Consider the following 115,343-nt stretch of genomic DNA (forward strand, 5'->3'; position numbering starts at 1 on the left):
TGGAATTCATTTTGAAACATTTTCTAAAAAATAAGCGTAGAAGAGAAAGAAAGCCAGTACTTCAGAAAGGAGTGGAGCGATGAAACTGGAGTTGCAGCGTGAACGAGAACCGTCGATTGAGGCAAGATTAGCCCGTCATTTTGCCGCACAGAAAAAATACTTACGCCGTCAAGAAGAGGCAATCGATCAACGAGACAAAGAATTGGCTCGTTTATTGTTTGAGGAAAACCGGACTGCTTATCAAAAGGCTTACCACGAACTGTATGGCTCACATCCTTACATCGAGGTGAACGAAGATGGACGTTAGTACACTTTATTTATATGCGTTAGCGGCTGCAGCTTGCGGTGTGTTTGTGTCCATCCTATTCTCAGACGTCATTCCAGGCGTCGATCAAATCTTTCATCCTACGTTGATCTTATCTTTTGTCATCATCACGTCAGCGATCGGATTCGGGCTCGAACAGCTCAGTCCGCTTGGTTCGCTGTTGATTCTAATCATCAGCAGTGTGATTGCGTTATTAGTGACGACGCTGATGCATATTTTCTTATTCGTTCCGATGGCACAAGCCGAACAGTCGCTTGGATTTTCGGAACAGATGCTAGAAGGTCGCAGCGCAACCGTCATCGTGCCGATTCCGACTGAAGGATATGGTGAAATCTTACTCGATGACGTCTCAGGACGCGTATCAAAGTCAGCCGTTCTGTTTGAAGGACCTGCCTTACCACAAGGCACGAAGGTGCTCGTCATCGAGATCAAACAAGGCGTCGCGTCTGTCGTGACGTACCCCCAACAATGGAAAAAGGAGATGTTTACATGAATCCAGTGTTAATCGTATCAATCGTCGCGGTCGCATTGATCGTTGCGTTGATCGTCCTATTCATTACGAAGTACCGAACAGTTGGTCCGGAAGAAGCATTAATCGTATCCGGTAGTTATCTTGGAGGACGCAACGTCAATACCGATGAGTCCGGTAACCGGGTAAAAATCATTCGTGGTGGCGGGACGTTCGTGTTACCTGTCTTCCAACAAGCGACACCGCTAAGCTTGTTATCAAGTAAGCTTGAAGTCACGACACCCGAAGTCTACACGGAGCAAGGTGTACCGGTCATGGCAGACGGTACAGCGATCATCAAGATTGGTAGCTCAATTTCTGAAATTGCGACGGCAGCGGAGCAGTTCCTCGGAAAATCGAAAGAAGAGCGCGAAGGAGAAGCACGTGAAGTCCTCGAAGGACACTTGCGTTCGATTCTTGGATCGATGACCGTCGAAGAAATTTATAAGAACCGTGATAAGTTCTCGCAAGAAGTCCAGCGGGTCGCATCACAAGATCTTGCGAAGATGGGACTCGTCATTGTTTCGTTTACGATCAAAGACGTCCGTGACAAGAACGGATACTTAGAATCACTTGGGAAACCGCGGATCGCACAGGTTCGCCGTGATGCCGACATCGCAACGGCAGACGCGGAAAAAGAGACACGCATCAAGCGGGCGGAAGCTTCAAAAGATGCGAAAAAAGCAGAACTCGAACGTGCAACGGAAATCGCTGAAGCGGAAAAAGAAAATCAGTTGAAGATGGCAGATTATCGCCGCGAACAAGATATCGCGAAGGCGAAAGCCGACCAAGCGTATGATCTTGAGAATGCACGCGCGCAACAAGAAGTCACGGAGCAACAGATGCAAATCAAAATCATCGAGCGTCAAAAACAAATCGAGCTCGAAGAACGTGAAATTCTCCGTCGTGAGAAACAATACGACGCGGAAGTCAAAAAACGCGCTGATGCCGATCGGTACTCGATTGAGCAAGCTGCCCAAGCCGACCGTGCGAAGCAATATGCGGAAGCAGATGCAACGAAATACCGGATCGAGGCATCGGCAAAAGCGGATGCAGAACGAATTCGTCTGGATGGTCTTGCGAAAGCGGACGCTGAGCGGGCCCAAGGGGAAACAGAAGCGGAGATCATTCGTCTGAAGGGTCTTGCTGAAGCAGAAGCAAAAGAAAAAATCGCGCAGGCGTTCGAGCAATTCGGACAAGCGGCGATTCTCGACATGGTCATTCGGATGATGCCAGAGTACGCGAAAGAGATTGCAGCACCACTCGGTAACATCGATAAAATCACAGTCGTTGATACAGGTAGCGGTGAAGGGGGCGGTGCGAACCGTGTCACCGGTTACGCAACGGATTTGATGGCATCACTGCAAGAGACATTAAAGGCGTCGTCAGGATTAGATGTCAAAGAGTTGATTGAGAACTTCTCCGGTAAAGGAACAGCAAAACCGTTGACGGTCAACTTGAATTCCCATGATGCGGTGGCAGCGTCGAAAACAGAAGACTGATGGCGATCCGCGTCTTATTGATTGTGTTCGCACTCCTGCTTTTTCATGTCGTATGGCCACTTCCATGGTATGCACTGGCGGTACTAGGCGGCGTCATCGGCATCATCAAAGGGTACACATCGGGTGACGGAATCGCGAATATATTCAATATAAAAAAGATATCTTACTCACTTTACGATCGACAAACACGTCAGGAAGCCGTTCTCGCTTTGATATGTAGTCTGTTGACGGTCGACTTCCCGTATTGGTTCGCTGGGGTGACGACAGGAATCACGTGGCGTGATATCGGATATGCTGGTTTCGAAGTAGTATCGACACTTCTGTTCGCTTATGTTTTATTCCGTTTCTTATGTCTGAATCTATTCCGACCATTCTTGGAGTCTGAAAGAAGGGAGCAAAGAAATGGATAGTTTATTTTTACTGCAAGAACGTTGGATGCTGTTGCTTCCGTTCCTCGTCGTCCTCTTGATCAACGTCGGGTTATTAACTGCCCTTCTGAAGAAGCGACGTGATTTACCGAAGCTGTTAGTTTTCGGAATGGGTGGGATGGCGATCGTGTTCATCGTCTCTTCGCTTGGATTAAGCATGGCATTGCTGTTCTTCGGATACAATGCATAAAAAAACGGGGCAGGCTCTAAACAGAGTCTGTCCCATTTTGTCGTACTATAAGATAAAAATGAGTGCCGTTAACGTGGAAGGTCATACCCAATGACGACGAGTCCCGGTCCTGTATGTGAACCGATCGCTGCGCCGGCGATCGTCAAGATGACTTCGCTTGGTGAAAACTGTGCTTCAATCAATTGTTTTAACTGTTCTGCCCGTTCGATCGAATCCCCGTGACCAATCATGATCCGGTGTCCGTCAATCGCAGGACGTGCTTCTTCCATCCACTCGACGATTCGGTTCATGACTTTTTTCTGACCACGGATCTTCTCTTTTGGGATCAACTTCCCGTCTTCGACTGTCAACAGTGGCAAAATCGATAAGAGACCACCAATGAAAGCACTGGCACGAGAAACCCGTCCACCGCGCATCAAATATTCGAGTGATTCGACTGTAAACAGATGACGAATCGTATTCACCTTGGCTTCAGCGTAAGCCACTGTTTCTTCAAACGAATGCGTTTGTGCGTATTCTGCGACGTCGAGAACGAACAATCCTTGTCCTGTTGAAGCGGTTTTCGTATCGAGTACGAGATAAGGCACGTTCGGATACTTTTCGGCGAGCTCCTCTGCTAGCATCTTCGCGGTTTGATACGTTCCCGATAATTCGCTCGAGAAGGCGAGGTAGAGGAAGGGATCCCCTTGTTCGAAGTGACGCGTGAATACTTCGACCATCCGGCTGACTTCTGCTTGGAATGTCTTTGGTGCTGCACCGTCACGCATCTTATCATACAGTTGTTTTGGAGATATCGATTCTCCATCGAAGAACGTGTCTTCGTCGATCAATACGCCGAATGGCATGACCGTAAAATCATAAGCATCTAACATGTCTTTTGGTGCATCGGCACCACTATCTGTGATCAATCGGATCATCACGTTCTCTCCTTTCTTAACCTAGGGCTTTTTCGTTTCGATCAAGCATCCGACTCAAGTTGACGCCGAAACGCTCATTCTCGAGTTCCGTCAAAGTTGCGGGCGTCAAATCAGCGCCGAGCGCAAGTAACGCTTCATATGCACGACGTAAGCACTCCTCGACTGTCAGTGGAGTACCAAGCAGTTCCTCGAGGGACGCCATCGTTTCCGGCACGACGGTCGGATAGACGAATTTCGTCGTTTCACCTTGAAGCGCTGCCTCGTAAAAGTCACGGACTAAAGCAGCGCGTTGACTTCCACTTCCGTTGACACAAAGATAGATTTGAACGGCAACTCCGCCACGAACACGACGCTGGGAGATACCAGCGAATTTTTTACCCGCAATCGATAAGTCATAAGAACCGGGACAATACGATCCGACGATTTCACCAGCGACGATCGCGTCCGTTTCTTGTGCGAACATGCGGCGGACGAGCGCAAGCATCGCTTCGTAACCACTGTCGATATCGATGCCGCCGCGTTCCGGTAGGACGAGTGAAATATTCAAGACACCAGCGTCGAGGACGACGGCAAGACCACCTGAGTTACGGACGACGGGCGAGAAACCATGTTCATGCAGAACGGCTACACCGTCAGCAAGATGAGGAAGACGGGCATCCTGGATGCCGAGGACGACGGTTTCGTGGTGAATCCAAGAGCGGAGTGCGGCTCCTTCTGTTGCAACAGAGGCACATAATGTGTCGTCCATCGCAAACGATTGTGTCGCATGGAAAGCAGTTCCGAGTGACGTTTGATCAAAAATACGATAATGTTCTTGTTTTAAGAGTTCGATTCCCATAGGCTCGTTCCTTTATTGTAGATTTGCGACATCATTATAGCACAGGGTGTGTAAAGTTTCTGTGCGAAGCGCCGCGGGAGACAGGAATCCTTGGAAACAAAACCGAACAACAACGACATAGACACGATTTAAAGGAGAGAAACATATGTATCAATCATTAGGACAATTAAAGGAAACGAAGGTCTTCAAGGATCCGGTTCATCGCTATATCTATGTCAGTGATCAGTTGATTTGGCAACTGATCGGTACACGTGAATTTCAGCGACTACGCCGAATCAAACAACTCGGAACATCCTTTTTGACGTTTCATGGAGCAGAGCACACACGGTTCCATCATTCGCTCGGTGTCTATGAAATCACGCGTCAACTGATCGATGTCTTCAACGGTCGCGCCGATTGGGACGATCAGTACCGTGAGTTGACGCTGGCTGCGGCACTCTTACACGATGTCGGACACGGTCCGTTTTCGCACGCATTCGAGAACGTCTTCGGTGTTAATCACGAGACGTGGACGGAGCAGATCATTCTCGGGGATACGGAAATCAAGAAAGTCCTCGACCAAGTCGGAGACGGATTTGCGGAAGAAGTGGCGTCGATCATCAACAAGACGCACCCGAATCAACTGCTTGTTACGATGATCAGCTCACAACTCGACGTCGACCGGATGGATTATTTATTGCGCGATGCGCATTTTGCCGGTGTCAGCTACGGAAAATTCGATCTCGAGCGGATGCTTCGGGTATTGCGTCCGGCCCATAATCAGATGGTCGTCAAACAATCGGGAATGCATTCGATCGAAGACTACATCATGCGGCGGTATCAGATGTATTGGCAAGTCTACCTGCATCCGGTGACACGATCGAGTGATTACCTATTAAAGGCTATTCTTGAGCGGGCGCAGGAGTTGTACCTGTCCGCATATCCGTTTGCGATCGCACCAATCCATTTGATGCCGCTATTTGATCAGAAGATGGAGTTGCGTGATTTCCTTGGGCTCGATGAGACAATCGTCTACTTCTATTTTCAGCAGTGGGCGAATGAACAGGATCCGATCCTTGCAGATCTCTCGGGGCGATTCGTTGACCGGAAGTTGTTCAAGTATGTCGATTATCCGGCTGAAAAACGTGAACTCGTCCACGATAAGTTGTGTGAGTTGTTCGAAGCAATCGGCTTGAATCCGACCTATTATCTGCTTGAAGATAAACTCAGTCGTCTTCCTTACGATTTATATGGAGATAACGGGGAAATCAGTAAGCAGCCGATCATGTTGCAGATGAAGGATGGGCAAATGAAAGAGATTTCGCAAGTTTCACCGCTCGTTCAAGCCATTGCGACGTCACGCCAGACTGATGAGAAGCTGTTCTTCCCGCAAGAAATTTTGCACGACTTGCGCGAGCATGCGAATGAGAAGATGCAGATCGACCAGTTATTGATTGGCAGCGTGACATCATGATATCGTCCGCTGTCCTTACGAAAATCTTGCAACAGCTTGGACAGGAGGGAGGAGAGGTCGAAGTCTTAAAAGGCGCGACATCCTCCCTTGTTTTTCGAGTCGGTGAGGGAATTCTTCGCGTCCATACGAATCAAGACTGGCTACATGAGGAGCCGGATCTTGTCTTGCATGAAGTGTTTGCGTTACAAGCAAGCAGGTGACTTAGCACCAGATGTGTTGGACTATCAAACCGATGTTAGAGACGAAGTCCCGCCGTGGTTATATATGACGCGTTCACCGGGAGAGATCCGGCTTGATCAGGTGGATGAGCAGTATGTCGAACGACTGGCACAGATGCTTGTTGCGATCCATGCGCTACCGGTACCCGAATCTCGGTATGTCTATCAGCCGTATGCGACGGAACGTCACGTTCCGACTTGGACGCAGTATCCGGAGAGATGGCGTCAGCTACTGGCGGTCGAACCGGACGAAAGTCAAACGATCCGGTTTATTCATCGGGATTTTCATCCGGTCAATGTGTTATACGAAATGAATGGAACGTGTCATACGATTGATTGGATTAATGCGTGTGTAGGTCCCATTGAAGTCGACCTTGCGCATTGTCGTTTGAATCTTGCCTTGCTCGAATCCGTCGAGATGGCGGATCATTTTTTAAAAAGTTACCTTAAACAGACGAAACGTTCTTACGATCACGCGTGGGATATTCGGGCTATTTTTGATTTTGGACCTGAAACGATCGACATCTATCCGGGGTGGAAAGCATATGGAAAGCAAAACCTTAGTCAGGACAATGTTCGGGAACGCTTGGAAAAATTTGTCTTGAAAGTCTATGAAAATAACGAAAGCGGTTACTAAATGAACTTTTCCTCTTGTAGTTCTTCGAAATATTGATTATTCTATTACTTGGAAAGAAATTAAACGTCAGACATCGTACGAATGTACAACTGATAAACAACTAATAGATAGAGGGGTACTTCATGAAATATCTTATCGCACTACTCGGACTGGCTATCGTTTTTGGTTTGGCGCTCCTTGTCAGCAGCAATCGTAAAGGCATCAAATTGAAACCGCTTGCGGTCATGCTAGTTCTTCAGCTCGTACTTGGGTTCATTTTACTCAATACATCGTTCGGATATATCGTCATTCGTGGCTTCGCGAAAGTCTTTGAAAAACTGCTGAGTTATGCGGCAATCGGGATTGATTTCGTCTTTGGTGGACTAGCGAACGAAGGTGCACAACCGTTCTTCATTAACGTCTTGCTACCAATCGTTTTCATCTCTGCCTTGATCGGAATTTTGCAATTCACAAAGATTTTACCGATCTTGATGCGTGGGATTGGTTTTGTCTTGTCGAAAATCAACGGGATGGGGCGTCTCGAGTCTTACAACGCGGTTGCTTCAGCTGCGATCGGACAATCAGAAGTATTCATCACAGTAAAAAAACAAATTGGTCAATTACCAGCAAACCGTCTTTACACATTGTGTGCATCAGCAATGTCGACGGTTTCGATGTCAATCGTCGGTGCGTACATGACGATGGTAGAACCAAAATATGTCGTTACAGCAATCGTCTTGAACTTGTTCGGTGGTTTCATGATCGTCTCAATCATCAACCCATACACGGTTGACCCGGAAGAAGATATTCTTGAAATCGTCGAAGAGAAGCAAACGTTCTTCGAAATGCTCGGCGAATACATCATGGATGGATTCAAAGTCGCAATCATCGTTGGTGCGATGTTGATTGGTTACAATGCTTTGATCGGAATGGTCAACGATATCTTCCTGATGGTTCTCGGTATCTCGTTCCAAGAAATTCTCGGATACATCTTTGCACCATTCGCATTCATCATGGGTGTTCCATGGGCGGAAGCTGTCAGTGCCGGTAGTGTCATGGCAACGAAATTGATCACGAACGAATTCGTTGCGATGTTGAGCCTTCCAGAGTACTCAAAAGAATTCTCGGAACGCACACTCGGAATCGTGTCTGTCTTCTTGATCTCGTTTGCGAACTTCTCGTCGATCGGAATCATCGCTGGTGCGGTTAAAGGATTGAACGACCGCCAAGGAAGCGTTGCGGCTAGTTTTGGTCTGAAGTTACTCTACGGCGCAACACTCGTCAGTGTCTTGACGGCAATCGTCGTCAGCGTCTTGCTATAATCGTTACACATATGAAAGAGCAATGGATCAGCAGATCCATTGCTCTTTTTGTTTTTCATTCAGTTGATCCATGCGAAGCAATCCCGACACGGACACGATGATGTGTTCCGTCACGATAAACTTCAAAGGCGAACTGTGCGACGTTTTCCCGGGGAATCGGACCTGTCGGTGCAGTGAAACGTGTCGTCTCGATCAATAGGTCGTCAGCAGCAAGTGCTTTGTCTTCCGACAGTTGTGTTGGACAGATGACGGTGAAGTCGACGTCTGCATCCTTTAGGGTCAGATAAGCTTTCAAGTGATCCTCGGCTGCAATCGTCGAGCGTCGACGAGACTCACTCGATTGGAAACGATACTTCCCTGGTTCTTCTGATGCATCGAGAATGCCTGCTGTACCAATGAAGACGATCCGTTCGATGCCTGCTTCCTTCATCTTCGTGACAAGATGTGGAATCGCTGTCGAGAGGACCTGCTGTTGATCGGTACCGAGACAACTGAAGACAGCGGTGCTTCCTGCGAGTGCTTGTTCGAGATCCTCTGGATTTGTCGCATCTCCTGTCAGGACGTGAAGTCGGTCATGGACCGGTAAGTCCGGTGACGCGGAACGAACGAGTACACGAACGTCGTAGCCGTTTTCTAATAACCGATCAATCAAAGGTCGACCTGTTCGACCGGTCGCACCAAGTACAGTAACAGTAGTCATAAGTTTTCCTCCTTAGAGATCAAGTAGATGGGAAAAAGAGACGTGCGGTAACGACCGGACGTCTCTTGTTGGTTATTTATCCGCGAACATGACGCCAGCTTGACCGTAATCTGTTTTTTCCATCTCTTCGATGAAGACCGTGATGTTTTCTTTAGGAGCATTTGTCGTTTCCGACACTGCTTCCGTGACTTTTTCAATCAAGGCACGTTTTTGTTCGACTGTACGACCCGATAACATTTTAACCGTAACATATGGCATGACTTCATTTCCCCCTCTAGCATGATGACGATACGCCATCAGTATAGCGCATTCGATAGGGGATTCGTCAATTCGAACATCGTTTTCGAAAAAGAAGGGTATAAGGTAGGAGCTATTCTTGTCGGAAGCGAAGGTAGTCATACACATACGGCAGAAAAGGAGAGACATATGGACGCAATCATACGGAAGAAGATTCATACGTTACTGATTTTTGATCGGGCGTTACCGGAAGATACGAATTATCCGTTGTCTGGTGCTAAAGGACTCGAAGTCGCAGATATCGTCTTTGAACAGAACATTCCATTCGGACGACTCGTAACGGATAAAGAACTCGCTCAACTGCTGAATCAAAAAGAAGCAAAGCGATACGGGATGTTGACGTTGCTTGAAGACGATGTACGTTTCAAACCGTTGTTTCAAAATCGAAAACCGACGGCTGACATGGAAGAAGAGGTCGAGGCGAAAGTGCGAGAACTGGCGCATCAGTTACGTGCGATTCGATCGCGGTGTTCTTCGCTGGAACGTCTCTTTTTGTTCGGTCGTGCGGCGCAAACTCTGTTTGACCGCGCTTTGCTTCATCTTGAAGAGGTCAATCCCCCGGCTCACGAGGAAATTGCATCCATGACGTGTTATCGTCTCCCGACGATTCGCCGAGCATCAGAGGAACAATTACAGTTACTTCGTTATGAGTGACTGGTTGCAGACACCTCGGAATACGGTATGATAGAAGCAACAGGATTAAAAGGGGACAAAACACGATGGAAAAAAAGATTAACTTCAATATCATTTCAGATAACTCTACAGACGGTCACGGAGGATTTGGTGTCGGAACACTCAGTTTAAACAGTATGTCACCCGTCATCATTTCTCCGGAAGACGGCGAAGCTTACATCGATATGGGTGCGATGCACGCGAAAGCAGCAATCGAGAAACGCGTCAAGTTCACGACGGACAAAGCCGATACGCCAAACGGTAAATTGTACTGGATCGTCTGGGTGACGGTCGGTCGTAAGCCAGAAGGATTCTATTATGGTGGTGTCGCTGCCTGCGATCTGCTAGTCGATGCGGAAGCGCGTCGCGGATTCAAGATTCTTGCTGATCATGTCAATAAGATGGATAAATCCCTTAAAGGGCGGATCGTCGTCGATCACATGGATGAGCGTTCAAAGGAATTATTACGTGATTTCTTGCAGACACATAAACCTGAGATGTGGGAAAATGCTGACGCTGCTTTACATGAAGCGTTGGTCTAAAAAAAGAACGTGTGCCGCGGCACACGTTCTTTTTTTATGGTCGTTTTAGCGTCAGGACGACGAGTTCTGGATGATTGAACAGACGAAACGGAAACAGGCTGTTCCCGAGACCACGACTGACGATCAGTTCCGTCTGTTGTTCCTGATAGCGACCTGCCGTCACCGCTGGAAAGAATCCTTGACCAGGCGCATACAGACCTTCGGTAAACGGCAGGCGGATCTGCCCGCCGTGCGCATGACCGGACAAGACGAGATCAACGGAACGCTCCGCATACAAGGATTTATATTCCGGACGATGCGCAAGCAAGAGCTGAAACGCATCAGGTGACACGTCTTGCAGTGCTTGATCGAGACTTTGACGAATCCCATCCGGTTCCGATAGCCCTTCGCGCCAACGTGTCGTCGTCGGGTCATCGATACCGATCAGCGAAATCGATTGACCTTGGTATTCGATGACGCGCGATTCATTCCGGAGAACGGTGACACCCAGTTGTTCAAGCTTTGGCAAAATTGTTAGATTGAGTCGCACCTCATGATTCCCGGTGACGAAGTAGACCGGATAGCGATCAACGAGCGCTTTCATGAGTGTAAGGACAGCTTCTTCACCGTTTCGCCTCGAGTCAATCAAATCGCCAGTCATGACAACGAGATCCGGCTTTTCGCGATCAATTTTCTTCAGTAGTCGTTTTTGTTCATTCCCGAACGCCTTGCCATGTAAATCTGCGATCTGCACGACGCGATAACCATCAAACGCTTCCGGTAAGCGACTCGACGTGACCATCATCCGTGAGACATCAATGACGTTATTTTCACGATATAAAAACCAGCTTCCTAAGGCGAGGACGCTGAGGGATACTAGCCAGCGTGTACGTTTTCGCATAAGCCACCTCATTTCTTTCTACTTCGCATAATTCAGGATAACAAAAAAGACCTCCTTCCGTATGCGACGGAAGGAGGAAATCAAAATGATTTAGGCATCTTGTTTTAAATCGGTGACTTCTTTTTGCGCATCGGGTTCATCCGATAAGTCCTTGAACAAAGCGATGACCATCATTCCGACGACGAAGATGAACGGGAAGGCGGCTAGAACAGCTGCTGCCTGTAGGGCACTCAATCCTCCGGCATAAAGTAAGACAGCGGCGATTGAAGACTGGATGACACCCCAAGCAAGCTTGATGCGTAAGCTTGGCATCAGGCTACCGCCAGACGATAGAATACCGAGAACGTACGTCGCGGAGTCAGCCGAAGTGATGAAGAACGTCGTGATCAAGAAGACGGCGACGATACTGAGGAACGTACCTAAGCCACCGAATGTCTCAAACAATGCGAACATTCCAGTTTCGACCCCTTTATCGTTGACCGTCGAGATCAGATCGACATTTTGGAACAATTCGTTCCAAATCGCTGATCCACCGAAGACAGAGAACCAAAGGAGACCAAAGATCGTTGGAACGAGCATGATGCCGATGACGAACTCACGAATCGTCCGTCCTTTCGAGACACGGGCGATGAACGTACCGACGAATGGTGACCAGGAAATCCACCATGCCCAGTAGAAGATCGTCCAATCGTTGATCCAGCCGCGTTCGTCTGGATTAAAGGCAGATGCCCGGAAACTCATGACCGGTAAGTTTTGCAAATAAGCACCTGTTGTTTGCACGAAAAGGTCCATGATGAAACTGAACGGTCCGAGGAACAGGACGCCAATCATCAACATAACGGCGAGGACGATGTTGGCGTTACTGAGACGAACGATTCCTTTATCGAGTCCTGATGCCGCACTCATCATGTAAAGTACTGACACAACGACAATGATGATCATTTGTGTCAGGAAGGAGTTGGGAATACTACTCGTTAGGAAGTTCAATCCACCTGAGATTTGTTGTGCTCCGAGACCGAGCGACGTCGCGACACCAAATGCCGTTGCGACGATGGCGAGTACTTCGACGGTACCTTTACCGGCAGAAGCATACCGAGGCTTCATCAGTGAAGCGACCGTGTCACCAATCGTAGCAGGACGTCCTTTTCGGAATGTCGAGTAAGCGATCGCAAGCGCGACGATCGCGTATAATGCCCAAGGATGTAATCCCCAGTGGAAGAATGAATAGCGCATCGCGAGGCGTGCTGCTTCCGTTGGATCATCTGTTGCGACTGGCGGTGTATGGAAGTGCGTCAATGGCTCTGAGACACCCCAGAAGACAAGACCGATTCCCATACCAGCACTGAAGAGCATCGCAAACCAAGAAATGAGACCATATTCAGGACGGTCCGAATCCTTACCGAGTCGGATTGAACCGAAGCGGGAAAAGATTAAAAAGATAGCAATGATTAAAAAAGCACTCATGCCGAGAAGATAAAGCCAGCCAAATCCGTTAGAGACAAAGGATTGTGCTTGAGCTGTGACATTTCCGAGACTAGCTGCACCGATTAGGGATTCCGGTAAGATTCCCCATATGGTAAAGAGCACACAGAAAATGACGGATACCATAAAGACTTTTGTGATCTTACTTTTTCGATTATTTTCCATCGTGTTCCACACCTTCTTTCGAATTTTACATAGTTGTTCTGTATCAAATGATGGCAACGACATTATCATTACCCCATCGTTCCGATAACAAAACCTAATCACGCAGGGTACTACCGTAACAAACATTTGTGTGGAAAAGCAAATTGACCGGGAAATGAGAATAAAGAAATCAATGTTTTTCAAGGAAGGTTAAGCAAAAAAGATTGCAATCAAGCGTTTTTAAAATAATGTGGAAATAAAGAAAAAGAAAACGTTAATACTATTATTTCCCGTTTCGTCTTAAAACTAACGTAAAGCTTGATATGAGCAAATCAGAGGCGGTCTAAAATCAGATTTGATATAACAAAAGCAGTCATCATTTTGAAGGAGGCATTTCTCATGGAAAAACAACAACAAAAACAAACAATTCTTGAAGCATTTCAATCTCGTCATGCGACAAAGGCATTTAATGGTCAAATGATCCCGGAAGACGATTTCCGGTTCATTTTAGAAACGGCGCGTCTGTCACCGAGCTCGTTCGGATATGAGCCATGGAACATGCTCGTTATTCAAAATCCAGAAATCCGAGAAGCCTTAAAAGAAATTTCTTGGGGCGCACAAGGACAATTGCCGACAGCGAGTCACTTCGTCTTGTTCCTCGCCCGTACCGGAGAACAAATGCAGGCAGATGGTCCGCATGTCAAGCAGATGATGGATTTCCTTGGTTTATCCGAAGAAGCGAAAGCTGGACGGACGAAGCGTTACGGTCTGTTTTTAGAGGAGGATTTCGCGATTGGTGATAACCCGAAAGCGATGGAAGACTGGGCAGCTAAACAAGCCTATATCGCACTTGGGAACATGATGTCGACGGCAGCACAAATCGGTGTCGATTCATGCCCGATCGAAGGATTCGACCAGCAAGCTGTCGAGCAATTACTCGTCGATCGTGGACTGCTTGATCGTTCTGTTTTCACGGTGCCGGTCATGGTCGCATTCGGTTACCGGGCAGACGAACCCAAACGTGAGAAGCAACGTCGTCCGCTTGATGAAATCGTGACGTTCGTCGAGTAAAGACGAAAGACAAAAATTTTCGAATTATATAGAAGTTTCTTTCGAAATTCGGTATACTCGCATTTGTATGATTAAGAAGCGCCGTAAACGCCACTCGCATACGAACAACTTTTGTCTTGATGAAAGAAAGGGGTTCTATCGCAAATGGAACAAAAATTAAAGTTATGGTTCACGGAACACCAAACGGAAGATTACGGTATCACATTCCGTGTCAACCACGTTTATGAGAGCGAACAAACGGAGTTTCAACGCCTAGAGATGGTTGAAACGGACGAGTTCGGTACGATGTTGTTACTTGACGGAATGGTCATGACGACAGATAAGGACGAGTTCGTTTACCACGAGATGGTCGCGCACGTCCCATTATTCACACACCCGAATCCAAAATCGGTTCTGGTCGTTGGTGGAGGAGACGGCGGAGTCATCCGTGAAGTCTTGAAACACCCGTCCGTCGAAAAAGCTGTTTTGGTTGAAATCGACGGAAAAGTCATTGAGTATTCGAAAAAATACCTCCCGAACATTGCAGGTGGATTGGACGATGCACGCGTCGAAGTCATCGTTGGGGATGGATTCATGCATATCGCAGAAGCAGAAAACGAGTATGATGTCATCATGGTCGACTCGACAGAACCAGTTGGTCCAGCGGTCAACTTGTTTACGAAAGGCTTCTATTCTGGTATTTCAAAAGCATTAAAAGAAGACGGCATTTTCGTCGCACAATCGGATAACCCATGGTTCACACCAGACTTGATCCGTGATGTTCAACGCGACGTCAAAGAAATCTTCCCGATCACGAAGCTCTACATCGCTAACGTTCCGACATACCCAAGTGGTCTTTGGACGTTCACGATCGGATCAAAGAAACATGATCCGCTTGCAGTTGCAGCAGAGCGTTTCCACGAGATCGACACGAAGTATTATACGCCTGAGCTTCACACGGCAGCTTTCGCGCTACCGAAGTTCGTTAAAGATTTGACGAACGGCTGAGTTCAGTCACTATAGACACACATGAACAGAGCGGTTTCGATCTTCGAAATCGCTCTGTTGTCAGGTAAACAGGCGTTTGCATCAGCAAACGGCAAATGAACAGGAGGAATGGATCATGCGTTTTGATGAAGCATATTCAGGAAAAGTCTTTATCGCGAGTCAACCGACTCACGAAGATGCAAAAGGAATTTTGTACGGCATGCCGATGGACTGGACGGTCAGTTTCCGTCCGGGTTCACGATTCGGTCCGGCACGTATCCGTGAAGTCTCACTTGGTTTAGAAGAATATAGCCCGTACTTAGATGGTGACATCGCTGACGCAAAATTGTTTGACGCGGGAGATATCCCGTTACCATTCGGGAATGCTCAAAAGTCACTTGATATGATTGAAGAATACGTCGATTCGTTACTGACAGCAGGCAAGTTCCCGCTCGGTATGGGTGGCGAACATTTAGTCACATGGCCCGTCGTCAAAGCGTTCGATAAACACTATAATGATTTTGTCGTACTTCACTTTGATGCGCATACGGACTTACGAGACGAATATGAAGGAGAGCCATTGTCGCACTCGACGCCACTCAAGAAGATCGCGAACTTGATCGGACCAGAGAACTGCTATTCATTCGGAATTCGTTCAGGTATGAAAGAAGAGTTCGAATGGGCGAAGACATCAGGTTACAACCTCTTCAAATACGAGATCGTCGAGCCGCTTCGTCAAGTCCTTCCGACACTTGCCGGTAAAAAGGTCTACGTTACGATCGACATCGATGTTCTTGATCCGTCAGCAGCACCAGGGACAGGGACACAAGAAATCGGTGGAGTGACAACGAAGGAATTACTTGAAGTCGTTCACATGATCTCGCGAGCAGACGTCGACGTCATCGGCGCGGATTTGGTAGAAGTATGCCCAGCGTACGATCAATCCGACATGACAGCGATCGCGGCAGCGAAAGTATTACGCGAAATGATGATTGGATTCATTAAATGAAAAAGCAAAAGAGACCGGACGTGATGTCGGTCTCTTTTGTTTTGCTCAGAAGAAGAACTGAATGACCCCGAACGCACCGAATCCGATGATTAGACTGGCAGACGTCCACTGGATGATACGTAAAGTGGGTGTCGCAAGCTGGTGCTTGAGCAGGTGCGTGATGTTCGCTAGAATGACCCACCAAGTGGCAGGCAGAACCGAGAAAAAATACCGATTAGAAACAAAAAGGCATCCTGTCCGTTCGTCATCGTCAATTTAAATCGTGCGAACAACGCCAGGAACAGCGTGATCGTCATCGGGTTCAAGAACGTCAGGAGTAAGACGGATAGATAGCTACTTAACCGTGATGAGGCTGTATCGGAAATTGAGGCGGTCGAAGAAGCTTGAAACAACGACGTCTTCTTCGTCCACTCCATCTGAAAAGGTGGATGAAGAGGCGTTCATACCAACGCGTATTACAATTCCGACGCTCGATGTGAAAGCGAACATCGAAGTCGTCGGGAAAGATAAACAAGGCCGGATGGATGTTCCGAAACAGACCGATCAGGTTGCTTGGTATAAGTACGGAGCAAAAGCCGGACAAACCGGAAATGTCGTACTAGCCGGACACTTGGATGATCAAGAAGGTCCCGCTGTTTTTTATGATTTAGCCAAGATGAAAAAAGGGCAACGGATTGAAGTGACGGGAAAAGCAGGACAACAGGTATCGTACGTGGTGACGAACGTCATGTCCTATCCTGTCGATGAAGCACCTGTCGGATCAATCTTCGGTGCGACCGTCATGAATAAACTGACGCTCATTTCATGTATAGGTACGTTTTCAGAATCAAAAGGATACGATCAGCGTCTTGTCGTCACAGCAGAACAAGACGAGTAAAGTAAAATGAGGCTGGGACATAACTCAGTTTCACAAACAAAAGGCCCTCGAAACGACTATACGTTTCGAGGGCCTTGTTCTATGAAAAAAAACCGATTCTGAATAAACAAATAAGGACAACCTCTGATAAAGTTAAAGTGATCAAACCATAACCATCGGAGGTGCCCTTATGTTTAAAGATTATAACATGAACCAGCTGGTTCTGCCCTTAGATTTAGAAGTTCGTCTTCAAGAAAATGATATTGCGTTCGCTGTCCACCATCTCGTCGAATCCATTCCAGACGATGTGTTCGAGCCTTTCATGCGCACGACAGGATGCCCGGCTTACCATCCACGCATGATGATGAAAATTATCTTATGTGCCTACACACAATCGGTCTTCTCCGGTCGGAAGATTGAAGGATTACTATCCGATAGTCTGCGGATGATGTGGCTAGCACAAGGGAATGCGCCGAGCTATCGTACCATCAACCGTTTTCGAGTGCATCCCGCAGTCACTCCGATATTGAAGCAAGCCTTCGTTACCTTCCGTTGCCATCTCGTCGAGATGGGAGAAATCAATGAAGAAGCCATCTTTATCGATGGTACAAAGTTAGAGGCGAATGCGAACCGATATACCTTTGTTTGGCGGAAATCGATTGAACGTCATAGTGCGTCTCTCGTGGACAAATCGAATCGTATCTATGACAACCTCGTCGAACAAGACATCCTACCGGAAATTGAACGAGAAAACCCGGACGAGCTTACTCTCTCAGAACTCGAACACATGGGTGAAGCTGTAGACGCACATATCGCTTCCATCAACCAAAAAATCGAGGCGAGTACGGACACCCAAGAAAGAAAACGTCTGCGTTCTGAACGGAAGGAACCACGTCTCCTTCGAAAGGAAATTACAGATTTCATCGAGCGGAAACAGAGATACGCCCTTCAAAAGAGGACGCTCGCTGGACGGAACAGCTATTCGAAAACGGACACGGACGCGACGTTCATGCGAATGAAAGAAGATCATATGCAAAATGGACAACTCAAACCAGGCTATAACGTTCAAATCGCGACCGAAGGACAATACACACTCGCTTATGATATTTATCCGAATCCGACGGATGCCCGGACGTTACTCCCCTTTTTAGATGAGGTCAGCTCATATTTACCACTACCACCGCATATCGTTGCGGATGCCGGCTATGGGAGTCAGGAGAATTATCAGGATATTCTGATGCGCCGTGGGCGCATTCCACTCATCCCTTACACGATGTTCGAAAAAGAAAAGTCGCGAAAATGGCGCAACGATCCCTTTAACACAGCGAACTGGTCTTACGATGAAACGGCGGATCGGTTTGTGTGCCCGAATGGACAGGACGTAACGTTCCGTTACATGTCCAAGAGAACAGATCGTTACGGATTCACGCGTGATTTCAAGGTGTATGAAAGTGAAGGGTGTGATGGCTGCCCGTTCCGCTCCCGTTGTACAAAGGCCGAAGAAGGGCGTCACCGACAGGTACACATAAACACTTCATGGGAAGAACAAAAAGAACAGATGAAAAAATGGCTTTCAGATCAAAAAACAGGATCCCTCTATGCGAAACGGAAGATAGACGTGGAACCAGTTTTTGGATATCTGAAGGCTAATTTGAGTTTCACTCGCTTTTCTGTGCGAGGAAAAGCGAAGGTGAAGCGTGAGCTCGGCTTCATCCTCATGGCCGTAAATTTGAGGAAATGGCTCATCCAAAGCGTTGCCCGAAGGGCAGCTTGACGAGAGACAATGAAAAAAGAAGGAATTGCACATCCTCAGTGATGGCAATTCCTTCTTTTCGTTAAATTCAGCTAGTTATGTCCCAGCCTCATTTTTTAATGTGTTTCGGACGCAGCGACAAGATCCGTCGTCAGTGTCGTCAATCCTTGTGTCGTCTTACTGAGACCTTGGATCGTCTCGACGATTTGTCCGAGGTTTTCCTTGTTTCGTCCAAATAAGGTGAGGGAGTTTTCCATCTCACTCTTGACGGTTTGGATTCCTTGTTTGACTTGTTGCAATTCTTGCTGAGATGCGGTGTTGGCACGTGTGATGTCTTCCATCTGAGAAACGAGTTGTGTGATATTACCATTGTTCTTTTGAATCAGACCATTGATACTGCTACTTAATGACTTGGCATTTTCAGCAAGGTTCCGGACTTCGGTCGCGACGACAGCAAAACCTTTACCGTGTTCACCGGCACGTGCTGCTTCAATCGAAGCATTCAACGCGAGTAAGTTTGTCTGATTGGCGATTGCTTCGATGCTTTGCGTCATCTGGACGATGTCATCCGACGTCGTCTTCAATTCATGGATGCTTTCAAGCGAAGTACCGACTTGTTGTGTCGATTGAGCGAATTGTTGCTCCATCTGTTGCATCTGTCGTTCGTTGGCAATCGTCATTTGGACGAGCTGCTGACTCGTCTGCTCTGTCTGAGCTGTTTCTGCTAATACTTGTGAGGCGCGACGGCTCGTCTCAATGATGGCATGATCCGTGTGCTCGACGGAACTGGCAACTTCTTGACTGACACGAACGACGTCTGTCAAAAGTTGACGACGCGACTCGTTCGCTGCTGTCACTTCATGAAGACGAGAATCGACATACTGGCTCGTCACGATTTGAGCATCTAAGTTCATCGCATGTGTCAAAGCGAGTACGGCTGTCGTCAGTTGCGCTGGGTCATGCTGATAATGTTCGACGATTTTTGGAATCAACAACGTCTGAAACGCAGCATACGAGGCGATGAACCAAGTGACAGGAACGAAGTTATGTTTATGCGTCTGTCCCATTCGCATCCGCATCGCGAGGAATGACTCGTCCATGTTTCCTGTCAGTAGACTCGTGAAGTAGTCGGCGAAGACTTTCTTCAGTCGTTCGCGTGTCGATGATTGTTTCGCGATCGTTGCCATCTCTGGGTTCAATAATAGATGGTCAAGCACTTGCTCGAGGACCTCATCTAAGATGCCTTGAACGACAGGTGCCATCGATTTGAGCGTCTGTAGCTGTTCTTCTGTATATCCCATGTATACGAGACGGGATGTGAGATCAGGATCTGCCGTCTTTGTGATGAGACGGGAATCAGGAAAGCCAATGGTAGCTTGATAAGCCGCAGTAGTCTTACTTTTAAAAGGGTTACGCACGTAGTTGCCTCCAATACTCAAGATGTGAATAAAATGATGTCTGTCTCTTATCGGTTCATCTTGACGAAGCGATACTGGTTTTCGAAAAAAAGACGAGAATATTGAAAAACATTGACCGGAAACAAAAAAACTCATGGCAAGTGCCATGAGGAGAATAGAAAAAGAACAGGATTAGACCGGTTGATCTTCCTGAAATGCTTTTTTAGCGTCCACGATCGAGCGCATTCGTTGAACGCAAGCTTGAACGAATTGAATGTCAATGGAGGTGAAACGGGTGACAGGTCCACGAGCTGACTCGGCACTGAATGTGAAGGTTCCGAGATTCCAAAGTTCGATTTTAAATCGTTTTCCTTTGTTGTCGTCGAAGTGTTCTACGAATTCGATTTTCGGTACCATACGAACCCCTCCTTACTCCGTACATTCCCACTTTTCAAAAAATAAAAAAGCCAAACTGCGTGTTAGAAGCAGTTTGGCATGAAAATTTAAGCAGTCGGTACATCGTAGCCGATTTCTTCGATCGCATCGACGAGACGTTCACGAGGAACATCCTCGTGCTGGACTGTAACCTGGTTTTGTTCGAGTGAGGCAGTTGCCTGTTGGACACCTTCGACTTCAGATAGAGCGGATTCGACACTCGCTTTACAGTGGTTGCATGTCATACCGATGACAGATAACGTTGTTTCTTTCATGATGAAGTTCCTCCTTCAGATAGTGGGGTACGTTTTAATCGTAACGCATTCGTCACGACAGAGACAGAGCTGAATGCCATCGCGGCACCCGCAAGCCATGGGGCAAGCAGACCGAGAAAAGCGACCGGAATGCCAATCGTATTGTAGCCAAGTGCGAAGACGAGATTTTGACGAATGTTTTTCATCGTCTGCTCACTCAGCTCGATCGCAAGTAAAACTTGTTTTAAGTCGTGTCCAAGCAACGTCACGTCGGCTGCTTCAAGAGCGACATCCGTTCCGCTACCGAGCGCGATGCCGACATCTGCTGTTACGAGAGCAGGGGCATCATTGATACCGTCTCCGACCATCGCGACACGTTTCGTTTGTTGAAGTGACTGAATGACATCTGCCTTTTCAATCGGCAAAACGTCAGCAAAGACGAACGCTGGATCCAGTCCCAGTTCTGTTGCTAAATGATCGGCGACTTCCCGGCGGTCACCGGTCAAGAGATATACTTCTTTTGTTTCGCGCAAACGCTGGATCGTTTCTTTCGCTGAATCTTTTAGCGCGTCACGGATGGCGTATCCGGCCGCGACTTCTCCATCGACAGCGACGTATACGAGAGTCGCTCCAGGTGATGTCCAATCAGGAAGAACGATGTTTCGTTCCTGCATCATTCGCGCCGATCCGACGATGAGATCATGTCCCATGATTTGTCCCGTGATCCCACGTCCTGATTCGACGTGGAACCGTTCGATATCAAAGACGACATCCCGTTCTGCTGTGATGGCGCGAGCAAGAGGGTGTTCCGATTGCCGTTCAAGCGCAGCAGCGAAATCGAGCGCTGTCTCCGTACCGAACGTTTCGACGACGACAGGGCGACCGACTGTCAGTGTTCCGGTCTTATCAAAGACGACAGCATCGACATGTTGAAGATTCTCGAGTTGAGCGCCCCCTTTAAAGAGAATCCCTCGTTCAGCCCCTTTTCCGGTTCCGACCATGATCGAAGTCGGTGTCGCAAGTCCGAGTGCACATGGACAAGCGATGACGAGCACCGCGATGGCAGGACGAATCGCTTCCGCAAAGGATCCACTGATCATCCACCAAGCGGCTAACGTCAGAAGCGCGATGACAACGACGATCGGCACGAACACACCAGAAATTCGATCGGCTTGTCGTTGAATCGGTGCCTTTTCAGTCTGCGCTTGTTCGACGACGCGAATGATTTGTGCGAGAACCGTCGCTTGTCCGATCTTTGTCGCTTCGACTTGTAAAGATCCATTCGTATTCAGCGTACCGCCAATGACGGATGCTCCAACCGTTTTATGAATAGGCGCAGATTCACCGGTCAACATCGACTCATCGAGATACGCGTCGCCTGCACGAATGACACCATCTGTCGGAATTTTATTCCCAGGTTTTACGAGTAAGATCATCCCAGTTTGAATTGCATCGATGGAGACCGTTCGTTCCTGTCCGTTCTCTAAGACGACGGCTTCTTTTGCTTGTAGGGAGAGCAGACTTTTAATCGCTCCCGTCGTCTGTTGTTTCGCACGATCTTCGAGGACTTTCCCGAGTAAGACGAGTGTAATCAGAATCGCACTCGTCTCAAAGTAGAGATGCGGCATATCAGAGACGAGTAGCATTTCAGCAACGGAATAAAAGTAGGCTGCCGATGTTCCGAGTGCAACGAGGACATCCATGTTGGCACTCCCACTCCGTAAACTTTTATAAGCCCCACTATAGAAGGGCGCTCCGATGATGAATTGCACAGGTGTCGCTAAAGCAAACTGTAGCCACGGATTCATTAAGAATGGAAGGTGGAACGGACTGTTCGGAATATGCGTCAGCATGCTCGCGAGCAACGGTAACGATAGAATAGCCGCGATGATAAAGCGATAGAGCATCCGGCGATTCGATTTTGTTGCGTGTGGTGCTTGTTTGACCGTTGCCCCGTAGCCGATTTTTCGGATTTTTTCGATGATTGCTTGATCGTCATAGGCATCAGAAATCGAGACACGAGCGGTTTCAAGCGGCAAGTTGACCGTGGCTTCGACCCCGTCCATCCGGTTGAGGACTTTTTCAATCCGGGCGGAGCAGGCGGCACACGTCATCCCTTCAATATCAAACTCAATTGTTTTTGACATCAGAAACCCCTCCTTACTTTTTCAATCGAGCGATGACCGCCATCAACTCATCGACGTAAGCGTCCGTACTGTCTTGACGGGTGGCGACTTCATGCATGCACATCTTGACATGACGTTCGATGATTTGTAGTTCGACTTGTCGTAATGCTGCTTGAATCGATGCCGTTTGCGTTAAGATATCGATGCAATACCGATCTTCAGATACCATATTGGCAATCCCGCGGACTTGCCCTTCGATGCGCTTTAGTCGTTTCATCAACGCATCTTGTTCTTCGTTCGTTCGTGGAACGACGGGGTGATCGTGTGTCATAGTCGTACCTCCTTTAGTAATCTTGTTGTTATCTTCACTGTAACATATAGGTATGAGGGGTACCAGTATTTAGCTTAAGAAATAAAAAACAGTCGCGAGAGGCGACTGCTTTTGTACTTATTGATTGGAAACTTGTGGTTTGACGATCGTTTCGTTTAATGAACGTTGATCGCTAATGATGTCTTCAGCTTGTGTTGCCCGTTTAATGAAGAAAGCAAGGACGAATGCTAGGCCAGCGATGAACGTCGAGATGAAGAACGCATAGTTGATTCCGTCGAGCGTTGCTTGCATCGTGATCTGCTGTTTCAGAGCAGCAGCCGCTTCAGCTGTCGGTTGACTCGTCATGTTCTTCGCCGCTTCAGCCGCGAGTTCTGTTCCACGTGTCTTCGCATGCGTTGACATGATTGTTACAAGCAACGCTGTTCCGATCGCACCGGATACTTGTTGCAGCGTATTGTTCATCGCTGTTCCGTGTGGATAGTAGCGCGTTGGTAACTGGTTTAAACCGTTCGTCGAGACTGGCATCATGACCATTGACATCCCGAACATCCGTAACGAATACAGGACGATCAGATGCGTATACGTCGTATCCATCTCGAGCTGACTGAAGTAGTAGCTGGTAACGACTGTGATGAACAAACCAGTCAACGCAAGAGGACGTCCACCGATTTTATCAAACAGTTTCCCGTTGATTGGTGACATGACGGCCATCAAGATGGCACCCGGTAATAGCATGAGACCCGCATCAAGTGGTGAGATACCGCGAATCGTCTGGACATAGATCGGAAGCAATAACATGCCCGAGAACATCGCCATCGTGACGACCATCGAGATGGCAGAAGACAAGGCGAACATCGGGTAACGATAAATCTTGAAGTTGAGCATCGGACGTTCCATATGGAGCTGACGGTAAATGAATGTCACGAGTGCGATGACTCCGACGATCAGCGCACCGTAGACGTGGAAGCTGTCCCAACCTTTAGAGCCAGCTGAGCTGAATCCATACAGTAAGCCACCGAAACCAAGTGACGAAAGTGCCACGGAAGCGAGATCGATCCGAGTGGCAGACCGTTCCTTGACGTCACGAAGTAAGAAGAAACCAGCGACGAGAACGATCAAGGCGATTGGTGTGATGAAGTGGAATAACATCCGCCAATCGTAGTGCTCGATGATCCAACCAGACAACGTCGGTCCGATCGCTGGGGCACCCATCATGATTAATCCGAAGAATCCCATTGCGGTTCCGCGTTTTTCAATCGGGAAACTGACGAGCATGACGTTCATCAGTAACGGCATCATGATTGCAGAACCAGATGCTTGAATCATTCGTCCTGCGAGCAACACAGGGAAGACATCTGCGAATCCGGCAAGAATCGTTCCGGTCGAGAAGAGGGTCATCGCAAGTAAGAACAAGCGACGAACCGAATACTTTTGAATCAAGAAAGCAGATGTCGGAATCAAGACACCATTGACGAGCATGAAACCAGTCGACAGCCATTGAGCAGTCGATGGTTCGATCGCTAGATCCTTCATGATCGAAGGAAGGGCGATGTTGAGCAAGGTATTATTTAAGAAAGCGATGAATGCCCCGATCATCAAAACGGCGAGGATGCCGTAAGGAGCTCGAGCTGTGTGAGTTGCACTTTGTTGCATGAATATCCTCCTAACTAAACTAACGGTACAGATTTATATACGGTCGTTCTATCTGTAGTTTATCTTAATCCGATTTAGTTCGAATTACAAATAATAATAGCTAAGAAAGATAATTTTATTTTTTATGTAGTTTTGAAAGCGTTTTTCTAAATGAGGAAAATGATTCGTAGGAAATAAAAAAGCGCAATCCTTCTCGTTAGAGGAAAATTGCGCTTTGTCTTCAGTTTGAAACAGCCAGAAGCTTGTTTCATAATTAGCGTTACTGAACGTTCGTTTCGAGTGCATCCTTTGTAATGTCGTAGTGAGATGCTGTCCAGACAGATTTGCCGTCCTGAATGAAAAGAACTTGTGGCGACTCATGTCGGACATTATAGTGTTCAGCGATGTGATTCGATAAGGTCCGAGCTTCTTGGACGAAAAGATACGCCGTTGGAACAGACGTTTCATCCGCGAACTTCGTATACTCCGAGAATCCTGCGGCACTGATCGGGCATGTCGTGCTGTGTTTGCAAATCACGAACGCGGTATGTTCGGACGCAAATTGATCAAAATCAGAAATAGATTGCAGTTTACGTGGTTGTGTCATGTATATCACCCTCCATACGTCCGGAGACGTTCACTTAACTTTAGATTTTCCCGGTAATCGACCGGACAGTCAATCAAAACGGGTCCATCACTTGCAAATGCTTGGTCAAGACAATGTGCGAGGGAGCCATGTTCACCGACACGGAGACCGAGTGCGCCGAAAGCATGAGCCAGTTGAACGAGGTCTGGATTGTCAAACGTGATGTAGGACGACCGCCCATACGCTTGTTGTTGTTTCCATTCAATCAGTCCATAGGTACCGTCACGCCAAATCAACACGACAAGTGGAAGCTTCAAACGAACGGCGGTCTCGAGATCCTGACCATTCATCAAAAAGGCACCATCTCCAGCGGCACAGACGATTCGCCGGTCCGGATACAATAGTTTGGCTGCGAGCGCACTCGATAAACCATAGCCCATCGAAGCAAACCCGTTGGAAATGAATAATTGATCTGGACGTGTCGTTTGATAATGGCGTGCGAGCCAGACTTTGTGTGCGCCGACGTCTGAGAAGACCATGCCATCCTCCCCGACGGTTCGTTCGAGTTCACGAACGATACTTTGAGGGTGTAAAGGCAGGGCAAGCGAGTACGTTTCTTGAATTTCGTCGCGTAATTTATCGCGATCTTGTTGCCAGTCGTTCCACGCACGCTCGGGCAGTAAAGGAGTCAATACAGTCAGCATATCGACGAGTGGTCCGACTAGGTTCGCGACAACCGGATAATAAGCATCGATTTCGTGAGGATTTGTATCCAAATGGACGATCGGTGTCTTTTTCGAGTTCCATTTTTGCGGAGGTAACTCCGTAATATCGTAGCCCACCGTAATGATGAGGTCACTCGCATCGAGAATCCGCTGGTTGTAATCGACGTCTGGTAAACCGATCGTGTGTGCAGCGAGCGGATGGTGTGAAGAAATCGCTCCTTTTCCCATCATCGTCTCGACGACGGGAGCTTGAAGCTTTTCGACGAATGCTCGAAATGCATCGAGTGCTTGCTGCCGATGGATGCCAAATCCAGCAATGATGACCGGACGTTTTGCTCGTTCGATCAGACGTAAGGCATCGGGATCATCAATCGTCAAGGAATGGAGATGTGTTGGCGTGCTATCTTGTTGCAAGGGTGTCGCTGCTTGATCACGTTCTTGTTTTGCGATGTCTTCTGGAAAAGAGATATGGGTTGCCCCTGGTTTTTCGCTTTTTGCTGTCGCAAAGGCACGTCGAACGATTTCTGGAATGACCTCCGCTGACAGAACGGACGTACTGGACTTCGTGACCGGACGATAGAGGTCTACGAGATCAAACATTTGATGCGATGCTTTGTGTTGCCGTGCTGTCGCTCCTTGACCAGTGATCGCGACGACAGGGGAATGATCCATCGTCGCACTTGCAATACCGGTCATCATATTGGTCGCACCGGGACCAAGTGTCGATAGGCAGACACCCGGTCGTCCACTCAGGCGACCGAACATCGCTGCCATGAACGCGGCGTTCGTTTCGTGACGTGTCGTGATGAAGGTGATCGACGAACGACTGAGTGATTCGAGTAATGTGATGTTTTCCTCACCGGGAACACCAAAGATATGCGTGACGCCCTCTGCCTCTAAACATTGGACGAACCAATCCGCCGCGTTCACGCTAGTCCACCGATTGAAATGTACTTCGTCTCGAGATACGCTTCGAGTCCTTCACTACCACCTTCGCGTCCGAGACCGGATTGTTTCATTCCACCAAATGGTGCTTGCGCAGCAGAAGGAACGCCATCATTCCAGCCGACGATTCCATAATCAAGCCCCTCGATTGCACGAATGGCACGCGCGTAATCCTTTGTAAAGACGTACGAAGCGAGACCGAATGGTGTCTGGTTGGCGTAACGAACCGCTTCCTCATCAGAACTGACACGCTGGACGGGAGCAACAGGTCCGAACGTCTCCTCGTTCATGATCAGCATGCCGGGTTTTACGTCCGCGAGAACGGTTGCTTCATAATAATAGACATCGTTCTCCTCATCCGTCGTTCCTGTTCCGCCCGTGACGACTCGTGCACCAGCGGATGTCGCATCATCGACATGTTTTTTGACTTTATCGTAACCCGCTTTATTGATCATCGGTCCAATCTTCGTCTCAGCATCCAAACCATTTCCGGTCTTCAGCTTCGCTGTCTCTTGCCCGAGTTTTTCAACGAACGCATCATAGATCGAGTCGGATACGTAAATCCGGTTTCCGCAGACGCACGTTTGACCGCCATTACGGAATTTCGACTTAATCGTCTCAGCGACAGCTAAATCAAGGTCACAGTCATCAAAGACGAGAATCGGTGCATGTCCGCCGAGTTCAAGCGACATCGCTTTGATCGTCTCTGCTCCTTGAGCCATCAGTGTCCGTCCAACTTCGGTTGAACCAGTGAAGGTGATCTTATCGACATGCGGATGTGTCGCGAGTGATTCACCGAGTGCTTTCCCGCTACCTGTAACGGCATTAACGACGCCTTCTGGAATCCCGACTTCCTGACAGAGTTCAAGAAGACGAAGCGCGGTAAGCGGAGTCGCTGTTGGTGGTTTGATGACAAACGTACATCCGGCGACGAGTGCTGGAGCAAGCTTTCGGGTAATCATGGCCGCCGGGAAGTTCCATGGTGTGATCGCAGCAACGACACCAACCGGCTGTTTGATGACTTGAAGTCGTTTAGAAGCATCATGTGTCGGAATGACACGTCCATAAGCGCGTTTTCCTTCCTCTGCAAACCATTTGACGAAGTTTGCGGCATACTGCACTTCACCTTCTGATTCAGCGAGCGGTTTCCCCATTTCCAGCGTCATCAGGCGAGCCAGTTCATCTTTTTTCTCAATCATCTTCGCATATAACTTCTCGAGCAGTTCGGCACGTTCGTAGACTGTCCGTTTCGACCAATCAGGAAATGCCTTCCGTGCTGCTTCTACTGCGTCGTTGACGTCTGATTTTGTTCCGTTTGGTACACTACCGACGACTTCCCCAGTAGCTGGATTCGTAACATCTGTCCGTTCTCGTCCGTGATCCAGCCATTGTCCGCCAATAAAGAATTGTCCCTTCATCCTGAAAATCCCCCTTTTTTACATGCATTGGTAAGGGTATACCCGAACGAAGAAAAAAAGATTCACTTTCGGAAGGAAAGGTTATGCAAAAGGGTAGAAATCGACCGATAAACAGTGTAGGATAATTCAGTAAATGTAATGTAAAATGACTTGAAATATTCAGTGGGAACGAAGAGTGACAACCGTTGATGTGAAATGGTGGAATCACCCCCGAAACATTGACTTTAAAAGTGGATTTGATAAGATGAAGGTAGAGGAATTGCGCAATCGGTTGCGCAATGTATAGAAGTTAACTGACTAATGAAAACAACACCCCAAAGACTGACCTACGAGAGGATTCACGACACATGACACAAATGATACCGCGCCCTGAAACGGCCCAACAAACAATTACACGAGCTTGGTGGAAAGAAGCAGTTGCTTACCAAATCTATCCACGCAGCTTTTACGATGCAAACAACGATGGAATCGGCGATATTCCGGGTATCATCGCAAAATTGGATTATTTGAAGGATCTTGGCGTCGATGTCCTTTGGATTTGCCCGATGTTCAAGTCACCGAACGATGATAATGGATATGATATCAGTGATTATGAAGACATCATGGATGAGTTCGGTACGATGGCGGACTTTGATCTCTTGATGGAAGAAGCGCATAAGCGTGACATCAAGGTCTTGCTTGATCTTGTCGTCAACCACACATCGGATGAACACCCGTGGTTCCTTGAATCACGTTCGTCAAAAGACAATGAGAAACGCGATTGGTACATTTGGAAAGATGCCGTCAATGGTGGAGAACCGAACAACTGGGAAAGTATTTTCGGTGGATCAGCATGGGAATATGATGAAAAGACGGAGCAGTACTTCCTGCACGTCTTCTCTCGTCGTCAACCAGACTTGAACTGGCAAAACCGCGATATGCGTCAAGCCGTCTATACGATGATCAACTGGTGGCTCGATAAAGGTATCGACGGTTTCCGAATCGATGCAATCAGTCACATCAATAAGGATCAATCATTCGCCGATCTCCCGAACCCGCTTGGTATGCCGTATGTTCCTTCATTCGATATGCATATGAACGTCGAAGGCATCCATGCGTATCTCGAAGAGTTGAAGGATGAGACGTTCTCGAAATACGATATCATGACAGTCGGAGAAGCAAACGGCGTCACACCGGAAGAAGCCGATCTCTGGGTCGGAGAAGAGAACGGTAAGATGAACATGGTCTTCCAATTCGAGCACATGGATCTCTGGCGTGCAGATGCGGAAAAAGGAGTCGACGTCGTCAAACTGAAACAAGTGCTGACGAAATGGCAAAAAGGACTTGAAGCTACAGGGTGGAATGCGTTATACCTCGAAAACCACGATAAGGTTCGTTCAGTCTCCCTTTGGGGTGACGAGGAACAGTACTGGAAAGAGAGCGCGAAGTCGCTTGCGATGATGTATTTCTTCATGCAAGGCACACCGTTCATCTATCAAGGACAAGAGATCGGGATGACGAACGTTCAATTCCCGGACATCTCGGATTATGATGATGTCGCGACGAAAAACATGTACGACATGCAACTTGCTTCTGGGAAAACACATGAGGAAATCATGGAAGTCATCTGGAACTCGTCCCGTGATAACTCACGCACACCAATGCAGTGGACAAATGAGCAAAACGGTGGTTTCTCGAATCAATCTCCATGGTTTGGTGTCAACCCAAACTACGCGGACATCAACGTCGCGTCGCAAGAACAAGATGAAGATTCAATCTTGAACTTCTATAAACGAATGATCCAAATCCGTAAGATGGAAGAGACGTTGATTTACGGCGCGTACGATCTCATCTTACCGGAAGACACGAAAGTCTACGCGTATACACGGACGCTTGGTGACGAACAATTCTTGATCGTTACGAACTTAAAAGGCGAAACAGCAGAAATCGATACGGACATCATCTTGCACTCGGACAATATGTTGCTTGGCAACTATCCGACGATGCACCACGAAGGAACAGAACTCGTCCTTCGTCCATTCGAAGCTCGTCTGTACCGTGTGCGCTAATATGTTTTGAACGGATTCGAAGTACATCGAATCTGTTTGAGACTGAAGATAAGTGCAATTGTTCTCTAACGAGAAGGATTGCGCTTTTTTTTGTTCGTCTCGCATCGTTTTCCTGGGACAAGCATCGCGCCGCTTCGCTTCGCTGCAGGGTCGCTCTTGCTTGTTTTTCCCTAGGAAGCGATGTCGAGTGAACAAAACGCTTTTCTGATTCTCCTTCCGGGTATAAAGAAAATGACACGTTACACGCCACTCCTACAGGAAAAAGCGCAATTTTGCGCTGTCAGAGACAAACAAGACCCGTTTTCCTGCTCGAATGGAGCGGGAAAACTGGCTTGTGTCTCGCCTGAGGAAAGGGCGTGAAAAGGTGCGTCATTTTTTGAGTCAGTCCATTTGTCTACAATCTGGAACGGATTCGATGTACATCGGATCCGTTTTTTTGTTGCATGTAAGCAGAAGGTGCATCAGACGAAAAAATCGTGTACGCTAAACGATGAGGTGATAGAAGTGAAACCAGTAAAGTACCCGGTGTCATTACGACAGGTGACGACGATCGAAGATGGTCCGATGCGTGAATCGGTCGAACTTAAGGCGGACGGCACGTTGTTCGAAACAAAAGACGGTTTTGCCGTGAAGTTCGTTCAGCCGGATGAACAACCGATCGATACGACGATCAAATGGTCAAAAGACCAGATTGCTTTGAATCGTAAAGGTCCTGTTGCGATGCATCATGTCTTCATTTTAGGAGAGACGACCAAAAGCCAGTATGGCAGTCAATTCGGTCAGATGTTGATGGAAACGGGCACGGAGACGATTGAGATGAAACCGCGGCAGATGCAGTTTCGCTATACATTAAAGATGAATGGACAAGCAGTCGGTACGTATACGATTAATTTAACTTGGGAACGGAGTGAGACGAATGGCATTTGAACAAACAGTACGTCAAATGGAGCAGATGTTGGAAGAGGAATGGTTTGAATGGCTCGAGAACGATGAGCCGCGCTACAACGAATGGCGTGATCAACTCGAAGGACTCGCAGAGCAGGTCATCACGGAATACAATCCGAAGGTCGACCCGGAGTCCATCGATACGCTACTCTTAATCAATGAAGAATTACCGGTCTTATACGGCGAAGATACCGTCATGCTGTATACAGCGCTCTTGAAAGCACGTCAGGAAGACGATCAAGTATACGAGCGTTACTTGACGATCCTTGGTGCGTTCGCGGACGAACAGCATCCAGCAATCCGTGAAGTCGAAAAGTTAGTCGCGAAAAAGGATTATAAAAATGCCTTCGCACGTGCAGTCCGTCTACCACAGTCGCTCGGGTTAGAATAAACATTCAGTGGACCATCTTGTTTTAGGCAAGGTGGTCTTTTTAGGAGGAAGCGTCATGTATCCACTCTATCGAATCATCGTCGCGATCATCCGCAAGGGCGATCAACTGCTCATCGTCAATAATCAATCGGGTCAGGAGAAGCGCTGGAGCTTACCCGGTGGACAGATTGAATCAGGAGAGACACTCGAGCAAGCACTTCGTCGCGAGGTGGAAGAAGAAACCGGCTTGACGGTCACATCGTCGTCGTTTGCTTTCTTAACGGAGAACTTCATGCCGACCTATCAAGCGCACAGCCTCGTGACTTATTTTGATTGCGAAGTGAGTGGTGTACTTGATCCAAATGATCCCGATGAAGAAATCATTGAGACGAAGTGGATCGATCAAACGGAGTTAGCGGAGTACATCACGAGTGAAGATGTCCGTCTTCCGTTATCGACATATTTAGAAGAACAGCACAAAGGCTATTACATGTTTGAAGAGATGAAGTGGTAACTCGGCTGTCATCGTTTCTTTACATTCCTTAAAGCAGTCTCCATCGTTCATTTACATTCGCTCGGTATGATGAAACCATCATCGGGAACAGGGAGGAAACACAAATGAACAAGAAATGGATGGCGACAGGTATTCTCGGTACAGTGCTTATGACGGGAGTTGCGGGCTATACATATGAATCGGCTCAGCCGGTCGAGGCAAAACAAAACACGAAACAAGCGAAGGTTAAAAATGTCATCTTCATGATTCCGGATGGTTATTCGGCTGCCTATGCAACGAATTATCGCTGGTATCAAGGAGGCGAGGAGACGGAACTCGACGGTCATTTAAAAGGAATGATGCGGACGTATTCGGCAAACACGAAAGTGACCGATTCAGCAGCTGCCGGAACGGCGATGGCAACAGGAACAAAAACAAACAACGGAACAATCGGTATGGATCCAAGTGGAAAAGAAGTAGCGTCTATTCTTGATCGGGCGGATCAAGCAGGCAAAGCAACAGGACTTGTCTCGACATCAGCCATCACCCATGCGACACCAGCTGTTTTTGCATCGCACGTCGCAACACGTGCGAATGAAGCGGACATCGCGAAACAATATATGGATGAAATGAAAGTCGACGTCTTACTTGGTGGCGGTCAGAAGTTCTTTTTTGATCAAAAGAATGGTGGCGTTCAAGAGGCTGGTAATCTAGTGAAGAAAGCAGAACGAGCAGGATACCAGTATGCGGATTCACTCGAAAGTCTGAATGAGACGGATGGTCGTAAAGTTCTTGGATTGTTTGCAGAAGAAGGAATGGCACCAGAACTGGACCGGGAAAACACGAATCAACCGAGTCTTGCGACGATGACGTCGAAAGCCCTGCAAACATTGAAGAAAGACCGCGATGGCTTCTTCTTGATGGTAGAAGGAAGTCAGATCGACTGGGCGGGTCATGCGCATGATGCTGCTTGGGCGATGAAGGATGCAGAAGCGTTCCACCAGGCAGTCGAAAAAGTGCTTCGTTTTGCAGCAAAAGATAAACACACATTGGTCGTCGTCGCCGGTGACCATGATACAGGTGGTATGTCCGTCGGTGGATACGATGAGTACGTAGCGAAACCAGAAGTCTTGAAAAACGTCAAGGCGACGGGGAATGAGATGGTTCGTCAGTTCAACGACGACTTATCGAACATCGCCTCTGTCGTCAAACGAGAAACGACGTTTGATTTGACGGCTGAAGAAATTCAGACGTTGCAAAAAGTAGATGCGAAGAAACGCGTCATGACATTGAATGAGATGATCAGTAAACGAGCGTATGTCGGCTGGACGACTGCCGTGCATACAGGTGTTGACGTTCCGCTCTACGCGTACGGTCCACAAAGCGAACAGTTCAGTGGGTTGCATGAAAATACGGACATCCCTGGTCTGATGGCCAATGCAATGAAATTAAAAAAATGACGTATTGGACGTGATTAAATCAAGCGGTGGATGATCCACCGCTTGATTTTTTTTTGAGTACGTATCTGCTTGTGTGACGCAGTAAAAACTAAATGAAAAAAATGAATGAATAGCCATTCATTATATGCTATACTCATTTCAACACAACTGCTTTAGGGGGAAAGGGGTTTGTTCGAACATGAATACGTTTTTACTCATCAACTGGATTGCCTTCCTACTCGTCATCGGCTATGCGGGCTATCTGTTCACGTCACTCGTCAAAAGTCGTTATGCCGCTATTAAACGGGGGAAAAAGGCGGAATGGACACTGACGAACAAAGAACGACTGGACGCAGTCTTAGTCAACGTCTTCGGTCAAAAGAAATTATTAAAAGATAAGAAAAGTGGCGCTATCCACGTTATGATGTTCTACGGCTTCTTACTCGTTCAATTCGGAGCGATCGATTTTATCTGGAAAGGACTCGCCGTCGGTCAGCGTTTTCCGCATGTCCCACTCGGTCCGCTTTATCCGATTTTTACATTCTTCCAAGAAATCGTCATGCTCGTTATCTTGATTGCTGTCGTTTGGGGATTTTATCGCCGGTACGTTGAGAAACTCGTCCGCTTGAAGCGGAATTTCATGGCAGGTCTTGCGTTGATCTTCATCGGTGGTTTGATGGTCGCCGTCCTGTTCGGAAACGGCTTCTTCCTTGTCTATGAGAATCATTCGACGCTCGGTGAACCGGTTGCTTCAAGCATCGCGTTCTTATTCAGTTGGGTGCCGGAATCGGTTGCGTTTGGATTATTCGTTTTCTTCTGGTGGGCACACTTACTGTTCTTACTTAGCTTCATGGTTTACATCCCGCAAGGTAAACATGCACACTTGATTGCCGGTACAGCAAACGTCTGGCTCGGTCGAACGTCGAAAGTCGGGCGTTTGGCACCGATTGATCTATCGGTCATGGAAGAGGCAGAAGACGACGAAGCGGAATTTAGCTTCGGGGTCAACCGAATCGAAGATTTCAATCAGAAACAGCTCGTTGATCTATATGCCTGCGTCGAGTGTGGACGCTGTACGAACATGTGCCCAGCGAGTGGAACGGGGAAGATGTTGTCTCCGATGGATTTGATCGTTAAATTACGGGACCATCTCAACATGAAAACGGCAGCCATCACACAGCGCTCGCCATGGGCACCTGCCTTTGCGTTCGAAGGATCGCAAGGAAATCAAATCGCTTCACTCGCAGCAGCCGGACAGATGGATATCGTTCCAGATTCATTGATTGGGAACGTCATTACAGAAGAAGAGATCTGGGCGTGTACGACGTGTCGGAACTGTGAAGATCAGTGTCCGGTCATGAACGAACATGTCGATAAGATCATCGACCTCCGTCGTCATCTCGTCATGATGGAAGGCAAGATGGATCCGGAGATGCAACGGACGATGGCAAACATCGAACGTCAAGGTAATCCATGGGGGATGAACCGGAAAGAACGCGAAAACTGGCGGAAAAACCGTGATGAACTCGTCGTTCCGACAGCAAAGGAGAAGAAAAAAGCGGGCGAAGACTTCGAGTACCTGTTCTGGGTTGGTGCGATGGGATCGTACGATAACCGAAGTCAAAAAATCGCGATGGCGTTTGCGCGTATTCTAAACGAGGCAGACATCTCGTTTGCGATTCTAGGAAACGATGAGAAAAACTCAGGAGATACACCGCGCCGGATCGGGAACGAAGTTTTGTTCCAGGAACTCGCGGAAGCAAACATTAAATCATTTGAGAAATACGGCGTCAAAAAGATCGTCACGATTGATCCGCATGCCTACAATACATTTAAAAACGAGTATCCCGACTTCGGACTGAGTCCGGACGTTGAAGTCTATCACCATACCGAATTGCTCGCACGACTGATTGACGAAAAACGGATCACACCGCTCCATGAAGTCAAGGAGCGTGTCGTCTATCACGATTCGTGTTATCTTGGTCGTTACAATGATATTTACGACGCACCACGTTATATTCTCGAGAAGATTCCAGGCATCACGCTCGTCGAGACGGAACGCAACCGGGAAAAAGGGATGTGTTGCGGTGCTGGTGGCGGCATGATGTGGCAAGAAGAAAAAGTCGGCGCACGCGTCAACGTCGCACGGACGGAACAATTGTTGACGGTCCAACCGTCTGTCATTGGGTCAGCATGTCCGTACTGTCTGACGATGCTCAGTGACGGCACGAAGGCGAAGGAAGTCGACGAGGCGGTTGCTACGTACGATGTCGTTGAATTACTAGAACGCTCAATCGTCGGTATACCAGTCGAAGAACCTGTCGTAACCGTATGAAAAAGTGGGATGAAACGATTATTCTCGTGCGAGCGGGAGTAGTCGTTTTTTTCTCTGAAAAAGCGCGACGTTTTACTGTATGGTTTTGACATGATAAGATAAGAGAACTAGCTATAGAAAGGAGGTGAGAATCTTTTGGGAAGGCGTTACTTCGAATCGGTCAGGTCGCGGAGACCACCGGCTTATCAAAACGAACGATCGATTATTACACATCACTCGGTCTGTTAACACCAGAGCGTACCGCGTCTGGCTACCGTCTGTATGACGAATCGGTCATTCATCAAATCGAAAAGATTGAATATTTGAAGTCTCAACGACTTTCCCTGCAAGAGATTCTTGCTTCTTTTACGGAACGGGAACAAAAAACAGGGGAGACGATTTATCAGGAAGTGAAACAACTTCAGGCGACGGTTGAAGGACTCGAGCAGCGTTTGTTGTATTCGACGGACGTCGAAAAACAAGCGATCCGCTTAGAACTGTCCCGACGTCTGACATTGATTGCTTCCTTGATTGCACAGCTTTAATACAAAACAATGGAGGTGACCCCTGTTTAGGGGATTTTGGATACTATATTATTCATCAATTTATTTTTAGTGGTCTTGTTGATTGCGTTGACGGCGTTTTTCGTCGGATCGGAATTTGCTGTCGTTAAGGTTCGGATGTCGCGTTTGGATCAAATGATTCAAGAAGGGAACAAAAGTGCCGTCCTCGCGAAAAAGATCGCGGGCGATCTCGATTACTACTTGTCTGCCTGTCAGCTTGGTATCACGGTCACGGCACTTGGTCTTGGGGCACTTGGTGAACCAACCGTTGAAAAGATCTTGCATCCTGTCTTCGACGACTTCGGGATCTCTGCTGCTGTTTCGACACTCTTGTCGTTTGGTATCGCATTCGTATCCGTAACGTTCTTACACGTCGTCATCGGTGAACTCGCTCCGAAGACGCTTGCGATTCAGTATGCAGAACGCATGACATTGTTGTTTGCCCGTCCACTTTATGTGTTCGGTAAAATCATGTACCCATTCATTTGGTTACTCAACGGTTCAGCGCGCTTATTCCTCGGTCTGTTCGGTGTCAAACCAGCAGGGCACGAACAAGCCCACTCGGAAGATGAATTGAAAATCATCATGGCGCAAAGTTTCCAAAGTGGTGAAATCAACCAAACGGAACTTGCCCTCATGCAAAACGTCTTTGCGTTTGATGAGCACATCGTCAAAGATTTGATGGTGCCGCGGATGCGGATGGAGACGATCTCGGAACGTTTGACGAAAGATGAACTGATGGAAATCTTCATGGATAATCCGTACACGCGTTACCCGGTCACAGAAGAAAACGATAAGGACCGGATTCTCGGATACGTCAACGTCAAGGAAGTCTTGACGGATTATGCGAACGGCAATGAGCATCCGGTGACGCATTATATCAAGGATTTACCGGTTGTTTCGGAAGTGACGTCGCTTCAAGAGACACTTCGCAAGATGAAACGGACCCGGACCCATCTCGTTCTCGTCGTCGATGAATACGGTGGAACGGCAGGTCTCGTCTCGATGGAAGACTTACTCGAAGAAATCGTCGGTGAAATCCGTGATGAATTCGACGCAGATGAAGTCGAAGAAATCGAACAGGTCAAATCGGACGAGTTCCTACTCGACGGTACAGTCTTGCTCGCTGATTTGGAAGAACGTTTCAATATTCGTTTTACGAATGTCGAAGATGTCGATACGATCGGTGGCTGGATTCAGATGCATAACATTGATCTTCAGCCAGGTGAGCATATCGATACACCAGACTTCTCCGTCGAGGTGATGGAGATGGAGAACTATCAAATCAACCGCGTCAAGATTTGGTTGCATCCAGCTGAACAAGCAGAAGCATAAGATGGTCGGTTCCTCATGGAGGAGCCGGCTTTTTTATATCACATCAGTCAAAAAATCAAGAATAGACGGATTGTGCGAACTTTCGGTAGTCGTGATAGGAGAATGCAGAGAGGAGCGGGAATGTAATCTAATACGACTTTATTGTTGATTCGCGTCCTATGAAACGAGGAGGTATTCCGTGCTCGAGCAGATCCCATTCTTACTGAGTCGTTTAGGTATGTTAGCACTGTTAGCCTTTTTATTGTCCCAGTGGCGCATTTCCCGATACATATTCAAGATGGACCGCGGAATGAATCTTCCACTGCTCTTTGCATTCGTGTCATCCGGTATTTTGATGAACTACGCAGGAATTGAACTTTCGCAAGATACGACGATTGATCCGTTACTCGGATTAGCTGTCGAAAAGGATGCCTTGTTGCTCGATACCCGACTCGCTGTCATCGTGACGAGCGGATTGATTGGTGGACCAGTGATCGGCGGCATCACGGGATGTTTGGTTGGTTTACACCGCTACGTACTCGGTTCGTTAGGGGCAGAAGCCGGTTGGATCATCGCCATGCTCGCTGGACTTGCGAGCGGCTGGTATCGAAAACGCTGGCGCTTGCATGATGGTTATGCGCTCGTTCCACCAATCGGTATCGTATTGACGGCATTATTGTTCGAAAGTGGGATTACATTATTACTTGCCCCTGATACAGCGGAGGCACTGGATTTGATGAGTCGTGCCGCTTTTCCGTTACTGTTCGCAAACATATGTGGGGTCGTACTGTTCATCATGATCTTACGGACACAACTTCGACTCGAAGGAGCACTCTTCGTCCGCCAGACCGAGCGATCCGATCGTCTACTGCAAGCATTACAACCCTTACGAAAGCAGGGATTGACTTCGGAAGTCGCACGGCAGATTGGAGCGACGTTATTGAAGGAGACAAAGATGCAACGGATCGTCGTGCTCGGGGCGACAGAGGTCGTCATCGATATGACGGACCAGCAACCAGCAGTCTGTGGCGAGCAACCGAGACGTGAGGAACAACGATGGATCGAAGCAGAAGAACCCGTCCGACAGGAAGACGAGCAGACGGGACAAATTCTCAGTTTTCATCCGATGCGCATTAACGGTCAAAAGGCAGGTGTCATCTGTTACTTTTCGAAAGACTTATTTGACGACACTGTCGAGCGGATGACGGAACAACTCGTCCGTTTATTAGCACGAGAGCTGCACATGCACCGAGAAGATCAGTTGCTCCGGTTAAACGGAAGAAAGATGAAACCGATGTTACACGTCAGCTATCTGAAAGGGATCATCGAAGAAATCCAGCGGACAGCTGATCCGGGAACTCCTGTGAAACATCAACTGAATGCGCTGCTTCAACTGTTGACGACAGCGACGCGGCATGATGAACATCCACTACGCGAGGAACTGGCGACCTTGAAGGCCTATTTATCACTAGAAGGAACACGACGTCGCCCGAATCAACTGACCTCCGCTGATATCACGGTTGATCTTGATATCGAGACCGCTGTTGAAGAATACTTCGTCTTTCCATTCCTTGTGACACAGCTCGTCGATAATGCACTACGTCATGCATTCGTAAAGGCAGGACGACATCACCGGATTGATGTCCGTGCCTTCAAGACGACGACAGACTGGGTCATCGAAGTTACGGATAATGGGCAAGGTGTACCGCCTGCTGTGATGCAACAACTGAATCAAAAGGAAGCGGGTGATTCGAACCTGTTTCTGATTCGACGCGCATTAGACGTGACATACGGTCCGACTGCAACATTACACGTCCACTCGATCATCCATCAAGGGACTCGGATCGAAGTGCGATTACCACTTCCGTCTCTGTAACAACAATGGTCTTTTGCCATTGTTGTTTTTTTGTCTCGTTCCGAGGGTAAATACGAAAACAGGAAAATGTATCGTACAGGAGGAAGCAAATGATGATTACGACAACAGAAGTAGGGCAACTAGGAGATCAGTCCTTGCTACGATTCACGTTACAGAATGTGCATGGGCATAGTATCGATATCTTGAACCGAGGCGCAAAAATTCTTGCCATCCGGGTTCCGGATCAACATGGAATGATCGAAAATGTCGTACTCGCGTTTGACGACCTATCAGAATACCAAGATGATCCGCATCACTTAGGCGCCACGATCGGACGCGTCGGCGGACGAATTGCGAATGGTGCGTTTGCGCTAGAAGGAATGACGTATGTACTCGAACAAAATGAGGGTGAACATCACCTCCATGGAGGAAGCGAAAATTGGGCGAACCGAATGTTCACGCACGAAATCAACGACGACAAACTTGTTCTACGTTTAGATAGTCCGAGTGGGGAGAACGGCTATCCGGGGCACTTGTCGTTCACGCTGACGTTCGAATGGACGGACGAGAACGTCCTGCATATCCATTATGAAGCGGAGACGACAGCTTCGACACCATTCAGTCCGACGAATCATACGTACTTTAACTTGACGGGTGAGGCGAAGACGACGATTGAACAGCATCTGTTACGAATGGATGCACCTTTTTATGTTCCGTTGACGAAAGATGCGGTACCGACCGGTGATATTCTCCCGGTGACAGACACCGTCTTTGATTTTCTCGATACCCGTCCCCTGCATGAAGTGACACATGCATCAGATGAACAACTCCGTCAAGCAGGTAGTGGGGTTGATCATCCCTTCCTGCTTAGAGAGGGTGGAGAAATCGTTCTCGATGAACCAATCAGCGGGCGGCGATTGCGCGTCGTGACGGATCAACCGGGAGTCGTCGTCTACACCGCTAATCATTTGTCGGGCGAGTTTACGATTTGTGGAAGACGAGCAACCCCATACCTCGGAATCTGTTTTGAGACACAAGGATTACCGGATGCGATCAACCAACCGAATTTTCCTTCCGTCGTCTTGCATGCCGATGAGCACTATCATAAGCGTACATCGTTTCATTTTCAGATGATGTCATGACGTTTCTTGCGATTTCCACTTCTGTATATGGTAGGATAAAGCGAGAAGAATCTAACGGAGGCTAAGGAAAATGACTAAAATAGCATGGGTGACCGATAGTATGGCCTATTTCACGAAGGAAGAGGCAGAAGCGATCGGCGTCAATGTCGTACCGATTCAAATCTTACTCGGTGATACGGCGTATCAAGAGAATGCGATCACGGTCGAGCGATTGTTCCGTGCCTTAGATGCGGACAAAAAGCTGATTGCCAAAACATCACAACCAATCTTTGGGGAGTTCGTTGGAACATATGAACGTCTGAAAGAAGAAGGCTATGACTGTGCCATTGCAGTGCACTGTACGAATGGGCTCTCAAGTACCGTCCAAAGTTCAGCATCAGCAGCGGAAGCAGCCAGTTTCCCGGTTCATATCATCGACTCGCATACAGCGTTTGAGAACCAACAAGAGTTCATTCGTTACGGGATGGAGCTCGCGGCACAGGGGAAATCCGTCGAGGAAATCGTCGCAGCCTTACAAGCGTTGACGAAAAAGACCCATTTCTATATGATCGTCGGTAATATGGAAACGATGCGCCGGGGTGGACGTGTCTCATCCGGTGACTTGTTCCTTGCGAACCTACTCAGCATCAAACCGATCATCACGACGGATGAAGCAGGAAAAATCGTACCGTTCAAAAAAGCACGTTCTTTAAAGAAAGCTTACATCGAAATGGTTAAACAAATCGATGAATCGATGCGTCAGCACACGTTCTATAAGAACCGGATTTATGTCGCGACGACGATGGCACCGGAAATGGCAGCGGAACTGCGGCAGCAAGTCGCAGCGAAGTTCCCGGATTTGACGATTCTCGAGGGCACGTTCGGACCAGCAATCGGGACGCATGCCGGAGCAGAGACGGTTGGTCTATTCTGGATGAATGATTAAATTAAAACGGATACGACAAGAGGCGACGGATTTTCCGTCGCCTCTTGTTTTGTTCAAGCTGTAAGTGTGATTCCAAGGAAAGCTGCAAGAATTCCGAAACCGTAGCTTGAGATGAGATAGAGGGTAAGTACTTTACGATTTCCGTCCTGAAATAACTGCAACGTCTCGATTTTGAACGTTGAGAACGTTGTAAATGATCCAAGGAAACCGGTACCTAAGAGTAACGTCCATGTCGTATCCAGATGCGCACCGATGACGAGACCAAGCAAAAACGAACCGATTACGTTAATCAGGAACGTCGCTAGTGGAAATTCACGTTTCCAAACCGTCTTCATCCATTGACTGACGGCAAACCGACTGATGGCGCCGCAAAAAGCACCGATGGCAAGAGCAAGTAGCGTCATTCACTCACGTCCTTTCGTCACGTGACGAAGTCGTCGTGTTCCGAGCGCGTAACCAAGATAAGATAGGAACAAACCGCCGAATAGACTGACGAGTACGTAGAGGAACGCGTCCGCTAAATGATGTTCGTTGAGTAAGGTCACGGTCTCGACGCTAAATGTCGAAAACGTCGTAAATGAGCCGATGAAGCCCGTGCCGATGGCTGTGATCGCATATTGATGTAAGAGTTTCGTTCGAAATAAAAAATGTGTCGCATAGCCAAGGAGAAAGCTCCCGATCAAGTTGATGACAAGCGTCGGCCACGGGAACGGACCAGTCGTAAAGTCGCCAATCAGCAGTCCGAGTCCATAACGTGCAGAGGCACCGAGAATACCTGCGAGACCTACGAGTACATACAGCATAGGAATCCTCTTTTCTAAAAAAAGTCTACGTTAAACGTACTCCTGCTCTCAAGAAAGCGTCAAGAAAAAAAGTCATCCGAGGAACTTAACGATTGAATTCATTCTGCCGATAAACAATTATATGACTTTACTATGATGAAGGAGTTTGAACAAGATGATATCTGCCCTCGAGCAACAAAGTACAAAGATTTTATCCCGTCTGATTGCAACGTTGATTACAATTGCGCATCCGTTGATTTTCGTATTTGCCCAAATGAATTACGTTCCAATCAGTGTGTTCTATCAGTTTTTAGTCGGTGGTCTGATCTTGGCGGTCGCGTTGCTGGTCGGCAACCGGCTACTCGGACATCGTCCGAGTGGGAAATATGTTCAAGTGACATTAACGTATCTCGTCCTCGCCTTAGTTTTGATGACATTACCGTCCCCAATCATCTGGACGATTGCTTACCTTTATTTGACGATTTCAATCGTCTATTTGATTCCGCGTCTCGTCGTTCTGGCTGGGATTTTCGGACTACTTGAAATGGCGTTATTCACAGCCAACGGAACGATTGTCTTTACGAAAACATTCGACTTGATCGTCGCGTATGTCATCTATTTGATGATCTTCTCAGCGGCTGTCTTCGTTGCCGTTTTTGGACGAAACGTCATGCAGGCAGTTCGTCAAGAACAAGAACGGTCGGAAGCATACGCGGCAACGTCGCAAATCGCCCTGGAGCAAACGGCAGCAACCGCAACGGAAGTAACGACGTTCACAGAAGAAATGAGTGAAACGGTCGACGCGGCGAAGGATTCGTTCAGTCAAGTCGATCTAGCGATGCAACAGTTGGCAAGTGAAGCAGCAGGCAGCGTCCAAGCGATTCGTGAAATCCGTCAATTGAACGAACAACAAGTCAACCGGATGGAGGATGTGACGGTTTCAGTCGACCGTGCCCTCGAGCGAAGCTCCTCCTCACGGACGACAGCGGAACGAAGTAGACAGACGATTGGTCTAGCTGGACAATCCTTGCAACAATTGACGACGAGCATGGATGAGTCGGTCACGTCGTTCGGACAGCTCGCTGGACGTTTCCAAGAAATCGTCGCGATTACGTCGAGCATTAATGCAATTGCGGCTCAGACAAACTTGCTCAGTCTTAACGCGTCGATCGAAGCAGCCCGCGCTGGTGAGTTCGGAAAAGGCTTCACGGTCGTCGCGCAAGAAATTCGCAACCTGTCAGCGCAGACGGCAGAAGCGTCAAAAGAAATCAATGCGATTATCGAACGTGTCGATCAAGACGTCACACAAACCGGTAACTCGATTCATGCCAGTACGACACTGTTACGTGAGCAGGAAGAACGCATGGCAGAGAGCCAGTTAGCGTTGCAAACGATCGAAACAGATGCAACGGAAGTCGTTGGTTCGATCAAGTCGGCGCAGACCCAGTTCGCGACGATGACGAACAGTCTTGTTGCTATCACGACAGCAGCCGGTCAACTCGACACGTTCATGAACGCCTTGCTCGCACAAAGTGAGTCGTTATCCGGTCTGACACGTCACCAAGTCGGTCAGGTCATGGAACTGCAACAGGCGATTCATGCCTTGAACGAGACGGCATCAACCCTTCAGCAAACGAATGGCTAAGAAACAGCTCCTCATCGATCGATGGGGAGCTGTTGTGCATCTTCAGACTGTTTGTCGGTGGAACGGACGGGGAAGAAGATAGGGAACGAATATTGAAGGAGGAGTCAACGGATGAAGGCAGCTTACATTGAACAGTATGGTGGATCGGAACAATTCAAGGTTGGAGAACTGGAAAAGCCAGTCATCGGACCGGATGATGTCTTAATCGAAGTCTATGCCGCGAGTGTGAACCCGGTCGATTGGAAATTACGCGAAGGCTACTTGCGTCAGATGTTGAGCTACGAAATGCCGCTCGTCATCGGTTGGGACGTTGCTGGCGTGATTCAGGAAGTCGGAGCGAACGTCTCCGATCTTCAAGTCGGGGACGCCGTCTTCAGCCGTCCGGAAATCGCTCGTCAAGGAACGTATGCGGAGTATGTTGCAGTCGATGCGCATTTAGTTGTGAAAAAACCAGAATCGCTCAGTTTCGCAGAAGCAGCGTCTCTTCCACTCGTCTCGCATACAGCATGGCAGGTCATGTTCGAAGTGATGGATGCGAAGCCGGGTGACCGGATCTTCATTGGTGCCGGATCAGGGGGTGTCGGAACCGTCGCGATTCAACTCGCGAAAGCGAATGGTTTGTACGTTATTACGTCAACAAGTACGAAAAACGTTGACTGGGTAAAAGCACTTGGAGCCGACGAAGTCATCGACTACAAACAGGAAAATCCGGCGGATCGTGTTCGCGACGTCGATTTTGTATTCGATACAATGGGAGGCGACAAGCAAGGGGAACTGTATCAGATGCTGAAGCCGAACGGCATGCTCGTCTCGATTTCTACACCATCGGATGAAGAGCAAGCGAAGCAACATAATGCACGATCTGCATATGTCTTCATGCAACCGACCGGTGAACGTTTGCGGCATATCGCTAAAGCGGTCGAGCGTGGCGAGCTACAACCTGTCGTTGATCGGATTTTTGATCTGGATCAAATCAAGGAAGCACATGATTATGGCGAAGAAGGGCACGCAAAAGGAAAAATCGTCATCCGGGTCAAAGGAGAATAAGGAGCAAGAGAGCGCTGAATTCAGCGCTCTTTTTTTGTGTTGTCAATCTATTTTTCTAACCTGAAACAAAAAAAGACCTGGTTAAAAAAGTGTAAAGGATAAGGGGTTGCATCTTCCTATACTAGGGCTATCAGACGTGAGTCAGCCACATTAAAAGGAGGAAGTAACATGAAAAAAGGATTGAAGTGGGCAGGAATTATCGTGATTGGAGCAGTCATTCTCGGGAATCTAGGAGATGACGAAGAACAAGGAGCACCGGAGAAAAAAGTAGAGGTCGAACAAGAAGCAGTCAAATCAGAAGCAAAACCCGTGAAAGCAAAAGCAGCGGCGAAGCCGGTCAAGAAAACCTATGGCATCAAGGATCAGGTAAAGGTCGGGAAACTGACGTATGTCGTCAATGACGTCAAGATGGTCGATTCGTTGTCGAACGTCCTCGGCGAAAAGAAAACGTCAGGACAATTCTTAGTCATCGGGTTGATGATTCTAAATGGAGACAAGGAAGAACGGTTCGTCGACAGCAATATGTTTAAAGTCAATGTCGGCGATACGGAATACTCAGCCGATACGGAACTTGATCTCTATGCAAATGAAGACGGGATGGGCTTCTTCTTAGAGACGATCAATCCGAACATCGAAAAAACCGGCAATATCGTCTTTGAATTACCGAAACAGGTCAAAAATCCAATGCTTGAAGTCTCGTCTGGCTTTGGCTGGGCAGGTGGACAATCAAAAGAGATTCAATTGACACAGTAATGAGTGACCATAGAAGAGACTCAATAAAAGAATGACGCGTCTTTTCACGCCCTTTCCTCAGGCGAGACACAAGCCAGTTTTCCTGCTTCATTAAGTAGGAAAGCGGGTCTTGTTTGTCTCTGACAGCGCATAAATGCGCTTTTCCTGTAGGAGTGGCGTGAAACGCGTCATTCTTTTTGTTACGAGATAAGGGTGGCAGTTCATCATTCTGCCACCCTTATCTTTGTGGAAACTGATTTTTGAGTCAGCCCCTTCTTGTTACCGTCCTGATTGTTGGATCGAGAGTTCAGGCGTTAATCGATCGAGTAAAGCGAGCGTCTCCGGATGAGCGGCAAGTGTCTGGTCGAGTACGTTCCGTTCAGTCTCTAGACACGCTAGATAACGTTGAGCCGCTTCAGCGTGCGTTGCGGGTGTCAGGACGTCGTAGATTGCTTCAAGAGCAAGGCGTGGATGGTCTGGTAATGTCGTCGGAATCGTCTTTAATCCGAGTTGCGCTCGTTCAGGAGCATGATGATGGAGCAAGACTTTCGCGAACTTGATCAAGGCGCTTCGGAGCATCTCGACTGCCCATAAGTCATTTCCCCGTGCTGCTGCTTTTTTGTATTGGAACAAGAACCAGACAGCATCGATTGCTTCATCGGTCGCTTCTTGTGCGGAAAGCGTCAAGTCGCAAGTATCCGTAAAGTCCGTCAATTGCTGTTTTGGATCGTACAGGACACGTAATTGATCCTTATGGTTTAGCGAATCAAGTGTCACCGTGAATAAATCGATATGTAGGAGATCATCATAGACGACGATCATTTGTGGTGCGATGATGTCGATCTCATCTTTCCAGATGATTGAACGATAAGTAGAAAGATGGGACAAACGACGCGATAAGAATTTTGTTTGACGTTCTTCTGAGACGAGACAGTACAAATCGATGTCTGAATGAACATCTTCTTCTCCCCGCCCGAAGGATCCTTTCAAGAAGATGGCTTCGACTGCAGGATCTTGTTTGAGTCGAGCAACCAATTGCTCGATCGCATTAAGTTGATGCATAGGAACTCATTCCTTTCCAAAAACAGAAGTCTATTACGTCAGTATACGTGATAATAGACAGTTTATTCCATAAAAAATGAGAAACCGCATCGGAATGGACTTCTCATTGTGAAGCAGACGTAAGTTTGTCTTTATTTTCGAGATGGATGACGTGTTGTTCGCCCCATGCATTGATGGCGTCAAGAACCGGAATCAGTGTCCGACCATAATCCGTCAGCGAGTACTCGACGCGGGGTGGAACTTCCTGATAAATCTCGCGATGGACGATATCGTTCAGTTCAAGTTCACGCAGTTGAGCCGTCAGCATCTTTTGCGTAATGTTCGGCAATTGTCGTTTCAATTCACTGAAGCGGAGCGTTCCGTGTGTGATCAAGACGAGTAAAATCGACGGTTTCCATTTTCCGGTCAAGATTTCGAGTGCGGTCTCGACTCGACAGCTTGGTGTCTCTTCCATCGGTCTTCCTCCTTCATGGTATCGTTTAGGATACTATACCACTTATTCGTGCCTACTTCCGCTTCCATCACTTCCGCGTAATAATAGGGATACGAGCTATTTCATTGAAGGAGGAAACAACATGTCGATTCATCCACAAATCACACTCGGTCCTGTTCGCTTGCGTATTACGGACCTCGACCGTTCGATTTCATTTTATACAACGTCACTCGGATTACGCGTGCTGACACAAACGGATCAGTTGACGGTACTTGGTGCACAAGATACACCACTCGTTGAACTTGAAGTCTATCCGAATGCCCGCCGTTTTCCACCAAACTCGGTCGCCGGGTTATATCATTTTGCGATTTTGCTACCGAACCGAAAAGAACTTGGTTTCGTCATCCGAAATCTGATTGCACAAGGGATCGAGATTGGTCAAGGCGACCATCTCGTCAGTGAAGCCTTTTACCTATCGGATCCAGATGGGAACGGGATCGAGATTTATGCCGATCGTCCACGTGAGACGTGGACGTATGAAGCTAATGGTGATGTCAAGATGACGACGGATCCCGTCGATTGGCAAAGTATGCTCGTCGAAGCGGGAGAAGAAGACTGGTATGGCATGCCGAGCGATACGGTCATGGGACATGTCCATTTCCACGTCAAGACACTCGAAGCAGCACGGTCATTTTATGTCGAGACGCTCGGCTTTGAAGTTGCCGCTGACGCTTCGCGGATGCGTGCATTGTTCGTTGCTGCCGGTGGCTATCACCATCACATCGGTCTGAACGTCTGGTCTGGTGTCAACGCACCAACGAATCCGGAAGATGCGGTCGGACTCGTCTACTGGACACTACGTTATCCGGATCAAGCGACGCTCCAAGCAGCGATCGAGGCGTTGAAGTCTTCCGCTTATACCGTTACGGATCAAGCAGGCGATGTCTATGTCACCGATGATGCCGGAATTACCGCTCGATTGACAACGTAACCGAAAAAAAGAGGCTGGGACATAACTAGCTGAATTTAACGAAAAGAAGGAATTGCCATCACTGAGGATGTGCAATTCCTTCTTTTTTCATTGTCTCTCGTCAAGCTGCCCTTCGGGCAACGCTTTGGATGAGCCATTTCCTCAAATTTACGGCCATGAGGATGAAGCCGAGCTCACGCTTCACCTTCGCTTTTCCTCGCACAGAAAAGCGAGTGAAACTCAAATTAGCCTTCAGATATCCAAAAACTGGTTCCACGTCTATCTTCCGTTTCGCATAGAGGGATCCTGTTTTTTGATCTGAAAGCCATTTTTTCATCTGTTCTTTTTGTTCTTCCCATGAAGTGTTTATGTGTACCTGTCGGTGACGCCCTTCTTCGGCCTTTGTACAACGGGAGCGGAACGGGCAGCCATCACACCCTTCACTTTCATACACCTTGAAATCACGCGTGAATCCGTAACGATCTGTTCTCTTGGACATGTAACGGAACGTTACGTCCTGTCCATTCGGGCACACAAACCGATCCGCCGTTTCATCGTAAGACCAGTTCGCTGTGTTAAAGGGATCGTTGCGCCATTTTCGCGACTTTTCTTTTTCGAACATCGTGTAAGGGATGAGTGGAATGCGCCCACGGCGCATCAGAATATCCTGATAATTCTCCTGACTCCCATAGCCGGCATCCGCAACGATATGCGGTGGTAGTGGTAAATATGAGCTGACCTCATCTAAAAAGGGGAGTAACGTCCGGGCATCCGTCGGATTCGGATAAATATCATAAGCGAGTGTGTATTGTCCTTCGGTCGCGATTTGAACGTTATAGCCTGGTTTGAGTTGTCCATTTTGCATATGATCTTCTTTCATTCGCATGAACGTCGCGTCCGTGTCCGTTTTCGAATAGCTGTTCCGTCCAGCGAGCGTCCTCTTTTGAAGGGCGTATCTCTGTTTCCGCTCGATGAAATCTGTAATTTCCTTTCGAAGGAGACGTGGTTCCTTCCGTTCAGAACGCAGACGTTTTCTTTCTTGGGTGTCCGTACTCGCCTCGATTTTTTGGTTGATGGAAGCGATATGTGCGTCTACAGCTTCACCCATGTGTTCGAGTTCTGAGAGAGTAAGCTCGTCCGGGTTTTCTCGTTCAATTTCCGGTAGGATGTCTTGTTCGACGAGGTTGTCATAGATACGATTCGATTTGTCCACGAGAGACGCACTATGACGTTCAATCGATTTCCGCCAAACAAAGGTATATCGGTTCGCATTCGCCTCTAACTTTGTACCATCGATAAAGATGGCTTCTTCATTGATTTCTCCCATCTCGACGAGATGGCAACGGAAGGTAACGAAGGCTTGCTTCAATATCGGAGTGACTGCGGGATGCACTCGAAAACGGTTGATGGTACGATAGCTCGGCGCATTCCCTTGTGCTAGCCACATCATCCGCAGACTATCGGATAGTAATCCTTCAATCTTCCGACCGGAGAAGACCGATTGTGTGTAGGCACATAAGATAATTTTCATCATCATGCGTGGATGGTAAGCCGGGCATCCTGTCGTGCGCATGAAAGGCTCGAACACATCGTCTGGAATGGATTCGACGAGATGGTGGACAGCGAACGCAATATCATTTTCTTGAAGACGAACTTCTAAATCTAAGGGCAGAACCAGCTGGTTCATGTTATAATCTTTAAACATAAGGGCACCTCCGATGGTTATGGTTTGATCACTTTAACTTTATCAGAGGTTGTCCTTATTTGTTTATTCAGAATCGGTTTTTTTTCATAGAACAAGGCCCTCGAAACGTATAGTCGTTTCGAGGGCCTTTTGTTTGTGAAACTGAGTTATGTCCCAGCCTCTTTTTGGTTTACCGTGAAGACGACGTTGCGTTACCGTCGTACCGACTGATCAGTTCATACGGTCTGACTTTATATAAGGCATGCGGGAAGTAATGGGGATCCATTGCATCAAGCGTCCGCAACTGAAAGTGTTCCCGTTTGATATACTCACTCAGCGAGTCACGTGTCAGTGGGAAGAAGCCGACATCCGTCGTTTCGCCTTCTTGTGTCGCGAGTTCACCACCAACGGCTTTCCCACGGAAACAAACGCACAGGACGTGACTTGAGACATTTTGATAGATACCGGTGATGCCATCGATTGTGACATCAACACCGGTTTCTTCTTTGACTTCCCGTTTAATGGCGTCAAGAATCGATTCGTGATTTTCGACTTGTCCACCCGGCATCTCATACGTATCACCCCGGTGGAGGTTGCGGACGAGCAGGACTTCACCGGCATCGTTCGTGATGTACGCGGTCACGCTGACGATCGCGCGAGGGGGAGCATACGTACCGGTCGCTGTCATGAAATCTTCATAGGATTTGATATAGAGGTTTTTGCCGAGACGCGCGCGCTTCTTCATCGCTTCGCGACGTAAAGCACTGTTGCGGACATCACGATCGACTTGTTCGTAATGTTCACGGTCGCGATATTCCCAAATGGCGATGACTTCATCTTCTGCCTCGGTCACCCAGCGACCAACAAGACGGGCACCATGGCTGACTTGGAGCGGGTACAAATAGGTATGGAAAAACTCAGTGAATTCTTCTAGGCGTTCGGGACGAATCGTATAGGTCTTCCGGCGATGTAACATGGAAATTCCTCCTATCAGATGAGCGTTCAGATGTACGTTGTACCCCTTCTCGAACGGACGGATGAAACCCTTTTTCTCGATGTGGGAAAAGGAGTTTTTATTGAACGATTGCGTATACATGTCCTACGGTCTACGTGACTTTAAATCATCGATGATGATCTCTTTTGATCGGAAAAGTATAACTAAAGAAGAACTTAAGAAATGGATAGGGCTCAACTTCAGAAAAATCGGGGATACTGAAAGTAGAGAGAAACAGAAAGAAGGGATACGTGATGGATATCATGGCACTCGTCCGCCTGGCTGGCGGAATCATGTTCACCCCATTGTCGGACGATGTCTTGATGATGAGTTTTGCAGCACTTCGATTACGAGAGGGAATGTACCCGGTCGTCATCTGGCTGACCGCTTGGCCGGTCTTCTTCATCGCCTTTACGTGGTTTTATCTACTTGCTCGGTTCTTCCGCGAGATTCCGCTCGTCAAACGATGGATGAAGTCACGTTTCTTAGAACGAGCAGAAACGATCATCGAACGACGCGGGTTATGGGCGATTGGACTATCGTTCTTCTTACCCGGCGTCAGACATCCGATTCATTATGTCGCCGGACTCCTTGGTTATCCGTTACCGCGTTATTTAGTAATGACATTCTTAGCAGCAGGCGTGTATACAGGACTCTGGACTTTTTTGATCGTCCGGATCGGAGAAGCTGTCACGTGGTCGGAATTGTGGAACTGGCTTCAGGTGAATCCCGGAATCATCAGTGCGATCGTAGTCATCTTAATCGGTCTAGTAGTAACAGGTATCGTATATCATCGGCGTCAAAAGGAATCAGTCGAGGAAAGTTCTTCAATATAAAAACATCACACGAGCAAGCGAATCCAGATTAGGATTCGCTTTTTTAGATGAAGTTTGGTTTTATGAATAAGGATAGTTTTTTGAAATAAGAAGTAATCTACAAGAAAAGTGAAATCATTGTCAAAAAAAGACGTTTTTCACTTCTTAAAAGCTACGTGATTTACACACCGTATTGGCAATTTATCGTCACAAGCAAGTGGCTGAAATTGGATTGTAAACGCTTATACTAGAAGATGTTCACAGAGTGGACATATTTATTGCCAGAGGAGGATACATATGAATCTCATGCAGACGGAAGAGACGGTCAAAAAAGCACCGACTTCTTCTGCTCACCGGACGATTTGGCGGTGGCATTTTTATGCTGGTATCATTTTTGCACCGTTCCTAGTCATGCTTGCTGTGACAGGATCCATTTATCTTTTTAAGCCACAAATCGAAAACGTCCTGTATCAATCGTATTATGAAGTTACACCACAAGCAGATCGCATCACTGCGACGGAACAGATTGATCGCGTCAAAGCGAAGTATCCCGATGCACTTGTCACGTCGTACCGACCGGGTGAATCCGACGATCGATCCAGTGAAGTGAAGGTCTCGTCACCAGACATGTCGGCGACGGTCTTCGTCAATCCGTATTCTGGTAAGATCATCGGAACATTATCTGACGATGACCGGATCATGAATAAAATCGAAGAGATCCATGGAGAACTGATGGCGGGAACGACTGGCGACCGGATCGTTGAACTCGTCGCCTGTTGGGCGATCGTCTTGATCGTGACGGGACTGTTCCTATGGTTCCCGCGTAAGCAAAAGGGACTGTCAGGCGTCTTGTTCCCGCGTTTTCGTCAAGGCAAGAAGTTATTCCGTCGTGATCTCCACGCTGTTCCAGCATTCTGGATCACAGCAGGGATGCTGTTCCTGATCTTGACTGGCTTACCGTGGTCCGGTTTCTGGGGAACGAACTTCCAGTCCCTTGTCACGAACCAAGGGCTTGGTTATCCACCGTCCATCTGGGGTGGGGAGGCACCGACGTCAACACTTCAAACGAAGGATATCGCGGAAGTCCCGTGGGCTGCCGAAACACTTGATGTCCCGCAATCAAAAGTCGAAGGAGCCGTCCCGGCTTCGATCGATGACATCGTTGCAATCGGCAAACAACAAGGGATGGATCCAAGCTTTAAGATCAGCATTCCAAGTGATCCGATCGGTGTCTATACGCTGTCTGCGTATCCAGCGAAAGCACAGAATGAAGCGACGATCCATCTCGATCAATATTCCGGTGCCGTGCTCGCCGACTATCGTTATGACAACTATGGTATCGTCGGAAAGATCGTCGCTACCGGAATCACACTCCACAAGGGAACGGAATTCGGCTGGTTCAATCAGTTAATTAGTCTGTTGATTTGTCTCGGAATCATTCTCGTGGCAGTCAGTGGTTTCTATCTTTGGCTGAAGCGAAAACCAAGTAAAGGGATGGGGGCGCCGAAAGGACCGAAAGCATTCATGTTGAAAGGATTCCTCGCTGTGCTTGTCGTGCTGGGAATCGTCTTCCCGCTCGTCGGTCTATCGTTGCTCGTCGTCTGGCTGGTCGATTTCCTCGTCATCCGTCGTATTCCGAGTGTAAGGAGGTTCTTCAATGCGTAAATCGATACAAACACTCATGCTCGGCGGACTGCTCGTCACGACGACGAGTCTTGCTGGCTGTGCGGTCGATTCCGATGCAGCAGAACAGTATGCCGTAGCTAAGCCGTTATCGATCAAAATGAATATCCCAAAGGACTTACAACCGGATGCGAAGAAAAAGCAGACGTTTGAAGCAACAGTCTGGCGTGAAGCTAAACCGGTTCAAAAAGTCGATTATGTACATTTCGAAATCTGGAAAGCGGATGGAACAGTACGCTATAGTATGGAACCGGCAGAAGAGACAAAGCCAGGTGTCTATACGATTGCGAAGGTACTACCGAAATCCGGCTTGTATTATGTCAAAGCGCATGCAAGCAGTGAAAGTGCGATGATCATGCCAACACGGCAGTTCATCGTCGGTGAGTTATCGAAAGAAGATTTAAAAATCTTACAAGGTGGAGCAAAACCAGCTGGCGGAAGTAGCGGTCACCATCATTGAAGAATAATGAAATAAAAAATGAGAGGGCGGAATACTATTCCGTCCTCTCATTTTTCGTATAGACGATTAATCGTCATCACCATGATCTCCGTGATCATCCCCGTCATCGTCTCCATGATCGTCTGAATCATCATCTTGATCATCATCTTCTGAGTCATCCGAAGAATCATCGTCATCCGAGTGCTCATCTTCTGATTCGAGTTCCTGTCCATTATAGAACTTGATCTGGACGTGTAACGTTTTGATGTTTGGTAATTGAAGCGCCTGTGCGACTAACGTTAATAATTCTTCTTCCGTCATCGATGGTGTGACGAGAAGACGATCTTTTAACGTCGCAACGTCAGTAATACCAATCTCGTCTTTAAAGCGCAATTCTTTCCGTTGATGTTCATTACTGTAACGCCACTCGAACTTTTTCTTATTCGTATCCGTCACTTTGATCATGATCCGTTTGAGTTCTTGATTATTTTGAACGCCGTCTTGATCCGTATCTTCCTGATCATCTCGAGTCCCGTCCTGATCGCTATCTGCTTTTGTTGGATCAGAACCGAGTTCAAATTCGTCTTCGTTGATAAGCGTATCCCGGTCCCGGTCTTCTTCATTGTCTTTGATGCCATCACGGTCTGAATCCTTTTTCAATGGTTGCGTACCGACGATGAACTCTTCTCGTGTCGTCAATCGATCCTGATCTTGGTCTTCTTTATCATCAGAAATACCATCTTGATCAGAATCCTTCTTCAACGGATTTAGATGCGCTGTGTATTCTTGTTGATTCGTGAGTGAGTCGCGGTCCGAATCCTCTTTCCCATCCTTGATCCCGTCACGATCCGAATCCGATTTAGTTGGGTTGAGACGAAGTTGATACTCTTGTACATTCATCAAACCGTCGCGATCGTGATCTTTTGTTGCGACTTGTTTTCCATATCCCAAATGATATTGTTTTTGCCAAGCATCTGGAATCCCATTTTTGTCTCGATCGACTTGCACAACAGGTTTCTTCTTCGCTTTACTTTTTGCTTCGACAGGTCCAACTGCTTGCGAGACGACGAGCGAAGCAAGTACTGCGCCAATGACAATCCGTTTCATAAGTCCACTCCTGTTCTATAAAAGATAAAAGATGAGGTTATAAGAAGATTCTAATGAAATGATTAGAAAATAAGTTGGCTATTTCGCGAAATGAGTAAATAAAAACTAAAAAATAATGAAAGTGCTACATAAGTTTATTTCGTCAGAAAAAATATTTTAAATAAAAAATGTAAAAAGATAAAACCATTCGTGAACTCCTTACGTTATCTATGTGAAGTCCAAAAAATCAAAGGGGTGTTCATAAGATGAAGATGAAAAAGTCGTATCTCGCTGTTCCGCTTAGTGCCGCATTGTTGATTCCAGCAGCAGGTGTCAGTGCTCACGGTCATGAGGACCATAGTAAGATGTCTCACAGTTCAGGAAAAGTCTCCCTCGATGTCTCATCTCCAGCATCGGATTTACGAGCGACACTCGATCAAATTCTATCTGAACACGCGTATCTCGCAGTCGTTGCGATGCAAAAAGGAATTGATGGTAAAGAAGATTTTGAGCAGGCAGCCGGTGCCTTGAATCAAAACACGGATGATTTAGCGGCAGCTGTTGGTTCCGTCTACGGGGAAGAAGCAGGCGCTGCCTTCAAAGAAATCTGGGCGAGCCATATCGGTTACTTCGTCGATTACGTCAAAGCAACTGGTGCCAAGGACGAAGACGCGAAACAAAAAGCATTGAAAGAGCTTGATGAGTATCGTGTCGAACAGGCTGCGTTCCTCGATAAAGCAACGGAAGGACGTCTAAAGGCAGCGGATCTCGAAGCAGGACTAAAAGTCCATATCACGCAACTGTTAACATCGTTTGATAGCTATGTAGCGGGTGATTATGATGCTGCTTACAGCAATCTACGTAAAGCGATTGAGCATATGTATATGGTCGGAGAAGGATTATCTGGTGCGATTGTTGATCAGTACCCGGATAAATTCAAAAATACGAAAGTCGATACACCAGCAGCTGATCTTCGTGCCGGACTGAACCGAAACTTCTCTGAACACGCGGCGCTTGCAGTGCTCGCGATGCAAAAAGGAATTGACGGAGCAAAAGACTTTGACGCTGCGGCCGGTGCCTTGAATCAAAATACGGATGACCTGACAGCTTCGATTGGCTCTGTTTATGGTAGTGAAGCAGCGCAACAATTCAAGAAGATTTGGTCGAGCCACATCGGCTACTTCGTTGACTATGTCAAAGCAACAGGTGCGAAAGATGATCAAGCACGCGACATGGCTGTGAAGGAACTTGATGAGTACCGTGTTGAACAGGCAGCATTCCTCGATGCAGCAACAGAAGGACGTTTGAAAGCGAAAGATTTGGAAGAAGGATTAAAGGTTCACATTGACCAACTCTTGCTTGCTTTCAATAGCTATAATGAAAAAGATTACGACAAAACGTACCCAGCGATTCGTGAAGCTTACGCGCATATGTACGGTGTAGGGGAAGGGACTGCGACAGCAATCGTCGATCAGTTCCCAGATAAATTCAAAGGTGCACCATCTGGAATGCCGAACACTGGTCTCGGTGGTATGCAAGAAAAAGCATCGACGACAGGTATCGTCTGGTCACTGCTTGGTATCGCAGCAGCATCGATCCTTGGATTCTTCGCACTCCGTCGTCGCCCGCAACAATAAAGGACGACCCGCTGGTGACAGCGGGTTTTCTTGTACACATCAAGCAGAAAGGAGGTAAACGACATGCGCATCATCCGATTTGCCCTTCTGTTCCTCATTTGTCTGTTGCCCATATCGGTCGAAGCACACACGAGTTTAAAAAGCTCGAATCCGGCAGATGGATCGGCATTATCTGAACCCGTCGATCGGATCCGCTTGACGTTCAGTGAGGCTGTTGAAAAAACGAGCACCTTACGTGTAGTAGACGCGAATGGAGTTGAACAAGCCCTTGCGAAACCACTTATCATCGGAAATGAACTGAGTGCTGTCGTCTCAGAGCCTTTAACGGAAGGAAAATACACGATCAAGTGGGCGTCGATTTCAGATGATGGTCATCCCGTGAAAGGAACGATCCGTTTTACGGTACTGGGTGCGGCAAAAGCTGAAACAAGCACTGTAGAAAAGGCTGAGCCGATGGAAAAAAAAGCAGCAGTCGTTCCTGAAGCAGAGCCTGTTTCAAAAGGACTCGTTCCGACACTGCTCCCATGGATCGTCGGGGGACTGTTAATCAGTATCGTCATCCTTCTCGTGTTACGTCGTCGTTCGACATGAGTGCGTTTCTAGGAGAACTACTCGTCTATATGGGTGGAGCGCTTTGGATGGGCTATTTGGTATTATGCTTCATCCCAACGAAACGAAAACCGCTATTAATGGACGGTACGTCGTGGGCGGTAGCGGGACTCGGGATGCTCGTTCTTGGAACGAGCATCCCGGTCTTTGGTGCCGTTCGTTTTCTACTTTCGACGCAAACGATGACAGAGGCTCTTCGAACAGGATTACTGGAGTTGCATATCGGTCGGATGTTTCTTGTCGTTTACTTCTCTGCTTTACTCCTATTGATCGTATTCACATGGCAAAAGCGACGATCCATCCTGCTCGCACTCTTGACGATCCCGTTATGGATTGGCATCGCAGGAACGAGTCACGCGGCGGCCAAATACGGTGCGCTCGGGTGGACGCTTCAGTTTAGTCACTTCTTATGTGTGACAGCTTGGATCGGTGTCGTGTTTTGGGTAGCCATCGGTGCTCGCTCGACCGTTCATTGGTCTGCCTTTTTAAGTTGGTTCAGTCCGTTTGCCCGGATCGCCTTTACGGGTGTCATCCTGTCAGGGCTGTTACTGATGCAACTGGCGATTCCGCTTGAACGTTATCCGAATCTCTGGGGCGTGCCATACGGTCAAGCGTTGTTGCTGAAGCACCTTTTATTGTTACCGCTTTTGTTCTATGCTTTCTGTAATGGCACGCTTGTTCGGCGTCGGTTGCGTTTTGACTCAACGTACGATCCGCGTCCGTTACTCCGGATGGAGAGTATCATTTTAGTATTGCTGTTCATGGCGAGTGCTTCACTCAGCCGTCTCGAACAACCGACGCTAGGGCAACTACCGACCGGTGATCCAGTGGGGAATGGATGGGTTTTGATGATGGGGATTGCAACCTTACCACTGCTTTTACTAGGATATCGTCGGCATGCAGTGGGTATCTTGCTGAGTTTATTCAGCGTCAGTTTGATTTATCTTGGGTTGCTAGCGACAGGATGAGTATAAAAAACAAGGTAGCGGATCGTTCCGCTACCTTGTTTGACGTGGTCTTATTTCGTTGAAACAGCGCAATTCGTTGCTTTCGCAAGAATCTTCGAATAGGCACGTGCGCCCTTGATATTCAAATGGACACCATCTGCTTCGAAGTAAGATGGATGTTTGACGGCAACAGCATGCCAGTCGATCAGTTCGACTCGCTTCCGTTTCGATGCCTCGCGTAACATCTGATTGACCTCTGCTTCCCACGGACGCGGGACGCGTGCAGTGACCAGATAGACGTGATCGGCATTTGCGAATTGATCGAGCAAACTGTTCAACTGATCCTTTCGGAAGCTACCGTTCGTTCCGAGGTGGAGAATGACTTGGCGTCCATGTCGATTATACGCGGCATACTGCTCACTCAGCGGAATCGCTTCTCGCAGCTGACGACCGAGTTTCGCATCAATCGTCAATTGCTTGAGCGTACTGCCGAGATAATCTTCGACACCGAGTAAGACCGAGTCCCCGATCGCAAGCGTCGGTCGACAGATTTTTCGCTGATCGGGCTTTGCTTTTGGTGTCGTCGGTTTCAGGATCGGCTTCGGTTTTTCTTTTGGCGCCGCTATCTTCTCGAAAGCAGGTTCTGGCTTCGGCGTATCGGAGACAGCAAGAATCGATAAGTTACCGATGAAGCTGACGATGAGAATCGTCAACACGGCAACACTCGTCCACTGCAACGTCGAAAACTGACGTAACTGCCGCGGATGTAACGACAGACGTTCTAAATAACCGGATAGTCCGTGCTGACGAATCGGACGTTCGATAAAGCGATACGATGCTTCAGTTAAGGCGACAAGCACGACGACGATCAATACGGTCCGAAGTAATGAGAACGTGCCGATTTGCTCGACTGGCGTCATCAGTGTGATGACGGGAAAATGCCACAGATATAGACCGTACGATCGTTTACCGATCGCAACAAGGCCTGGATGCGCAAACCATCGACTCCAAATCGACGCCGGATGAGCAATTGTAGCAATCATTAGTGCAGCAAGGACGGCGACAAGGAAAAAACCACCCCGGTATAAGAAGCTTCCGAACTCACTTGTGACAATCATCAATATAAGCAAGAGTGGCAAAGTAACGGCACCTATTTGATTCAGTAACCGGACACCACGTTTTGGGATATCGAGCTTAAAGCGGGTTGGTTGCCACGCGAAAGCGAGTAGACTCCCAATCAATAGGGCGAATAACCGAGTATCCGTGCCATAGTAGACACGACTTGGATCTTCACCAGGTGTGAACTGAATCGCCATCGCAAGCACGGATGCACCGATCGCAACGCCCATCAATTGCAGGAACAAGCGACGATTTTTCATTCCGAACCAAAGTAAGATCGGGAATAGCAGGTAGAACTGCTCCTCGATTGCGAGTGACCAAAGGTTTTGAATCGGTGATGGCTTACCGAACGACTCGAAATAGGAGACGTCATGGAAGATATACCACCAGTTCGTCCCGTAAATGAGCGCAAAGGCACTATCTTGGCGAACCGTATGCAACAGTTCGCGTTCAAAGATGGTTACGTACCCGAGAACGAGTAACAGCATGACGAATAGGGCCGGGAACAGGCGACGGAAGCGATGAATCCAAAATCGTTTCAAATCGAGGCGTCCGGTCGTCTGCCACTCGCGTAACAAGAGACCGGTAATCAGATAACCGGATAGGACGAAAAAGAGATCAACACCGAGGAAACCACCGGAGAAGAATGAAACCGACAGATGGTAGAGAATGACAGATAGAACAGCGAAGGCACGTAAGCCATCAAGCCCTGGCATATATGTAATCGAACGAGACGAGGATTTCATAAGACACGAACAACTCCTTTAAAACGACAACTAATTTCTAACAGTCTTTAGTGTATCGAATTCCAATTTCAAAGAAGTGTCTAAGAAGTAACAACCTGACCAAAAAAGCACCCGATGCGCACATCGGATGCAGGCTTATGAAATATGTGGAAAACGACAGGTCACGATGAAGCGGTTGTCTTGTGAAGTCAACGCGACGTTCCCCGCATGACGCGCCATGATTTGCTGAACAATCGACAGACCGATGCCGGAGCCACCAGACGAGCGGGAAGCATCGGACGTCCCGAACGGTGTTAGCCATTCGTTTAGTTCCTCTAGCGTATAAGTCGATTCAATCGCATTTGAACAGATCAGCTGGATACCTTCTGCGTCGTCGTTGATGGTAATCCGAAGATCACCGGTCCCGTGAAGCGTCGCATTGCGAATCAAATTCTCAAGCAAGCGTCGTAAGAGCATCGGATCGGCGAAGAGAGTCGCGTGTGCAGGACCATTGACAGTAGAAGAAGTGCCAGGAAACAGTTCCAGGACTTGTTCCGTCAGTGTGACGAGATCAAGCGATGTCCGTTCGACTGGATAATCGGTGTTCGATAATTTAGCGAGCGTGAACAATTCGTCGATCCGGGAAGCGAGCGTTTCTGACTGTCGGGTGACAATCGCTAGAAGCTCCGTCCGTTCCGTCGCGGATAACGTCTCGTGTTTTTCGGTTAGCCACTGGATGAAGCCTTGGATTGAGGTCAACGGAGTCCGTAGGTCGTGCGACAGACTCGTGATCAATCGCAACTGCTCGACGAACCGCTCCTGGTCGCGTACGCGTAAGGTGCGGAGTTCCTGTTCGATTCGTTCGATCGATTGGGCGAACAACTTGAATTCCTTCGGTCCTTTGACGGGAGGTAACGGTTCCGTTGGCGCTGGTTCGACCGTCAACCGCTCAAGCCGTCGCTCGAGTTCGCGGAACAAACCAGCGATCCAACGTGTTAAAAGCAGTAAAAAGACGATGAACAAGACGACTTGTAAGATGAAGAAGGCGTTCGAATTACCGACTTGATATTCATTGAGTGTTGGTTTATCGGACTGAACAGTCAAAAAATAGCCAGGCTCACGGGTTCCAAGATTGATCGCTTCGATATGGTGCAATGTCCTAACCTTTCCTGTGTCTGATGGCTCCCGCTCGGTTGGTGTTTGCTCAGCAAGCAGTCGGCTCGGTGTTAAGTCTTTTGGATACTTGTCGGAAGCGCTGACCAGACGACCATTGGCATCGTATACTGCCCACTCATAGGGCCCGGTCGGTATTTGTCCATTTTGATAACGTATAATGTCCTCTTTAACAGCGCTCACCGTGTCTTCTTCCGTCGTGTAGTAGTAACGGGGAACCGTTTTTCCACCAAGCGGCAATTGACTCGCCAGCAACCAGGCAAGTGCCGTACTCAAAAATGCAGCGAGCAGCAACAAGACAAGCATCCAAACAGTTAGTTTGATCCGTCTCATGGCTCAACCTTATAACCAACGCCCCAGACCGTCTGGAGGTGGCGCGGTTCTTTCGGGACATCCTCAATCTTGTCGCGGAGCTTATGGATCAGGACCATGACAGCGTTCGACGCGGAACCAAGTGCTTCCTCCTGCCAAACCCGTTCATACAGGTCTTCAGCCGAGAAGACACGACGGGGGTGACTCAAAAAGAGCGCCAGGCAATCAAATTCACGGCGTGTCAGGGCGAGCGGTACATCGTATTTAAAGATGACGCGTTCGTCTTCTTTGAGTGTGAACGGACCGACCTGAATCGCTGAAGCAGTAGTCGGGACATGATACTGACTGACGCGGCGTAACAGCGCCTTGACGCGGGCGACGACTTCAAGCGGATTGAACGGTTTACCGATGTAATCGTCCGCCCCGAAGGTCAAACCTTGAATTTTATCCATGTCTTCGCGTTTCGCTGTCAGCATCAAGACGGGTAACGTGTGACCGGCAGCGCGCGCAGCTTGAACGGTCGAGAAGCCATCGCGAACGGGCATCATCACGTCGAGTAACATCGCATCAACTGGACGCGTTGCAAGAGTCGCTAACGCTTCCTCACCATTTTCGGCTTCGAGGATCTTGTACCCTTCATTGGTTAAATACAGTCGAAGCAATTGACGGATGTCTGCTTCATCGTCAACGATCAAGAGCGTGGGCATGTGTAGATTCCTCCTGTTGTACCCCCTCGAAAACATAAGCCGGGGGCAGATTGTAGAGCGTGTGCGAATAACTGTGTTCTTGGAAATAGTCCCGGAACATCTTGAACTGGAACCGGGTGTATTGAAAGGCGATGAAGTGACCGCCTGGTCGTAGTAACGTTTGAAATTGTGCTAATAAGTCATGCCGCAACGCTGCCGGGAATGACGCGAACGGGAGACCACTGACGATGACGTCGATCTGTCCGCTCCATGAATCGGATAATCCTTGAACGTCACCAATGAAGAGAGTGACATTCGTTTCCTGAGCCAGTAATTGTTCGAGTGCCGGGCGGAACGTTTCGCTCCGTTCACAAATCAAGAGATGTGTCTCCGGTGAACGAGCGGCCAGTAAAGCTTTGGTGATCGCTCCGTCACCCGCTCCGACTTCAAGAATTTGGCGTGGACGATCGGCGACGGCGCGTCGTGCCATCATTTCAGCCAGACGTGGACTGCTCGGTGCGATGGCTCCGACACGGAGTGGTGCGTGAAGTGCTTCTTTTAAGAAATCAAACATGAAAACCCTACTTTCCGTTGAGTATATCATGTAGTATGCACATCGTCCCTTTCGAAAACAGGACGATGTTTCTTAAGTGAATCTTAAACATATCAATGCCTGATTTTCGGCGACATGATGACCGGACAAGCCGGTATACTAAGGACAAAGGAGGGGAAGGCGATGGAACATCACACGTATTATGAAGCGCTCGTTCGCCGGGGCGCGACGTACGAAGGAACGTTTTTTGTTGGTGTCAAGACGACCGGCATCTTTTGCCGTCCGACGTGTCCGGCACGAAAACCGAAAGCAGAGAACTGTGAGTTTTTTGAGACGGCGCAAGAGGCATTACTTGCCTCTTATCGACCGTGCCGTCGTTGTCATCCGCTTGCTTATCCCGGCGATCATGGTACGATTCAACGCTTGATCGAAGCGGTCGAGGCAGAACCAGACAAACGATTCAAGGAAGCCGATTTTCGAGCACTTGGTCTCGATGAATCAACGGCACGCCGCCAGTTCAAGAAACGCTTCGGAATGACGTTCGTCGCGTATGCTCGGGCACGACGGATGGGGCTTGCGATGAAGGAGATCCGGACCGGTAAGCCGATCATCGAAGGGCAGTTGGCTGGAGGTTATGAATCGAGTAGTGGTTTTCGTGAGGCGTCAGCACGGATTCTCGGGCAGGCACCGTCGCGCTTTGACGGGCAGGTCTTACGCGCGAAATGGCTTGATACACCACTCGGTTCGATGCTGGCGATTGCTGACGATCAACTCTTACATCTGCTCGAGTTCGTCGACCGACGTGGACTGGAGCGGGAAATCGAACAATTACGTCAAAAAGCGCGCGCTGTCATCGTTCCCGGGGAATCACAGGTCTTTGGACAAATTGAAGCGGAGCTCCGTCGTTACTTCAAAGGAGAGCCGGTATCGTTTCAAACACCTTTGATGCGATACGGGACGCCATTTCAACGCCGCGTCTGGGAAGAACTCGAACGGATTCCGAGTGGGGAGACGATCTCGTACCAAGAGCTGGCGATCCGGATCGGTCAACCGACCGCTGTTCGTGCCGTCGCACGAGCGAATGGAGCGAACCAACTGGCAATCGTCATTCCGTGCCACCGGGTCATTCGGACGAATGGAGATTTAGGTGGATACGCGGGTGGACTCGCACGCAAGGAAACATTGCTCAAACTGGAGCGCACACAGAGAGGATTGGATGAAGGATGAGTTTGATTAAAGATGTGTTTTCACCGAGTTGGCTCGACCGCTTAGGAGCAGCGGTCGATGTATCAGATTTTCGAAGACGAGTCGAACAGAGGGACTGGGAAGAACTCGCGTTTAAACAACGCGTCCGTCGTGTGGCGAAGACACTAGAGACGATCTTGCCAGCGTTTCCGGATGCAGCGGGGGAGCTAGAGCGACTCGCACCGCAGTTTACCGGGCTACCGGGGATCGTTTTTCCGGAGTACGTCGAACGAACGGCAGACCTTTCTGACTGGTCGCTTGCATTAGAGACACTCGCCAAGTTGACGTCACATTCGACGTCGGAGTTCGCCGTTCGGCGTTTTCTACTTGTCGATCAGGAACGATATCTCGACCAGGCACTCAAATGGACAACATCAGATGATGAACATGTCCGGCGCTTAGCGTCTGAAGGAACACGCCCGCGTCTGCCGTGGGGACAAGCGATTCCGCGTTTGATTGCTGATCCGCGTCCAGCATTACCGATTCTTGACGCCTTACTACAGGATCCGTCACTCTACGTCCGAAAAAGTGTCGCCAATCACTTGAACGATATTTCAAAGACACATCCGGAATACCTGATCGAGCGAATCGAACGTCACTTAGGAACAGATCCGAATACAGACTGGATTTTACGTCACGCTTCCCGGACGTTACTGAAGCGCGGAAATCCAGAAGTATTACAGTTGTTCGGACACGTCACGCAAGGTGAGGTCGAGGTGACGGACTTGGTCGTCTCACCAGTGACGATTGGTCAAGAGTTACAGTTTTCGTTTCAAGTAAACAGTTCCGTCGAGCAACGTCTGCGTCTTGAATACGCGATCGATTACGTCAAACAACGCGGAACGAGTCGGAAGGTGTTTCAACTGCGGGAGCGGGAAGTCAAAGGTGTCTTACAAGTCGAACGACGCCAATCGTTTCGGAACATGACGACGCGTGTCCATTATCCCGGAACACATACATTGACAATTTTGATTAACGGAGAGGCTTACGCGACAGCAACGTTCGAGGTCGAGGAGGAGAGCTGAATGCAAGGGAGACATCCGGATTTTACGACGTCACGCCTGTTTGTCGAAGCAACGGATGACGAATCGGGTTGTAAGTGGACGTTGCATGCGTTACGTGAGAAAACAATCGTCGGAACGATTACCTTCACATGGAATGGATCGACCGGAAACTTACGTTATACAACGACGGATGAGGACGATCAGCGCGGATACATCACAGAAGCGTTGACGTCGATTCTATCATATCTCGCGCGGACGTTATTACTGACGCGTGTCTACGGCGAAGCAGGCAGTGAGACAGTCTGGCGTCGAAACGGATTTCAGTTGCAGGCGAATCGATATGCACGCGAACTCCATCACTAAAGCCCCGTCTGCTTAAGCAGGACGGGGCTCGTTTGTGCTTAGACCGTTGTTTTGGACCAGTTGAAATGGTTGCAAATCGCTTCAGCGCTTTCGCGTGCACTTAATTGTTCCGTATCAAGGAAGAGATAGTTGACGTCCGGTAGTTCGCCCGGCAGCGAACGTGTCCGGTATCCGTCCGCCGTCTCACGTAAGTCTTGTTCAGAAGCAGCGAGGTCACGCTTCGTTACTTTGTGTGTCAATCGGTTTTCGGTCGTGTTGCGGTGAAGACGGGTTGCGACCGGCGCATCCAGTTCAACGATATAGACGTCAGCACCCGCTTGTTCGAATAATTCGACTGTCTCTTCAATGAACTCGAGACCACCGCCTTCGACACCGAATAGACAGAGGAATGTAAACAGCACACCTTCGAGCGAACTGTTCGCCATTTCCTTGAACATCTCGCGCCGGATCGTATCCTTTAGGCGATGGTGTGCAGGTTCAGAGAAATCAAAATAAGGCAATAACAGATCGATTGTCTGATGGTTATGGAAGACTTTCATCTCCGTCAATCGTTCGATTTCCTGACCAATCGTCATCTTTCCGACCGCTTGGGGACCAAGTAACAAGACAAATTTCATAGATGAACCTCATTTCCTTTTTCTGCTAAGAATAGCACATTCCGACGAGTGACATCACTAGAACGTTTGTTCGTAATTTGATATAATTCAAGTATGAAGTCCCGTCGTGTCCTTGTCTGAAGGAGGACAATCATGCAAGAACAATGGAAAGCCGTCATCGGCTATGTAGGTATATATGAAGTCTCATCGTTTGGTCGCGTAAGATCGCTCGACCGAACGATCGTAACGTGTCGCGGTGTCCAGCAACGCCGAAAAGGTGTCTTGCTCCGTCCACGGCTCAATCGGGAAGGGTACCGGAAAGTCACGCTCTATCAAAGTGGTCGAGGAGAGCGGATGCAAGTCGGATTGCTTGTCGCAAAAGCCTTTCTGACGACAGACGTCACGGAAGCACAACTCGTCCGGCGCAACGGCAAACGGGCTGACGATCAGTTGTCGAACTTAGAGGTTCTGCCTTCAATCGATCAGCAGTATAACGAACTGCTTGGTGAGTTCGATCTCTTGTTAGGTCAACATGTGACGCTGTCGCCATTTCAGATTCGAACGATTCGCGCGCAGTACGAAAAAGGGAAAACGATTCGTCAATTGGCAGAGCAGTATCAGGTGACGGAAAACCGAATCCGCAACATCATCGATAAAAAGGAAGCACGTTATATCGGCTGAGACCAGAATAAAGGAGCGTTTACCAGAGATGGTAGACGCTCCTTTGATTTAAGACGATTGTTCGCCGGCACGAACGGTCTGTTGTAATGAACTGATCCGCGACTCGAGTACCGCACTATGTGTCTTCAGTTCCGTCTGCTGGGTGACGTGGTGTTGCATCTGTTCCCCGAGCACCTGGCTGTAAGACGAGAGTTCTGACATCAACTGCTGAACCGACTGTAGATGTTCCTGCATGTTCGACTGAACATCTGCGACGATCTGGCGTTGGTGTTCCACGGTACCCAGTGTCGTCTCAATCGTCGTCGCTTCGGTCAGCATCTGTTTTAAATGCTCCGTTGCCGTCTCGAGCTGTTGCGACGTCGAAAGAAAACGTTCCGTCATTTGCGAGAGTGCTTGTTCGACTTGATCGAGCCCCGCCGTCCACATCTGATTGACCTGCCGAATATGGTCCGTACTCGTCCTAATATCGATCGCTAGTTTTTCGACCTCCTTAGCGACGACCGTGAAGCCGCGACCAGCTTCTCCGGCACGGGTTGCCTCAATCAGCGCGTTCAGCGACAAGCGGCGCGTCTCTTCAGCGACACGCTGGATGTGGGAAATCGAGGTCTCCATCTGCTGCTGTAGATGTGAGGTCTGTTGCAAGATTTGCTCTGTCGTCGCGGATTGTTCTTTCAGCAAGTGGCTTTCTTGTTGTAATGTCCCAAGTGTCGTGTGATTCGTCTGAACAGTCTGTTGAAAACGGGTTACGGCATGTTGACTGTTCAGAAGTGTCGTTTGCATCTCGCTTAACGCATCGTGTCCTTGGACAGTCAAACGTGTCGAAGCGACAATCGTCTGATCCATCTGTGTCGATTGCGCAAGTAAGGAACCGGCAACTTCATCGACGGCTTGGACTGATTGATCCATTGCGGATAAGCGCGAAGAGAAGTGGGGCTGGACGGATTCAAGCTCCTGACTGGCTTGTTGCATCTCCGTCGTTAAGTCATTAATTTGTTGCATCAACTGATTGTATTGAAACGTCAGCTGTTGTAACTCAAAGGTCGTCGTCTTGAGCGTTAATGGACGATACGAGCGCTTCGCATGCGCTTCTTCAATCTGTAAGGCGAGTTTCGATAACGGTGCCAGTTGGCGTTGAATCCGCCAGCGAATCAACAGGCTGATGCTGACAAGTGTGACTACGCTCACCCAGACGAGTGTCCAAGCTAAATCTCGAGCAGGGGCGATTAATTTATCACGGTCGGTCGTCAGTAAGATGACGTCATCGAGTTCTGGAATCGTCATCGCGACAAGAAATTGGTCTTGATACGAAAATGCATATGTACGTGCATTCTTTAAGTGCTGTAGTAGTTGTTTTCGTTTTGCTGGTTCGAGTGTCAACGGTCGGAACGCATCACTCGTGTTCAGGCTTTGAAAGCGAACCGTGTAGTCGTCACGTGATAAGTCGGTTCGCTGTTGCTGTTGCAATCGTTTGATGGCACGCGAGCGGTCAGTTGCGTCCTCCGGATACGCGAGAAACGTTGCCCGGACGTTCGCGTCGAACATCGTTAACTCACGCATCAGCCGTTCCTCAGTTGCTGTGACGGATTGTTGATACGATGCGTAAACGCTTAGACCACTGATCATGATCAATCCGATGGCGACGATCGGAATCAACCATCCATTTAGTTGCTGTGCTAATAATCGTTTTTTCGTAAGCATAAAAAAACATCTCCTCCCGTGTACCTATCGGAAGGAGAAGAAACAACATGTATGAAGGTGTTGTACGGCTTGTGTAAAGGTCTTGTGAATCTAATTCACGTAAATCGGAAGGACAGTTGCAAGATGGGTCATAAGTGCTTGTGTCTCTTCTTTTGGTTCAGATGTGACGTAAATGATCAACGCAGCAGCAACGATGACGAAGATAGCGATGACAAGAATGATGAAGAATGGCATATTACTTTTTCGTTTTTCGGCTTGACGGTCCATGAAAGATTCCCCCTTAATGATGTAGACGCTAGACATATTTGTTTGATTCCCTCTCCTCTTGTTTGAAAACCTTGGAAAAAGAGGGGAATGTGTAATCTGACGGGAATAGAGTAACTATCTGAAATGGAATGAGGAGGATGTCGTCGTGCTTACGTTGCTTAATTCATTGTTGTTGAACTTCTCACTGTTGATTGCGACATTGCTGTTTGCGTTTTTACCGCTAAGACGGATCGAGCGCATCTCGCCTAACTCTTCCTTACAAGTCCGACTCGCGATCGGTTGTATCGCCGGTGTGATTGGTGCACTGTTGATTTTCAACAGTATCTCCTATGACGTTGCAAAGATTGATTTGCGTCTTGTTGCACTCGTCACAGCGTACTTTTATGGGGGATTAGTTAGCGGGAGCATCACGATGCTGTTCATTATCGGTGCTCGATTCGCGGTGACACCAGCTGGCGAATACCAAGGACTGATTCTGACGACCTTGATCTGTGTCGCGTTACTCGTGACGGCGACGATTTATCGCCGGTTTGCTGCTCAGCGAATGAAGGATTATCTCGTGTTGCTTGGAACAGGTATCGCATACAGCTTACCGGCGCTATATTTATTGACGAACACGTTCGAGCGGTTTTTAGAGATTGCGCTCGTCTATATCATCGTCATCATGATTGGTGGTTACGTCACCTATCGTTTCCTACAAGAACTAAGGAAGCATTTTTTGTTCGTGCATACGCAACAAGAACTGGCTTTAACGGATGGACTGACACAACTGGGAAACCGCCGAAAACTGGATGAGACGTTAGCCGAGTACGCTCAGAACGGAACGGTCTTTTCCGTCCTCATTCTTGATCTCGATCATTTTAAATCAATCAACGATACATACGGTCATGAAGGGGGCGACGTCGTCTTACGGCAACTCAGTCATCTCTTGCAATCGTATTGTCCAGAACAGGGCGTCGTCGGTCGGTACGGTGGTGAAGAGTTTGTCTTACTGTTGCCGGACGTACCACTCCGACAAGCGGAACGACTGGGGGAACGGGCCTGCGCTGATCAACACTTCGTCTATAAGGAGCATCCTGTGTTTCATGTCACGTTATCGCTAGGGGTTGCCTCTTCTGATCAAGCATCGACCGTATTTGAGACCGTCCAAAAGGCAGATTTAGCGTTATATGAAGCCAAACAAACCGGACGAAATCGCGTCGTCTGTTATCGAGACCCTTTGCTGTAATTAAAAGCTACCCCGCTCGACCGATTGGTCAGGCGGGGCAGTTGTGTTTAGTGATGCAGTAACGAAAATACATCATGGCGTTCAAAATCAGCGAGAATATTCGGCGCAATCAACTCACGGATCGTTGTTTCGTCCGCCCAGAGATAGGCGTCGTGTTCTGCCGATAATTGAACGTCTGTTTGATTCGTCGCGCAGACGTACATCAAGAGAATGATTTGCCGATTGGGATGCGTCAGGAAGCTCGAGGCATAGAGCAGATGCTTCGGCGTAACGGTCAATTGTGTCTCTTCTTTAATCTCGCGAATGAGACTGTCGACTGGCAATTCACCGAAGTCGATCTTGCCACCCGGACATTCCCATGTCCCGCCACCGAAGTCAGCAGCAGCCCGGCGGACGATCAGGAGACGTTGCTCGTGAATGATGATGCCTTTGACGGCAGGAACGATTGCTGTCATTTGACGGGACTCCGCGACAATATGACGGGATCGATTCCTTCTGTTTCGACGAGGTGCTGATCGCGTAGATAGATCCCACTCTCGTCAGCTAGTCCGAAGGCACGGTCTGTGCTTTCTTCCGCAAAGGATTGCACGAGATGGGCAGCTTCGCCCCACGTCTCGTAATGGACACAAATGACTGCGTCTTTCAGTAAGGCAAGACCAGGCAAGCGAAGACGTTGATTGTCGCGTTGGTCGATCGCCGGAATCACACACCGTTCAGGCGAAACGAGGGCACCGGCTGAAAAGCCGGCGACCGGAACACCATCTGCGAAACGCGACTGAATGATGTCACCGATCGGTGTAGCGACCAAGTATTGCTGATACAATTCGGTCTCGCCACCGGAGATGATGATGCCCTGACACTGCTGTAGTTGTGCAAGTTGTTCGTCCGTTGTTGCGTCAGACAGTGGCAGATGGACGAACGACGAGATGCCATCTTCCTCTAACGGCTTCGTATAGATCGAGGCGTAGCTCGTCCAGTCCTTACCGGTCCGCGGAACGTATAGAATCGCGACCGGTCCACCATTCGTTAATGTAGCAAATCGTGTTCGTAAGTTCGGTGTAAAAGGAGGACCGCCTCCGAATAAGAATAAATGAGTACGCATGAAGTCATCCCTCCAACCAATGTAATAGAAAAAGTATAGCAGAAATCAATCAATTGGAAATGTGCTGGTAGAATGATTGTCTGCGGAACCACGTGTGATGTTGTTTCCGTTCTTGAAAGAGAACAAACAGAACGAAGGCGATAACGAGACCGCGTCCGATCCATGGTAAAACGAGAAGACCGTAGTTCATCGCAGCAAACAGCTGGAGTAAGAAACGACGTTTACTCGGATCCCGCAGATACGTGATCAGCGGGAGTTGCTGGTGCGTCTGCTTGAATAATCGCAGATGAAAGAACGGACGCTTTCGGTGAGACGGCTTCGGTAAGGCACCGTTCAATTCAAGGACGGTCGCCGATAAACTCGACTGTCGTTTCGTCGACAACAGGATATCCTCCGTTAATCCGTCCTCTCGCCGCGACCAGTGCTGGACATGAAGGGATCCGAACAGCAACACACACAGTGCGACGACGAAGAGGACAGGGTGCGGTTGAAGCCAAAGCAGGAGTAACAGAGTGATGCGTCCGGTTGCCAGGACGAGAAGACCGCTCCATTTCCGCAAGAACCGTTGCCCAGATAACCGATATGTCCAAAAGCTAAAGAACGGTTGGAGCAAAGAGAGCACGAGACTAATCAGCAGTACTGTGATACTAGATTGGTCAAACCGGATGCTATGTAGCGGAAAACAGAGTAGATGTAATCCGGCAGTCATTAGAAAAATCCTCACGAAGTGATACCGAACGGAATACCACTTCATTCGAACGATCGCTCCAGGAACCGGTTTGAAGAAGAGGCGATCTGCCGGTTCGAACCAGGCGTAAAAGGCGGGCAGGAATCCATACAGAATCCATCCGAGTAAAATCCAAGCGACCGGAACTGTTTGAACCCAGTCCGCTTGACCACTTAAAATCTGCACCGCTTCATAGATGATGAATAGAACGACTGGAACGACAAGATACAGCAAAATCGTCCAGTCGAAGATTTCTCGGAAGAAGCGACGTTGTTCCGCATGCCGTCGACGGATCCGTTGCTTCAAAAAGGTTTCAATCATGCTCGAGCACCATCGCTTCCATTATGTCGAACAAGCGAGCGCCTGGCTGACCGGAGGCTTCACCAATCTGAGCGAGTGTTCCTTGATGTTTAATGCGTCCCTGATCAATCCAGACGAAATCGTCACACAGACGTTCCGCGGAATCGAGGACATGGGTGACGAGCAGAATCGCCACACCACGCGTTCGTTCTGCTTCGAGTAAGTGTAACAACCGAATCGTCGCGACCGCGTCGAGACCAACGAACGGTTCATCGATGATCAAGCAGTCCGCGCGTTGCATCAAGGCACAGACGAGCATCACCTTCTGTTTCATTCCTTTAGAGAAAGAGGATACATAGTCACCTGTGACAGCATGCAGTTCGAATGTCTTTAAGAGTCGTTCCGTGTAGGCGTGATCTGTCTCGTGAAGTGAGGCGACCAGCTCAAGGTGCTCGGCGAGCGTCAAATATTCGTAATAGGTCGGCTGTTCCGGAATATAGGCGAGTGAGGCCGGTAAATCGATCTCTCCTTCGACCCATGGCAGCGTACCGAACATGGCTTGAATCGTCGTACTTTTTCCTGCACCGTTCGTACCGATCAAACCGGTGATGGATCCAGGCTGTAAAGCAAACGCGATCTCTTGTAAGACGGGCTGACCGACGTCATAACCAGCTTGGTGAATGGATACATGCATATGAACCATCTCCTTTCACTACATTTACTGATAGAAGGAGAAAAATGTTTCACAGCAACAGAAATCAGCAGAACCATAGTAAAAAATGTAACAGGTTAAAAATAACAAATGGGCTATAATGGAAATATCAATTTTAGAGGATGATTACGATGCAAACAGTCGAGCGAATTTATTTTCGGGAGTCCGGTATGGGAAGAGGACAGACGTTTTGGTGGCACCGTGCAACTCGAACGGTTCGTGCGGAAGATGAGGAAAGACGATTATCCGGATGGTGGTTTCAAGAACTAAATTTACCAGAGGAATTGAATCCGTTACTGATAGAACTGACGGAAGAGGATATTTACCTAATCGACATGTGGTCGGAGCGGTTCGATGCGGAAGTATGGCGAAACTATCCATATCCTGAAGGCGTTCTGATTTGTGACGGCACGGATTGGGAAATTCATGTGACGACAGAAAATGGTACAGAGAAACTTTCAGGATCAAATATCTATCCACCTGGATGGTGGATGATTCGAGAACTGCTATACGGTTATTATGACGCGGGGAGTAATCGAGAAGATGAAGAATGGGAGGATGAACGATGAAAAGAGCACTATTGTATCTGATTCCGTTTGCGTGGCTAGGACCTTACCTCGATTGGAAAACGGGTTCGATTTTAGGATACGCCTTATTTTTATTTGGACTCGGTGTTTTATCGTATTCCCTTGCACGGAGTGGAAAACCGAAATACATCGTTATCGGCAACATGGTATCGTTTGCGATTTCGTACGGGATCGCACTCAGTGTAGGGGAAGGATACGGCGAAGGATACTTCAAGCCATTGACAGCCAGTCAACTGGTTCTTGGAGTCAGCGTCTTGAATCTGGTCGTCCAAATACCGATCGTGATGAATGCGATTCAAAACAAAATGATGAAAAAGGAGTTAGAAGGACATGACGGATGAGAGCCAACAGTTACTTGATGTAATTCAACGAATCCTAGAACGACAATCGCCACTCGACTTAATTGATATCTACCAGCGCGTCAGACAAACAGAACATTTGGATCTATTACGGTTTACATCAGAAGCAGGACTCGAGGCACGCATTCGAAAATTGATCTACCTGCATGCGAGTGAGTGTGAATTGTACCAGGGAGAGCAGGACCTTTTTTACAGTGAGACGGGGAAAGGAACAGGACGCTGGGGACTACGATGAAAAAACGCTACGCAGGGAGTGCGTAGCGATCAGATCACACGAGTCCTAAGATCTCAACTTCAACTAAAGCACCTTTTGGTAGTTCCTTAACAGCGATACAAGACCGAGCTGGGAAGTGATTGTGCGGTGCGAAGTAATCGGAATAAATCGTATTAAAAGAAGCGAAGTGTTCCATGCTCGTTAAGTAGCATGTCGTCTTGACGACGCGGTCAGGTGTCAGTCCTGCTTCTTTCAGGATGGCATCGACGTTGCGCATGACTTGTTCCGTCTGCTCCGTGATCCCGCCTGGTACAAGTTCACCTGTTGTCGGGTCGATCGGGATTTGACCGGAAGCATAGAGTGTTCCGTTTGCGATAAAGCCTTGCGAGTAAGGGCCGATCGCAGCAGGGGCGTTCGTTGTGTCGATCTGTTTGAATGTAGACATGAAAAGAACCTCCTCTTGTAAAATACATATGTACGACACCGAGTGATTCGACTCGGATATCCCTCAACCCTTCAAAGGAGTGAATTGATATGCCACTTTATCATAAATTAGTTCGAGACGCGATTCCAAACATCATCGACCAAAACGGAAAAAAAGCGACGTTCCGAACGCTGAACGAACATGAATTCCTAGTGGAAGCGAAAAAGAAATTCCATGAAGAACTCGCTGAATACGAGGAAGCAACGACGGACGCAGACGCTGTCGAGGAGTTAGCTGATTTACTGGAGCTGATCCAAGCGTTAGCGAAGACACATGGCGTGACAGTCGAGGAACTGGAAGCCGTCCAAACGAAGAAACAGCAACAACGCGGCGGATTCGAAGAACGTCTTTACTTGATCGAGGTCGAAGATTGATCCCGGAAGCGAAGCTGACGACGCATCACTTATATGACTCACTCGTCGAAGCCATTGATTTGGCGGAGGAAGTCTATATCGTCGCAGCATTTGCTCAGAAGTCAGGCGTTGCCTTACTCGTCCCAGCGTTTCGTCGTGCCTTACAACGAGGAGCCGAGATTCGGCTGTTGATTGGCGACTATCTACACATCACCGATCCAGAAGCACTGGCACAGTTGCTTGCGCTGGATGGGTTGTCAGTTCGCTTTTATCGATCAGGCGGACGCTCCTTCCATCCGAAAGCGTATCTGTTTCGAAACGCAGAGACTGGCTTATCAATCGTCGGTTCGTCGAACATCTCGAACAGTGCGCTTCGGTCCGGTATCGAATGGAACGTCCATCTACCACAAGCTGTCGCACCACAAATCCTTGATGATGCGATGGATGCCTTCATGGATCTTTATCTCAGTGAATCGGCAGAAGAACTGAACCCAGTTGTTTTAGAGGCCTACCGTCAAGAGTACGCGGCGCGTCAATATGTCTCAGAACCGGAAGTTGAGTACGACGAAGGAACCGTTGTCGTCGCACCAGAAATCCTGCCACACCGAGTGCAGGAAGAAGCGCTGCACGCGTTACGGGAAACGATGGAAGAAGGACGGACACGGGCATTGGCAGTGCTTGCGACTGGACTAGGGAAGACCTACCTCAGTGCGTTCTTTGCGGGAGACTTCACACGAATCCTGTTCCTGGCACATCAAAAAGAATTGTTACTGCAGGCCGAGCGTTCGTTTCAAAAAGTCAATCCGGCGTGGCAGACCGGCTTTTATATCGGCAGTGACCGGACCGTCACAGAGACGACGGAGATCGTCTTCGCTTCCGTCCAGACGCTGGCGCAAAAGCGTCACTTGGACCGTTTTGCAACGGATCAGTTTGATCTCATCATTGTTGACGAGTTCCATCACGCGGCAGCGACGAGTTATCGGAAGATCATCGATCATTTCACGCCCCGTTTCCTGCTCGGTCTGACGGCGACACCAGACCGAATGGACGGTGCCGATGTCTATGCGATCTGTCACCATAACGTTGCCTTCCAGATGCATTTCACAGCGGCGATTGCTGAAGGATTTTTGACGCCGTTTCATTATTACGGTATTCATGACACGATCGACTATTCCCAGATTCGACGAATCGGTCGGACCTACGATGCGTCGCAACTCGAGCATCGACAACTTGATCGTGAGGTCGCGGATAATATCTATCATTCATGGGAGAAACGTCGTCAAACGAAGACGATTGGTTTTTGTTCGTCGATCAAGCAGGCGGAATATCTGGCGCAAGTATTCCGGGAAAAAGGAACGACGGCATTTGCACTGACTGGGCAGACGACCAATCGCACAAAGTACATGCAAGCATTCGAACAAGGCGAGATTGACGTCCTCTTTACGGTTGATTTGTTCAACGAAGGTGTCGATATTCCGAAAGTCGATACACTCCTTTTCTGTCGTCCAACTGAATCCGTCGCTATCTATACGCAACAAATCGGACGAGGTTTACGCTTGGCACAGGACAAATCGCACTGCGTCATCATTGACTTGATTGGGAACTATCGCAACGTCGAGACGAAGCTGAAGCTGCTCGGGAAGATGAAAGAATCGTTCAAGCGAGGCGAAATAGAGCCGATTACGCCACCACCCGGCTGTGTGATTGAGTTCGATACGCGAGCACTGGAATTGATTCATCGACTCCGGCAACCAAGTCAGCGGAAGTTACGATTGATTGAGCAATACGAGCAAATCAAATACGAACTCGGTCGTCGACCATCGTATGTTGAAATCGGCGAGTATGCTCCAGTTCCACAAGGTTATAAACAAGAGTGGGGCTCTTACGTTGGTTTCTTGAAAGAGTATCAGGAGTTATCAGACGAAGAGATTGAGGCGTACGATGCAAATCGAGAATTGATTGAGCAGGTCGAAAAGACGATCATGAATCGAAGTTATAAGATGGTCGTTCTGTTAGCAATGCTTGATCGAGGAGAAGAGCGCTGGATGGAGCCGATCACGGCAGAGGAAGTAGCACCATTCTTTTATGAGTATCTGCATGCAGAGAAGTATCGAGAGTTAAAGGATACGCAAACGGCGGAGTTAAATGGACCATTTGATGCCGTGAAAGTAGAACGATTACTGAAGAAGATGCCGTTTCCGAAAATGGGTAAGCCGTTTGAGTTTGATAGTAAGACATTATCTATAAAAATATCGGAAAAATATATAGATATATTAAATCGAATTTTGCATGAAATTGTATCTTTAAGACTCAATCTTTATTTTGAAATGAAAGAAAAAATTTAAGAAGTGCTATAATTTATCAATTAAATGTATTGAGATAATAAACTTATCTTCAAAATAGCATTTCTGTACTCAAAAAATATTCTTAGTATAGAAACATTTTTATACACATAAAAGATTATAGGAGAAGATATAGCGTATGGATTTGATGTTTAAAAATATTTCAGAAATTCAAAAAGCACTCGGAGTTGGATACTTAGAGTTATTCTTATCTATAGTATGCCTCTCATATTTTGCGTTTGTTTATAAATATTTTAGCTCGAAACTCAGAGAAAAAGATGAAGAAAAAAAAGCCAAAGAACATGAGCAACTTACATTATTAATAGACTTACACAATCTAATTACGAAAGACAGATCAGATGATGAAATTATTACAAATTGCCAAAAGGCTATTGGAACTTGTAGCAATAAACTTGAATACTATTCATTTCAATTGATGGTCGGAGAAAAAGAGTTAGATAAAGAATACTTGTTAAAAATTGTAAGAAATGATTTGATCAAAATTAGAAATTTGAATATAAATCCTGATAGCTTAATAAGTGATGTGAACAATACGATATCATATGTGCGTCCGCTAATTTTACCTATCTTGCCCTCCTTGCTATTCTTTTATTTAACTCTTTTAGGTTTATATTCTATAGGTTTTATTTTAGAAGGAGAATGGAACTGGGTTATAGTAGTGTTAGGAGTTTTAATAGTTCTTGGTCTCTTTTATTTTTCGCTTTTTATGGTCACTAAAGTTAAAAAAATAATATTACGTCGAGTATAAAATCATAAAGCACCTATCTTCTAAATGTTTTTTAAGAAGAATAGGTGCTTTTTAATACATAAAGTAATTCCTGTTTTATCTATATCTTGACTAATTCAACGAGATCTTTAAATTTCTTTTTAAACCGCAAGGTTCATACTCAATACAGGCATCAGGAAGGGAATCCAGTTCTTATTGTTTTGGGCTTCATAACTCATAGAAGGTACTCTTTTTTTAGAATGTAAGTTCTTGATGTATTTCTCGAAATTATGTTCTCAATTAAAACAATTCATCAATGATGTTTGTTAGTTGACAAAACAGGAGTTTTAAGTTCTCAAAGTAAAAAAACGTCTAACAATCGAATGAGTGATTGTTAGACGTTGAAATAAAAGATGTATGGCTTAATTCTTAAAGACAGAGCGATCATTTTTCATCGCAATAACCTTGAAGATTGAAGCGAATTCTTGTTCTGTTACACCAAATGCTGTCACGAATTTATTAAACATAGCTTGTTCTTCTCGCTCTGCTTCTCCGTCAGATAGGGAAGAGTCCACTAGATTAGCAAGAACACAGAGTTTTTGCTCATAATTTAATACTGGTGCAGCCTCTGCCAAGAATGTATCGATAGAGTTACGATCAAAGTACTTAAATACTTTTTCCATTAAATCATCATTATTGTCTCCAATACGAATTGTACCTTTTTTGCTCTTACCGCCTAATACAGCTAGTAGTTGACCGATTTCTTCATTATCAAACTCTCCATCTGAAGCCATCATGTAGACAAGTGATGTTGCGAATGCAAAATGAGGATGCATGCCTTGTTTATTTTTTGTACTGTCACCTTTAAACATATCAAATAATCCCATTTACAATTACCTCCTTAGTTGTGTTGATTCGCAGCATACTTCAACTGTTCTACAAGTGAATCGAGTCGACTAACAGTAACGTCACGAATCGTAAGTTTTTTACTTCCGAATCCTTTTTTATGTGTCAGATAAATAATTCCTTCATTCACCCCAAACGGATTAATTGGAATTGGAATGATATCGAAGTCTACTTCTTTAATTTTAGAGAACGGAATCTTTTCAATTGTCGCACTTGGCATGATCGAACCTTTATGGATAGAGAGAACGACATCTGTTTCCGTCATCAGAAGAAAACCATACTTAGTCAGAGAAGGTTGAACACCTTCTAACGCATAAAAAAGTTGATCGGACTTAAATTCTTTTTTCAATGCCTTTAATGTGATTTCGATATAAGATCGTTCAATTTTTGGTAACTTCATTTTCAATTCTTCTAACGTATTTAAACTAATTGGAAAAGTACTATTTTCTAACTGGTTGTTAATTGTATCTAATTTGCCCATTTTAAATCTCCTTAACATGATTATATTGTAAATTTTATCATGTATTTTGAAGATAAAATAGATAAAAAATGAATTATTATATAAATAAGTAATACAAAAAGACAAGTGCAATATGTACTTGTCCTAAGGGTCAATTGATCATTCTCCGACCATGCCGTCATGGTCGTTGTCCCGCATATATTGGTACAACCAGTGTTTCTCCGTGATCGGCATCGCGAAGCCGGCATTTTTCGCCTCCTGTATCGCCACCTGACCATTGCCGTCGGTATCGACGCGCGAGACGTCCTCGGTCTTTGTGGTATCAGGAGCTGATTTCGAGGTCGGTTCTTTTTTCGTATCCTTCTTCGTCAGACCAAGTGCGGCATTCGTTTCGTCCGGGTTACTGTTCTTGAACCGGTCGACGACGGTATTCCCGCGGACCGTATCAGTATACTTATACGCGGATGGTATCATCGTCGAAGTATTCGGATAGGTAATTTGCGCTTCAAAGTTCGTTGCGCCACCCGCTTTGCGGATGACGTCCTCCATGTACGCCTGATTACCATGACGGTTCAAGGTACTGTCCTGTGGTGTGATGTTGTAGGTGTTCGAGACGCCACCGGTATAGGATATTCTTTTAAGAGATAAAACCTTTTATCTGTTGATACACCTCAATTTGAGCGATGAACAAAACTAAATGATGAACAAAACTTAAAATTCCTACACTTTTATCGTAGGGTTAGTGTAAGAAAGATGCGTATTTACAACCTTAATGAATCCAAGAAATACTATTTAAGCAAGATTTCTAGGATTTTCGTTTGCGTCCAAACTTTTATTTGGGAACGTTATTTTGAATGATTTTGCATACTTTATAAATCTTTAATGAACTAAGGTATCTTGAATTTTGAGGCGCTTCTTCAACAATGGCGCTTCTTATATGTAATAAGGACGCTGGTTCATATGTCAGAATAGCGCCCTTTAACAGAATCATTTTCTAAGAAACAATACAAACTTAGATTCTGGAACATCCCTATCAAAATAAATTCAAGGTAAATTTATTTTGACAAAAAACCGTCCGGACGGTATAATAATCTCATGGAATAACAAAAGGAGGGTAATCATGTCAGCAAAAGGACAGGACAAAAGAGCGCATCTGCTAAATGCTGCAATAGAACTCTTAGGTTCAAACGATTTTGATACTTTGACATTAGAAGCAGTCGCAAAGCAAGCCAATGTTAGCAAAGGTGGTTTATTGTATCATTTCCCCTCAAAAGAAGCATTATATGCTGGAATAACTGAACTAATTTTTCAAGACTTTGTATACCGATTTAATGAATTAGCTGAGAATGATCCTATAGAAAAAGGAAAATGGACTCGCGCCTTAATACATGCATACACTGATGATTTAAACAATTCTCAAGTTCTAAATATAGCATCTCATTCTTTTTCGAAATTGAACCATACTGTTACAGAAAACATCCTCGTCCACTTCGAGTATATTCAATCAAAAATTGATGAGGATGGTATTGACTCTGTACTAGCAACAACAATTCGGCTTACCCTCGATGGTCTTTATTATTCCGAGTTCTTTAAGTTGGGACAAATCAATTTTGACTTACGAGAAAAAATCATCGAAAAATTAATTGAATCTACAACCTAGGAGGATATCACATGAATCCATATGTATTATTAATTGGCTCAATCTTATTTGAAGTATTCGGAAGTTCTATGATGAAGGCATCAAATGGCTTTAAGAAATTAGTCCCTACAGTTGGTTTAGTAATAGGTATGGGGAGTGCTTTTTACCTTCTCTCCAAAGCATTAGAACACATTCCGTTAGGAACTGCTTATGCAATATGGTCTGGTGCAGGAACTGCTCTTACTGCGATTGTTGGTATTCTTGTTTGGAAAGAAAAGTTTAATCTAAAAATATTACTTGGCTTACTAATCATTATAGCTGGTGTTGTGGTACTTAAATTGTCTCATTAAAGGAAGGTTGATGGATTATGAAAGGGTATGTTGCATTAGGAATTGCGATTATTGGTGAAATATTCGGAACATCTATGTTGAAATTATCTGAAGGATTTACGAATATATACCCCACAATTGGAGTAGCAATTGGCTTCTTCATAGCGTTCTATACATTATCATTGTCTTTAAAAACTTTGCCTTTAAGTTTAGCTTACGCAATCTGGTCAGGTGTAGGAACAGCTCTGACAGCTTTAATAGGTGTTTTGGTGTGGAATGAACCATTTAACATTCTTACATTTATTGGTTTAGTTATGATTATCGGTGGAGTAATTATACTTAATCAAAGATCTGCTGACACGAAAACAAGCACTTCTCATTAATTAAATGGTATGAGCTCCTTATTGGTATGAGAACATCTTACTTCTTAGAGGGGCAGCATCAGGATTATACGGATTTACAATGATAAAGCAGGAAACCTTGTACAATAAGGTTTAATCTATTGAGATATAATCGAAATTACGTCAAATAAAGCTATTTAGTGTTTTGTATGACTTGTCTCAAAATTCTTATCGTTGTATATGCTTTATTTTTATCAACACAAACAGCTTAACGTTGTAAATACGCATTTACGGGAAGCTACCCCAAAATAGACATCATTCATTCAAATATTACAAAGTTCCTCCTGAATCTGTTACAAATCAGGAGGTTTTTTTATAATAAACCTTTTCGGGAAATCAAGACTAAAATGAAGAAATTATAGAATAAAAAAGGCTTCCTACTATGTTTATATGAACACAAAGTAGAAAGCCAGTTTATGTTGTTCGACAATTGCGCCATTCGCTTTGAGTTCTACTCAAGTTAGAACAACAATAGTTGTAATGTGAAGTTATTAAATCATATGTAGTTAATTGATAAGCGATTACCTTTGTACGGCAATAGCGCTTTGATTGTTGAATAACGAAAACGTCCCCGAAGCGAGCTTGAAGTGAACCCTAAAAGTACTTTATTTTATGACTTTTGATAGACTTTTGTTTATTTGAATAAATCCTCAAATTCATCGTCAATTTCTTTAAATTTCTTTTCCACATCTATGACATTTTCCTTCAAATCAAAATTTTTCCGACTTAGAAGAGTAGTGCTATGTAATGTCATCGATTCGTATTTTTCTTGATAGAATGCAGCCTGCTTTTTCAGGGCATCGATTTCCTCTTTTAAAGAGGCTATTTCTTTCTCCTTAATATTTAGGCTATTTTCTAATTCCGTTGTCTTTAACACTTGTTCAAAAGTAGTTTGATATGCGTCAAGGACTTGTTGAACCCTTGTGATTAGTAGGTTTTTATTTTTATAATTAGAATTTACTAAATCCTCAGCCGAAGGAATTTTTACATTCTCTTTCATTAAACCTACGATTGCTATAGGGGTTTTGTTAAGCTTTTCAATGTCTTCTCGAATCTGTTTATTATTTCTCCATACGTACCGAGGAAACTTTGTTTCGCGCCCTAAATCTGCGAGAGTAATTAATTTCCCACTTTTTTTGTTTGCGTATTCGAATAAAACGGATCTTAGTTCCTCATATGAATATTTTTGCGGTCTGCCACCCTTAGACTTTTCTGTTGTCATCTTGTACCTCCATTTTTTTGGCTAGATGCGCCTCTAACATTGCTTTTCTATTTAATAAAATTGCGAGATTTGCGCTGTTTCGTTCAAGGTCTTTAGAGTTTTTTTCGTTATTATCGAATTCTGACTCCTTTTTCCTATAAGCTGATCGGTAATACTTTTTGATGAAATTTAATTTGATTTGTATTTCATCTTGAATTTTTGTAATTTTGTTTGCCAATTCAGATTGTTCTAGAGTGGTCAAATTAGATAAATCTATATGAATCTTATTACAAAAGATACAATCATCTTCGAAACATTCGTACGGAAAGTTTTTTGATTGGCAGTAACCATAATCTATTTTCTTTTCTTTAGAGTAGTCAGAATTCCAATAAGAGAGTATCTGCTTTTGACGAAATGTAAAATGATCGAATCCTGAAGTATTTAGGTTTGTCATACTTCGCTGGATATCCTTAGCTAGTAAATTAGAATAAGACCTTTGAAAATCATCAATATGAGATGCATATGCGGATTGAGTTTCAATCTTAGTATGACCTGCCATTTGGGCGATTGTTAATTCACTGAATCCTTGCATCATCATTGAACAAATAGCGAAATGGCGTGTATCCATTAGACTAAGGCGAGTAATGGTTTTGTGTGGATTTTCTAAATCTAATTCGTCTCTTGAATTTACAACATTAATGCCCATACCGTCTTGTATCACTTCATTGAAAAATGAAACCAATAGCTTTGACATTAAATCGGTTGTTCGATGGTCGTTATATTTTTTTGTTACTCCTTTATTTATGAAGCTGCTATACTTAGGCTTTGTTAAATGTTCATAATGGTGAGAAAGATGGAACAGATATTCTTCGTTCTCACTATTAGTTTCCTTTTTATAATCTTCAATAATTTCGAATATTTCCTTGTTTATCTGAATTTCCTTAGGTATGGAGACGTGATGCTTTCCTTTTTCTTTTTTGGAAGGCGATAGCTTTCTTTTCCCTTTGGTAAGGTAATATTTTTCTTCTTTCGCATCATACCGTATATCGTTATTTTTTATTTTAACGAGTTCTATTGGGCGAATAGGGAGGATTGTCGATACTTTCCACCAAATAAAAATTGGGTAATATTTCGAACGCATATTATTTGTTGCTTTGTTCATGAAATCGTTAATTAAAAAATCAAAACGGACAAATTCTTCATAAGTAGGTATCTCTCTGACTATATCCCAATCAGCGCCCTGTATGGATTCAAATAAAGGGATATAATCAGCTGCGTCGTTTATAGGATTAAAGTACAAGAATCCTAAGTTATAGTTTCTGTATGTACTTAAATTAATTTTTAATGACTCCTTTTCTAACTTCCATTCCTCGAATTCCACTAGTTTTCGTTTGTCATAACAACTTGTTAATTTAATGATGTTTAAAATGTTGCCAAACCCCTCAAAAATGCTATCCGGGGATATATTTCGATCATATAGTTGTACTATTACGTAGCATTTTAAAGATAAATAAAGCTCTTTATCATATTCTATTTCAGTAAAATCAAGACTCCTATAATATTCGCGTCCCATTACGTTCCATTGATGGTCAAGAAATTCGGAAGGGGATTTAATAATCCCATCGTCTTGTAAAAGCTCGAATTTTTCTTGATACTGAATTAACTCATCTTCGTTGTACTTGAGATACTTTTTTTCTGCAACTGAGTTGGAAGTCTTTTCGTAAATAAGTAATCCTTTATCTCCATTTCCTACTTTTAAATTTTTTACAGCCATCAATTATTCGCCTCGTTTATAGTTAAAAATTTTGTGACATTTAATTCTCTAATATTTACTTGCAACAAGTCTAAATCTATGAAACTGCGAATATAATTCGTATCAAATTGATCATACATTCTTTTGAAATCCATTAGGATATACAAAAGCGATTTAATCATGTGTGTATATTTGATACGTGTGATACGTTCGTCTTGATTTGTTTTTTTTAATCGTTCAATCAAAGAAAATATTTTCACATTCACAATATCTAAAATATAATTTGTATCGATGCGATTTTTGCAACCGAGACATGGCATTTCTAGATTATATTCAACCTCTTTTTTAAACGGACAATTTTCTAATCCTACGAGACATTGTGAATGGTCTAGCAATGAAGGGGAGCGTAATCTGGAAATCTCCTTTAGTTTGTCTTTTAACTCTTGTTTTGGAATTTTCATGAGGTCTTTTAATAATGCAATTGATTGCTCGTGCCTAGTGACAGCGAATTTTGATAATTCGTTTATCATTACAGGTGAATATTCTTTATTGATATTTGTTATGGCTGCTGTCATTTCTCCTAAGCTCATCGGTTCATTTTCATTTATGGCGTCTATCATAACTTTTACTTGCCATCCAAAAATCCCTCTATCGAAGGCGTGACGAGCCATTTCTTCAACATCTACATCAGTATTTCGCGTAACTAGATATACCTGAGTGATAGAGTTAGGCATTGAAATATTATGAGTATGAGAACGAGAAAAACCACTTAGCCAATAAGCCAATGCACCTTTACCGTTTTTTACCGCTGTTTCCCAACCGTAAGTCATTAACGATTTGTTACTCATTTTACTTTTGAATTTTGGCAAATCTTCTCCAAAGAAATCTTTAATATTGTTGTCGCTTATATTTTCAACTAAAAATTTGCTATTTGCGTTTTCATTTTTACGGTGTAGTTCACTAAGAATGAAGGCTAATGCTGTAGGCATTTCAAAAATAAAAGGGACAACGTATACGGATTTTTGTTTGTTCTTTCTTGATAAATATTCTTGCATACTTCTACTGACTGTTTTTAATATATTTTGAGCATCTTCTAATTTAAATGTGTGTTCATTGAACCATTCAAAGTCATCAATGCCCACTATATCAAGTGATATCGATTTAAATGAAATCATATCTGAGCGTCTCCATGCCAATGAAAAATGTAACAAGCAGAATAGCCATGTATTAGCATACTCTCTGTTTTCAACTGCATTTTCGAAATGTTTGTCCACATCTAAAACATGAAGGATTAATAATTTCCACTCTTCTTTGGTATACGCTTCATCACCAACCCCATTTAAGGTCTTTTTAAAAACATAATCGCCACTAAAAGCACAATCAACTTTCTCTTTGCAATAGTCAAGAAATTGGATAACTCTACGAGTTTGATTTTTAGGAAGTGATTCGAAAAGTTGTTTTAATTCTAAATCTGAATATTCCATTAATTCTTTAGTTAGTTGAGTTGCTAAAACCTCTAAAACACGTAAATAATGAAGCGTGAGTTTTTTGAGTGGCTGTGTGCTTTTCTCTATTTTTTTTCTAGACCATCTATTATATAAATCCACTGTAAGGTTTATATTGGCTTTGTTCTTAAAGTATGTAATACTGTCTTCAAAAAATTGATGATAGTTAGTTTCTACACTATGGATATAATGATTATGCTTAATTTGTATTGCAGCATAACTATTTATAAGTTCATCAGCACTTTCTCTTTTGATGTAAAAATCTTTTTTATTATTTGGAAGAAGAATATAGTCGTCAGAATTAAAAGATTTCCTTATAACATGCAAAGATGTGTTCATCTCCAATGCTAATTGCTCAATTGGGATCAGTCCACGTCTCTTATACTCATCTAAGTAAGCAAGATGCGTTCTAACACCCCTATCTTTCGCTGTAAATGATTTTATATGTTTCTTACTCCATAACATTTGCATCACTTCTAAAGGCATATTTAAATATATAGAAGCCTCTTCGACATAGACTAATCCTTTTTTGTAGTCCTCCCAATCTTCAATTTTAATTTGGTAGCTTTGAGCTTCTTTATATACAAGTTTTGATAAAAATGGGTCATTGAATATAAAGTCAACTAAAATATGTCTATCTGTTGATACATTTAATTCTTCTTTAATTAATTGGACTAGGCTAACTGCGCTTGTTTTACTGTTTAAAAATATTTCAACTTCTTTTTTTGAAAAGTATAGAAATCCTTCAAAAAGCCAGACATCCTCGAATACTCCTGTCTCTTGTAAAATCTTTAGTGTTTTGTCTGATACATTTAGCATACTTTTAACTTCGGCTTTTTTGTAATAATCATTTGAAAGTTTAGCTTGCAAGCATAGTTGCTGCTCAACATAGTTTGCATGAATCAAATATTTGATTTGTCCGCCAGAAGAAAGTTCCACTTTCAAAAATGAATCGGGTATTAACCCTGTTCGTGCAAGTTTTCGTAAATTCGAATCACTTCTATTGATTAATTTAGCTACTTCTTCGGGTTTATACCATACTGTCACCTTTAATCTCCCTTTTTTCGATTTCGACTGTTTAATTTTAGTTCAGAAATAATCACTTCCTTTACTTCTAATAAATCCATATACATATCATCGTAGTTACCCTTTAGAAGTCTAAGCATCTTATCTGTATTGTTTAGATACGTAATACTGCTCATGGGGTTGTCATCTCCACGCGCTGTCATCACTTGAAGTACATTAGTTGCTTCTGCTGCAATCAAATTCGAGAAGATTCCACGTCCGATGTGAGAAGACCACTTAGCGCTACTTAATTCCAAGCCGTATGTTCTAAGTAAAGGATCTTTAGAATTTATCAATAAATTTAAGAATATATTTTTCAATTTTCTAAACTCCCGTTGATATGTAAATTTCTCCATTGCTTTTCCATCTCTGTTGGAAAAGAGAGCGTTGCTACCGTCGGTAGGTAAATAATTATTAATATGCGTTTTATATAGAAGTTGTAATAACTCGCCATTAAAAGGGAAAATACCTTGCCTTCTTCGTTTTTTTACGGTTCCTTTTCCCTTGATATCCTTTAGTTCGGGTCTGAAATTACGATTTTGTATTTTTATTTGAAATCCATATAATCCGAATTCTCCTGATGGAGTAATACCTGTCCTAGCGATATTTACAACCTCGCCAGCACGTAAGCCCCCGAAACACTGAAATGCCACACCAAGAGCTATTCTAGGTGTATATGACATTGCGGTGTGTATGAAGGGAATAATTAATTCACGAGGAAGGTCATGGATAAGAAATGCTTCTTCCTCATCTTTTGGATAGTTCACGTTGATAAAAGGGCTTTCTGGCTTCCTGTTGACTTCTAAAACATCATACTTGTATTCTATGAAATCGAAATCATTTATCGTTATATGCTTTAAAATATTTTTTTTGGCTAGGAAGTAGTATAAACGAGTAAGATTCCATTCACATCTTTTGACTGTTTCTTTTTTCACTGGAGCGTTATTTCGTCCTATTAAACCATACATATTCAAATAATCCACTCCATGTTCAAAAAGAAGGCCTTTTACGCTTGATAACTTATACTTTGCTTGATTTTCTATAAACACAAAATTTAGGAAGTTCACAATAGAGTTAGCAACTTGTTCTTGTGTTTTAATACTAGGAATACCACCTTTTTTTAATGGCATATGAATGAATTCAGAAATAGGGTGGACAACACTTACTGCACATCCGTTTTTCTTCTGCTCCAACATAATCATCATCTTATCGACAGTATGATTTTTACCATTAGGTAAAGTTTCAGTTGCTGATACTCTTTTACAGTAGTACCTATAAACACCCAATCTTTTATTTATTCCCACAACATTGCTATGGTTTTGACTGTTTGAAACTTTGTTCATTTATCTTCCCACCTACAATATATTTTCTCCTTTAGCTGTTAAAATCTTCATACGTTTTCTAAAACATGACCTGCTACAAAAATCTGTATCATTCTAAAAATTACTAACGAAATTTGCTATTCGCCTACATAACCATCTCCATCACGATCATCCATGTATTGATATAACCAATGATCTTTTGTTATTGGCATTTTGAAGCCAGCTGATTTAGCTTCTTTAATTGTTACCTGCCCATCATTATTTGTATCAATGCTAGAAATATCTTTATCATCATTAGAATTATTTGAGTCTATTGATTTATTTTCAGTTAAACCTAAAGATTTATTTGTTTCATCAGGATTGCCATTGTCAAATTCATCAACAATCTTATTACCTTTTATTGTGTAAGTGTACTTATAATGAGAAGGGATTTGAGTTTCAGTATTTGGATATGTAATAATTGCTTCAAAATCTGTAGCTCCACCTGCTTTACGAATCGCATCTTCCATGTAAGCTTGGTCGCCATGCCTATTTAATGAGCTATTTTGAGCAGTAATATTAAAAGCACTAGATACACCGCCCATGCTGTCAGCGATAACATGTCCTTCATCTAAGTCACTTCTTTCTACTCCAGGCACTTTTGCTTCATCTTTACAGTATCTTCCCGATGATGTAACCGGTTCAGTACGGTCATCTTGTAAAATAATTTTATCAGCAATAACTTTCACTAATTGACCATACTCGTTCGTAAATGCCCAATATTCTCGATCAACAAAACCTATGTCTACCACAACATTAGCTTCACGATGTCCGGATAAATCACAAGCATCCACTTCGATTAATTTGTAGCCTTTGAACAGTTCATCTTTTGATTGAGTTGATGTAACTTCTACTACTGATTCAGCAGCAGTTGTATTAATTGTTGTTACTTCTTGTAAATTTGTTTCGCCATTTGTAATAGACGCATCTTCTACATTCGTACACCCAACCATAAAGATGGTCATTAAAGGGGCGATTAAATAATTCATTTTCTTTTTCATTTTAAGACTCCTAGTAATAGTTATTACAATTTTTGTTAAAAAGATAGATTTATTGTACATTACATTTTTGTTCATCGTCTACTATTTTTGAACAAAAAATAACCTTCCACAATAATTGATGTGAAAGGTTTTTAGATAAAATATATTAAGGTTTACAAGTTTTGTTCAAAAAGTGTCCTATACCCACCGAGTGAGTCAGCGATGATATGTCCTTCATCGAGATCCGCGCGTTCGACGCCAGGCACCTTCGCTTCATCGGAATAAGAGCGTCCGTCATTCGTGATGTCTTCCTTCGCATCATTCCGGATGATGATCTTCTTCGCGATGACATAGACCAGCTGACCGTGTTCATTCGTGAACGCTCAGTACTTCCTGTCACCGAACCCGATGTCGACGACGACGTTTGCCTGACGACTACCGGACATTTCTCCGCCATCGAACGTGATCTTCTTATATCCTTTGAAAGAATCCTGCGGAGTCGTCGTTTTTGATTCCGTCGATGAATTCTTATCTGTTGTTGACTTGTCTATACTGGTATCAGCCTCTTTTTCTAGATGTTGATCGGAGTCCTTCTTCGGATCGGTCTTTTGTATAGTCGTGTCGTCTTGTTACGTTACTTGCTCAGTCTTATCCGGTGGAGGTGAGGTCGTTTCCATATCTATACATCCTGCCATCAATAGCACGGTAAGGGGAATCGCTATGTAAGAAATCTTCATTAGTGCACTCCTTTATCGATGAGTCTGTCATTGCGTCCTTCATTATAACGCTACTTATCAGTTCTTGCTGTCTTATTTCGGAAGACTGTTGTAATGAGGATTACCTCAAGGGTATGAAACAGAGCGGTACCGCTCTGTTTGATGGAAGGAGACCGCAACCATCCTGCAGATTATGAGAGTGTCGCTTACTTAACGCTTAGTGAATGGGTAAACTTTCAAAGTAAGTATGCTTCACTCGATGTCTTACGATTTACTGAGGTATTCAATGACTACGTACTGATATCGTATCGTCAGTGGCAGTCAAAACAGGATACTCCTGAAGCGGTACTTGTATTTCTACAAAAACGCGATATTTATGAATTACCGTTTGAGCTATACCAATCACTGATTTACAAGAAATGGGAGTCATTCGTCGCTCAAGCGTTAACGACGAATATAACATATGTCTTTGAATGTTGCTTCTTACAAAATCCATTGACGATGGGGCTCATCAAATACGATCTACCGGAAGCGACGTTACAAGCGTACATCAAACGCATAGCAACGATCATCGCACCGTTGCAACCGGTTCTCGTCTATGTTGATCAACTGAATGTAGAGCGAAGCTTCCATAAAGCATTACAAGAGCGTCCACCAGAATGGGCGGACGGATTCGTATCCTATTACACGGAGCAAGCATATGGTGTGAATCACTCGTTATTAGGAGTGGAAGGGACGATTGCAATCTTAAGGGAACGAAAAGCATTGGAACATCAGTTGTTAAAAACGCTTCCCTTTAGAATAGAGGTATTTGGAAATGAAGACTTTTCAACAGATGTGAGACAAAAATGGTTAAAGCAATTGATTCAGTCAACTGTGCGTTCGACTTCTTTAAGCGAGAGGTAATTAAAAGACGATTCTAAGTCAAAGAATCGCCTCTTTATAGTGAGAATGTCTGATCAATAGTGTTTTTATCATGGTTCAATATCCAATGCTTATAATCATCGTAGAGATCACGGATAGCGTCAGGTGTTTCGCCGATCAGGTCACAGCCTCGGTCATCATAGATGTGAAACAGACTCTTTCGTCTCGGATTAAAGAAAAAGGTACGATGGATAAAAGAAGGGCGATCCGTGACATCGTGACTGCAAATATCACGGATCAAAGCTGGATAATGAATCTCTTGCCGTGTACAGGTCAAAGACAATGTGTATGTAGCATAGGGATGCTCTTCCACATATTGCGGTGTACGATCGCATCGCAGGCGATAGCGTAAAGAAGGGGACTTCAAGTACTTCACAAATCCACTATGCACGACCGGTTTCCAACCGCTTGTTCTTTTGTAGGGACTGACCTGCACGATCCATGTGATAAGATCAGATGGATCGTGAATGGCTTCGAATAAGGTTAGGGCTTTTCGATAGGCGGACTCTAGATAATTCGGATCATCTAGACCAACGTTTTTGAACAATGTTGGATTGCCTAGCTCAAAGCGGATTCCGTTCGCATTGTGATAAAATAAGTTCGGATATAAGACGAGCTGGGGAAAGATCGTATACAGCTCTTGGTGATTCAATAGGAACTCCTCCCTTCCATGTATGGTGCGCTACACTTGTTTCTTGAATGAATAATGATCCGGCTTCTAAAAGCCGGATCATTATTCATTAGCCCATACTCGTTTCATGATTAACCTGCCATTGTACGCCAAACGCATCTTCGACAATACCGTAGGCTTCACTCCAAAACGTCTTTTGAATCGGCATGATGATCTTGCCGCCTTCAGCGAGCCGCGCGAACGTTTCGTGCAATAGCTCCACATCGGCTAAGTGAAGGGCTAACGTAATGTTTTGTCCGAACGTCACAGGGTTTTGTGGCATCGCGTCTGAGAACATGAGACGTGTGCCATGGACGATAAGCTGCGCATGTAAAATCAGTGTCTGGTGCTCCGGTGGATACGGTTGACCATCCGGTCCAGGACCTGGTCCGAACTCCATGATTTCCGGCATTTCTTCCTGAAACACCTCCGTGTAAAACGTCAACGCTTCACGGGTATTTCCATTAAAGACAAGATACGGATTAATCGGCACGGGAAAGCTCCTTTCAAAAGGGAGAATGCGTCTCTTTTAGTATAACAAACATTTGTTCGTATAAAAAGAGTGAGTTGCTGATTTATTTAGTATAAATGATAACGGTTTCAATTAATCTGATTTTTATAAAAAATAGGTTGCAACTTCCAGAAAGACTTCGTATACTAAATTTACCGAAAGCGCTTTCGGTGAAATGGAGTGAGTAGTATGGGAACAATTTATGATTTAGCGAAGATGACCGGTTTTTCGATCACAACGGTCTCGAAAGCCTTAAATAATTATTCAGATGTCAGTGAAAAGACGAAAGCGAAGATCGTCCAGGCAGCAGCTGAGATGGGATACTTGCCGAATGCACATGCTCAATCGCTCTCGACAAAACGTTCATGGACGATTGGTGTCATGTTTTCAGAAGCACATGGTGTCGGCATGATGCATCCGTTCTTTAATGCGATCATTGAAAGCTTCCGGAAAGCAACGGAGCAACAAGGTTATGATCTGATTTTTGCATCACGAAATTTACGTAATCGGGACATGAGTTACTTGGAGCACTTTCGGCACCGAGCGGTTGATGGCATTGTCGTCATCTGTTCGGACCAGTTGGATCTGCACGTTCAAGAATTGATTCAAAGTACGATTCCGATCGTTGTCGTTGATATGTACAGTCCGGATTGTAGCGTCGTCTATTCCGACAATATTACGGGTGGGCGACTAGCCGTCGAGCATCTATATGAATTAGGTCATCGCCGGATTGCGCATATCGCTGGCGACACGACGACGGATGCTGGTGCAGCAAGGATTGAAGGTTATAAACAAGCAATGACCCAGTTCGGTCTGCCGATTCCGGACGGCTATATTGCAAACGGTGGGTTGTTTTCCGGAGAAGAAGGAAAACGGGCGATGCAAGAGTTGCTAGCGCTACCAGATCGACCGACTGCTGTCTTTGCGGCAGCGGACCAAATGGCAATCGGCGCTATTGAAGCGATTCATGAAGCTGGCTTACAGATTCCAACAGATATCTCACTCGTAGGCTACGATGATATCGAGATGGCGAAGTACATCACACCGAAGCTGACGACCGTCCGGCAAGATACGGAAACGATTGGTCAGCATGCGGCTTCAGTCTTGATCGAACAAATTGTCGATAAACAGCGGATCACGACACAAGACGTCATCCCCGTCGAGTTGATCGTTCGTCATTCGACAGGTCCTGCACCTGAGTGACGTGCGCCAATTTCGGAATCGCTCTCGCTGGTTGTCAGGGAGAGCGATTCCGAAATTATTTTTACGGCAGTTCCGAAAGCGATTTCGAATTAAACGATTAAATTGAAAGCGCTTACTTAAAAACTATTAAAAAAAGATGGGATGAAATGAAAAAGGCGTTCATTAGTACAGTCACGATTGGTGCCATGACAGCAACTGTCTTAGCGGGATGTACGGGAAGTGGCGAAGACACTACGAGTGGTGGCAAAGAGGTCTTAAAGATCTGGTCGTTTACGGATGAATTAAAAAAAACCAATCAAAAAATTTAAAGAAAAGAATGACGTTAAAGTCGAATTGACGATTGTGCCGATGGCCGACTATCCGACGAAGTTGAAACCAGCTCTTGAAAGTGGCATCGGAGCACCAGATATCTTCACGGGTGAAATTGCCTTCTTGAAACAATGGGTCGACGCTGGCTACTGGGCAAATTTATCCGAAAAGCCGTTTAATGCAGATGACGTCGCAAAAGACTATATTCCGTATGTATTTGACATGGGGAAAGATAAAGAAGGAAACGTGCGTGCGCTCTCTTGGCAAACGACGCCAGGAGGCATTTACTACAAACGAAGCATTGCGAAAAAAGTACTCGGAACAGACGACCCGAAAAAAATCGGCGGCATGATGAATTCAATGGATGGGGTGTTTGAAGTCGCCGATAAGATGAAGCAAAAAGGCTATAAAATGTTCCCGGATGAAGGATCGATTCGTTGGTTCGTTCAAGGCAATGATCCACAACCATGGGTCAACGACAAGCAGGAGCTCGTCTTGACCGATGCACGAAAAGAATATATGGACTACGCAAAAGAACTCCGTACGAAACAATATACGGCCCTTGCACCGAACGCATTCAAGGACTTAATTCGCCGATTGCGGGCGGAATATACAGATTTACCGATCTATATTACAGAAAACGGAGCCGCATTTGACGATGAGCTGATCGAAGGACGGGTCGCCGACCAAAATCGAATCGATTACGTTGCGCAACACTTGCAAGCAATCTCGGATTTGAACGAAGAAGGCATGAATATTGATGGCTACTACTTATGGTCGCTTCTTGACAACTTCGAGTGGAGCTTCGGTTACGAAAAACGCTTCGGAATCCTTTATGTCGATTTCGAGACACAGGAACGAATTTGGAAAGACAGTGCTTATTGGTATGCGAACGTGATCAAGCGACATAAAGCTACGCTTCCCCAAAGCGTATAAGGAAAAGGGGCAGACTCAAAAGTCAGTCTCTACAAAGATAAGGGTGGCAGAATGATGATCTGCCACCCTTATCTTTTAACAAAAAGAATGACGCGTCACGCGCCACTCCTACAGGAAAAAGCGCATTATGCGCTGTCAGAGACAAACAAGACCCGCTTTCCTGCTTGAATGAAGCAGGAAAACTGGCTTGTGTCTCGCCTGAGGAAAGGGCGTGAAAAGACGCGTCATTCTTTTTTTGAGTCAGCCCATTTTGCCCGGATTAAATAAAAAATCAATAGAAATAGGGTGAAAAAATGTGTAAAAGAAAAAGGATTAAAACCCATCATATGGAATGTAAAGGATAGAGGTGACATCTATTCGTTTTCAGGGGAGGAAACGTCATGCGTCAGAGGGACTTACCGTATCGGTTCATCTTTATTTTAGGTTTACTTGTCATGATCGGAATTAACGGATGGTCCGCCATGCTCCATCCGGACGGAATGATTAACGGATGGCAAAGCATCGCCTCCGTTGTCTGGCTTATTGGTTTAGTCGGGTCTCTATTCTATATCAAAGAAGATAAAGCGCTTCGACTTATGGTCTGGTATATCCGGATTGGTCTCGTTGCGGCGTTATTCATTTACGGTGTTTCGTTACTTGAAGGCGCGTTTTCTGAGACGATTTGGTTTGATGGGCTTGCGAGTGTTCAGTTCATATTCTATTTCCTGTTCGTCATCCCATTGTTTGGATTAAATGCCTGGACGGATGTTCTGTTTGGTGAGTTTTCGTTATACATGAGTGTTCTGTACGGTATCGCCTTGATCACGCTTCACGTAAAAGTCTGGAATGATGCATCACGGCATTTAGATTATTGATTCAAAAAGGTGACCTTGTGTCGCCTTTTTTGTTGTGTCGTCAACTTTTTTCTCGACTCGCCCGTCTTAATGATGTATACACAGAACGATATCGAAAAAAGGAGCCGCGGCCTATGACCTCTCGTCAAATGAGAAAACGGGAACAAGCATTCGTCCGTTTTTTAAAGCAATACAAACCGAATCTCTACTGGTTAGCCTACAGTTATATGAAAAATGAACAGGATAGTCTGGATGTCATTCAGGACAGCATCCAAAAAGCGTTACAATCACTCGACCGACTCGAGGATGATGAACGGATGAAAGCCTGGTTCTATCAGATTTTGACACGAACAGCGATCGATGCGATCCGGAAACGTCAGCATAGTATCAGTTACGACTCGGAGCGACTGATCGAACTTGTCGCGACGAAAGAAGATACATACCCGGATTCCGATTTACGACAGGCGCTAGAGGAGCTACCTGTCATGTACCGGGAAGTCGTTATCTTACACTATTTCGAGGACTTGATCTTAAAAGATGTCGCGACGATTTTAGAGCTGAATCTAAGTACGACCAAGTCTCGCCTCTATAAAGGGTTGACCTTACTGAAAATGAAATTGAATGGAGATGATCTAGATGTCAAACAAACTTGATGATCTGAAACAGGCTTACCAACAACCACCGGTCCCAAAAGAACTCGATGAAATGATTGCCCGAGTCGAGCGTCGAACTCGTCCTTCGCGGACGAAGCAATCCGTGTTGATTACAGCGGCCGCCATCACGTTATTCATTGGCGGATTAAATAGTAATGCGTCGTTTGCAGACGCGATGGCGAAGGTGCCGGTCTTCGGTCAACTGACTGAGATCGTGACGATTGATTGGAAAGAGACGAAGACACAACAGTCGGCTGATATTAAAGCACCCCAAGTGACGTTACCGGACAAAGCGCTCGAGCAACAGCTGAATGAAAAGTATATCGCGGAAGGACAAGCGTTATATGAAAAGTTCAAACAAGAGACGCACGGACAAGAAGGAGTATTTGCGATCGATAGCCGATACGACATCAAGACGGATACGGACGACCTGTTGTCGATTGGTCGAATCGTCACGGAGACACGGGCAAGTGCATCGGAAAGCGTCCAGTACGATACGATTGATAAGAAACAACAGCTTGTCCTGACGTTACCATCCCTATTCAAGGATGACAGATATATCACGACGATCAGTGATTATCTAAAGGAAGAAATGCGTCGGCAAATGAAGGCAGATGAAGGGAAAGTCTACTTTGTCGAAGGAACACCAGATGTACCGGAGAGCGAACAGTTCAAGCGCATTTCCGCGAAGCAAAATTTCTATATTACAACAGACCACAAATTAGTCCTGTCGTTTGATGAATACAGCATCGCTCCAGGATATATGGGCATCGTTGAATTTAAGATCCCGACTTCAATCTTAAAAGACGACCTCGTCAGCTCATCCTATATTCGTTGATTGTCAGATTTTAAAAATCATTGACGTAAAAATGAAAAAAGGAAACAATTTCTAAAAATGACCTCTTATAATCAAAAGACAAATCGTTGTTTTTTGAAAAAAGGAGGAATCCCTATGAAAAAATGGAGTAGGCTCGTACTCGCAGGTGTCGTTAGTCTCGCCTTGCTTCATGTTCCGGCAGCTAGTGAAGCTGCGACGAAAGCAAAGGCCTTTTCAAGTTGTGCAGAAATGCAGAAGACGTATAAAGGTGGCGTCGCGAAAAAAGCGGGGCTAAAAGAATCGGACCGGGTATGACAAGCATGGAAAACCAATCTACAAAGCAACAAAATATAAGGCATACGTAAGTCTTGCGACATATAACTTAAACACAAAAAGAGATCGCGATAAAGACGGTATCGCGTGTGAACGTTAAATAAGAAAAAGTGGTCTTTCTCGAGCGAGAGAAAGACTACTTTTTTGTACAGATTAGATGTTCCTTTCAATTATGTAATCCTTAGAAAATCATCATGTATGGTAGTGTTGTAGCGATGAAAGACGACAAATATGTGTTGAGTAGGAGGATTACTATGCGAAAACGAGATTATCTGATTTTCTTCATTCTATTTTTGATTCTGAATCTCATTAATTTCTTGGGCGCATTAGGTATACAGGATTCATTAGCAATCGTGAGCGTCGCTCTGATCGAAGCAGCGATAGCTGGAACGATTACGAATCTGTTCACTCGCATCTTTTTTAAGAAAAGCTGAGAAGGATTGAAGTAGCACTCCAAATCAGATCGGTACATAAAAAATAACCTGACGCTGCGGCGTCAGGTTATTTTTGCTTAGTTGAAGTTTTGCTTTAAGAAGGCTGTAACTTCTTCTGGTGTTTTAGCATTTGCACTGTGCAAGTGCGCCAGTTTTTCATTGTTTTTGAAGACGAGCAAGCTTGGGATCCCCATGACATCGTGGTTCGATGCGATTTCAGGGAACCCATCCTTGTCGATCGTATGGATTGGTAAGTGGTCGAATTGTGACTCGACATCCGGCATAAAGTAATCCATCCGTTTGCAGTCCGGGCACCAGTCTGCTTCGAACTTGATGATGACCGGTGCATCACTTGAAATCAATTCCTTGAATGTTTCTTCACTCTTAATGAATTCTGCCATTGTGAGAACTCCTCCTCTTGGTGTTGTACCTTTAGTCTACCGATTCCCTTCAGAACTTGCACGAATTATGTTCGTCAAAGAGTCTGACAAGTCAAAAAAGTTGGTTAATCTTTAAGGGGATGCTACCGATTTTCTTTGAAATAGCTAGATGACATAATCGAATTCAGTTTGGCATAGGGAAACATTATTGCGCGTTTGTTAATTACCTAGTTCGAAACAAAATGATTTCTCTAGACCCACTCGATTTCCGACTGGTACGATGAGGTTTGCTGATCGCAGAGAAAGTGGGGCGACGAGAATGGAACAACAAAAATACGATAATCTAAAACGCGGCGAACGCGGTGCGATGATCAGTATTGCAGCCTATATCTTGTTATCATCTTTAAAATTAATCATTGGGTATACAGCAGATTCCGCCGCACTCCGGGCGGATGGTTTGAACAACGCGACTGACATCATCGCGTCGATTGCCGTCTTAATCGGCTTACGGATCTCACAACGTCCGGCAGATGACGATCACAAGTACGGACACTGGAAAAGTGAGACGATTGCCTCGCTCGTAGCTTCCTTCATCATGATGGCAGTTGGTCTCCAAGTCTTGATCGATACGATCTCGACGTTGTTCGAAGGCAAGCAGGAATCGCCTGATGTTCTTGCAGCGTACGTCGGAATTGGTTCAGCTCTCGTGATGTACTTCGTCTATCGTTACAATAAGAAGTTATCCGAGGAGATTGAAAGCAAAGCCGTCATGGCAGCAGCGAAAGATAATCTATCCGATGCGTGGGTCAGTGTCGGGACGACGATCGGAATCGTCGGATCACAGTTCGGCATGCCCTGGCTCGATGTCGTGACAGCGATCATCGTCGGCTTCTTGATCTGTAAGACAGCATGGGATATCTTCACGGAAGCGTCACACGAACTGACGGATGGCTTTGATGAGAAGAAACTGAAGATGTACGAAGATGTCATTTTCGATCTCGAAGGTGTCAAAGGCATCAAGTCGATCAAAGGACGTAACTACGGCAACAATGAAGTCGTCGATGTCGTCATCCTTGTCAACTCCACCTTGAATATCCATCAGGCGCACGATATCGCAACACGTGTTGAGGATACGCTGACGGATGAATACGGTGTCTATGATATCCATGTTCACGTCGAACCCGAATGAATTCAAAAACGTCTTTTCTACGCTGACTGTAGAAAAGACGTTTTTTATGGCAATAACTCGATATGAAGAGCCAGTGCTCCGTACTGTTGCTCGGCTTCTGGTGAATAGATCGTATACGTAGATGTTATGAGTTCATCGATCGACCAACTGACGCAGTCGATGGATTCCTGTCTCATCTGTCTCCACTCTTTCTCTATAAAAGCATAGCAAAACTATGTGATTTTTCACATCGCCTTTTCGTTGACAACCAGGAATAATCAGCGTATTTTAATTCATATAAGTAATTGTTCCTTTTGGAACGATTTGAAATGGAACAAGGAGGCGAAACAGGATGGAGCAAACGGAAACGGTTCGTTCAACGGCGATGATGCAGTCGTTTTGGAATGTACAACGACATCTCGTTCGAGCAGCACACCAGACGGCGCAGGAAAACGGACTCAGTTTACCGCAATTTCATAGCTTGATGACGATTGCGCCACGTGGACCGATTTCGCAAAAAGAACTCGCGACACATACGCATTTACCAAAGAGCACACTGAGTCAGTCGATCGAAGGTTTAGTGCAGTCCGGTTGGGTCATTCGGGAGACGAATCCTGAAAATCGACGAGAAGTCGTCCTATCGCTTAGTGATCAAGGACAACAATTCGTGACGGAGATTCAAGAACAAGAGAAGGGAATGCAACGTCAACTCGAACAGGTCCTTGAGACGATTGATCAAGAGGTGTTCGAGCAGATGCTTGCGACGCATGCTCAGATTGCAGAAGGCATCGGACGTATCTTACAGCCAGATATGAAAGGAGGATGCTCGGATGATTAAGTTACTCAAACGGTTGACGGTCTATAAATGGGCAGTTCTTGCCGTGCTCGTCTTGGTTTTCGCACAATCAATGTCTGATCTCTATTTGCCGACACTGATGGCGGACATCATCGATAAAGGCGTCGTTACCGGCGATACCGCGTATATTTGGAAAATTGGTGCCGTCATGCTAGGGATTACCGGTATCGGAGCGTTAGCTGCAGTTGCCGCCAGTTATTATTCATCGAAGGCATCGATGGGGCTCGGACGGGATATCCGTCGCCAAGTCTTTAATCATATCGAACGGTTCTCCCTGCAAGAGTTCGATCAAGTCGGAACGGCGTCATTGATTACACGGACGACGAACGATATCACACAAGTTCAACAAGTCGTCATCATGATGTTACGGATGGTCGTCAGTGCACCAATCATGTTCATCGGTGGATTGATCATGGCTGTCTCAAAAGACGCCAAACTATCGCTCGTCATCGTCGCAGCGATGCCGGTCCTTGTGCTTTCGATCCTATTGATTTTGTGGAAAGGGGTTCCGTTGTTCGGAAAGGTTCAAAAACGACTCGACCGTCTGAACCTTGTCCTACGTGAGAACTTGACCGGGATCCGTGTCATCCGTGCTTTTAACCGGGAACGCGATGAGCAAGTGCGATTAACGAAAGCAAACGCCGATTTGACGGAAGTCTCGATCAAGGTCAATAAAATCATGGCGTTTTTGATGCCGGTGATGATGCTCGTGATGAACTTGACGGTCGTCGGTGTCATTTGGTTCGGGGGCATCCGGATCGATAATGGTGGTATGCAGATTGGGGACTTGATGGCGTTCATCCAGTACGTCATGCAAATCATGTTCGCTCTCGTCATGGCATCGGTCATGTTCGTCATGATTCCGCGGGCAGCCGTCTCGGCGAAACGGATCAATGAAGTCCTCGAGATGACACCAACGATGACAGATGAGGGAACACAAACCGCTGACCGTGAAAAAGGAACGCTCGTCTTTGATCGTGTCACGTTCCGTTATCCAGGAGCTGAGACACCCGTTTTATCCGATATTAGTTTTACGGCACGACCAGGTGAAGTAACGGCTGTGATCGGTGGGACCGGTTCCGGTAAATCAACGCTCGTCAATTTGATTCCCCGTTTTTATGATGTGACGGAAGGAAGCATTCGCGTCAATGGCGTTAATAGCCAGGACGTACCGCAAGAGGAACTGCGGTCGAAAATCGGCTTCGTTCCCCAAAAGGCGTTACTGTTCACAGGTACGATTGCCGAAAACATTCGTTTCGGGAAAGAGGACGCGACAGATGAAGAGGTCGCGCATGCAGCACAAATTGCGCAAGCGACGGACTTCATCGAACGGATGCCGGATGGTTACGATGCGCGGATCGAACAAGGCGGATCGAACGTCTCTGGTGGGCAAAAACAACGGTTGTCGATTGCTCGGGCCCTCGTTCGTCGACCAGATCTATATGTCTTTGATGACAGTTTTTCAGCGCTCGACTTCAAGACCGATGCCGCTCTTCGGAAAGCGTTACGGGAAGAAACACGCGAAGCGACGGTCTTGATCGTTGCTCAGCGTGTCAGTACCGTCATTGATGCCGATCAAATCATCGTCCTTGATGAAGGGAAAGTCGCTGGAATCGGGACGCACGACGAGTTGTTTGCGAACAACGCCGTCTATCAGGAAATCGTTAAGTCACAACTATCAGAGGAGGAAATCGCATGAGTGAGAAGAAACGACCTGCCGGCGGTCCGCCGCCTGGTGGTCCCGGTGGCGGAAATATGATGATGCTTGGTGAAAAACCAAAGGATTTCAAAGCAACGTTCCGACGCCTGCTTCGGTATCTGCGTCCGCGTTGGACGGCACTGATCGGTGTCTTTTTAGCAGCGATCCTCAGTACAGTCTTCATGATTGCCGGTCCAAAAATCATGGGAACGGCGATCACGGAATTGTTTGAAGGTGCGTATGCGAAATTCCAAGGTGTACCAGGAGCAGAAATTGATTTCACGAAAATCGGACAGATCCTCTTGTGGCTCGCTGGACTTTATATCATCAGTAGTCTGTTCAATTACTTGCAACAGTATTTGATGTCGGGCATCGCTCAAAAAACAGTCTACGATTTACGTGAGGACGTCAACCATAAACTCGAACGCTTGCCATTAAAATACTATGATGGTCGTCCGAACGGGGAGACACTAAGCCGTGTGACGAACGACATCGATACGATCGGGAGTACGTTACAACAAAGTGTGACTTCATTCATCACGTCGATCGTGACGATTGTCGGGATTCTAATCATGATGTTGACGATTAGTCCATTGTTAACACTGATCTCGCTCGTCTCGTTGCCGGTCTCGATTTTTGCGATTCGTCCGATTTTGAAACGATCCCAAAAATACTTTGCCGATCAACAACGAACACTCGGTCAGTTGAACGGACACGTCGAAGAGATGTATACCGGACACTCTGTCGTCAAGGCGTTCGGACATGAACGCAAAGCGGTCGAGCAATTCGATGCCGTTAACGAGGAGTTGTATGAAGCAGGGCGCAAAGCGCAGTTCATCTCCGGGATCATCATGCCGATGATGATGTTCATCGGGAACATCAGTTACGTCCTGATCAGTATCGTCGGTGGGATTCTCGTCACGCAACGGGCGATCTCGATTGGGGATATTCAAGCGTTCATCACCTATACACGTCAGTTCACACAACCAATCACACAAACGGCGAACATCGCGAACATCGTCCAATCGACGGTCGCAGCAGCGGAACGTGTCTTTGAATTACTCGACGAAGCAGAAGAGATTAAAGAAGTGACGACGCATCGTCTTGCGCAGGCTGAAGGAGCCGTTGCATTCGAACACGTTGATTTTGGTTACGGAAACGATCTCTTGATCGAGGATATGAACATTGATGTCGCACCGGGACAAACCGTCGCGATCGTTGGACCGACGGGTGCCGGTAAGACGACGATGATCAATCTATTGATGCGCTTTTATGAATTAAACGGCGGGACGATTCGGATTGATGGCATCGATACCCGTGAGATGTCACGCGAAGACTTACGGACGACGTTCGGTATGGTCTTACAAGATACGTGGCTCTTCAACGGTACGATCCGAGACAATCTTGCTTACGGTAAAAGTGGAGCAACCGAAGAAGAGATTATCGCGGCAGCGAAGACCGCACATGCTGATCATTTCATCCGGACATTGCCGGACGGTTATGATACGGTTTTAAACGAGGAAGCTTCGAACATCTCGCAAGGTCAGAAACAGTTGTTGACGATTGCTCGGGCAGTTCTTGCCTATCCTCCGATCATGATCCTTGATGAAGCGACCTCTAGTGTCGATACACGGACGGAGGTCTTCATCCAGCAAGCAATGCGACGGTTGATGGAAGGACGGACGAGTTTCGTCATTGCTCACCGTCTGTCGACGATCAAAGATGCTGATTTGATTCTCGTCATGAATCAAGGGCGTGTCATCGAACAAGGTACTCATGAGGAATTACTCGAGGCAGATGGATTTTATGCGGATCTGTACAACAGCCAATTCTCTGAAAAAGAAGTCGTGTGATATAGGGCAGTGTCGTCATGTAGACGATACTGCTTTTTTTACGAAATGATTGTTATAACTGTGTATTCTCACATACTGTAATCATCCAGTTTTTTTAGATAAAACAAGAAACTCCACATTCTGGTACGAACACTGGTTTAATAAATCCTTAAGCTGGGGAAATTAAAGAAGTGTCAGAAACATATAATTTTATTTTAGGTGAAGGAGTGTGAAAAGATGAATAACATTTGGAACGGAACGTCGTTGAACCTGAACGGCATTCTCGGATCACTCGGCAACTTGCTTGGAGCGATCATCGTCTTTTTAATTGGATGGCTCATTGCTAAGCTGATTGCGAATGGGATTCAAAAAGCGTTAGAGAAATCTGGGGTCGTCAACAAGTTATCGCCTCAAAAAGAAGGGGCGCCACCAAAGAAGAAAAAGTGGACACCTGAAAAAATTATCGGGACTGTCGTCTTTTGGATTCTCATGGTCTTCGTCCTGATCTTGGTCTTCAATATCCTTAATCTGAACATCATTGCGGGACCACTTGCGGATACGATGAGTACATTGCTCGCGGCAATACCGAATATCCTGAAAGCAGCCCTCATCCTCCTCTTAGCATATGTCATCGCGGTCGTTCTCCGCATGATCATCGTCAAAGCAGGTACGAAGCTGATGGCGAACGACAAAGTACGTTCGAACAAGATGCTTCAAGGTCAGACAGATCTTTCAGCTTATCCAAAAATCGCAGGGGAAATCGTCTTCTACCTCGTCTTGCTTCTGTTCCTACCAGGTGTACTTGGTGCGTTGAACATTGAGAGTGTCTCACAACCGTTTAGCCAATTATTATCGTCATTCCTTGGATTCATTCCACGCTTGATTGCTGCGGCAGCCATCTTCTTCGTTGGCTTCCTCGTAGCGAAAATCGTCCGCGATATCGTGACGAATTTCCTTCATGCTGTTGGAACGGATAAATTTGCATCTCGCTTCAATCTTGGTTCAAATGATCAAAAAGATTCGAAATCACTGTCGTCGATTCTTGGAACAGTCGTCTTCATCTTGATTCTGATTCCAATCACGATTTCAGCACTTGATCAATTAAATATTAAAGGAATTACAGGACCAGCGATCAACATGTTGAACGATGTCCTAGGTATGATTCCGAATATCATTGTCGGTGTCGTTCTGATTCTTGTCGGTCTTTATGTCGGACGTTTCATCAAGAAATTCGTTACGGATCTCCTGTCACGTCTTGGATTCAACAATCTAACACGTCACTTGAAAATCGGGACGTGGGATGCGAACCAAGCGTCTACATCACCAGCTTCCATCGTTGGTGCACTCGTTGAGATCGTCATCGTCGTTCTCTTCGTCGTCGAAGCCTTCAACTTGATTGGTCTTGATTTCATGGTCGACCTCGGTCGTGCCGTCCTTGCTTTCTTGCCAAGCGTCTTGACAGCGATCATCATTCTCGCGATTGGGATCATCGTCAGCAACCTTGTCAAACGTACGATGGACAGCCTGTTCGGTAACTCTGAACTGAAAGTCCTCTCAATCGTTGCGAAGTATGCGATTCTTGCACTTGCTGTCTTCATGGCACTTGATCAATTGGGTGTTGCGGATACAATCGTCAACTCAGCCTTCATCTTGATCCTTGGAGCACTTGCGCTTGCTTTCGGTCTTGCCTTTGGTCTCGGTGGACGTGATAATGCATCGCGTTACCTCGATCGTCTGCAAAAGAAAGCAGATAACACGGAAGTCGACACATCGAATCTTCCAAGTAAGTCTGCATCGACTTCTTCTTCACCAAGCTTGAAAGATGCAGCAAAAGGTGCTGCGTCACAAGCAGCGGATGATGTCACACCAGATCGTGCACCACGTTCAGCGCGTTCATCTTCAACAGATGAAACGACACATGGTACACCAAAAGGTGCGTTGCCAGAAAATGATTTAGCACAACAAGATGATTATCCGATTGACCCAAATGATCATAAAGGTCCAAACCTCGATCACCCTAATGATCGTCCGTAATGAGAATACGCCCTTTCCTCTAACTTTAGGGGAAAGGGTGTTTTCGCGTTGATGCATCAAAGCGTTGTCGTATTTTCACAAAAGTGGTTTGACTACTTTGTGAAAAAATACAGAAAAAAAGACTTATCGAACCTGACATCGTTTGTTATGATTAGAAAGTCAATTACCTCAATGATTTGAATATTCAGAAAAATAGAAAATTTCGGAGGATGAAACATGAGTTTGCTTCGCAAGAAAGATGCCAGTGTAATGATGGATATGAAACAACATTCCAAACTGGCACGTCATTTATCAGGGTTTGACCTTATTTTACTTGGAATCGGTGCCATCATCGGAACCGGAATTTTTGTTCTAACAGGAACGGGTGCTCTTTACGCTGGACCAGCTTTACCGATCTCATTCATTATTTCTGCAGTCGTCTGTGCACTCGCAGCCCTTTGTTATGCTGAATTCTCGTCGATGATTCCTGTTTCAGGTAGTGTATATACGTATACATACGCAACGATCGGGGAACTTGTCGCCTGGATCATCGGGTGGTGTTTGATCTTAGAATATGGACTCGCTTCAAGTGCCGTTGCAACTGGCTGGTCAGGATATTTCCAGTCGCTCTTAGCAGGTTTCGGCGTCCATTTACCGACGGCTTTAACAGCTGCGCCAGGAGCTGTACCGGGAAGCGAGACATTCTTTAACTTACCGGCATTCTTGATTTTAATGGTCATCACGCTCTTGCTTTCGCTTGGCATTAAAGAAACAAAACGCGTCAACAATGTCATGGTACTCGTCAAAGTTGCCGTCGTTGTTCTTTTCATCGTCGTCGGGATTTGGTATGTCGAACCAGGCAACTATAAACCATTTGCTCCGTTTGGTATGAGTGGGATCTTACAAGCTTCGGCGATTGCCTTCTTTGCGTACCTTGGGTTCGATGCGGTTACATCAGCGGCAGAAGAAGTCAAAAACCCAGGACGTAACTTACCAATCGGAATCTTGGGATCGCTTGCGATCGTTACCGTTCTATACGTCGTCGTTTCGGCTATCATGGTCGGAATCGTTCCATTCAAACAGTTCGAGGGTGTCGATAGTCCCGTATCGCTTGCGTTAAAAGTCGCAGGTCAAGACTGGGTTGCTGGATTTGTTGACTTGGGTGCCATCGTTGGTATGACGACGGTCATCCTTGTTATGACATTTGGTCTTATTCGTCTCTTGTTCGCGATGAGCCGTGACGGACTTTTACCGAAAGTCTTCTCGGATGTTAATGAAAAATCACACACACCGGTCAAAGCGACATGGATTCTCGGAACAATCGCTGGTTTGATTGCTGGATTCGTGCCACTCGGTACACTTGCTGAATTGATCAACATCGGAACACTGGCAGCATTCGCGCTCATCTCAATCGCAGTCATCATTCTGCGCCGGACGCGTCCTGATTTGAAGCGTGCCTTTAAAGTTCCGTTCGTACCAGTCTTACCGATTCTATCAGTCCTCGCTTGTATCATGTTGATGGTCAACTTACAGAAATTCACATGGATTGCCTTCTTCGTTTGGACAGCAATCGGACTGCTTGTTTACTTTGGTTACGGACGTAGCCGTTCTAAAATTCAATAAGTAGGGCACCCTTGGCGACAAGGGTGTTTTTGTGTGCAGGAAATGAGGCGAACGAAAGCGAAACAGCTCAGTGGAAAAGGAGGTTTTTCGATGATTCATATTCAACGCGTGCCTGACGTAAAAACAGCATATCAAACGATGCAGGATGGATTTCAAGATTATCTGATTCCGCTGCACTTATCAGAAGCAGAGTTTCAGAAGCGAATTCTCGAGCGAGACGGAAACCAGTTGGAACATTCGTTTATTGCCTACCATGGAGAAAAACCGGTTGGTCTTTGGCTGAACGGTTGGAAGGAAATCGATGGTCAACGCATCATGCGGTGTGGAGGGCTGGGAATTTCACCGCAGTATCGACGACTTGGCATTGCAAAAGCCTTGTATCAAGCGCAACTGAGCCACGCTAAGGAAATCGGAATGGATGAACTGATGCTTGAAGTCATTCAAGGGAACGATCCGGCGATTCGATTGTATCAATCGCTTCACTACAAGATTGTTGGAGAAATTGGATATTTTCATTTAACCGATGAACATCAAAAATCCGCTTTGCCAGCGATCGAAGAAACAGAGTTCTTAAAACAGTATCATGGACAAGGAGAATACATCTGGCAACAAGATCCTCATGTCATGCAATATTTGCAGGCGAATTATTATCAACTCGAGGAAAGTGTCGTCGCTGTAGCGGAGGCTGCTTTATTGTCGATCGTCGGTCCAACAGAACATAAAGCAAAGCATGCGACAGAAGTCGTCCGCCATTTACCGGGAACGACCTATCATTATCAATCGACAGATGTACAAGTGTGGGAAGCATTACGTTCTGAAGGATGGATACAACGGGATTTGCAGCAATACATCATGCGTCAGTCACTATAATAAAAACGCCGCTATACTTCAGCGGCGTTTTTTGTAGTCTTCAATCATTCGAGCGTGAGAACCGACCAAGTGATCGGGTAAGTCGTCTAGCGAAACGAACTGAAGTTTGATGCTTTCGTCACTTTGCTTTAACGTTCCGATCGGATGTTCACCGATATAGGCGAGAGTGACGCTTTGAAAGACGTCTCCGTTCGCTAAGGTCGTCACGTATTGCGGACCGGAGTAGACATCGAGTAACGTCAATCGTTCGACTTCCAGTCCAGTCTCTTCGAGGAGTTCCCGACAAGCGGTCTCTTCCGGTGATTCCGCCCATTCCATTAATCCACCTGGCAAACCGAAGCGAGCTTGTGCTTCGTTCCGTTGTTCCAGCAGAATGTGTTCATGTTGCACGACGAGGACAACGGAACCGACGAGAATGACCGGATCGTGACCGATTTTTCGACGTAACTGTTCGACATAATTCATTTCAATACTCCTTGGTGAAACGGACAACCCGTCACAGGCGCTGTCTGTGTTGGTTTTGGAAAGAAGTTCGGTCGTTTGATTTCTGGGTCGTAATCTTTATGGAACATATGCGTCGTTGCACCACTCATCGGTGGTACGAGCCAGGACCATTCTCCGGTGACATCACGACCGCATGCCGCTTCATTTTTTTCGAAACGAGCGAACTGTTTCGCAGCGGTATGGTGATCGACGATCGTAACACCAGCGCGTTCAAAAGATTCGAGTACGGCGACGTTCAGTTCGACGAGCGCTCGGTCTTTCCAGAGTGAACGTTCACGCGATGTGTTCAGACCGAGTTGCGTCGCGACGAGCGGCAACAGATCGTAACGATCCGTATCGGCGAGGTTACGAGCGCCGATTTCTGTTCCCATATACCAACCGTTGAACGGGGCACACGGATAAACAATACCGCCAATCTCAAGCTGCATATCAGCAATCATCGGTACGGCATACCAGCGGACTTCGCGACCATCAAACAGGTCATAGTCAGGATGTGTGATGCTGACTTCGAGCACGAGCTCGTCTGGAATCGGATGCAGACTACGTTGTCCATCGAGTTCAATCAAGAGAGGCAGGATGTCAAACGGTGTTTTTGCCCCTGTCCAGCCAAGTGCTTCACATTGTCGTGTCAGTTGGACAGAAGCCGGATCGCCGATGATTCCTGTTGCAGTCTCATAACCAGCGTAGCGAATCAGTTGGTGATTATGCAGCCGCACACGTGTCGGATGAAAAATCGTGATCGTCGAGCGAATTCGTCCTTCATTCGTCGCGAACCGGATATGCTCAAATAACGCGTCGCGGACCGCTTCGACGGTCAACGCATCTCGCGCGTCAAAGACATGAAGTTGCTCCCAAAAGAGGCGTCCCACACATCGGTTACTGTTGCGCCAAGCGAGCTTAGCACCGAATGCGAGCTCGGAAGCCGTCTGTTCATATGTTCCTGTCGTTTGAATCGAACGGATGACTTCTTGCTGACGTCCGGACATTTCGGGGTATTGCTCTATATAAGAAGTAAAGAAGCGTTCTGCTTCGGATTGAATGAATGGGTCCACGAATCGAAATCCTTTCTGAAAAACAAGCACGATACAATCTCTGTTCCTAGTGTACCCCGCGAAGAAACGAAGCGCCAAACTTGAATGATGTATAAGGCTGTTATAAGTTCAAAAGACTCCCAAAAGTTTAAAGAAGTTATGAAATGGGGGATAGTGTAGAGAATGAGTTGAAAGTGAGGAAATTTGTATGTCTTTAATCAAACCTGTATTTGCCCGTTTTTTTGGTGAAGCCTTTTTTGATAAATCAGCTCAGCTCGCCTATTATCTGATGTTGTCCTTATTCCCATTCTTATTATTTGTGGTTGGGATCGTCTCGTTCTTACCGTTTACGTCGGAAAACGTGCTGGATTTGATTCGACCATTTGCTCCAGCAGAAACGTACGACTTGATTCAGCGGAACGTCGTCGGAATCTTTGATCAAGGCGGCTTTAAGCTTGCCTCGATCAGTTTCATCGCCGCTTTTTGGCTTGCTTCGATGTCGGTCCAGTCACTTGTCCGCTCGCTAAATGATGCGCTCGAAGTGACACGGAAAGCACCGTTTTGGCGCGGACTGTTACAAGACTTCGCCTTTACAATCGGGATGATGATCATCTTACCGATTTCGTTGATTGTTCCGATTTCAGAGAAACTAACACGACGTTTCATCAACCACTTTGCGATTGTCGCTGATTTCGTGACGAACTACTCTTGGATTTGGTTCTTATTCCGCTGGGGAATCGGGACATTGTTCTTACTTGTCTTTTTCATCTTATTGTATCGGATCCTACCGAGTGTCCATTTGACGGTTCGTCAGGTACTTCCCGGGGCGATCTTCGCAACGATTGCTTGGCAAGTCGTTTCGGAATTCTTCTCTTACTACGCTGAGTTTGGGAGTTACGACCGTCTTTACGGTCAGCTTGCCGGAATCATCGTCTTGATGACATGGTTCTATTTATCGGCTGTTGTTTTGATGTTAGGGGGACTGATGAATGCGGAACGCATGCGTCAGAAAAAAGAAGCAAAAATCATGAAGCCGCAAAAAATCAAAGAAGAGAGCGTACGTTAACGATTGAGCACGAATAAAAGCAGCTGACGGTGTGTCAGCTGTTTTTTATTAAAAACATATATCTTAGTATGATCATAGGAAGAGATAAATGAATGTGCTTCATTTAAGCACATGCTACGACAAGCCAGCAACAGCGCGGTACAGTTAGATAAAAGAACATCCAATCGACGTCACGTGACGTAAGCCAAATAAAGGAGGCGAAGGGAGATGAAGAAACGAATGTGGACAGTTTTATCCGTCATTGGTCTCATCGTCGTCATGGTCGGGGGATACTTCGTGTTCCAGCAACAGCAGGCAAAATCAAGTGGTAGTAAGGAATTGAGTTATCAACCGGAAGAGACGGCAATCTTAGCTGGAGGATGCTTCTGGTGTATGGAGCCACCGTTTGAGGAGTTAAAAGGAGTTAAATCGGTCATTTCCGGTTACACGGGTGGTGATGTCGAAAATCCGACATACAATCAAGTATCGGCGGAGACGACAGGGCATCGGGAAGCGGTGTTAATCACGTTTGACCCAAACGTCATCTCATATAAACAATTACTCGATGTCTACTGGCGTCAGATTGACCCGACAGATGCAAACGGTCAGTTCGTCGACCGAGGGGAATCGTACACGACAGCGATTTTCTACACGAATGAAACACAAAAAGAAATTGCAACGCAATCGAAACAGGATTTAGAGAAACAACAGGTTTTTGATAATAAAATTGTCACACCATTGATTGCAGCAGGTCCTTTTTACGAAGCGGAGGCATACCATCAGGATTATTATTTAACGAATGAGAAAAAATATAAGTTTTATCGGGCAGCTTCTGGACGCGATGACTTTATCAATCGCTACTGGAACGATCAACCAAAACTTAACCTTCCAACGTATCCAAAATTATCAGACGCAGAAATTAAAAAGAAACTAACCGCAATCCAGTACGAGGTGACACAAGAAGATGGGACAGAGCCGGCATTTGATAATCCGTATCAGGACTTAAAGGCAGACGGGATCTACGTCGATCTCATTTCTGGTGAACCACTGTTTTCATCAAACGATAAATATGACTCGAAGACAGGATGGCCAAGTTTTACGAAACCACTTGAGCCGGGGAATATCATTGAGAAAAGTGACTTCTCGATCGGGATGAAACGGATGGAAGTTCGGAGCCGACATGGGAATGCACATCTCGGACACGTCTTCTCGGATGGTCCGAAACCGACCGGACTTCGGTATTGTATGAACTCGGCTGCTTTACGTTTCATTCCGAAAGAGGAATTGAAACAAGAAGGATACAGCGAATATGTAGCAGATTTTAAATAATCATTAAAAGGCATTCAATGCGTGTGAGCATTGAGTGCCTTTCCTTTCAAAATTGTAAGATACATCCATAAAATAAATATCCATTTTATCCATATCCTGTTTATAATCAAGATAAAGTACGTCCATTTTGAAGGAGGAACATCTGTGAAGAAACTGATGATTTGGGTCATGCTGAGCTGTCTGATTTTGACGCTTGGAGTAGGACCTACGACAGCAAAGGCGGAGACTGCCCTTGCTAAAGCAACGCTTTTGAAAGCAGGTCAAGAGACGACGCTTGAAACAGGAACGGAAGAAAAAAATACATATTGGTACCGCGTCAATCATGAAGCGGGTGTAGAAAAAACTGCCTCTCACTTCGAGTTATCAATCGACACGGATCAACCTGTTCAAGTAACAGCTTATCCGAGCGAAGCGATGGCTGCAGAAGACGATACGTTTGATCGTTACCGGACAGAAGCAGAGCCAAATGAAAAAACACCGACAAAACTAGCTGTTCCATACGCATGGGATGGACCGTATTATGTCAAAGTAGAATATTACCCGAACATCGAAGAAGGGAAGACGACAAAAGCAGCGCACGCTAAACTAACGTATAACAACGTCAAATTGCCGGTTGAGTATGAACCGATCAATGATATCAGCTGTATGGCAGAAGAAGCGCTCAAACAAACAAAAGAAGAAAAACCGATGCTTGCGCTCATGCACTCGATTCAAAAACAAGTATTGAGCCAATCGGATGCTGGACGCGCTTTGACATCGCTTTACTACAAAGCATCGCCTTATGTCGTCAAAACACTTTTATTTAACAAAGATAAGCGTCAACAAGCATACGAAGATTTAAAAACATTGAAACCAGCGATGGAAGCACTCGTGCGTGGAACGTCATACACGTTGACGAAAGCTGATCAACAAGCTGTCGATCGTCTTTACAAATTATCACGTGAAGCGTCACCTACTGTGATCGCTGAAGAGATTGATGGATATGCAAATAAAATGGATATCTCAAAATTAAGTGGTAGTTCGTTAAGCGAAACATTCCAGTCAATGGGTATGAGTATCCAATCAAAAGAAGCAACACGTTACATCGTCAAACTAAAACCAGGTAAGATGAACCGTTCGATGAAGATTGCGGGCGTTCAGGCAAATGATGTAGAACGTTTATCCCTTGGCAATGCGGGAGACTTCGTCATCGTGACGGAAGATCCAACTGTTAAAGGTCAATCAGCGGCAGCATTAAAACAATCACTCAATCGTTCTTCAGCCGTTGAGTACGTTGAGAAAGTTCAGACGTACCGTGCGACAAGTGATATCAACTTCGACTACCAGTGGGCCGTCAATAAAAAGACTGCTTTTGAGCAATTTGATAACGTTGGGATCGGCTTTGAAGCATTCCAACAACGTTTTGGAACGAAAAAGTTAGCTCCTGTTAAGATTGCAGTCATCGATACAGGTGTTGATTATCGTTTGAAGGACTTACAAGGCAAAGTTGATATCGCAAACGAAAAGAACTACGTTTCCGTCAACGGTGACGGGGATGCAATTGATGACAATGGTCACGGGACACACGTGGCAGGTGTCATCGCAGCAACGATGAACAACGATTATGGTATCCAGGGAATCCATCAATCGGCACAAATCCTGCCGGTTAAAGTCTTGAATGCGAACGGTGAAGGGGAAACAGACGCCATCGCACTCGGGATTAAATATGCAGTTGATCATGATGCAAAAGTCATCAATATGAGTCTTGGTGGCGGTGAGAGCCGGACGATGGCTTATATGATGAAATATGCAGCAGATCATGGTGTTACGGTCGTAGCTGCTTCAGGAAATGACTACGACATGATGGTCGGTTACCCAGCGAACTCGGAATATGCGATTTCTGTCGGAGCGACGAATCCTCTCGGAATGGTCGCGGATTATTCAAACTATGGTGTTGGACTTGATGTCGTAGCGCCAGGATCAAAAGTGGCTAGTTTGATTCCAGACGGTAACACGGTGTACATGGATGGAACAAGTATGGCTTCGCCACATGTTGCCGCAGTAGCGGGTATCTTGAAATCACTAAATTCGAAACTGACACCAGCGCAAATCGAACAAATCTTGCGTAAGAGTGCAGAACCGCTTGCGTTTGAAAATCCGAATGACTGGTATGAATTTGAAGATGAGGACGAAGATGGTGAGAAAATCGAGCCTGAGTTCCCAGCTTACGTCAGTCCAGTCGCTGGCTACGGGAAAGTCAGTATTCCACGTGCGATCTCCCAGTTGAACTTGAACGGGAACGTCAATGATGTCTACGATAACCAACTAGTTGTTTCTGGAACAGTCAAGACAGGGACGAAAGTTGAAGTGTGGGCAGCTGTCGTAACAAAAGATAAGAATGGCAAAGAAACAACAACGAATAAAAAGTTAGCTGCAACAACAGCACAAGCAGGAAAATACAGCGTCAAGATTCCGCGTCAAAACCAAAAAACAGTTCTGACGGTTCGCTATGCGAATGGATTAGACGTCACATCGGAACGGACAGAAGTACTTCCTGGAAAAGCACCAAAAGCACCAAAAGTGAAACCGGTTCTTGCCGGTGCGACAAAAATGACAGGTACAGCTCTTGCGGGCGGTACGATTACAGTCAAAGATGCGAAACGAAAGAAAATTGCAACAGCGAAAGTCGATGCAAAAGGTAAGTTCAGCGCGAAGTTACCAAAGCAAGTTGGTGGTTCAAGCTTGATTGTTACGGTGACGGATATTGCAAAACGAACAAGTAAACCGACGATCGTAAAAGTCTTACCAGCGCCAACTGCACCAAAAGTGAAATCAGTCTATGCCGGTCAAACGAAAGTAACCGGAACAGCTGAAAAGAAACTGAGCGTCTACGTAAAAGATGCGAAGAAAAAAGTCATCGGAAAAGGAACGGTTTCTTCTAAAGGAAACTATTCCGTCAAAATTCCAAAGCAAAAAGCAAAAGCGAAACTGTCGGTTTACGTTAAGA

The 115,343-nt window shown here is 46.0% G+C and carries 118 protein-coding genes and 2 pseudogenes (1 of these 120 cut by a window edge); 71 read left to right on the forward strand and 49 right to left on the reverse strand.

Features of this window, described 5'->3' with window-relative positions:
• The first annotated feature begins 79 nt into the window (after positions 1–79).
• Genes MKY22_RS01495 through MKY22_RS01515 form a run of 5 tightly spaced genes read left to right on the forward strand, consistent with a single transcriptional unit; the run spans position 80 to position 2,953 of the window.
• Positions 80–307 (forward strand): hypothetical protein, encoded by a 228-nt coding sequence (locus tag MKY22_RS01495; RefSeq protein WP_341086027.1) that lies wholly within the window; start codon positions 80–82, stop codon positions 305–307.
• On the forward strand, positions 297–818 hold the full coding sequence (locus tag MKY22_RS01500; protein WP_029343200.1) for an NfeD family protein: 522 nt from the start codon (positions 297–299) through the stop codon (positions 816–818). Before MKY22_RS01495 ends, MKY22_RS01500 begins: the two co-directional genes overlap by 11 nt.
• Positions 815–2,335: a flotillin family protein gene (locus MKY22_RS01505; protein WP_023466783.1), complete on the forward strand. Its 1,521-nt coding sequence runs from the start codon at positions 815–817 to the stop codon at positions 2,333–2,335. The genes MKY22_RS01500 and MKY22_RS01505 overlap by 4 nt, the downstream gene beginning before the upstream one ends.
• Positions 2,335–2,745: a hypothetical protein gene (locus MKY22_RS01510; protein ID WP_341086031.1), complete on the forward strand. Its 411-nt coding sequence runs from the start codon at positions 2,335–2,337 to the stop codon at positions 2,743–2,745. Before MKY22_RS01505 ends, MKY22_RS01510 begins: the two co-directional genes overlap by 1 nt.
• Positions 2,738–2,953: a hypothetical protein gene (locus MKY22_RS01515; RefSeq protein ID WP_290776397.1), complete on the forward strand. Its 216-nt coding sequence runs from the start codon at positions 2,738–2,740 to the stop codon at positions 2,951–2,953. The genes MKY22_RS01510 and MKY22_RS01515 overlap by 8 nt, the downstream gene beginning before the upstream one ends.
• A 68-nt stretch (positions 2,954–3,021) precedes the next feature.
• Here the strand turns inward: MKY22_RS01515 and MKY22_RS01520 are convergent, their stop codons facing one another.
• Together MKY22_RS01520 and MKY22_RS01525 are read right to left on the reverse strand one after the other, a co-directional pair.
• Positions 3,022–3,870, reverse strand: coding sequence for a DegV family protein (locus MKY22_RS01520; RefSeq protein WP_075642768.1), 849 nt, complete (start codon positions 3,868–3,870; stop codon positions 3,022–3,024).
• A gap of 16 nt (positions 3,871–3,886) precedes the next feature.
• Complete coding sequence (locus tag MKY22_RS01525) at positions 3,887–4,708, reverse strand: lipoate--protein ligase family protein (RefSeq protein WP_290776399.1); 822 nt, start codon at positions 4,706–4,708, stop codon at positions 3,887–3,889.
• 145 nt (positions 4,709–4,853) lie between these two features.
• On the opposite strand from MKY22_RS01525, the gene MKY22_RS01530 reads away from it, so the two are divergent.
• From MKY22_RS01530 to MKY22_RS01545, 4 genes are all read left to right on the forward strand, one after another.
• The gene (locus MKY22_RS01530) at positions 4,854–6,161 is read left to right on the forward strand and encodes an HD domain-containing protein (RefSeq protein WP_290776401.1); all 1,308 of its coding nucleotides are present in this window, start codon (positions 4,854–4,856) and stop codon (positions 6,159–6,161) included.
• The gene (locus tag MKY22_RS01535; RefSeq protein WP_341086040.1) at positions 6,158–6,361 is read left to right on the forward strand and encodes a hypothetical protein; all 204 of its coding nucleotides are present in this window, start codon (positions 6,158–6,160) and stop codon (positions 6,359–6,361) included. The genes MKY22_RS01530 and MKY22_RS01535 overlap by 4 nt, the downstream gene beginning before the upstream one ends.
• Positions 6,330–7,016 carry a phosphotransferase family protein gene (locus tag MKY22_RS01540; protein WP_341086042.1) on the forward strand — a complete coding sequence of 229 codons (687 nt, stop codon included), beginning with the start codon at positions 6,330–6,332 and terminating at the stop codon, positions 7,014–7,016. The genes MKY22_RS01535 and MKY22_RS01540 overlap by 32 nt, the downstream gene beginning before the upstream one ends.
• Positions 7,017–7,138: 122 nt before the next feature.
• A complete protein-coding gene (locus MKY22_RS01545; protein WP_290776405.1) occupies positions 7,139–8,317 on the forward strand; it encodes a NupC/NupG family nucleoside CNT transporter in 1,179 nt (392 codons plus the stop codon).
• A gap of 55 nt (positions 8,318–8,372) precedes the next feature.
• On the opposite strand, the gene MKY22_RS01550 is transcribed toward MKY22_RS01545, so the two are convergent.
• Complete coding sequence (locus tag MKY22_RS01550; protein WP_290776407.1) at positions 8,373–9,017, reverse strand: NAD(P)-dependent oxidoreductase; 645 nt, start codon at positions 9,015–9,017, stop codon at positions 8,373–8,375.
• Positions 9,018–9,089: 72 nt separating this feature from the next.
• Positions 9,090–9,275: a 2-hydroxymuconate tautomerase gene (locus tag MKY22_RS01555; RefSeq protein ID WP_023466792.1), complete on the reverse strand. Its 186-nt coding sequence runs from the start codon at positions 9,273–9,275 to the stop codon at positions 9,090–9,092.
• A gap of 168 nt (positions 9,276–9,443) precedes the next feature.
• Between MKY22_RS01555 and MKY22_RS01560 the strand changes: the two genes are divergently transcribed.
• Together MKY22_RS01560 and MKY22_RS01565 are read left to right on the forward strand one after the other, a co-directional pair.
• On the forward strand, positions 9,444–9,968 hold the full coding sequence (locus MKY22_RS01560) for a hypothetical protein (RefSeq protein WP_023466793.1): 525 nt from the start codon (positions 9,444–9,446) through the stop codon (positions 9,966–9,968).
• Positions 9,969–10,033: 65 nt separating this feature from the next.
• Positions 10,034–10,528: a YwhD family protein gene (locus MKY22_RS01565; protein ID WP_023466794.1), complete on the forward strand. Its 495-nt coding sequence runs from the start codon at positions 10,034–10,036 to the stop codon at positions 10,526–10,528.
• 34 nt (positions 10,529–10,562) lie between these two features.
• Here MKY22_RS01565 and MKY22_RS01570 read toward each other — a convergent pair whose 3' ends face one another.
• Positions 10,563–11,408: a metallophosphoesterase gene (locus MKY22_RS01570; RefSeq protein ID WP_290776409.1), complete on the reverse strand. Its 846-nt coding sequence runs from the start codon at positions 11,406–11,408 to the stop codon at positions 10,563–10,565.
• Between the two features lie 90 nt (positions 11,409–11,498).
• Positions 11,499–13,055 (reverse strand): BCCT family transporter, encoded by a 1,557-nt coding sequence (locus MKY22_RS01575; RefSeq protein WP_341086051.1) that lies wholly within the window; start codon positions 13,053–13,055, stop codon positions 11,499–11,501.
• Between the two features lie 378 nt (positions 13,056–13,433).
• Here MKY22_RS01575 and MKY22_RS01580 point away from each other — a divergent pair, with 378 nt between their 5' ends.
• The 3 genes from MKY22_RS01580 (at position 13,434) to speB (ending at position 16,080) form a co-directional block, all read left to right on the forward strand.
• Positions 13,434–14,105 (forward strand): NAD(P)H-dependent oxidoreductase, encoded by a 672-nt coding sequence (locus MKY22_RS01580; protein WP_312067013.1) that lies wholly within the window; start codon positions 13,434–13,436, stop codon positions 14,103–14,105.
• A 144-nt stretch (positions 14,106–14,249) separates the two neighbouring features.
• Positions 14,250–15,092 carry a polyamine aminopropyltransferase gene (gene speE, locus MKY22_RS01585; protein ID WP_149426674.1) on the forward strand — a complete coding sequence of 281 codons (843 nt, stop codon included), beginning with the start codon at positions 14,250–14,252 and terminating at the stop codon, positions 15,090–15,092.
• Positions 15,093–15,207: 115 nt separating this feature from the next.
• A complete protein-coding gene (gene speB, locus MKY22_RS01590) occupies positions 15,208–16,080 on the forward strand; it encodes an agmatinase (protein WP_290776416.1) in 873 nt (290 codons plus the stop codon).
• A 167-nt stretch (positions 16,081–16,247) separates the two neighbouring features.
• Here speB and MKY22_RS01595 read toward each other — a convergent pair whose 3' ends face one another.
• Positions 16,248–16,496 carry a hypothetical protein gene (locus MKY22_RS01595; protein WP_341086067.1) on the reverse strand — a complete coding sequence of 83 codons (249 nt, stop codon included), beginning with the start codon at positions 16,494–16,496 and terminating at the stop codon, positions 16,248–16,250.
• An 8-nt stretch (positions 16,497–16,504) separates the two neighbouring features.
• Between MKY22_RS01595 and MKY22_RS01600 the strand changes: the two genes are divergently transcribed.
• Positions 16,505–16,957, forward strand: a complete 453-nt coding sequence (locus MKY22_RS01600) for a class F sortase (protein WP_341086070.1) — start codon at positions 16,505–16,507, stop codon at positions 16,955–16,957.
• 169 nt (positions 16,958–17,126) lie between these two features.
• Positions 17,127–18,710, forward strand: a complete 1,584-nt coding sequence (locus MKY22_RS01605) for an IS1182 family transposase (protein ID WP_341085783.1) — start codon at positions 17,127–17,129, stop codon at positions 18,708–18,710.
• Between the two features lie 95 nt (positions 18,711–18,805).
• Here MKY22_RS01605 and MKY22_RS01610 read toward each other — a convergent pair whose 3' ends face one another.
• The 9 genes from MKY22_RS01610 to MKY22_RS01650 all read right to left on the reverse strand — a co-directional run bounded on the left by MKY22_RS01610 (position 18,806) and on the right by MKY22_RS01650 (position 28,538).
• Complete coding sequence (locus MKY22_RS01610) at positions 18,806–20,107, reverse strand: globin-coupled sensor protein (RefSeq protein WP_290776420.1); 1,302 nt, start codon at positions 20,105–20,107, stop codon at positions 18,806–18,808.
• Between the two features lie 171 nt (positions 20,108–20,278).
• Positions 20,279–20,503 (reverse strand): hypothetical protein, encoded by a 225-nt coding sequence (locus MKY22_RS01615; RefSeq protein WP_023466807.1) that lies wholly within the window; start codon positions 20,501–20,503, stop codon positions 20,279–20,281.
• Between the two features lie 86 nt (positions 20,504–20,589).
• Complete coding sequence (locus MKY22_RS01620) at positions 20,590–20,796, reverse strand: cation transporter (protein ID WP_341086074.1); 207 nt, start codon at positions 20,794–20,796, stop codon at positions 20,590–20,592.
• Positions 20,793–22,922, reverse strand: coding sequence for a heavy metal translocating P-type ATPase (locus tag MKY22_RS01625; RefSeq protein ID WP_341086076.1), 2,130 nt, complete (start codon positions 22,920–22,922; stop codon positions 20,793–20,795). Before MKY22_RS01625 ends, MKY22_RS01620 begins: the two co-directional genes overlap by 4 nt.
• A 13-nt stretch (positions 22,923–22,935) precedes the next feature.
• Positions 22,936–23,232 carry a metal-sensitive transcriptional regulator gene (locus tag MKY22_RS01630; protein WP_195866168.1) on the reverse strand — a complete coding sequence of 99 codons (297 nt, stop codon included), beginning with the start codon at positions 23,230–23,232 and terminating at the stop codon, positions 22,936–22,938.
• Positions 23,233–23,349: 117 nt separating this feature from the next.
• A complete protein-coding gene (locus tag MKY22_RS01635; protein WP_290776424.1) occupies positions 23,350–24,885 on the reverse strand; it encodes a DHA2 family efflux MFS transporter permease subunit in 1,536 nt (511 codons plus the stop codon).
• A gap of 259 nt (positions 24,886–25,144) precedes the next feature.
• Positions 25,145–25,471, reverse strand: a complete 327-nt coding sequence (gene ytxJ, locus MKY22_RS01640; RefSeq protein WP_214729646.1) for a bacillithiol system redox-active protein YtxJ — start codon at positions 25,469–25,471, stop codon at positions 25,145–25,147.
• A gap of 5 nt (positions 25,472–25,476) precedes the next feature.
• On the reverse strand, positions 25,477–27,105 hold the full coding sequence (locus MKY22_RS01645) for an acetolactate synthase large subunit (RefSeq protein WP_341086079.1): 1,629 nt from the start codon (positions 27,103–27,105) through the stop codon (positions 25,477–25,479).
• Positions 27,102–28,538, reverse strand: a complete 1,437-nt coding sequence (locus tag MKY22_RS01650; protein ID WP_023466816.1) for an NAD-dependent succinate-semialdehyde dehydrogenase — start codon at positions 28,536–28,538, stop codon at positions 27,102–27,104. Before MKY22_RS01650 ends, MKY22_RS01645 begins: the two co-directional genes overlap by 4 nt.
• Positions 28,539–28,885: 347 nt before the next feature.
• Between MKY22_RS01650 and MKY22_RS01655 the strand changes: the two genes are divergently transcribed.
• From MKY22_RS01655 to MKY22_RS01705, 11 genes are all read left to right on the forward strand, one after another.
• Positions 28,886–30,586: a glycoside hydrolase family 13 protein gene (locus MKY22_RS01655; protein ID WP_251137680.1), complete on the forward strand. Its 1,701-nt coding sequence runs from the start codon at positions 28,886–28,888 to the stop codon at positions 30,584–30,586.
• Positions 30,587–31,090: 504 nt separating this feature from the next.
• Positions 31,091–31,513, forward strand: coding sequence for a DUF1934 domain-containing protein (locus MKY22_RS01660; protein ID WP_341086083.1), 423 nt, complete (start codon positions 31,091–31,093; stop codon positions 31,511–31,513).
• Positions 31,503–31,922: a hypothetical protein gene (locus tag MKY22_RS01665; protein WP_050677289.1), complete on the forward strand. Its 420-nt coding sequence runs from the start codon at positions 31,503–31,505 to the stop codon at positions 31,920–31,922. Before MKY22_RS01660 ends, MKY22_RS01665 begins: the two co-directional genes overlap by 11 nt.
• A gap of 55 nt (positions 31,923–31,977) precedes the next feature.
• Entirely contained in the window at positions 31,978–32,415 is a 438-nt protein-coding gene (locus MKY22_RS01670; protein WP_214729643.1) for an NUDIX domain-containing protein, read from the forward strand.
• Between the two features lie 104 nt (positions 32,416–32,519).
• Positions 32,520–33,854 (forward strand): alkaline phosphatase, encoded by a 1,335-nt coding sequence (locus MKY22_RS01675; protein ID WP_290717125.1) that lies wholly within the window; start codon positions 32,520–32,522, stop codon positions 33,852–33,854.
• 178 nt (positions 33,855–34,032) lie between these two features.
• Complete coding sequence (locus MKY22_RS01680) at positions 34,033–36,168, forward strand: (Fe-S)-binding protein (protein WP_290717122.1); 2,136 nt, start codon at positions 34,033–34,035, stop codon at positions 36,166–36,168.
• 155 nt (positions 36,169–36,323) lie between these two features.
• Complete coding sequence (locus MKY22_RS01685; RefSeq protein WP_149426685.1) at positions 36,324–36,692, forward strand: MerR family transcriptional regulator; 369 nt, start codon at positions 36,324–36,326, stop codon at positions 36,690–36,692.
• Positions 36,693–36,728: 36 nt separating this feature from the next.
• A complete protein-coding gene (locus MKY22_RS01690; protein ID WP_023466825.1) occupies positions 36,729–38,045 on the forward strand; it encodes a hemolysin family protein in 1,317 nt (438 codons plus the stop codon).
• A gap of 178 nt (positions 38,046–38,223) precedes the next feature.
• On the forward strand, positions 38,224–39,900 hold the full coding sequence (locus MKY22_RS01695) for a LytS/YhcK type 5TM receptor domain-containing protein (protein WP_214729640.1): 1,677 nt from the start codon (positions 38,224–38,226) through the stop codon (positions 39,898–39,900).
• 92 nt (positions 39,901–39,992) lie between these two features.
• Entirely contained in the window at positions 39,993–41,021 is a 1,029-nt protein-coding gene (locus tag MKY22_RS01700; RefSeq protein ID WP_214729639.1) for an aldose epimerase family protein, read from the forward strand.
• A gap of 70 nt (positions 41,022–41,091) precedes the next feature.
• Entirely contained in the window at positions 41,092–41,946 is an 855-nt protein-coding gene (locus MKY22_RS01705) for a DegV family protein (protein WP_058265493.1), read from the forward strand.
• Positions 41,947–41,999: 53 nt separating this feature from the next.
• Here MKY22_RS01705 and crcB (MKY22_RS01710) read toward each other — a convergent pair whose 3' ends face one another.
• On the reverse strand, positions 42,000–42,350 hold the full coding sequence (crcB, locus tag MKY22_RS01710) for a fluoride efflux transporter CrcB (RefSeq protein ID WP_035399149.1): 351 nt from the start codon (positions 42,348–42,350) through the stop codon (positions 42,000–42,002).
• Complete coding sequence (gene crcB, locus MKY22_RS01715; RefSeq protein WP_290776441.1) at positions 42,351–42,749, reverse strand: fluoride efflux transporter CrcB; 399 nt, start codon at positions 42,747–42,749, stop codon at positions 42,351–42,353.
• A gap of 154 nt (positions 42,750–42,903) precedes the next feature.
• Between crcB (MKY22_RS01715) and MKY22_RS01720 the strand changes: the two genes are divergently transcribed.
• The 3 genes from MKY22_RS01720 (at position 42,904) to MKY22_RS01730 (ending at position 46,173) form a co-directional block, all read left to right on the forward strand.
• A complete protein-coding gene (locus tag MKY22_RS01720; protein WP_341086107.1) occupies positions 42,904–44,373 on the forward strand; it encodes a methyl-accepting chemotaxis protein in 1,470 nt (489 codons plus the stop codon).
• Between the two features lie 111 nt (positions 44,374–44,484).
• Entirely contained in the window at positions 44,485–45,420 is a 936-nt protein-coding gene (locus tag MKY22_RS01725; protein ID WP_341086108.1) for an NADP-dependent oxidoreductase, read from the forward strand.
• A gap of 168 nt (positions 45,421–45,588) precedes the next feature.
• Complete coding sequence (locus tag MKY22_RS01730) at positions 45,589–46,173, forward strand: DUF4352 domain-containing protein (protein WP_341086111.1); 585 nt, start codon at positions 45,589–45,591, stop codon at positions 46,171–46,173.
• Between the two features lie 258 nt (positions 46,174–46,431).
• Here the strand turns inward: MKY22_RS01730 and MKY22_RS01735 are convergent, their stop codons facing one another.
• Both MKY22_RS01735 and MKY22_RS01740 read right to left on the reverse strand, forming a co-directional pair.
• Entirely contained in the window at positions 46,432–47,214 is a 783-nt protein-coding gene (locus MKY22_RS01735) for a nucleotidyltransferase domain-containing protein (protein WP_341086112.1), read from the reverse strand.
• A 103-nt stretch (positions 47,215–47,317) separates the two neighbouring features.
• On the reverse strand, positions 47,318–47,668 hold the full coding sequence (locus tag MKY22_RS01740; protein ID WP_290780109.1) for a winged helix-turn-helix transcriptional regulator: 351 nt from the start codon (positions 47,666–47,668) through the stop codon (positions 47,318–47,320).
• A 121-nt stretch (positions 47,669–47,789) separates the two neighbouring features.
• On the opposite strand from MKY22_RS01740, the gene MKY22_RS01745 reads away from it, so the two are divergent.
• Positions 47,790–48,638, forward strand: a complete 849-nt coding sequence (locus MKY22_RS01745) for a VOC family protein (RefSeq protein WP_214748408.1) — start codon at positions 47,790–47,792, stop codon at positions 48,636–48,638.
• A 100-nt stretch (positions 48,639–48,738) separates the two neighbouring features.
• Here the strand turns inward: MKY22_RS01745 and MKY22_RS01750 are convergent, their stop codons facing one another.
• Entirely contained in the window at positions 48,739–50,322 is a 1,584-nt protein-coding gene (locus tag MKY22_RS01750) for an IS1182 family transposase (RefSeq protein ID WP_341085783.1), read from the reverse strand.
• A gap of 169 nt (positions 50,323–50,491) precedes the next feature.
• Complete coding sequence (locus MKY22_RS01755; RefSeq protein ID WP_023466838.1) at positions 50,492–51,277, reverse strand: NUDIX domain-containing protein; 786 nt, start codon at positions 51,275–51,277, stop codon at positions 50,492–50,494.
• Between the two features lie 281 nt (positions 51,278–51,558).
• Between MKY22_RS01755 and MKY22_RS01760 the strand changes: the two genes are divergently transcribed.
• The 3 genes from MKY22_RS01760 (at position 51,559) to MKY22_RS01770 (ending at position 54,253) form a co-directional block, all read left to right on the forward strand.
• On the forward strand, positions 51,559–52,131 hold the full coding sequence (locus tag MKY22_RS01760; protein ID WP_251055828.1) for a DedA family protein: 573 nt from the start codon (positions 51,559–51,561) through the stop codon (positions 52,129–52,131).
• 276 nt (positions 52,132–52,407) lie between these two features.
• Positions 52,408–53,775 (forward strand): PepSY-associated TM helix domain-containing protein, encoded by a 1,368-nt coding sequence (locus MKY22_RS01765; RefSeq protein WP_214748411.1) that lies wholly within the window; start codon positions 52,408–52,410, stop codon positions 53,773–53,775.
• On the forward strand, positions 53,768–54,253 hold the full coding sequence (locus MKY22_RS01770) for a FixH family protein (protein ID WP_075642746.1): 486 nt from the start codon (positions 53,768–53,770) through the stop codon (positions 54,251–54,253). The genes MKY22_RS01765 and MKY22_RS01770 overlap by 8 nt, the downstream gene beginning before the upstream one ends.
• 66 nt (positions 54,254–54,319) lie before the next feature.
• Here MKY22_RS01770 and MKY22_RS01775 read toward each other — a convergent pair whose 3' ends face one another.
• Complete coding sequence (locus tag MKY22_RS01775) at positions 54,320–55,339, reverse strand: hypothetical protein (protein WP_075642745.1); 1,020 nt, start codon at positions 55,337–55,339, stop codon at positions 54,320–54,322.
• Between the two features lie 245 nt (positions 55,340–55,584).
• Between MKY22_RS01775 and MKY22_RS01780 the strand changes: the two genes are divergently transcribed.
• From MKY22_RS01780 to MKY22_RS01790, 3 genes are all read left to right on the forward strand, one after another.
• Positions 55,585–56,955, forward strand: coding sequence for a hypothetical protein (locus MKY22_RS01780; protein ID WP_023466846.1), 1,371 nt, complete (start codon positions 55,585–55,587; stop codon positions 56,953–56,955).
• 63 nt (positions 56,956–57,018) lie between these two features.
• Complete coding sequence (locus MKY22_RS01785; RefSeq protein WP_023466847.1) at positions 57,019–57,546, forward strand: copper resistance CopC family protein; 528 nt, start codon at positions 57,019–57,021, stop codon at positions 57,544–57,546.
• A complete protein-coding gene (locus tag MKY22_RS01790; protein ID WP_082318498.1) occupies positions 57,480–58,532 on the forward strand; it encodes a copper resistance D family protein in 1,053 nt (350 codons plus the stop codon). The genes MKY22_RS01785 and MKY22_RS01790 overlap by 67 nt, the downstream gene beginning before the upstream one ends.
• A gap of 50 nt (positions 58,533–58,582) precedes the next feature.
• Here the strand turns inward: MKY22_RS01790 and MKY22_RS01795 are convergent, their stop codons facing one another.
• The 4 genes from MKY22_RS01795 to MKY22_RS01810 form a co-directional block, all read right to left on the reverse strand.
• Entirely contained in the window at positions 58,583–60,376 is a 1,794-nt protein-coding gene (locus MKY22_RS01795; RefSeq protein ID WP_058265505.1) for an acyltransferase family protein, read from the reverse strand.
• Between the two features lie 135 nt (positions 60,377–60,511).
• Positions 60,512–61,861: a sensor histidine kinase gene (locus tag MKY22_RS01800; RefSeq protein WP_058265506.1), complete on the reverse strand. Its 1,350-nt coding sequence runs from the start codon at positions 61,859–61,861 to the stop codon at positions 60,512–60,514.
• The gene (locus MKY22_RS01805; RefSeq protein ID WP_058265507.1) at positions 61,858–62,547 is read right to left on the reverse strand and encodes a response regulator transcription factor; all 690 of its coding nucleotides are present in this window, start codon (positions 62,545–62,547) and stop codon (positions 61,858–61,860) included. The genes MKY22_RS01800 and MKY22_RS01805 overlap by 4 nt, the downstream gene beginning before the upstream one ends.
• Positions 62,525–63,100, reverse strand: coding sequence for a class I SAM-dependent methyltransferase (locus tag MKY22_RS01810; protein ID WP_058265508.1), 576 nt, complete (start codon positions 63,098–63,100; stop codon positions 62,525–62,527). Before MKY22_RS01810 ends, MKY22_RS01805 begins: the two co-directional genes overlap by 23 nt.
• A gap of 162 nt (positions 63,101–63,262) precedes the next feature.
• On the opposite strand from MKY22_RS01810, the gene MKY22_RS01815 reads away from it, so the two are divergent.
• Genes MKY22_RS01815 through MKY22_RS01825 form a run of 3 tightly spaced genes read left to right on the forward strand, consistent with a single transcriptional unit; the run spans position 63,263 to position 65,691 of the window.
• The gene (locus tag MKY22_RS01815; RefSeq protein WP_341086144.1) at positions 63,263–64,306 is read left to right on the forward strand and encodes a bifunctional transcriptional activator/DNA repair enzyme AdaA; all 1,044 of its coding nucleotides are present in this window, start codon (positions 63,263–63,265) and stop codon (positions 64,304–64,306) included.
• Positions 64,303–65,349, forward strand: a complete 1,047-nt coding sequence (locus MKY22_RS01820) for a DNA alkylation repair protein (protein WP_023466859.1) — start codon at positions 64,303–64,305, stop codon at positions 65,347–65,349. The genes MKY22_RS01815 and MKY22_RS01820 overlap by 4 nt, the downstream gene beginning before the upstream one ends.
• Complete coding sequence (locus MKY22_RS01825) at positions 65,350–65,691, forward strand: GNAT family N-acetyltransferase (protein WP_341086147.1); 342 nt, start codon at positions 65,350–65,352, stop codon at positions 65,689–65,691.
• Between the two features lie 38 nt (positions 65,692–65,729).
• Here the strand turns inward: MKY22_RS01825 and MKY22_RS01830 are convergent, their stop codons facing one another.
• Positions 65,730–66,308 carry an AAA family ATPase gene (locus MKY22_RS01830; protein WP_023466862.1) on the reverse strand — a complete coding sequence of 193 codons (579 nt, stop codon included), beginning with the start codon at positions 66,306–66,308 and terminating at the stop codon, positions 65,730–65,732.
• Positions 66,309–66,440: 132 nt separating this feature from the next.
• Between MKY22_RS01830 and MKY22_RS01835 the strand changes: the two genes are divergently transcribed.
• Positions 66,441–66,968, forward strand: coding sequence for an NUMOD4 domain-containing protein (locus MKY22_RS01835; protein WP_341086150.1), 528 nt, complete (start codon positions 66,441–66,443; stop codon positions 66,966–66,968).
• Between the two features lie 48 nt (positions 66,969–67,016).
• Here MKY22_RS01835 and MKY22_RS01840 read toward each other — a convergent pair whose 3' ends face one another.
• Together MKY22_RS01840 and MKY22_RS01845 are read right to left on the reverse strand one after the other, a co-directional pair.
• Positions 67,017–68,666 carry a methyl-accepting chemotaxis protein gene (locus MKY22_RS01840; protein WP_214729877.1) on the reverse strand — a complete coding sequence of 550 codons (1,650 nt, stop codon included), beginning with the start codon at positions 68,664–68,666 and terminating at the stop codon, positions 67,017–67,019.
• Positions 68,667–68,756: 90 nt separating this feature from the next.
• Positions 68,757–68,933, reverse strand: a complete 177-nt coding sequence (locus MKY22_RS01845; protein ID WP_341086154.1) for a hypothetical protein — start codon at positions 68,931–68,933, stop codon at positions 68,757–68,759.
• A gap of 145 nt (positions 68,934–69,078) precedes the next feature.
• On the opposite strand from MKY22_RS01845, the gene MKY22_RS01850 reads away from it, so the two are divergent.
• Complete coding sequence (locus MKY22_RS01850; protein WP_341086155.1) at positions 69,079–70,161, forward strand: GGDEF domain-containing protein; 1,083 nt, start codon at positions 69,079–69,081, stop codon at positions 70,159–70,161.
• Between the two features lie 47 nt (positions 70,162–70,208).
• Here the strand turns inward: MKY22_RS01850 and MKY22_RS01855 are convergent, their stop codons facing one another.
• The 4 genes from MKY22_RS01855 to MKY22_RS01870 are packed head-to-tail and all read right to left on the reverse strand — an operon-like array spanning position 70,209 to position 72,984.
• Positions 70,209–70,616: an NUDIX hydrolase gene (locus tag MKY22_RS01855; protein ID WP_341086157.1), complete on the reverse strand. Its 408-nt coding sequence runs from the start codon at positions 70,614–70,616 to the stop codon at positions 70,209–70,211.
• Positions 70,613–71,263 carry a Type 1 glutamine amidotransferase-like domain-containing protein gene (locus MKY22_RS01860; RefSeq protein WP_341086158.1) on the reverse strand — a complete coding sequence of 217 codons (651 nt, stop codon included), beginning with the start codon at positions 71,261–71,263 and terminating at the stop codon, positions 70,613–70,615. The genes MKY22_RS01855 and MKY22_RS01860 overlap by 4 nt, the downstream gene beginning before the upstream one ends.
• 49 nt (positions 71,264–71,312) lie before the next feature.
• Positions 71,313–72,311: an ABC transporter permease gene (locus MKY22_RS01865; RefSeq protein WP_341086159.1), complete on the reverse strand. Its 999-nt coding sequence runs from the start codon at positions 72,309–72,311 to the stop codon at positions 71,313–71,315.
• Positions 72,304–72,984: an ABC transporter ATP-binding protein gene (locus MKY22_RS01870; protein ID WP_341086160.1), complete on the reverse strand. Its 681-nt coding sequence runs from the start codon at positions 72,982–72,984 to the stop codon at positions 72,304–72,306. Before MKY22_RS01870 ends, MKY22_RS01865 begins: the two co-directional genes overlap by 8 nt.
• 149 nt (positions 72,985–73,133) lie before the next feature.
• On the opposite strand from MKY22_RS01870, the gene MKY22_RS01875 reads away from it, so the two are divergent.
• From MKY22_RS01875 to MKY22_RS01885, 3 genes are read left to right on the forward strand one after another with little or no spacing between them, the layout of a single operon-like run.
• Entirely contained in the window at positions 73,134–73,571 is a 438-nt protein-coding gene (locus MKY22_RS01875; protein ID WP_214729884.1) for a hypothetical protein, read from the forward strand.
• Complete coding sequence (locus tag MKY22_RS01880) at positions 73,568–73,930, forward strand: hypothetical protein (RefSeq protein ID WP_341086163.1); 363 nt, start codon at positions 73,568–73,570, stop codon at positions 73,928–73,930. The genes MKY22_RS01875 and MKY22_RS01880 overlap by 4 nt, the downstream gene beginning before the upstream one ends.
• Positions 73,920–74,183, forward strand: coding sequence for a hypothetical protein (locus MKY22_RS01885; protein WP_341086165.1), 264 nt, complete (start codon positions 73,920–73,922; stop codon positions 74,181–74,183). The genes MKY22_RS01880 and MKY22_RS01885 overlap by 11 nt, the downstream gene beginning before the upstream one ends.
• Before the next feature lie 34 nt (positions 74,184–74,217).
• On the opposite strand, the gene MKY22_RS01890 is transcribed toward MKY22_RS01885, so the two are convergent.
• Positions 74,218–74,607, reverse strand: a complete 390-nt coding sequence (locus MKY22_RS01890; protein WP_035399124.1) for a RidA family protein — start codon at positions 74,605–74,607, stop codon at positions 74,218–74,220.
• An 89-nt stretch (positions 74,608–74,696) separates the two neighbouring features.
• Here MKY22_RS01890 and MKY22_RS01895 point away from each other — a divergent pair, with 89 nt between their 5' ends.
• From MKY22_RS01895 to MKY22_RS01905, 3 genes are all read left to right on the forward strand, one after another.
• Positions 74,697–75,020 (forward strand): nucleoside triphosphate pyrophosphohydrolase, encoded by a 324-nt coding sequence (locus tag MKY22_RS01895; RefSeq protein WP_214729887.1) that lies wholly within the window; start codon positions 74,697–74,699, stop codon positions 75,018–75,020.
• Positions 75,017–77,344 carry a DEAD/DEAH box helicase family protein gene (locus MKY22_RS01900; RefSeq protein ID WP_341086168.1) on the forward strand — a complete coding sequence of 776 codons (2,328 nt, stop codon included), beginning with the start codon at positions 75,017–75,019 and terminating at the stop codon, positions 77,342–77,344. Before MKY22_RS01895 ends, MKY22_RS01900 begins: the two co-directional genes overlap by 4 nt.
• Positions 77,345–77,480: 136 nt before the next feature.
• A complete protein-coding gene (locus tag MKY22_RS01905) occupies positions 77,481–78,110 on the forward strand; it encodes a hypothetical protein (RefSeq protein ID WP_341086171.1) in 630 nt (209 codons plus the stop codon).
• A gap of 380 nt (positions 78,111–78,490) precedes the next feature.
• Here the strand turns inward: MKY22_RS01905 and MKY22_RS01910 are convergent, their stop codons facing one another.
• The 3 genes and pseudogenes from MKY22_RS01910 to MKY22_RS01920 form a co-directional block, all read right to left on the reverse strand.
• Entirely contained in the window at positions 78,491–78,955 is a 465-nt protein-coding gene (locus MKY22_RS01910; protein ID WP_341086172.1) for a tellurite resistance TerB family protein, read from the reverse strand.
• A 14-nt stretch (positions 78,956–78,969) separates the two neighbouring features.
• The gene (locus MKY22_RS01915) at positions 78,970–79,455 is read right to left on the reverse strand and encodes a hypothetical protein (protein WP_341086174.1); all 486 of its coding nucleotides are present in this window, start codon (positions 79,453–79,455) and stop codon (positions 78,970–78,972) included.
• A 138-nt stretch (positions 79,456–79,593) separates the two neighbouring features.
• Positions 79,594–80,055, reverse strand: a pseudogene (locus tag MKY22_RS01920) (DNA/RNA non-specific endonuclease); the annotation flags it as partial.
• Positions 80,056–80,554: 499 nt separating this feature from the next.
• Between MKY22_RS01920 and bcrA the strand changes: the two are divergent.
• From bcrA to bcrC, 3 genes are read left to right on the forward strand one after another with little or no spacing between them, the layout of a single operon-like run.
• Entirely contained in the window at positions 80,555–81,094 is a 540-nt protein-coding gene (bcrA, locus tag MKY22_RS01925) for an efflux transporter transcriptional regulator BcrA (protein WP_255178790.1), read from the forward strand.
• A gap of 11 nt (positions 81,095–81,105) precedes the next feature.
• Positions 81,106–81,423: a quaternary ammonium compound efflux SMR transporter BcrB gene (gene bcrB, locus MKY22_RS01930; RefSeq protein ID WP_255178789.1), complete on the forward strand. Its 318-nt coding sequence runs from the start codon at positions 81,106–81,108 to the stop codon at positions 81,421–81,423.
• A 17-nt stretch (positions 81,424–81,440) separates the two neighbouring features.
• Complete coding sequence (gene bcrC / locus MKY22_RS01935) at positions 81,441–81,785, forward strand: quaternary ammonium compound efflux SMR transporter BcrC (protein WP_341086184.1); 345 nt, start codon at positions 81,441–81,443, stop codon at positions 81,783–81,785.
• 652 nt (positions 81,786–82,437) lie between these two features.
• On the opposite strand, the gene MKY22_RS01940 is transcribed toward bcrC, so the two are convergent.
• The 5 genes from MKY22_RS01940 to MKY22_RS01960 form a co-directional block, all read right to left on the reverse strand.
• Positions 82,438–83,025: a hypothetical protein gene (locus MKY22_RS01940; RefSeq protein WP_255178788.1), complete on the reverse strand. Its 588-nt coding sequence runs from the start codon at positions 83,023–83,025 to the stop codon at positions 82,438–82,440.
• Positions 83,006–84,781 carry a hypothetical protein gene (locus tag MKY22_RS01945; protein WP_341086185.1) on the reverse strand — a complete coding sequence of 592 codons (1,776 nt, stop codon included), beginning with the start codon at positions 84,779–84,781 and terminating at the stop codon, positions 83,006–83,008. Before MKY22_RS01945 ends, MKY22_RS01940 begins: the two co-directional genes overlap by 20 nt.
• Complete coding sequence (locus MKY22_RS01950) at positions 84,778–87,309, reverse strand: hypothetical protein (protein WP_341086187.1); 2,532 nt, start codon at positions 87,307–87,309, stop codon at positions 84,778–84,780. The genes MKY22_RS01945 and MKY22_RS01950 overlap by 4 nt, the downstream gene beginning before the upstream one ends.
• A 2-nt stretch (positions 87,310–87,311) precedes the next feature.
• Positions 87,312–88,670: a hypothetical protein gene (locus MKY22_RS01955; protein ID WP_341086190.1), complete on the reverse strand. Its 1,359-nt coding sequence runs from the start codon at positions 88,668–88,670 to the stop codon at positions 87,312–87,314.
• Positions 88,671–88,786: 116 nt separating this feature from the next.
• A complete protein-coding gene (locus tag MKY22_RS01960) occupies positions 88,787–89,689 on the reverse strand; it encodes a DNA/RNA non-specific endonuclease (RefSeq protein ID WP_312086051.1) in 903 nt (300 codons plus the stop codon).
• A 206-nt stretch (positions 89,690–89,895) separates the two neighbouring features.
• Here MKY22_RS01960 and MKY22_RS01965 point away from each other — a divergent pair, with 206 nt between their 5' ends.
• Together MKY22_RS01965 and MKY22_RS01970 are read left to right on the forward strand one after the other, a co-directional pair.
• Positions 89,896–90,180, forward strand: coding sequence for a hypothetical protein (locus MKY22_RS01965; protein ID WP_341086192.1), 285 nt, complete (start codon positions 89,896–89,898; stop codon positions 90,178–90,180).
• A gap of 366 nt (positions 90,181–90,546) precedes the next feature.
• The gene (locus MKY22_RS01970; protein WP_341086194.1) at positions 90,547–91,290 is read left to right on the forward strand and encodes a hypothetical protein; all 744 of its coding nucleotides are present in this window, start codon (positions 90,547–90,549) and stop codon (positions 91,288–91,290) included.
• 34 nt (positions 91,291–91,324) lie between these two features.
• On the opposite strand, the gene MKY22_RS01975 is transcribed toward MKY22_RS01970, so the two are convergent.
• Entirely contained in the window at positions 91,325–91,960 is a 636-nt protein-coding gene (locus tag MKY22_RS01975; RefSeq protein WP_341086195.1) for a DUF3885 domain-containing protein, read from the reverse strand.
• 88 nt (positions 91,961–92,048) lie between these two features.
• A complete protein-coding gene (locus MKY22_RS01980; RefSeq protein WP_035411200.1) occupies positions 92,049–92,471 on the reverse strand; it encodes a VOC family protein in 423 nt (140 codons plus the stop codon).
• A gap of 207 nt (positions 92,472–92,678) precedes the next feature.
• Between MKY22_RS01980 and MKY22_RS01985 the strand changes: the two genes are divergently transcribed.
• The 8 genes and pseudogenes from MKY22_RS01985 (at position 92,679) to MKY22_RS02015 (ending at position 98,007) form a co-directional block, all read left to right on the forward strand.
• Entirely contained in the window at positions 92,679–93,692 is a 1,014-nt protein-coding gene (locus tag MKY22_RS01985; protein WP_341086197.1) for a LacI family DNA-binding transcriptional regulator, read from the forward strand.
• A 146-nt stretch (positions 93,693–93,838) separates the two neighbouring features.
• Positions 93,839–94,937: pseudogene (locus tag MKY22_RS01990) on the forward strand (family 1 glycosylhydrolase).
• A gap of 380 nt (positions 94,938–95,317) precedes the next feature.
• Entirely contained in the window at positions 95,318–95,791 is a 474-nt protein-coding gene (locus tag MKY22_RS01995; RefSeq protein WP_312067804.1) for a hypothetical protein, read from the forward strand.
• 128 nt (positions 95,792–95,919) lie between these two features.
• Entirely contained in the window at positions 95,920–96,423 is a 504-nt protein-coding gene (locus MKY22_RS02000; RefSeq protein WP_341086206.1) for an RNA polymerase sigma factor, read from the forward strand.
• Positions 96,407–97,261 (forward strand): RsiV family protein, encoded by an 855-nt coding sequence (locus MKY22_RS02005; RefSeq protein ID WP_312452113.1) that lies wholly within the window; start codon positions 96,407–96,409, stop codon positions 97,259–97,261. The genes MKY22_RS02000 and MKY22_RS02005 overlap by 17 nt, the downstream gene beginning before the upstream one ends.
• Positions 97,262–97,375: 114 nt before the next feature.
• Positions 97,376–97,555, forward strand: a complete 180-nt coding sequence (locus MKY22_RS17340) for a hypothetical protein (protein ID WP_445298362.1) — start codon at positions 97,376–97,378, stop codon at positions 97,553–97,555.
• A 16-nt stretch (positions 97,556–97,571) separates the two neighbouring features.
• Positions 97,572–97,673 carry an excalibur calcium-binding domain-containing protein gene (locus MKY22_RS17345; protein ID WP_445298377.1) on the forward strand — a complete coding sequence of 34 codons (102 nt, stop codon included), beginning with the start codon at positions 97,572–97,574 and terminating at the stop codon, positions 97,671–97,673.
• Positions 97,674–97,827: 154 nt separating this feature from the next.
• Positions 97,828–98,007 carry a hypothetical protein gene (locus MKY22_RS02015; protein ID WP_341086212.1) on the forward strand — a complete coding sequence of 60 codons (180 nt, stop codon included), beginning with the start codon at positions 97,828–97,830 and terminating at the stop codon, positions 98,005–98,007.
• Between the two features lie 77 nt (positions 98,008–98,084).
• Here MKY22_RS02015 and MKY22_RS02020 read toward each other — a convergent pair whose 3' ends face one another.
• Positions 98,085–98,408, reverse strand: coding sequence for a thioredoxin family protein (locus tag MKY22_RS02020; protein ID WP_341086214.1), 324 nt, complete (start codon positions 98,406–98,408; stop codon positions 98,085–98,087).
• Between the two features lie 298 nt (positions 98,409–98,706).
• Between MKY22_RS02020 and MKY22_RS02025 the strand changes: the two genes are divergently transcribed.
• The gene (locus tag MKY22_RS02025; RefSeq protein WP_341086217.1) at positions 98,707–99,576 is read left to right on the forward strand and encodes a cation diffusion facilitator family transporter; all 870 of its coding nucleotides are present in this window, start codon (positions 98,707–98,709) and stop codon (positions 99,574–99,576) included.
• Positions 99,577–99,620: 44 nt separating this feature from the next.
• Here the strand turns inward: MKY22_RS02025 and MKY22_RS02030 are convergent, their stop codons facing one another.
• The gene (locus MKY22_RS02030) at positions 99,621–99,752 is read right to left on the reverse strand and encodes a hypothetical protein (protein ID WP_341086218.1); all 132 of its coding nucleotides are present in this window, start codon (positions 99,750–99,752) and stop codon (positions 99,621–99,623) included.
• 155 nt (positions 99,753–99,907) lie between these two features.
• On the opposite strand from MKY22_RS02030, the gene MKY22_RS02035 reads away from it, so the two are divergent.
• The 6 genes from MKY22_RS02035 to MKY22_RS02060 all read left to right on the forward strand — a co-directional run bounded on the left by MKY22_RS02035 (position 99,908) and on the right by MKY22_RS02060 (position 108,448).
• Positions 99,908–100,393, forward strand: a complete 486-nt coding sequence (locus tag MKY22_RS02035) for a MarR family winged helix-turn-helix transcriptional regulator (RefSeq protein WP_312452122.1) — start codon at positions 99,908–99,910, stop codon at positions 100,391–100,393.
• Positions 100,386–102,110, forward strand: a complete 1,725-nt coding sequence (locus MKY22_RS02040; protein ID WP_341086220.1) for an ABC transporter ATP-binding protein — start codon at positions 100,386–100,388, stop codon at positions 102,108–102,110. The genes MKY22_RS02035 and MKY22_RS02040 overlap by 8 nt, the downstream gene beginning before the upstream one ends.
• Entirely contained in the window at positions 102,107–103,963 is a 1,857-nt protein-coding gene (locus MKY22_RS02045) for an ABC transporter ATP-binding protein (RefSeq protein ID WP_341086222.1), read from the forward strand. Before MKY22_RS02040 ends, MKY22_RS02045 begins: the two co-directional genes overlap by 4 nt.
• A 216-nt stretch (positions 103,964–104,179) precedes the next feature.
• Positions 104,180–105,976 (forward strand): mechanosensitive ion channel, encoded by a 1,797-nt coding sequence (locus MKY22_RS02050; RefSeq protein ID WP_341086224.1) that lies wholly within the window; start codon positions 104,180–104,182, stop codon positions 105,974–105,976.
• 216 nt (positions 105,977–106,192) lie between these two features.
• Complete coding sequence (locus MKY22_RS02055) at positions 106,193–107,578, forward strand: amino acid permease (protein ID WP_341086226.1); 1,386 nt, start codon at positions 106,193–106,195, stop codon at positions 107,576–107,578.
• Between the two features lie 90 nt (positions 107,579–107,668).
• Positions 107,669–108,448, forward strand: coding sequence for a GNAT family N-acetyltransferase (locus tag MKY22_RS02060; protein WP_341086227.1), 780 nt, complete (start codon positions 107,669–107,671; stop codon positions 108,446–108,448).
• Positions 108,449–108,466: 18 nt separating this feature from the next.
• Here MKY22_RS02060 and MKY22_RS02065 read toward each other — a convergent pair whose 3' ends face one another.
• A complete protein-coding gene (locus MKY22_RS02065) occupies positions 108,467–108,913 on the reverse strand; it encodes an NUDIX hydrolase (RefSeq protein WP_341086229.1) in 447 nt (148 codons plus the stop codon).
• Positions 108,910–110,004 carry a nitric oxide synthase oxygenase gene (locus MKY22_RS02070; RefSeq protein ID WP_445298363.1) on the reverse strand — a complete coding sequence of 365 codons (1,095 nt, stop codon included), beginning with the start codon at positions 110,002–110,004 and terminating at the stop codon, positions 108,910–108,912. Before MKY22_RS02070 ends, MKY22_RS02065 begins: the two co-directional genes overlap by 4 nt.
• A gap of 187 nt (positions 110,005–110,191) precedes the next feature.
• Between MKY22_RS02070 and MKY22_RS02075 the strand changes: the two genes are divergently transcribed.
• From MKY22_RS02075 to MKY22_RS02085, 3 genes are all read left to right on the forward strand, one after another.
• Positions 110,192–111,049, forward strand: a complete 858-nt coding sequence (locus MKY22_RS02075; RefSeq protein ID WP_214856113.1) for a YihY/virulence factor BrkB family protein — start codon at positions 110,192–110,194, stop codon at positions 111,047–111,049.
• A gap of 207 nt (positions 111,050–111,256) precedes the next feature.
• Positions 111,257–112,357, forward strand: coding sequence for a peptide-methionine (R)-S-oxide reductase MsrB (msrB, locus tag MKY22_RS02080; protein ID WP_341086234.1), 1,101 nt, complete (start codon positions 111,257–111,259; stop codon positions 112,355–112,357).
• 144 nt (positions 112,358–112,501) lie between these two features.
• Positions 112,502–115,343, forward strand: partial view of a S8 family peptidase gene (locus tag MKY22_RS02085; protein WP_341086236.1) — the 5' portion only. The gene runs 59 nt beyond the window's last position; the window shows 2,842 of its 2,901 coding nt (coding positions 1–2,842); the start codon lies at positions 112,502–112,504; its stop codon lies beyond the right edge, outside the window.

Source organism: Exiguobacterium sp. FSL W8-0210 (genome assembly GCF_038006045.1).
In the GTDB taxonomy this organism is placed as follows: Bacteria; Bacillota; Bacilli; order Exiguobacteriales; family Exiguobacteriaceae; genus Exiguobacterium_A.

What these genes read in the sequence shown, in the direction of transcription:
- MKY22_RS02055 (WP_341086226.1), top strand. Translation starts at nt 106,193, where the DNA reads ATGAGTTTGCTTCGCAAGAAAGATGCCAGTGTAATGATGGATATGAAA.
- MKY22_RS01840 (WP_214729877.1), bottom strand. Translation starts at nt 68,666, where the DNA reads ATGCTTACGAAAAAACGATTATTAGCACAGCAACTAAATGGATGGTTG.
- MKY22_RS01855 (WP_341086157.1), bottom strand. Translation starts at nt 70,616, where the DNA reads ATGACAGCAATCGTTCCTGCCGTCAAAGGCATCATCATTCACGAGCAA.
- crcB (WP_035399149.1), bottom strand. Translation starts at nt 42,350, where the DNA reads ATGACGCTACTTGCTCTTGCCATCGGTGCTTTTTGCGGCGCCATCAGT.
- MKY22_RS01545 (WP_290776405.1), top strand. Translation starts at nt 7,139, where the DNA reads ATGAAATATCTTATCGCACTACTCGGACTGGCTATCGTTTTTGGTTTG.
- MKY22_RS01860 (WP_341086158.1), bottom strand. Translation starts at nt 71,263, where the DNA reads ATGCGTACTCATTTATTCTTATTCGGAGGCGGTCCTCCTTTTACACCG.
- MKY22_RS01760 (WP_251055828.1), top strand. Translation starts at nt 51,559, where the DNA reads ATGGCACTCGTCCGCCTGGCTGGCGGAATCATGTTCACCCCATTGTCG.
- MKY22_RS01845 (WP_341086154.1), bottom strand. Translation starts at nt 68,933, where the DNA reads ATGGACCGTCAAGCCGAAAAACGAAAAAGTAATATGCCATTCTTCATC.
- MKY22_RS01630 (WP_195866168.1), bottom strand. Translation starts at nt 23,232, where the DNA reads ATGACACACGATCACCCCGTCGTTCCACGAACGAACGAAGAACAAGAT.
- MKY22_RS01700 (WP_214729639.1), top strand. Translation starts at nt 39,993, where the DNA reads ATGATTACGACAACAGAAGTAGGGCAACTAGGAGATCAGTCCTTGCTA.
- MKY22_RS02000 (WP_341086206.1), top strand. Translation starts at nt 95,920, where the DNA reads ATGAGAAAACGGGAACAAGCATTCGTCCGTTTTTTAAAGCAATACAAA.
- MKY22_RS01895 (WP_214729887.1), top strand. Translation starts at nt 74,697, where the DNA reads ATGCCACTTTATCATAAATTAGTTCGAGACGCGATTCCAAACATCATC.
- MKY22_RS01655 (WP_251137680.1), top strand. Translation starts at nt 28,886, where the DNA reads ATGACACAAATGATACCGCGCCCTGAAACGGCCCAACAAACAATTACA.
- MKY22_RS02040 (WP_341086220.1), top strand. Translation starts at nt 100,386, where the DNA reads ATGATTAAGTTACTCAAACGGTTGACGGTCTATAAATGGGCAGTTCTT.
- MKY22_RS01795 (WP_058265505.1), bottom strand. Translation starts at nt 60,376, where the DNA reads ATGAAATCCTCGTCTCGTTCGATTACATATATGCCAGGGCTTGATGGC.
- MKY22_RS01755 (WP_023466838.1), bottom strand. Translation starts at nt 51,277, where the DNA reads ATGTTACATCGCCGGAAGACCTATACGATTCGTCCCGAACGCCTAGAA.
- MKY22_RS01650 (WP_023466816.1), bottom strand. Translation starts at nt 28,538, where the DNA reads ATGAAGGGACAATTCTTTATTGGCGGACAATGGCTGGATCACGGACGA.
- MKY22_RS01560 (WP_023466793.1), top strand. Translation starts at nt 9,444, where the DNA reads ATGGACGCAATCATACGGAAGAAGATTCATACGTTACTGATTTTTGAT.
- MKY22_RS01890 (WP_035399124.1), bottom strand. Translation starts at nt 74,607, where the DNA reads ATGTCTACATTCAAACAGATCGACACAACGAACGCCCCTGCTGCGATC.
- MKY22_RS01540 (WP_341086042.1), top strand. Translation starts at nt 6,330, where the DNA reads ATGAAGTGTTTGCGTTACAAGCAAGCAGGTGACTTAGCACCAGATGTG.
- MKY22_RS02035 (WP_312452122.1), top strand. Translation starts at nt 99,908, where the DNA reads ATGGAGCAAACGGAAACGGTTCGTTCAACGGCGATGATGCAGTCGTTT.
- MKY22_RS01910 (WP_341086172.1), bottom strand. Translation starts at nt 78,955, where the DNA reads ATGGGATTATTTGATATGTTTAAAGGTGACAGTACAAAAAATAAACAA.
- MKY22_RS01565 (WP_023466794.1), top strand. Translation starts at nt 10,034, where the DNA reads ATGGAAAAAAAGATTAACTTCAATATCATTTCAGATAACTCTACAGAC.
- MKY22_RS01530 (WP_290776401.1), top strand. Translation starts at nt 4,854, where the DNA reads ATGTATCAATCATTAGGACAATTAAAGGAAACGAAGGTCTTCAAGGAT.
- MKY22_RS02075 (WP_214856113.1), top strand. Translation starts at nt 110,192, where the DNA reads ATGTCTTTAATCAAACCTGTATTTGCCCGTTTTTTTGGTGAAGCCTTT.
- MKY22_RS01505 (WP_023466783.1), top strand. Translation starts at nt 815, where the DNA reads ATGAATCCAGTGTTAATCGTATCAATCGTCGCGGTCGCATTGATCGTT.
- MKY22_RS01970 (WP_341086194.1), top strand. Translation starts at nt 90,547, where the DNA reads ATGGAAGGAGACCGCAACCATCCTGCAGATTATGAGAGTGTCGCTTAC.
- MKY22_RS01740 (WP_290780109.1), bottom strand. Translation starts at nt 47,668, where the DNA reads ATGGAAGAGACACCAAGCTGTCGAGTCGAGACCGCACTCGAAATCTTG.
- MKY22_RS01525 (WP_290776399.1), bottom strand. Translation starts at nt 4,708, where the DNA reads ATGGGAATCGAACTCTTAAAACAAGAACATTATCGTATTTTTGATCAA.
- MKY22_RS02050 (WP_341086224.1), top strand. Translation starts at nt 104,180, where the DNA reads ATGAATAACATTTGGAACGGAACGTCGTTGAACCTGAACGGCATTCTC.
- bcrC (WP_341086184.1), top strand. Translation starts at nt 81,441, where the DNA reads ATGAAAGGGTATGTTGCATTAGGAATTGCGATTATTGGTGAAATATTC.
- MKY22_RS17340 (WP_445298362.1), top strand. Translation starts at nt 97,376, where the DNA reads ATGAAAAAATGGAGTAGGCTCGTACTCGCAGGTGTCGTTAGTCTCGCC.
- MKY22_RS01775 (WP_075642745.1), bottom strand. Translation starts at nt 55,339, where the DNA reads ATGAAACGGATTGTCATTGGCGCAGTACTTGCTTCGCTCGTCGTCTCG.
- MKY22_RS02015 (WP_341086212.1), top strand. Translation starts at nt 97,828, where the DNA reads ATGCGAAAACGAGATTATCTGATTTTCTTCATTCTATTTTTGATTCTG.
- MKY22_RS01940 (WP_255178788.1), bottom strand. Translation starts at nt 83,025, where the DNA reads ATGACAACAGAAAAGTCTAAGGGTGGCAGACCGCAAAAATATTCATAT.
- MKY22_RS01555 (WP_023466792.1), bottom strand. Translation starts at nt 9,275, where the DNA reads ATGCCATATGTTACGGTTAAAATGTTATCGGGTCGTACAGTCGAACAA.
- MKY22_RS01570 (WP_290776409.1), bottom strand. Translation starts at nt 11,408, where the DNA reads ATGCGAAAACGTACACGCTGGCTAGTATCCCTCAGCGTCCTCGCCTTA.
- MKY22_RS01960 (WP_312086051.1), bottom strand. Translation starts at nt 89,689, where the DNA reads ATGAAAAAGAAAATGAATTATTTAATCGCCCCTTTAATGACCATCTTT.
- MKY22_RS01510 (WP_341086031.1), top strand. Translation starts at nt 2,335, where the DNA reads ATGGCGATCCGCGTCTTATTGATTGTGTTCGCACTCCTGCTTTTTCAT.
- MKY22_RS02005 (WP_312452113.1), top strand. Translation starts at nt 96,407, where the DNA reads ATGTCAAACAAACTTGATGATCTGAAACAGGCTTACCAACAACCACCG.
- MKY22_RS01865 (WP_341086159.1), bottom strand. Translation starts at nt 72,311, where the DNA reads ATGATTGAAACCTTTTTGAAGCAACGGATCCGTCGACGGCATGCGGAA.
- MKY22_RS02060 (WP_341086227.1), top strand. Translation starts at nt 107,669, where the DNA reads ATGATTCATATTCAACGCGTGCCTGACGTAAAAACAGCATATCAAACG.
- MKY22_RS01635 (WP_290776424.1), bottom strand. Translation starts at nt 24,885, where the DNA reads ATGCAACAAAGTGCAACTCACACAGCTCGAGCTCCTTACGGCATCCTC.
- MKY22_RS01825 (WP_341086147.1), top strand. Translation starts at nt 65,350, where the DNA reads ATGCAAGGGAGACATCCGGATTTTACGACGTCACGCCTGTTTGTCGAA.
- MKY22_RS01705 (WP_058265493.1), top strand. Translation starts at nt 41,092, where the DNA reads ATGACTAAAATAGCATGGGTGACCGATAGTATGGCCTATTTCACGAAG.
- MKY22_RS01520 (WP_075642768.1), bottom strand. Translation starts at nt 3,870, where the DNA reads ATGATCCGATTGATCACAGATAGTGGTGCCGATGCACCAAAAGACATG.
- MKY22_RS01620 (WP_341086074.1), bottom strand. Translation starts at nt 20,796, where the DNA reads ATGAAAGAAACAACGTTATCTGTCATCGGTATGACATGCAACCACTGT.
- MKY22_RS01495 (WP_341086027.1), top strand. Translation starts at nt 80, where the DNA reads ATGAAACTGGAGTTGCAGCGTGAACGAGAACCGTCGATTGAGGCAAGA.
- MKY22_RS01765 (WP_214748411.1), top strand. Translation starts at nt 52,408, where the DNA reads ATGAATCTCATGCAGACGGAAGAGACGGTCAAAAAAGCACCGACTTCT.
- MKY22_RS01675 (WP_290717125.1), top strand. Translation starts at nt 32,520, where the DNA reads ATGAACAAGAAATGGATGGCGACAGGTATTCTCGGTACAGTGCTTATG.
- MKY22_RS01770 (WP_075642746.1), top strand. Translation starts at nt 53,768, where the DNA reads ATGCGTAAATCGATACAAACACTCATGCTCGGCGGACTGCTCGTCACG.
- MKY22_RS01965 (WP_341086192.1), top strand. Translation starts at nt 89,896, where the DNA reads ATGTCCTTCATCGAGATCCGCGCGTTCGACGCCAGGCACCTTCGCTTC.
- MKY22_RS01820 (WP_023466859.1), top strand. Translation starts at nt 64,303, where the DNA reads ATGAGTTTGATTAAAGATGTGTTTTCACCGAGTTGGCTCGACCGCTTA.
- bcrB (WP_255178789.1), top strand. Translation starts at nt 81,106, where the DNA reads ATGAATCCATATGTATTATTAATTGGCTCAATCTTATTTGAAGTATTC.
- MKY22_RS01730 (WP_341086111.1), top strand. Translation starts at nt 45,589, where the DNA reads ATGAAAAAAGGATTGAAGTGGGCAGGAATTATCGTGATTGGAGCAGTC.
- MKY22_RS02045 (WP_341086222.1), top strand. Translation starts at nt 102,107, where the DNA reads ATGAGTGAGAAGAAACGACCTGCCGGCGGTCCGCCGCCTGGTGGTCCC.
- MKY22_RS01615 (WP_023466807.1), bottom strand. Translation starts at nt 20,503, where the DNA reads ATGGTACCGAAAATCGAATTCGTAGAACACTTCGACGACAACAAAGGA.
- speB (WP_290776416.1), top strand. Translation starts at nt 15,208, where the DNA reads ATGCGTTTTGATGAAGCATATTCAGGAAAAGTCTTTATCGCGAGTCAA.
- MKY22_RS01800 (WP_058265506.1), bottom strand. Translation starts at nt 61,861, where the DNA reads ATGAGACGGATCAAACTAACTGTTTGGATGCTTGTCTTGTTGCTGCTC.
- MKY22_RS01595 (WP_341086067.1), bottom strand. Translation starts at nt 16,496, where the DNA reads ATGGAGTGGACGAAGAAGACGTCGTTGTTTCAAGCTTCTTCGACCGCC.
- MKY22_RS01880 (WP_341086163.1), top strand. Translation starts at nt 73,568, where the DNA reads ATGAAAAGAGCACTATTGTATCTGATTCCGTTTGCGTGGCTAGGACCT.
- MKY22_RS01680 (WP_290717122.1), top strand. Translation starts at nt 34,033, where the DNA reads ATGAATACGTTTTTACTCATCAACTGGATTGCCTTCCTACTCGTCATC.
- MKY22_RS01515 (WP_290776397.1), top strand. Translation starts at nt 2,738, where the DNA reads ATGGATAGTTTATTTTTACTGCAAGAACGTTGGATGCTGTTGCTTCCG.
- MKY22_RS01550 (WP_290776407.1), bottom strand. Translation starts at nt 9,017, where the DNA reads ATGACTACTGTTACTGTACTTGGTGCGACCGGTCGAACAGGTCGACCT.
- ytxJ (WP_214729646.1), bottom strand. Translation starts at nt 25,471, where the DNA reads ATGACACAACCACGTAAACTGCAATCTATTTCTGATTTTGATCAATTT.
- MKY22_RS02025 (WP_341086217.1), top strand. Translation starts at nt 98,707, where the DNA reads ATGGAACAACAAAAATACGATAATCTAAAACGCGGCGAACGCGGTGCG.
- MKY22_RS01750 (WP_341085783.1), bottom strand. Translation starts at nt 50,322, where the DNA reads ATGTTTAAAGATTATAACATGAACCAGCTGGTTCTGCCCTTAGATTTA.
- MKY22_RS01955 (WP_341086190.1), bottom strand. Translation starts at nt 88,670, where the DNA reads ATGAACAAAGTTTCAAACAGTCAAAACCATAGCAATGTTGTGGGAATA.
- msrB (WP_341086234.1), top strand. Translation starts at nt 111,257, where the DNA reads ATGAAGAAACGAATGTGGACAGTTTTATCCGTCATTGGTCTCATCGTC.
- MKY22_RS01745 (WP_214748408.1), top strand. Translation starts at nt 47,790, where the DNA reads ATGTCGATTCATCCACAAATCACACTCGGTCCTGTTCGCTTGCGTATT.
- MKY22_RS01815 (WP_341086144.1), top strand. Translation starts at nt 63,263, where the DNA reads ATGGAACATCACACGTATTATGAAGCGCTCGTTCGCCGGGGCGCGACG.
- MKY22_RS01810 (WP_058265508.1), bottom strand. Translation starts at nt 63,100, where the DNA reads ATGTTTGATTTCTTAAAAGAAGCACTTCACGCACCACTCCGTGTCGGA.
- MKY22_RS02065 (WP_341086229.1), bottom strand. Translation starts at nt 108,913, where the DNA reads ATGAATTATGTCGAACAGTTACGTCGAAAAATCGGTCACGATCCGGTC.
- MKY22_RS01720 (WP_341086107.1), top strand. Translation starts at nt 42,904, where the DNA reads ATGATATCTGCCCTCGAGCAACAAAGTACAAAGATTTTATCCCGTCTG.
- MKY22_RS01605 (WP_341085783.1), top strand. Translation starts at nt 17,127, where the DNA reads ATGTTTAAAGATTATAACATGAACCAGCTGGTTCTGCCCTTAGATTTA.
- MKY22_RS01575 (WP_341086051.1), bottom strand. Translation starts at nt 13,055, where the DNA reads ATGGAAAATAATCGAAAAAGTAAGATCACAAAAGTCTTTATGGTATCC.
- bcrA (WP_255178790.1), top strand. Translation starts at nt 80,555, where the DNA reads ATGTCAGCAAAAGGACAGGACAAAAGAGCGCATCTGCTAAATGCTGCA.
- MKY22_RS01885 (WP_341086165.1), top strand. Translation starts at nt 73,920, where the DNA reads ATGACGGATGAGAGCCAACAGTTACTTGATGTAATTCAACGAATCCTA.
- MKY22_RS02020 (WP_341086214.1), bottom strand. Translation starts at nt 98,408, where the DNA reads ATGGCAGAATTCATTAAGAGTGAAGAAACATTCAAGGAATTGATTTCA.
- speE (WP_149426674.1), top strand. Translation starts at nt 14,250, where the DNA reads ATGGAACAAAAATTAAAGTTATGGTTCACGGAACACCAAACGGAAGAT.
- crcB (WP_290776441.1), bottom strand. Translation starts at nt 42,749, where the DNA reads ATGCTGTATGTACTCGTAGGTCTCGCAGGTATTCTCGGTGCCTCTGCA.
- MKY22_RS02030 (WP_341086218.1), bottom strand. Translation starts at nt 99,752, where the DNA reads ATGAGACAGGAATCCATCGACTGCGTCAGTTGGTCGATCGATGAACTC.
- MKY22_RS01625 (WP_341086076.1), bottom strand. Translation starts at nt 22,922, where the DNA reads ATGTCAAAAACAATTGAGTTTGATATTGAAGGGATGACGTGTGCCGCC.
- MKY22_RS01830 (WP_023466862.1), bottom strand. Translation starts at nt 66,308, where the DNA reads ATGAAATTTGTCTTGTTACTTGGTCCCCAAGCGGTCGGAAAGATGACG.
- MKY22_RS01665 (WP_050677289.1), top strand. Translation starts at nt 31,503, where the DNA reads ATGGCATTTGAACAAACAGTACGTCAAATGGAGCAGATGTTGGAAGAG.
- MKY22_RS01905 (WP_341086171.1), top strand. Translation starts at nt 77,481, where the DNA reads ATGGATTTGATGTTTAAAAATATTTCAGAAATTCAAAAAGCACTCGGA.
- MKY22_RS01785 (WP_023466847.1), top strand. Translation starts at nt 57,019, where the DNA reads ATGCGCATCATCCGATTTGCCCTTCTGTTCCTCATTTGTCTGTTGCCC.
- MKY22_RS01500 (WP_029343200.1), top strand. Translation starts at nt 297, where the DNA reads ATGGACGTTAGTACACTTTATTTATATGCGTTAGCGGCTGCAGCTTGC.
- MKY22_RS01985 (WP_341086197.1), top strand. Translation starts at nt 92,679, where the DNA reads ATGGGAACAATTTATGATTTAGCGAAGATGACCGGTTTTTCGATCACA.
- MKY22_RS01535 (WP_341086040.1), top strand. Translation starts at nt 6,158, where the DNA reads ATGATATCGTCCGCTGTCCTTACGAAAATCTTGCAACAGCTTGGACAG.
- MKY22_RS01875 (WP_214729884.1), top strand. Translation starts at nt 73,134, where the DNA reads ATGCAAACAGTCGAGCGAATTTATTTTCGGGAGTCCGGTATGGGAAGA.
- MKY22_RS01915 (WP_341086174.1), bottom strand. Translation starts at nt 79,455, where the DNA reads ATGGGCAAATTAGATACAATTAACAACCAGTTAGAAAATAGTACTTTT.
- MKY22_RS01995 (WP_312067804.1), top strand. Translation starts at nt 95,318, where the DNA reads ATGCGTCAGAGGGACTTACCGTATCGGTTCATCTTTATTTTAGGTTTA.
- MKY22_RS01670 (WP_214729643.1), top strand. Translation starts at nt 31,978, where the DNA reads ATGTATCCACTCTATCGAATCATCGTCGCGATCATCCGCAAGGGCGAT.
- MKY22_RS01870 (WP_341086160.1), bottom strand. Translation starts at nt 72,984, where the DNA reads ATGCATGTATCCATTCACCAAGCTGGTTATGACGTCGGTCAGCCCGTC.
- MKY22_RS01835 (WP_341086150.1), top strand. Translation starts at nt 66,441, where the DNA reads ATGCAAGAACAATGGAAAGCCGTCATCGGCTATGTAGGTATATATGAA.
- MKY22_RS01780 (WP_023466846.1), top strand. Translation starts at nt 55,585, where the DNA reads ATGAAGATGAAAAAGTCGTATCTCGCTGTTCCGCTTAGTGCCGCATTG.
- MKY22_RS01580 (WP_312067013.1), top strand. Translation starts at nt 13,434, where the DNA reads ATGGAAAAACAACAACAAAAACAAACAATTCTTGAAGCATTTCAATCT.
- MKY22_RS01805 (WP_058265507.1), bottom strand. Translation starts at nt 62,547, where the DNA reads ATGCCCACGCTCTTGATCGTTGACGATGAAGCAGACATCCGTCAATTG.
- MKY22_RS01725 (WP_341086108.1), top strand. Translation starts at nt 44,485, where the DNA reads ATGAAGGCAGCTTACATTGAACAGTATGGTGGATCGGAACAATTCAAG.
- MKY22_RS01790 (WP_082318498.1), top strand. Translation starts at nt 57,480, where the DNA reads ATGGATCGTCGGGGGACTGTTAATCAGTATCGTCATCCTTCTCGTGTT.
- MKY22_RS01735 (WP_341086112.1), bottom strand. Translation starts at nt 47,214, where the DNA reads ATGCATCAACTTAATGCGATCGAGCAATTGGTTGCTCGACTCAAACAA.